Origin of the sequence: Nocardia sp. NPDC050710, assembly GCF_040654375.1 — a bacterium.
In the GTDB taxonomy this organism is placed as follows: Bacteria; Actinomycetota; Actinomycetes; order Mycobacteriales; family Mycobacteriaceae; genus Nocardia.
This window is the reverse complement of sequence record NZ_JBFAHV010000001.1, coordinates 229,968-344,204: the sequence shown is the minus strand read 5'-3', so window position 1 is coordinate 344,204 and position 114,237 is coordinate 229,968. Positions and strand designations below refer to the sequence as shown.

Annotated in this window: 111 protein-coding genes and 3 pseudogenes (2 of these 114 running past the window's edge); 60 read left to right on the top strand and 54 right to left on the bottom strand. The window is 66.3% G+C overall.

What is annotated here, in order from left to right; translation table 11 throughout:
• The 3 genes in view from AB0H61_RS01530 to AB0H61_RS01520 are tightly spaced (at most 31 nt apart) and all read right to left on the bottom strand, a layout consistent with a single transcriptional unit that may run on beyond the window.
• A protein-coding gene (locus AB0H61_RS01530; protein WP_357297840.1) for an NAD(P)/FAD-dependent oxidoreductase crosses the window boundary here: on the bottom strand, positions 1-689 show its beginning. The gene continues 856 nt to the left of window position 1, outside the view; the window shows 689 of its 1,545 coding nt (coding positions 1-689); its start codon is at positions 687-689; its stop codon lies beyond the left edge, outside the window.
• A 10-nt stretch (positions 690-699) separates the two neighbouring features.
• A complete protein-coding gene (locus AB0H61_RS01525) occupies positions 700-1,578 on the bottom strand; it encodes a metal-dependent hydrolase (protein ID WP_357297838.1) in 879 nt (292 codons plus the stop codon).
• 31 nt (positions 1,579-1,609) lie between these two features.
• On the bottom strand, positions 1,610-2,485 hold the full coding sequence (locus tag AB0H61_RS01520; RefSeq protein WP_357297836.1) for a metal-dependent hydrolase: 876 nt from the start codon (positions 2,483-2,485) through the stop codon (positions 1,610-1,612).
• 350 nt (positions 2,486-2,835) lie between these two features.
• Between AB0H61_RS01520 and AB0H61_RS01515 the strand changes: the two genes are divergently transcribed.
• Complete coding sequence (locus AB0H61_RS01515; RefSeq protein ID WP_357299788.1) at positions 2,836-3,762, top strand: trypsin-like peptidase domain-containing protein; 927 nt, start codon at positions 2,836-2,838, stop codon at positions 3,760-3,762.
• Between the two features lie 20 nt (positions 3,763-3,782).
• Here AB0H61_RS01515 and AB0H61_RS01510 read toward each other — a convergent pair.
• Positions 3,783-4,237 (bottom strand): annotated as a pseudogene (locus AB0H61_RS01510) (SRPBCC family protein).
• Positions 4,238-4,317: 80 nt separating this feature from the next.
• Between AB0H61_RS01510 and AB0H61_RS01505 the strand changes: the two are divergent.
• Positions 4,318-4,452, top strand: a complete 135-nt coding sequence (locus AB0H61_RS01505) for a hypothetical protein (RefSeq protein ID WP_357297834.1) — start codon at positions 4,318-4,320, stop codon at positions 4,450-4,452.
• Positions 4,453-4,548: 96 nt separating this feature from the next.
• Positions 4,549-5,655, top strand: coding sequence for a 4Fe-4S binding protein (locus AB0H61_RS01500; protein ID WP_357297833.1), 1,107 nt, complete (start codon positions 4,549-4,551; stop codon positions 5,653-5,655).
• Between the two features lie 113 nt (positions 5,656-5,768).
• Here AB0H61_RS01500 and AB0H61_RS01495 read toward each other — a convergent pair whose 3' ends face one another.
• Genes AB0H61_RS01495 through AB0H61_RS01480 form a run of 4 tightly spaced genes read right to left on the bottom strand, consistent with a single transcriptional unit; the run spans position 5,769 to position 17,707 of the window.
• Positions 5,769-5,915, bottom strand: coding sequence for a DUF1059 domain-containing protein (locus AB0H61_RS01495; protein WP_357297831.1), 147 nt, complete (start codon positions 5,913-5,915; stop codon positions 5,769-5,771).
• The gene (locus tag AB0H61_RS01490) at positions 5,915-15,232 is read right to left on the bottom strand and encodes a hypothetical protein (RefSeq protein WP_357297830.1); all 9,318 of its coding nucleotides are present in this window, start codon (positions 15,230-15,232) and stop codon (positions 5,915-5,917) included. The genes AB0H61_RS01495 and AB0H61_RS01490 overlap by 1 nt, the downstream gene beginning before the upstream one ends.
• A complete protein-coding gene (locus tag AB0H61_RS01485; protein ID WP_357297828.1) occupies positions 15,229-17,325 on the bottom strand; it encodes a trypsin-like peptidase domain-containing protein in 2,097 nt (698 codons plus the stop codon). Before AB0H61_RS01485 ends, AB0H61_RS01490 begins: the two co-directional genes overlap by 4 nt.
• 58 nt (positions 17,326-17,383) lie before the next feature.
• Entirely contained in the window at positions 17,384-17,707 is a 324-nt protein-coding gene (locus tag AB0H61_RS01480) for a trypco2 family protein (RefSeq protein ID WP_357297825.1), read from the bottom strand.
• A gap of 351 nt (positions 17,708-18,058) precedes the next feature.
• On the opposite strand from AB0H61_RS01480, the gene AB0H61_RS01475 reads away from it, so the two are divergent.
• The 4 genes from AB0H61_RS01475 (at position 18,059) to AB0H61_RS01460 (ending at position 20,335) form a co-directional block, all read left to right on the top strand.
• Complete coding sequence (locus AB0H61_RS01475) at positions 18,059-18,214, top strand: hypothetical protein (RefSeq protein WP_357297823.1); 156 nt, start codon at positions 18,059-18,061, stop codon at positions 18,212-18,214.
• Between the two features lie 70 nt (positions 18,215-18,284).
• A complete protein-coding gene (locus AB0H61_RS01470; RefSeq protein ID WP_357297821.1) occupies positions 18,285-18,665 on the top strand; it encodes a hypothetical protein in 381 nt (126 codons plus the stop codon).
• Between the two features lie 104 nt (positions 18,666-18,769).
• Positions 18,770-19,672, top strand: a complete 903-nt coding sequence (gene bla / locus AB0H61_RS01465) for a class A beta-lactamase (RefSeq protein ID WP_357297818.1) — start codon at positions 18,770-18,772, stop codon at positions 19,670-19,672.
• Between the two features lie 138 nt (positions 19,673-19,810).
• Complete coding sequence (locus AB0H61_RS01460; protein WP_357297816.1) at positions 19,811-20,335, top strand: hypothetical protein; 525 nt, start codon at positions 19,811-19,813, stop codon at positions 20,333-20,335.
• Positions 20,336-20,443: 108 nt separating this feature from the next.
• Here the strand turns inward: AB0H61_RS01460 and AB0H61_RS01455 are convergent, their stop codons facing one another.
• On the bottom strand, positions 20,444-21,127 hold the full coding sequence (locus tag AB0H61_RS01455) for a TVP38/TMEM64 family protein (RefSeq protein ID WP_357297814.1): 684 nt from the start codon (positions 21,125-21,127) through the stop codon (positions 20,444-20,446).
• Between the two features lie 177 nt (positions 21,128-21,304).
• On the opposite strand from AB0H61_RS01455, the gene AB0H61_RS01450 reads away from it, so the two are divergent.
• Genes AB0H61_RS01450 through meaB form a run of 3 tightly spaced genes read left to right on the top strand, consistent with a single transcriptional unit; the run spans position 21,305 to position 26,483 of the window.
• Complete coding sequence (locus AB0H61_RS01450; RefSeq protein WP_357297812.1) at positions 21,305-23,161, top strand: methylmalonyl-CoA mutase family protein; 1,857 nt, start codon at positions 21,305-21,307, stop codon at positions 23,159-23,161.
• A complete protein-coding gene (gene scpA / locus AB0H61_RS01445) occupies positions 23,161-25,446 on the top strand; it encodes a methylmalonyl-CoA mutase (RefSeq protein ID WP_357297810.1) in 2,286 nt (761 codons plus the stop codon). Before AB0H61_RS01450 ends, scpA begins: the two co-directional genes overlap by 1 nt.
• Positions 25,443-26,483 (top strand): methylmalonyl Co-A mutase-associated GTPase MeaB, encoded by a 1,041-nt coding sequence (meaB, locus tag AB0H61_RS01440; RefSeq protein ID WP_357297808.1) that lies wholly within the window; start codon positions 25,443-25,445, stop codon positions 26,481-26,483. Before scpA ends, meaB begins: the two co-directional genes overlap by 4 nt.
• Positions 26,484-26,621: 138 nt before the next feature.
• Here the strand turns inward: meaB and AB0H61_RS01435 are convergent, their stop codons facing one another.
• A complete protein-coding gene (locus tag AB0H61_RS01435) occupies positions 26,622-27,242 on the bottom strand; it encodes a TetR/AcrR family transcriptional regulator (protein ID WP_357297805.1) in 621 nt (206 codons plus the stop codon).
• A gap of 49 nt (positions 27,243-27,291) precedes the next feature.
• Between AB0H61_RS01435 and AB0H61_RS01430 the strand changes: the two genes are divergently transcribed.
• Complete coding sequence (locus tag AB0H61_RS01430; RefSeq protein ID WP_357297803.1) at positions 27,292-27,690, top strand: nitroreductase/quinone reductase family protein; 399 nt, start codon at positions 27,292-27,294, stop codon at positions 27,688-27,690.
• 226 nt (positions 27,691-27,916) lie between these two features.
• Here the strand turns inward: AB0H61_RS01430 and AB0H61_RS01425 are convergent, their stop codons facing one another.
• Complete coding sequence (locus AB0H61_RS01425; protein ID WP_357297800.1) at positions 27,917-29,392, bottom strand: FAD-dependent monooxygenase; 1,476 nt, start codon at positions 29,390-29,392, stop codon at positions 27,917-27,919.
• An 87-nt stretch (positions 29,393-29,479) separates the two neighbouring features.
• On the opposite strand from AB0H61_RS01425, the gene AB0H61_RS01420 reads away from it, so the two are divergent.
• Positions 29,480-30,124 carry a TetR/AcrR family transcriptional regulator C-terminal domain-containing protein gene (locus AB0H61_RS01420; protein ID WP_357297798.1) on the top strand — a complete coding sequence of 215 codons (645 nt, stop codon included), beginning with the start codon at positions 29,480-29,482 and terminating at the stop codon, positions 30,122-30,124.
• A gap of 19 nt (positions 30,125-30,143) precedes the next feature.
• On the opposite strand, the gene AB0H61_RS01415 is transcribed toward AB0H61_RS01420, so the two are convergent.
• Positions 30,144-30,638 carry a MarR family transcriptional regulator gene (locus tag AB0H61_RS01415; RefSeq protein WP_357297795.1) on the bottom strand — a complete coding sequence of 165 codons (495 nt, stop codon included), beginning with the start codon at positions 30,636-30,638 and terminating at the stop codon, positions 30,144-30,146.
• A 112-nt stretch (positions 30,639-30,750) separates the two neighbouring features.
• Between AB0H61_RS01415 and AB0H61_RS01410 the strand changes: the two genes are divergently transcribed.
• The 5 genes from AB0H61_RS01410 to AB0H61_RS01390 all read left to right on the top strand — a co-directional run bounded on the left by AB0H61_RS01410 (position 30,751) and on the right by AB0H61_RS01390 (position 34,247).
• Positions 30,751-31,392 (top strand): NAD(P)H-binding protein, encoded by a 642-nt coding sequence (locus AB0H61_RS01410; protein WP_357297792.1) that lies wholly within the window; start codon positions 30,751-30,753, stop codon positions 31,390-31,392.
• 12 nt (positions 31,393-31,404) lie between these two features.
• A complete protein-coding gene (locus tag AB0H61_RS01405; protein WP_357297789.1) occupies positions 31,405-31,611 on the top strand; it encodes a hypothetical protein in 207 nt (68 codons plus the stop codon).
• Positions 31,612-31,621: 10 nt separating this feature from the next.
• Positions 31,622-31,783, top strand: a complete 162-nt coding sequence (locus tag AB0H61_RS01400) for a hypothetical protein (protein ID WP_357297786.1) — start codon at positions 31,622-31,624, stop codon at positions 31,781-31,783.
• 236 nt (positions 31,784-32,019) lie between these two features.
• Complete coding sequence (locus tag AB0H61_RS01395) at positions 32,020-32,640, top strand: TetR family transcriptional regulator (protein WP_357297784.1); 621 nt, start codon at positions 32,020-32,022, stop codon at positions 32,638-32,640.
• Complete coding sequence (locus tag AB0H61_RS01390; protein WP_357297782.1) at positions 32,637-34,247, top strand: FAD-dependent monooxygenase; 1,611 nt, start codon at positions 32,637-32,639, stop codon at positions 34,245-34,247. Before AB0H61_RS01395 ends, AB0H61_RS01390 begins: the two co-directional genes overlap by 4 nt.
• A 41-nt stretch (positions 34,248-34,288) precedes the next feature.
• Here the strand turns inward: AB0H61_RS01390 and AB0H61_RS01385 are convergent, their stop codons facing one another.
• The 9 genes from AB0H61_RS01385 to AB0H61_RS01345 all read right to left on the bottom strand — a co-directional run bounded on the left by AB0H61_RS01385 (position 34,289) and on the right by AB0H61_RS01345 (position 43,909).
• Entirely contained in the window at positions 34,289-34,933 is a 645-nt protein-coding gene (locus AB0H61_RS01385; protein WP_357297780.1) for a DUF3558 domain-containing protein, read from the bottom strand.
• 22 nt (positions 34,934-34,955) lie between these two features.
• Entirely contained in the window at positions 34,956-35,345 is a 390-nt protein-coding gene (locus AB0H61_RS01380; RefSeq protein ID WP_357297777.1) for a hypothetical protein, read from the bottom strand.
• Between the two features lie 194 nt (positions 35,346-35,539).
• Positions 35,540-37,666: an MMPL family transporter gene (locus tag AB0H61_RS01375; protein WP_357297774.1), complete on the bottom strand. Its 2,127-nt coding sequence runs from the start codon at positions 37,664-37,666 to the stop codon at positions 35,540-35,542.
• Positions 37,663-38,877 carry a peptide synthetase gene (locus tag AB0H61_RS01370; RefSeq protein ID WP_357297772.1) on the bottom strand — a complete coding sequence of 405 codons (1,215 nt, stop codon included), beginning with the start codon at positions 38,875-38,877 and terminating at the stop codon, positions 37,663-37,665. Before AB0H61_RS01370 ends, AB0H61_RS01375 begins: the two co-directional genes overlap by 4 nt.
• Positions 38,878-38,896: 19 nt before the next feature.
• Positions 38,897-39,940, bottom strand: a complete 1,044-nt coding sequence (locus tag AB0H61_RS01365) for an NAD-dependent epimerase/dehydratase family protein (protein ID WP_357297770.1) — start codon at positions 39,938-39,940, stop codon at positions 38,897-38,899.
• Positions 39,937-40,215 (bottom strand): hypothetical protein, encoded by a 279-nt coding sequence (locus AB0H61_RS01360; RefSeq protein ID WP_357297768.1) that lies wholly within the window; start codon positions 40,213-40,215, stop codon positions 39,937-39,939. The genes AB0H61_RS01365 and AB0H61_RS01360 overlap by 4 nt, the downstream gene beginning before the upstream one ends.
• Positions 40,216-40,267: 52 nt before the next feature.
• Positions 40,268-41,944 carry a fatty acid CoA ligase family protein gene (locus AB0H61_RS01355; RefSeq protein WP_357297765.1) on the bottom strand — a complete coding sequence of 559 codons (1,677 nt, stop codon included), beginning with the start codon at positions 41,942-41,944 and terminating at the stop codon, positions 40,268-40,270.
• A complete protein-coding gene (locus tag AB0H61_RS01350; RefSeq protein ID WP_357297763.1) occupies positions 41,941-42,849 on the bottom strand; it encodes a hypothetical protein in 909 nt (302 codons plus the stop codon). The genes AB0H61_RS01355 and AB0H61_RS01350 overlap by 4 nt, the downstream gene beginning before the upstream one ends.
• A gap of 10 nt (positions 42,850-42,859) precedes the next feature.
• Positions 42,860-43,909 (bottom strand): 3-oxoacyl-[acyl-carrier-protein] synthase III C-terminal domain-containing protein, encoded by a 1,050-nt coding sequence (locus tag AB0H61_RS01345; RefSeq protein ID WP_357297761.1) that lies wholly within the window; start codon positions 43,907-43,909, stop codon positions 42,860-42,862.
• Positions 43,910-44,545: 636 nt separating this feature from the next.
• Between AB0H61_RS01345 and AB0H61_RS01340 the strand changes: the two genes are divergently transcribed.
• On the top strand, positions 44,546-46,039 hold the full coding sequence (locus tag AB0H61_RS01340) for an NAD(P)/FAD-dependent oxidoreductase (RefSeq protein WP_357297759.1): 1,494 nt from the start codon (positions 44,546-44,548) through the stop codon (positions 46,037-46,039).
• Here the strand turns inward: AB0H61_RS01340 and AB0H61_RS01335 are convergent.
• Positions 46,036-46,737, bottom strand: a complete 702-nt coding sequence (locus AB0H61_RS01335) for a TetR/AcrR family transcriptional regulator (protein ID WP_357297757.1) — start codon at positions 46,735-46,737, stop codon at positions 46,036-46,038. The genes AB0H61_RS01340 and AB0H61_RS01335 overlap by 4 nt on opposite strands.
• 79 nt (positions 46,738-46,816) lie before the next feature.
• On the opposite strand from AB0H61_RS01335, the gene AB0H61_RS01330 reads away from it, so the two are divergent.
• From AB0H61_RS01330 to AB0H61_RS01315, 4 genes are read left to right on the top strand one after another with little or no spacing between them, the layout of a single operon-like run.
• The gene (locus AB0H61_RS01330; protein ID WP_357297754.1) at positions 46,817-47,692 is read left to right on the top strand and encodes a metal-dependent hydrolase; all 876 of its coding nucleotides are present in this window, start codon (positions 46,817-46,819) and stop codon (positions 47,690-47,692) included.
• Positions 47,689-48,750, top strand: a complete 1,062-nt coding sequence (locus tag AB0H61_RS01325; protein WP_357297752.1) for a PDR/VanB family oxidoreductase — start codon at positions 47,689-47,691, stop codon at positions 48,748-48,750. Before AB0H61_RS01330 ends, AB0H61_RS01325 begins: the two co-directional genes overlap by 4 nt.
• Before the next feature lie 46 nt (positions 48,751-48,796).
• Positions 48,797-50,266, top strand: a complete 1,470-nt coding sequence (locus AB0H61_RS01320) for an NAD(P)/FAD-dependent oxidoreductase (protein WP_357297750.1) — start codon at positions 48,797-48,799, stop codon at positions 50,264-50,266.
• On the top strand, positions 50,263-51,183 hold the full coding sequence (locus AB0H61_RS01315; RefSeq protein WP_357297747.1) for a short-chain dehydrogenase/reductase: 921 nt from the start codon (positions 50,263-50,265) through the stop codon (positions 51,181-51,183). Before AB0H61_RS01320 ends, AB0H61_RS01315 begins: the two co-directional genes overlap by 4 nt.
• A gap of 27 nt (positions 51,184-51,210) precedes the next feature.
• Here AB0H61_RS01315 and AB0H61_RS01310 read toward each other — a convergent pair whose 3' ends face one another.
• Positions 51,211-51,936: a TetR/AcrR family transcriptional regulator gene (locus AB0H61_RS01310; RefSeq protein WP_357297745.1), complete on the bottom strand. Its 726-nt coding sequence runs from the start codon at positions 51,934-51,936 to the stop codon at positions 51,211-51,213.
• 150 nt (positions 51,937-52,086) lie between these two features.
• On the opposite strand from AB0H61_RS01310, the gene AB0H61_RS01305 reads away from it, so the two are divergent.
• From AB0H61_RS01305 to AB0H61_RS01270, 8 genes are all read left to right on the top strand, one after another.
• Positions 52,087-53,661 (top strand): succinic semialdehyde dehydrogenase, encoded by a 1,575-nt coding sequence (locus AB0H61_RS01305; protein ID WP_357297744.1) that lies wholly within the window; start codon positions 52,087-52,089, stop codon positions 53,659-53,661.
• A 36-nt stretch (positions 53,662-53,697) separates the two neighbouring features.
• The gene (locus tag AB0H61_RS01300) at positions 53,698-54,528 is read left to right on the top strand and encodes an SDR family NAD(P)-dependent oxidoreductase (protein ID WP_357297741.1); all 831 of its coding nucleotides are present in this window, start codon (positions 53,698-53,700) and stop codon (positions 54,526-54,528) included.
• A gap of 46 nt (positions 54,529-54,574) precedes the next feature.
• A complete protein-coding gene (locus tag AB0H61_RS01295) occupies positions 54,575-54,862 on the top strand; it encodes a hypothetical protein (RefSeq protein ID WP_357297739.1) in 288 nt (95 codons plus the stop codon).
• Positions 54,859-55,170, top strand: coding sequence for a hypothetical protein (locus AB0H61_RS01290; protein ID WP_357297737.1), 312 nt, complete (start codon positions 54,859-54,861; stop codon positions 55,168-55,170). The genes AB0H61_RS01295 and AB0H61_RS01290 overlap by 4 nt, the downstream gene beginning before the upstream one ends.
• Positions 55,171-55,799: 629 nt before the next feature.
• Entirely contained in the window at positions 55,800-56,018 is a 219-nt protein-coding gene (locus tag AB0H61_RS01285; protein ID WP_357297735.1) for a WXG100 family type VII secretion target, read from the top strand.
• A 16-nt stretch (positions 56,019-56,034) separates the two neighbouring features.
• On the top strand, positions 56,035-56,337 hold the full coding sequence (locus tag AB0H61_RS01280; protein WP_357297733.1) for a WXG100 family type VII secretion target: 303 nt from the start codon (positions 56,035-56,037) through the stop codon (positions 56,335-56,337).
• A complete protein-coding gene (locus AB0H61_RS01275; protein ID WP_357297731.1) occupies positions 56,334-57,806 on the top strand; it encodes an ADP-ribosyltransferase in 1,473 nt (490 codons plus the stop codon). Before AB0H61_RS01280 ends, AB0H61_RS01275 begins: the two co-directional genes overlap by 4 nt.
• A gap of 15 nt (positions 57,807-57,821) precedes the next feature.
• Positions 57,822-58,079 (top strand): hypothetical protein, encoded by a 258-nt coding sequence (locus tag AB0H61_RS01270; protein WP_357297728.1) that lies wholly within the window; start codon positions 57,822-57,824, stop codon positions 58,077-58,079.
• Between the two features lie 128 nt (positions 58,080-58,207).
• On the opposite strand, the gene AB0H61_RS01265 is transcribed toward AB0H61_RS01270, so the two are convergent.
• Together AB0H61_RS01265 and AB0H61_RS01260 are read right to left on the bottom strand one after the other, a co-directional pair.
• Positions 58,208-59,023: a putative protein N(5)-glutamine methyltransferase gene (locus AB0H61_RS01265; protein WP_357297726.1), complete on the bottom strand. Its 816-nt coding sequence runs from the start codon at positions 59,021-59,023 to the stop codon at positions 58,208-58,210.
• A 130-nt stretch (positions 59,024-59,153) separates the two neighbouring features.
• Positions 59,154-60,026: a YdcF family protein gene (locus tag AB0H61_RS01260; protein ID WP_357297724.1), complete on the bottom strand. Its 873-nt coding sequence runs from the start codon at positions 60,024-60,026 to the stop codon at positions 59,154-59,156.
• A 219-nt stretch (positions 60,027-60,245) separates the two neighbouring features.
• On the opposite strand from AB0H61_RS01260, the gene AB0H61_RS01255 reads away from it, so the two are divergent.
• Positions 60,246-61,100, top strand: a complete 855-nt coding sequence (locus AB0H61_RS01255; RefSeq protein WP_357297722.1) for a bifunctional 5,10-methylenetetrahydrofolate dehydrogenase/5,10-methenyltetrahydrofolate cyclohydrolase — start codon at positions 60,246-60,248, stop codon at positions 61,098-61,100.
• 27 nt (positions 61,101-61,127) lie between these two features.
• Here the strand turns inward: AB0H61_RS01255 and AB0H61_RS01250 are convergent, their stop codons facing one another.
• Positions 61,128-61,787 (bottom strand): hypothetical protein, encoded by a 660-nt coding sequence (locus tag AB0H61_RS01250; RefSeq protein ID WP_357297720.1) that lies wholly within the window; start codon positions 61,785-61,787, stop codon positions 61,128-61,130.
• Positions 61,788-62,093: 306 nt separating this feature from the next.
• Positions 62,094-62,525, bottom strand: a complete 432-nt coding sequence (locus AB0H61_RS01245) for a MarR family transcriptional regulator (protein WP_357297718.1) — start codon at positions 62,523-62,525, stop codon at positions 62,094-62,096.
• 82 nt (positions 62,526-62,607) lie between these two features.
• Here AB0H61_RS01245 and AB0H61_RS01240 point away from each other — a divergent pair, with 82 nt between their 5' ends.
• The gene (locus AB0H61_RS01240; RefSeq protein WP_357297715.1) at positions 62,608-64,365 is read left to right on the top strand and encodes an ABC transporter ATP-binding protein; all 1,758 of its coding nucleotides are present in this window, start codon (positions 62,608-62,610) and stop codon (positions 64,363-64,365) included.
• A 70-nt stretch (positions 64,366-64,435) separates the two neighbouring features.
• Here AB0H61_RS01240 and AB0H61_RS01235 read toward each other — a convergent pair whose 3' ends face one another.
• Together AB0H61_RS01235 and AB0H61_RS01230 are read right to left on the bottom strand one after the other, a co-directional pair.
• Positions 64,436-65,188, bottom strand: a complete 753-nt coding sequence (locus tag AB0H61_RS01235; protein ID WP_357297713.1) for a L,D-transpeptidase — start codon at positions 65,186-65,188, stop codon at positions 64,436-64,438.
• A 150-nt stretch (positions 65,189-65,338) separates the two neighbouring features.
• Positions 65,339-65,998, bottom strand: a complete 660-nt coding sequence (locus tag AB0H61_RS01230; RefSeq protein WP_357297711.1) for a cyclodeaminase/cyclohydrolase family protein — start codon at positions 65,996-65,998, stop codon at positions 65,339-65,341.
• Between the two features lie 131 nt (positions 65,999-66,129).
• Here AB0H61_RS01230 and AB0H61_RS01225 point away from each other — a divergent pair, with 131 nt between their 5' ends.
• Positions 66,130-67,167, top strand: a complete 1,038-nt coding sequence (locus AB0H61_RS01225) for an LLM class F420-dependent oxidoreductase (protein WP_357297709.1) — start codon at positions 66,130-66,132, stop codon at positions 67,165-67,167.
• A gap of 86 nt (positions 67,168-67,253) precedes the next feature.
• Here the strand turns inward: AB0H61_RS01225 and AB0H61_RS01220 are convergent, their stop codons facing one another.
• The gene (locus AB0H61_RS01220; protein WP_357297707.1) at positions 67,254-67,589 is read right to left on the bottom strand and encodes an STAS domain-containing protein; all 336 of its coding nucleotides are present in this window, start codon (positions 67,587-67,589) and stop codon (positions 67,254-67,256) included.
• A 106-nt stretch (positions 67,590-67,695) separates the two neighbouring features.
• Positions 67,696-68,742: an alpha/beta hydrolase gene (locus AB0H61_RS01215; RefSeq protein ID WP_357297705.1), complete on the bottom strand. Its 1,047-nt coding sequence runs from the start codon at positions 68,740-68,742 to the stop codon at positions 67,696-67,698.
• 330 nt (positions 68,743-69,072) lie between these two features.
• Between AB0H61_RS01215 and AB0H61_RS01210 the strand changes: the two genes are divergently transcribed.
• From AB0H61_RS01210 to gndA, 3 genes are all read left to right on the top strand, one after another.
• A complete protein-coding gene (locus AB0H61_RS01210) occupies positions 69,073-70,617 on the top strand; it encodes a hypothetical protein (protein ID WP_357297704.1) in 1,545 nt (514 codons plus the stop codon).
• Between the two features lie 9 nt (positions 70,618-70,626).
• Positions 70,627-71,172 carry a hypothetical protein gene (locus AB0H61_RS01205; protein ID WP_357297702.1) on the top strand — a complete coding sequence of 182 codons (546 nt, stop codon included), beginning with the start codon at positions 70,627-70,629 and terminating at the stop codon, positions 71,170-71,172.
• A gap of 156 nt (positions 71,173-71,328) precedes the next feature.
• A complete protein-coding gene (gene gndA / locus AB0H61_RS01200; protein ID WP_357299786.1) occupies positions 71,329-72,774 on the top strand; it encodes an NADP-dependent phosphogluconate dehydrogenase in 1,446 nt (481 codons plus the stop codon).
• A 20-nt stretch (positions 72,775-72,794) separates the two neighbouring features.
• Here gndA and AB0H61_RS01195 read toward each other — a convergent pair whose 3' ends face one another.
• From AB0H61_RS01195 to AB0H61_RS01165, 7 genes are all read right to left on the bottom strand, one after another.
• Positions 72,795-74,801: a polyprenyl synthetase family protein gene (locus AB0H61_RS01195; RefSeq protein ID WP_357299783.1), complete on the bottom strand. Its 2,007-nt coding sequence runs from the start codon at positions 74,799-74,801 to the stop codon at positions 72,795-72,797.
• Between the two features lie 12 nt (positions 74,802-74,813).
• Positions 74,814-74,969 carry an FAD-dependent oxidoreductase gene (locus tag AB0H61_RS01190; RefSeq protein ID WP_357297701.1) on the bottom strand — a complete coding sequence of 52 codons (156 nt, stop codon included), beginning with the start codon at positions 74,967-74,969 and terminating at the stop codon, positions 74,814-74,816.
• Positions 74,966-75,490 carry a polyprenyl synthetase family protein gene (locus tag AB0H61_RS01185; protein ID WP_357297699.1) on the bottom strand — a complete coding sequence of 175 codons (525 nt, stop codon included), beginning with the start codon at positions 75,488-75,490 and terminating at the stop codon, positions 74,966-74,968. Before AB0H61_RS01185 ends, AB0H61_RS01190 begins: the two co-directional genes overlap by 4 nt.
• A gap of 109 nt (positions 75,491-75,599) precedes the next feature.
• Positions 75,600-76,193, bottom strand: coding sequence for a hypothetical protein (locus AB0H61_RS01180; protein WP_357297697.1), 594 nt, complete (start codon positions 76,191-76,193; stop codon positions 75,600-75,602).
• A 162-nt stretch (positions 76,194-76,355) separates the two neighbouring features.
• Positions 76,356-76,856: a recombinase family protein gene (locus AB0H61_RS01175; protein ID WP_357299780.1), complete on the bottom strand. Its 501-nt coding sequence runs from the start codon at positions 76,854-76,856 to the stop codon at positions 76,356-76,358.
• A 3-nt stretch (positions 76,857-76,859) separates the two neighbouring features.
• A complete protein-coding gene (locus AB0H61_RS01170; protein ID WP_357297695.1) occupies positions 76,860-77,027 on the bottom strand; it encodes a hypothetical protein in 168 nt (55 codons plus the stop codon).
• 589 nt (positions 77,028-77,616) lie between these two features.
• Entirely contained in the window at positions 77,617-78,246 is a 630-nt protein-coding gene (locus AB0H61_RS01165) for a maleylpyruvate isomerase family mycothiol-dependent enzyme (protein WP_357297693.1), read from the bottom strand.
• 231 nt (positions 78,247-78,477) lie between these two features.
• Between AB0H61_RS01165 and AB0H61_RS01160 the strand changes: the two genes are divergently transcribed.
• From AB0H61_RS01160 to AB0H61_RS01145, 4 genes and pseudogenes are all read left to right on the top strand, one after another.
• Positions 78,478-79,068: a recombinase family protein gene (locus AB0H61_RS01160; protein WP_357297691.1), complete on the top strand. Its 591-nt coding sequence runs from the start codon at positions 78,478-78,480 to the stop codon at positions 79,066-79,068.
• A gap of 48 nt (positions 79,069-79,116) precedes the next feature.
• Positions 79,117-79,800, top strand: a pseudogene (locus AB0H61_RS01155) (helix-turn-helix domain-containing protein); the annotation flags it as partial.
• 257 nt (positions 79,801-80,057) lie between these two features.
• Positions 80,058-80,498, top strand: a complete 441-nt coding sequence (locus tag AB0H61_RS01150) for a Mu transposase C-terminal domain-containing protein (protein WP_357299777.1) — start codon at positions 80,058-80,060, stop codon at positions 80,496-80,498.
• Positions 80,499-80,517: 19 nt separating this feature from the next.
• Positions 80,518-81,209, top strand: a pseudogene (locus AB0H61_RS01145) (AAA family ATPase).
• Between the two features lie 238 nt (positions 81,210-81,447).
• Here AB0H61_RS01145 and AB0H61_RS01140 read toward each other — a convergent pair.
• Positions 81,448-81,912, bottom strand: coding sequence for a hypothetical protein (locus AB0H61_RS01140; protein WP_357297689.1), 465 nt, complete (start codon positions 81,910-81,912; stop codon positions 81,448-81,450).
• Between the two features lie 41 nt (positions 81,913-81,953).
• Here AB0H61_RS01140 and AB0H61_RS01135 point away from each other — a divergent pair, with 41 nt between their 5' ends.
• The 8 genes from AB0H61_RS01135 to AB0H61_RS01100 all read left to right on the top strand — a co-directional run bounded on the left by AB0H61_RS01135 (position 81,954) and on the right by AB0H61_RS01100 (position 87,466).
• A complete protein-coding gene (locus AB0H61_RS01135) occupies positions 81,954-82,193 on the top strand; it encodes a hypothetical protein (RefSeq protein WP_357297687.1) in 240 nt (79 codons plus the stop codon).
• 209 nt (positions 82,194-82,402) lie between these two features.
• Entirely contained in the window at positions 82,403-82,630 is a 228-nt protein-coding gene (locus AB0H61_RS01130) for a hypothetical protein (protein ID WP_357297685.1), read from the top strand.
• Between the two features lie 246 nt (positions 82,631-82,876).
• A complete protein-coding gene (locus AB0H61_RS01125; protein ID WP_357297683.1) occupies positions 82,877-83,026 on the top strand; it encodes a hypothetical protein in 150 nt (49 codons plus the stop codon).
• Positions 83,027-83,114: 88 nt separating this feature from the next.
• Positions 83,115-83,426, top strand: coding sequence for a recombinase family protein (locus AB0H61_RS01120; protein WP_357297681.1), 312 nt, complete (start codon positions 83,115-83,117; stop codon positions 83,424-83,426).
• A 1,076-nt stretch (positions 83,427-84,502) separates the two neighbouring features.
• Positions 84,503-84,874: a tyrosine-type recombinase/integrase gene (locus tag AB0H61_RS01115; protein WP_357297679.1), complete on the top strand. Its 372-nt coding sequence runs from the start codon at positions 84,503-84,505 to the stop codon at positions 84,872-84,874.
• The gene (locus tag AB0H61_RS01110) at positions 84,871-85,203 is read left to right on the top strand and encodes a helix-turn-helix transcriptional regulator (protein WP_357297677.1); all 333 of its coding nucleotides are present in this window, start codon (positions 84,871-84,873) and stop codon (positions 85,201-85,203) included. Before AB0H61_RS01115 ends, AB0H61_RS01110 begins: the two co-directional genes overlap by 4 nt.
• Entirely contained in the window at positions 85,200-86,735 is a 1,536-nt protein-coding gene (locus AB0H61_RS01105) for a hypothetical protein (RefSeq protein WP_357297675.1), read from the top strand. Before AB0H61_RS01110 ends, AB0H61_RS01105 begins: the two co-directional genes overlap by 4 nt.
• A gap of 59 nt (positions 86,736-86,794) precedes the next feature.
• Positions 86,795-87,466, top strand: a complete 672-nt coding sequence (locus AB0H61_RS01100) for a haloacid dehalogenase type II (RefSeq protein ID WP_357297674.1) — start codon at positions 86,795-86,797, stop codon at positions 87,464-87,466.
• Positions 87,467-87,645: 179 nt separating this feature from the next.
• On the opposite strand, the gene AB0H61_RS01095 is transcribed toward AB0H61_RS01100, so the two are convergent.
• The 3 genes from AB0H61_RS01095 to AB0H61_RS01085 form a co-directional block, all read right to left on the bottom strand.
• Positions 87,646-88,827 carry a helix-turn-helix transcriptional regulator gene (locus AB0H61_RS01095; RefSeq protein WP_357297672.1) on the bottom strand — a complete coding sequence of 394 codons (1,182 nt, stop codon included), beginning with the start codon at positions 88,825-88,827 and terminating at the stop codon, positions 87,646-87,648.
• A gap of 915 nt (positions 88,828-89,742) precedes the next feature.
• Complete coding sequence (locus AB0H61_RS01090; RefSeq protein WP_357297671.1) at positions 89,743-90,042, bottom strand: hypothetical protein; 300 nt, start codon at positions 90,040-90,042, stop codon at positions 89,743-89,745.
• Positions 90,039-90,329, bottom strand: a complete 291-nt coding sequence (locus AB0H61_RS01085) for a hypothetical protein (RefSeq protein WP_357297669.1) — start codon at positions 90,327-90,329, stop codon at positions 90,039-90,041. The genes AB0H61_RS01090 and AB0H61_RS01085 overlap by 4 nt, the downstream gene beginning before the upstream one ends.
• Positions 90,330-90,459: 130 nt before the next feature.
• Here AB0H61_RS01085 and AB0H61_RS01080 point away from each other — a divergent pair, with 130 nt between their 5' ends.
• Together AB0H61_RS01080 and AB0H61_RS01075 are read left to right on the top strand one after the other, a co-directional pair.
• Positions 90,460-90,954 carry a MarR family transcriptional regulator gene (locus AB0H61_RS01080; protein WP_357297667.1) on the top strand — a complete coding sequence of 165 codons (495 nt, stop codon included), beginning with the start codon at positions 90,460-90,462 and terminating at the stop codon, positions 90,952-90,954.
• A gap of 45 nt (positions 90,955-90,999) precedes the next feature.
• Positions 91,000-92,595 carry an MDR family MFS transporter gene (locus AB0H61_RS01075; RefSeq protein ID WP_357299776.1) on the top strand — a complete coding sequence of 532 codons (1,596 nt, stop codon included), beginning with the start codon at positions 91,000-91,002 and terminating at the stop codon, positions 92,593-92,595.
• A 91-nt stretch (positions 92,596-92,686) separates the two neighbouring features.
• On the opposite strand, the gene AB0H61_RS01070 is transcribed toward AB0H61_RS01075, so the two are convergent.
• The 3 genes from AB0H61_RS01070 to AB0H61_RS01060 all read right to left on the bottom strand — a co-directional run bounded on the left by AB0H61_RS01070 (position 92,687) and on the right by AB0H61_RS01060 (position 96,917).
• On the bottom strand, positions 92,687-93,568 hold the full coding sequence (locus AB0H61_RS01070; RefSeq protein ID WP_357297665.1) for a hypothetical protein: 882 nt from the start codon (positions 93,566-93,568) through the stop codon (positions 92,687-92,689).
• A complete protein-coding gene (locus AB0H61_RS01065) occupies positions 93,565-95,364 on the bottom strand; it encodes a caspase family protein (protein ID WP_357297664.1) in 1,800 nt (599 codons plus the stop codon). The genes AB0H61_RS01070 and AB0H61_RS01065 overlap by 4 nt, the downstream gene beginning before the upstream one ends.
• 71 nt (positions 95,365-95,435) lie before the next feature.
• Positions 95,436-96,917, bottom strand: a complete 1,482-nt coding sequence (locus tag AB0H61_RS01060) for a serine/threonine-protein kinase (protein WP_357297663.1) — start codon at positions 96,915-96,917, stop codon at positions 95,436-95,438.
• 563 nt (positions 96,918-97,480) lie between these two features.
• Here AB0H61_RS01060 and AB0H61_RS01055 point away from each other — a divergent pair.
• Together AB0H61_RS01055 and AB0H61_RS01050 are read left to right on the top strand one after the other, a co-directional pair.
• Complete coding sequence (locus AB0H61_RS01055; protein WP_357297661.1) at positions 97,481-99,193, top strand: hypothetical protein; 1,713 nt, start codon at positions 97,481-97,483, stop codon at positions 99,191-99,193.
• 6 nt (positions 99,194-99,199) lie between these two features.
• The gene (locus AB0H61_RS01050; protein WP_357297660.1) at positions 99,200-99,568 is read left to right on the top strand and encodes a hypothetical protein; all 369 of its coding nucleotides are present in this window, start codon (positions 99,200-99,202) and stop codon (positions 99,566-99,568) included.
• A gap of 52 nt (positions 99,569-99,620) precedes the next feature.
• On the opposite strand, the gene AB0H61_RS01045 is transcribed toward AB0H61_RS01050, so the two are convergent.
• The 6 genes from AB0H61_RS01045 to mftR all read right to left on the bottom strand — a co-directional run bounded on the left by AB0H61_RS01045 (position 99,621) and on the right by mftR (position 104,967).
• Positions 99,621-101,891: a SpoIIE family protein phosphatase gene (locus AB0H61_RS01045; RefSeq protein ID WP_357297658.1), complete on the bottom strand. Its 2,271-nt coding sequence runs from the start codon at positions 101,889-101,891 to the stop codon at positions 99,621-99,623.
• A gap of 9 nt (positions 101,892-101,900) precedes the next feature.
• Positions 101,901-102,545, bottom strand: coding sequence for a SpoIIE family protein phosphatase (locus tag AB0H61_RS01040; RefSeq protein ID WP_357297657.1), 645 nt, complete (start codon positions 102,543-102,545; stop codon positions 101,901-101,903).
• Positions 102,538-102,951 (bottom strand): ATP-binding protein, encoded by a 414-nt coding sequence (locus AB0H61_RS01035; protein WP_357299774.1) that lies wholly within the window; start codon positions 102,949-102,951, stop codon positions 102,538-102,540. The genes AB0H61_RS01040 and AB0H61_RS01035 overlap by 8 nt, the downstream gene beginning before the upstream one ends.
• Positions 102,941-103,330: an STAS domain-containing protein gene (locus tag AB0H61_RS01030; protein ID WP_109527096.1), complete on the bottom strand. Its 390-nt coding sequence runs from the start codon at positions 103,328-103,330 to the stop codon at positions 102,941-102,943. Before AB0H61_RS01030 ends, AB0H61_RS01035 begins: the two co-directional genes overlap by 11 nt.
• A 12-nt stretch (positions 103,331-103,342) precedes the next feature.
• A complete protein-coding gene (locus AB0H61_RS01025; RefSeq protein ID WP_357297656.1) occupies positions 103,343-104,239 on the bottom strand; it encodes an STAS domain-containing protein in 897 nt (298 codons plus the stop codon).
• 74 nt (positions 104,240-104,313) lie between these two features.
• On the bottom strand, positions 104,314-104,967 hold the full coding sequence (gene mftR, locus AB0H61_RS01020; RefSeq protein WP_357297655.1) for a mycofactocin system transcriptional regulator: 654 nt from the start codon (positions 104,965-104,967) through the stop codon (positions 104,314-104,316).
• A gap of 63 nt (positions 104,968-105,030) precedes the next feature.
• Here mftR and mftE point away from each other — a divergent pair, with 63 nt between their 5' ends.
• Both mftE and mftD read left to right on the top strand, forming a co-directional pair.
• Positions 105,031-105,735: a mycofactocin biosynthesis peptidyl-dipeptidase MftE gene (gene mftE / locus AB0H61_RS01015; RefSeq protein ID WP_357297653.1), complete on the top strand. Its 705-nt coding sequence runs from the start codon at positions 105,031-105,033 to the stop codon at positions 105,733-105,735.
• The gene (gene mftD / locus AB0H61_RS01010) at positions 105,732-106,937 is read left to right on the top strand and encodes a pre-mycofactocin synthase MftD (RefSeq protein WP_357297652.1); all 1,206 of its coding nucleotides are present in this window, start codon (positions 105,732-105,734) and stop codon (positions 106,935-106,937) included. The genes mftE and mftD overlap by 4 nt, the downstream gene beginning before the upstream one ends.
• 1 nt (position 106,938) lies before the next feature.
• On the opposite strand, the gene AB0H61_RS01005 is transcribed toward mftD, so the two are convergent.
• On the bottom strand, positions 106,939-107,409 hold the full coding sequence (locus AB0H61_RS01005) for a MarR family transcriptional regulator (protein ID WP_357297650.1): 471 nt from the start codon (positions 107,407-107,409) through the stop codon (positions 106,939-106,941).
• 308 nt (positions 107,410-107,717) lie between these two features.
• On the opposite strand from AB0H61_RS01005, the gene AB0H61_RS01000 reads away from it, so the two are divergent.
• The 5 genes from AB0H61_RS01000 to AB0H61_RS00980 all read left to right on the top strand — a co-directional run bounded on the left by AB0H61_RS01000 (position 107,718) and on the right by AB0H61_RS00980 (position 111,466).
• A complete protein-coding gene (locus tag AB0H61_RS01000; protein ID WP_357297648.1) occupies positions 107,718-109,394 on the top strand; it encodes a fumarate hydratase in 1,677 nt (558 codons plus the stop codon).
• Positions 109,395-109,533: 139 nt separating this feature from the next.
• Complete coding sequence (locus AB0H61_RS00995; RefSeq protein ID WP_357297645.1) at positions 109,534-109,929, top strand: hypothetical protein; 396 nt, start codon at positions 109,534-109,536, stop codon at positions 109,927-109,929.
• A gap of 214 nt (positions 109,930-110,143) precedes the next feature.
• Positions 110,144-110,278 carry a hypothetical protein gene (locus tag AB0H61_RS00990; RefSeq protein ID WP_357297643.1) on the top strand — a complete coding sequence of 45 codons (135 nt, stop codon included), beginning with the start codon at positions 110,144-110,146 and terminating at the stop codon, positions 110,276-110,278.
• 131 nt (positions 110,279-110,409) lie between these two features.
• On the top strand, positions 110,410-110,871 hold the full coding sequence (locus tag AB0H61_RS00985; protein WP_357297640.1) for a hypothetical protein: 462 nt from the start codon (positions 110,410-110,412) through the stop codon (positions 110,869-110,871).
• A 70-nt stretch (positions 110,872-110,941) separates the two neighbouring features.
• A complete protein-coding gene (locus AB0H61_RS00980; RefSeq protein ID WP_357297639.1) occupies positions 110,942-111,466 on the top strand; it encodes a M15 family metallopeptidase in 525 nt (174 codons plus the stop codon).
• A gap of 62 nt (positions 111,467-111,528) precedes the next feature.
• Here AB0H61_RS00980 and AB0H61_RS00975 read toward each other — a convergent pair whose 3' ends face one another.
• Complete coding sequence (locus AB0H61_RS00975) at positions 111,529-112,206, bottom strand: SGNH/GDSL hydrolase family protein (protein ID WP_357297636.1); 678 nt, start codon at positions 112,204-112,206, stop codon at positions 111,529-111,531.
• Between the two features lie 244 nt (positions 112,207-112,450).
• Here AB0H61_RS00975 and AB0H61_RS00970 point away from each other — a divergent pair, with 244 nt between their 5' ends.
• A complete protein-coding gene (locus AB0H61_RS00970; RefSeq protein ID WP_357297633.1) occupies positions 112,451-113,272 on the top strand; it encodes an SDR family NAD(P)-dependent oxidoreductase in 822 nt (273 codons plus the stop codon).
• A gap of 10 nt (positions 113,273-113,282) precedes the next feature.
• Here the strand turns inward: AB0H61_RS00970 and AB0H61_RS00965 are convergent, their stop codons facing one another.
• Positions 113,283-114,237, bottom strand: partial view of a GDSL-type esterase/lipase family protein gene (locus tag AB0H61_RS00965; RefSeq protein ID WP_357297631.1) — the 3' portion only. It continues 389 nt past the right edge of the window; only the last 955 of its 1,344 coding nucleotides appear in the window; its start codon lies off the right edge, out of view — the gene reads right to left on this strand; it ends in the stop codon at positions 113,283-113,285.

The window sequence follows — 114,237 nt, the reverse complement described above, 5'->3', positions numbered from 1 at the left end:
GGCTGGTTCAGCACCGCCCGGCCCAGCCTGCCCACCGCCGCGTCGGTCTTGGGGAACACCCAGATCGGAGTGCGCTGGAAGACCGTCAGATGGGCAACCCGGTCGACGATGGCGGGCACCAATTGCAGCGCGGTGGCGCCGGTGCCGATCACCGCGACCCGCTTGTCCGCCAGCGCGACGTCGTCGTCCCACAGCGCGGTGTGCACGAGGACGCCGCCGAAGTCGCGCAGGCCCGGAATCTCCGGCATCTTCGGGCGTTCCAGCCCGCCGACCGCCATCACCACGAACCGCGCGGTCATGCTCCGGCCGCCATCGGTGCCGAGCAGCCACAGCCCATCGTCGGCGTCGAAGACCGCCGATACGATCGTGGTGCTCGAGCGCAGCTTCGGGCGCAGGCCGTATTTGTCGACCATATCGTCGGCATAGTCGCGTAGTTCGGTGCCGGGTGCGAAGATCCGCGACCAGTCACCGCGCTGCTCATAGGAGAAGCTGTAGATGAACGACGGAATATCCACCGCGACACCGGGGTAGGTGTTCGCATGCCAGGTGCCGCCGACCCGATCCCATTTGTCCACAATGATGAAGTCATGGATACCTTTGCGCTGCAAAGCGATTCCCGCGCCGATACCGCCGAATCCGGCACCGATCACGACCACCTCGTGGTCGGCGTGCCGCTGTTGTCCGGTCACTATCGAACTCCTATCTGACTCGGTCGAGCAGTTCGCCGTCTGCGCCGAATAATTCGCGCTGCCAGTGCCGCACGAGCGCCTCGGTGTCGATATCGTCCGGGTGGAAGCCGGGCCGCAGGTATTCGCCGACCTCGGCGGTCAGCCCCTTCACCAGCGGTCCGCGCAGCACGTCGACGGCTTGGCGGGCCACTTCGATCGGATGCCAACCGGAGGGATCGAGCGCGATCGATAGCGCGACCGCGAGCGATACCAGCGGAATCGCGCCGAGATAGGGCAACAGCATCACCGTGATGCGCATCCGCTCGGTGCCGCCGACCGCGCGATAGACATCGAAGGCGACCGCCTTGTGCTCGAGTTCTTCCAGTGCGTGCCAGTTGAGCAGGTTGTGTACCTCGGGGTCGCCGGGAAGCGCCTGTAATTCGGGGCTGGTCAGCAGACGTCGGGCTAGCGTGGCGGTGTAGTGCTCGGCGGCCGCGGTGCCCGCGAGGTGCAGCCGGGCCGGGATGAGGTTCTCGACGCGTATGACGGCCTGCTCGCGTCGGCTGTCCGCACCGAAGGCGGGTATCCGAACCAGCGTGTAGCCCATACGGATCAGCTGATCGTTCAGCTCCCGATGTTGCTGCCCGTGCATGGCCTCCTGGCCGATGAATCCGGCCACCCGCTTCTTCAGCACCGGATCGGTGATCCGATCGGAGAATCGTCGGACCGACCGGATGAACGACTCCTCACCGGGCGGGAAGGCCGAGGAAAGCAATGCCACGAGGTGGCTCATCACGATGTCGCCCTGGACATAGTGCCGGTTCTTAGGGTCGGGCGCGCCGAACCGGAAGCGCATCCGGCGCGCCTTCGGATAGGCGGTGGCGCCGTGGGATTTCAGGCTGGTGCTCATGTGAATCTCCGTTGATTCGGATGTGTCCGGACTATGCGAGGTGATCGACCAAGGCGCCCTCGGCGCCGAAGAGCTCCTGCTGCCAGCGCTCCAGCAGCTCCCGGGTGTCGATATCGTCCGGGTGGAAGCCGGGGCGCAGGTACAGCGCGAGTTCGCGGCCGATGCCATCGAAGATCGGCCCGGTGAACAGCCTGTAAGCCTCCCGCGCCACGGTGAGCGGCCGTCGGCGCGCATACGGGTCGCAGCCGATCGAGATGCTCAGGGAGACGGCGGTGAGGGGCACGGTCAGCGCGAGCAGGGTGGCCATGGTCATGATGCGCATGGTCTCGGTGCCGCCCACCGCGCGGTAGACGTCGAAGGCTACCGATTTGTGTTCGACCTCTTCGAAAGCATGCCAGTTCAAGAGGTTTCGCACCTCGTCGTCACCGGCCAGTGCCTGGATCTCCGGTTTCGTCAGCACGCGGCTCGCCAGCACCGTCGTGTAGTGCTCGGCCGCGGCGGTGGCGGCGAGATGCACCGTGGCGGGCAGCCGCCGCTCGAGTCGCCTTTGGCGTTCGATCACACTCGGTGAGTCGAACCACTCGATCCGGTAGCCCATATCGACCAGCTTCTGATTGAGTCGCCGGTGTTCCTGGCCGTGCATCGCCTCCTGGCCGATGAATCCCGCGACCCGCTTCTTCAGCACCGGATCGGTGATCCGGTCGGCGAATGCTCGTACCGATCGGATGAAGGATTCCTCGCCGGGTGGGAAGCCGGCGGAGAGGCCGGCGATGAAGTGGCTGAACACCATGTCGCCGCCCGCGTAGTACTTCGACATCGGCTTCGGCTCGCCGAACCGGAAGCGGATCCGCCTGGCCTTCGGATAGGCGATCGGACGGTCCTGTGTCCGCGCACGCTGATCGGTCATTATGCACCTCATCGAGCTCGGTACCATCGGTATGTGGTACTACTGGTACGATACCGTCTGAGACGGTTGATTCAAGACCTGATGGGGAACCGGATGGCAACCATCTGGACTCGAATCCGTTGCTCAGGCCAGTGATTGCGATTACCGCGGTGACGCATCGAGTCCGGCGGGCGGGTCCGATCGCGTGCTGTGCGTGCTCGTCATGGCGATTGTCGAGTTGGTGTATGAGACGGATGGGCGCAGGTCGATGTGAGGGTGTAGTCAATTCGATTGCGCCTGTGGCGAACACGGTGCGGGGCGGCCCGGAGACGGGCATCCTGGAAGTGGTTGCTGTTGGTCGGGTGGGCAGGATGGTGGTCAACGTGGACGACGCGATGGACGCTTATTCGCGCACGGTGATCGCTGTGGCGGAATCGGTGACCCCGCATGTGGCCAGCGTGCGCACCCGCCGAGGAGGTGGATCGGCGGTCGTCTTCACCGACGACGGCTTCCTGCTCACCAACGCCCATGTGGTCGGTGCGGCGAGCAATGGCGAGGTGATCTTCGCCGACGGTGTGGAGTCCCACTTCGATGTGGTCGGCGTGGACCCGCTCTCCGACCTCGCCGTGCTCCGCGCCCGCGGCGGCGCACCGACCGCCGTGGAACTCGGCGATGCCGACAGGCTCGTCGTCGGCCAACTGGTTGTCGCGGTGGGTAGCCCGCTGGGGTTGGCGGGTTCGGTCACCGCGGGCGTGGTCAGCGCGCTGGGGCGGGCGGTCCCGGTCGCCTCCCGGCGCGCCGGCCGCGTGATCGAAGACGTGATCCAGACCGACGCCGCCCTCAATCCCGGCAATTCCGGTGGGGCGCTGTCAGATTCGGCGGGCCGCGTAATCGGCATCAATACCGCCGTGGCGGGCATCGGCCTCGGGCTCGCCATCCCGATCAACGCCACCACCCGCCGCATCATCGGCACACTGCACACCGAGGGCCGGGTTCGCCGCGCCTACCTGGGTCTGGTCGGCGTCCCGGCGCCGCTGCCCGCCACCGTCGCCACCCGCACTGGCCAGCACGCGGGCGTCCGCATCGTCGAGGTCGTGCGTGGCGGCCCCGCCGACCACGCGGGCCTGCGCCGCGGAGACCTCGTCCTCAGCGTCGCTCGATCGGAAGTTCGTGACGCCCAGGGGATCCAGCGCCAACTCTTCGCCGAAGCCATCGGACAGTCGATGCCGGTCACGGTCCTGCGCAATGGCGCCATGGTCGACGTCTTCGCGGTGCCGGTCGAACTCACGGTGGACTGAGCGTGGTACCCGGGTCCGGTCTAACTCTGGGCGAGTTCGGCCAGTCGGTCGAGCGAGGCGCGCAGCTTGTCTGGAGTCGTCGCACGGGCGCGAGGAAGGCGTTGCTCGTCGGTAGCCGGGACCAGTCGTAGGTGTGGGTGACCCTGGTGTGTGCCGCATCGATGGGTTCGAGTTCCCATCGCCACAGGTGACCCGGGGGCCGCTGGCCCGGCTCCGAGGGCAGCCAGGCGATGTGCCTGCCCTCGTCGATTTCCACCACGTGATTTTCCCGGACGACGCCATGGCTCAGCGTCATGGTGAATACCTCGCCCACGGCGCGGACTCGTTGCCCTGCCGGTGATTCCGCGAGATTGTCGTTGCCGTCCCAGCGCGGTTGCTGCGCCGGATCGGCGATGAGCTCGAAGATTCGCCCTGCCTCCGCGGCGATATCGCGGTGGGCGCGCACGACCCGCGGAATTTCGGTGTTGTCCGTCATGATCCGATCGAAGCATCTCTGCCGCGTCTTCCGGCCATCGGGGATGGTCTCCGGGCGTTCATGGCCTCGACCACTCCGATGTGCAACGGGTCCTACGCAAACGCGTCCACGGCACCACCGGGCTGCGCACCGCGGTGCGCCTTCTCGACCAGCCGATGTCGGCCATCGATCACGCTGCCGCGAGATTCACCGCCGGGCGGGTCCGCGTCCACTGAACATCGGGCGATCTGCCGGTTCCGCGATGAGTTTCGGCGGCCGAAGCGGTCTACCTTCATGAGGCCGTGCTGGTCTCGCGGAGACCAGGAGGATCGATGTCGGCGAACGATAAGGAATCAGCGGGGCAGCGCCGTCTCGCGGACCATCCGACCGTCAAGCGGATGGCCGAACGTCAACGGAGGCAACCCGACCCGGTATTGACCACCTCGCGGCTGCGGGAGCTCTGTCTTGCCGCGGGCGCGGACGATGTGGGCTTCGTCCCGGTCGAGGACCCCAGGGTGGCCGTGGAACTCGAGCATGCGCGCGGAATTCTGCCCACCGCCCGCACCTACGTGTCCTTCTGCGTGCGGATGAACCGCGATAATCTGCGCAGCCCCATGCGCAGCCTCGCCAATACCGAGTTCAACCACGCCGACGATGCAACCAACGAGGTCTCACGCCGAATCACCACGGCGCTCCAGGACGCGGGCTACCGCGCCGTATACCCTGCGCCCGGCTACCCGATGGAGGTCGATCAATTTCCCGGGCGCGTCTGGGTGATCGCGCACAAGGTGGTGGCGGAAGCGGCGGGCCTGGGCATTATGGGTATTCACCGCAACGTCATTCACCCGAAGTTCGGCAACTTCATCCTGCTCGGCACGGTGGTCACCGACGCGGTCGTGGACGAACCGAGCGCGGCACTGGATTTCAACCCGTGCCTGGAGTGCAAACTCTGCGTGTCCGCCTGCCCCGTCGGTGCGATCACCACCGACGGCGACTTCGACTTCCAAGCCTGCTACACGCACAACTATCGAGAGTTCATGGGCGGCTTCACCGATTGGGCGGAAACGATCGCCGATAGCGACAGTCGCGCCGACTACCGCGAACGAGTGACTACCGGCGAATCCTTCTCGATGTGGCAGAGCCTGTCCTTCAAGCCCAACTACAAGGCCGGCTACTGTATGGCGGTATGTCCCGCGGGCGAGGATGTGATCGGCGCCTACCTCGACGATCGCAAGACTCACCTCGACGAGATCGTCCGCCCGCTCCAGAACAAACCCGAACCCGTCTACGTCCTACCCGGATCCGCCGCCGAGGAACATGTCACCCGCCGATTCCCCGGTAAGACTCCGAAACCGGTGACGAACGGCTTCCCCGACGAAGTCAACACCCTGCTGGACCAGATCGGCCCCCGACCTCGCCCGCGCAACAACTCGGACTGACGATGCGCCACCGCGTCGGCGGGACATGGGTCATGGACGGGGTGGCCGATCGCGCCCTTCATCGGAACCGACGCGATCTGCACCCGTCGTGATTCCGGCGCACGATCGCCGGTTCAGTACGCGATGAACAGGATCTCGTCGCGCGAGTACTCGTGCCCCGGATGGTTCGCGGCCAGGTGAGCCCGGGTCTTCTCCACCAGATCGTCCTCATCGGTCCCGCGGATCGTCTCCCCGCAGGGGCAGTTCAGGTTTCGCTTCATCAGCCGTCCTTCCTAGTCGGTCGATAGTTTAGGCGGGCGGTGATCAGTTCCTGAAGTAGTTGCGTCTCATCGGGTCTCGGCGGCGCGACCGTCGGTAGCAATGTGATCGGTAAGGCGTCGCCGACCAGGTGATCGGTCCGGGTGTGGAGGTTCTCGCGCTGGCTGTCCAGTAGCCGGTCCTGTGCGGTCGGATGGCCCAGCGGTGCGATCAGCGTCCGGCCCCATATCGCCAGCGGCGCGATGACTCCGGCGTCGCGCAGTAGGTCTGTCGCGCTGTCGAGTTCACCGATGGCAGTCAGCAAGGACCGGGAGAGGGGCTCCAGGTCGGTTTCGGTGCTTCGCAGCGAGGGTTTGACGAGCATCGCCTGACAGAACGACCGCAATTGCCGGACCTGCCGCTGAGTCAGTTCGGGAGCCAGAGACAAACTGCGCAACCGGGCCCACGTGCCGTTCAGCCCATGGCGTTCCGGGCGGGTGATCCATGCGGTGGCGAACTGTTCGGTGTGCATGCTGGCAAGGGCTCGCCGCCCGAGTTGATGAAGTGCCGCTACGGCCGCGGCGGCCATCCGCTGATCCCGACGGCCGAGGAAATCCACCGTGACGACCGCCGACAGCAGCACGGCGGCGTCGAATTCCCGATCTGGCAGCAGATTGAAGGCTGCCGCCCCGTCGGTTGCCAGCCAGTGCTCGGCCAGCCGGGAAAGGTGGTGGTAATCCGGATCGGCGGCATGTTCGACGATGGTCCCGGCCGCCCGGATGATTGCTTCGGCAGCGTCATCGGGTACCCGATCGTCGACGACACCTTCGCGATACCAGCGCCGGTAGGTATCGAAGCCCTCCGCCGTGCCGGTTGCGCCGGGCCGGTCCTCGAGAATCGCCGAGTGGGAGTCGATGAGCCATCTCGGCAGATCCAGCCGTACCAATCTGGTGTTGACATCGAGCACGGTGACCGACGGCTGGCCGTGCGCCGATACTTCGTCGACCTCGGCGAGTCTGCTGGTGCCCTCGGTCAGGTCCGGTTCGCGCGATTCGTAGGCCAAGAGCACCGGCGGCATCTCCAGGCGCGCCACGTACCGCCATCGACCGGTCCGGGTCGCGGTGGGTTCCCCGGTCCCGACCGACACCCGCAGCGGTGCGCTCGGACGCAAGAGCTGTACCTGTTTGACAACCGCGGGGTGAGTCGTGATCGAGACCGCCCCGTTCTGCCGGGCCCGGGTGGCCAGTCGACCGAGTGAGCGCAGATTCCGCAGCAGCGTATTCGCGGGTAGTCCCGGAATCCACGACGCGTGCTGGGCGGGCAGCCAATAGAGGCGTTCGGTATGCACATCGCGACAGATCACACCCGCCGCCTGCCCCGCGGCGTCGGCGACCGCGTATTCGGCGACGACCAACGGATCGGAGGTATTCGCGGGGGCGATGCCCGGATGTGGCTTGCCGTCATTGTCGACGTTCCACCACAGCACGGGTGGTATCCGGTTGGCGGGATCGGTGAGCGTCTTCGCCACCTGCTCCCGAAGCGAGGCGGGTACACCCGCCACGACGTCACCGATGTGCGCGGTGAACGCGGCGCCTCCGGAATACAGCATCAGCATGCCGGAGCCGAGTGTCGCGACGATTTCGCTGCGCACCAGTCGGTTCGCGGGCCAGCGTCCGGTTCGCTGCTGTCGCCGCGACACCGTGACCACGGGACGCTCGAGACCGACCAGATCGACGGTTACGGCGAGCGGACCCCGGAGTCCGTCGAGCAGCGACCGTCTGGTCGCGGGATCTTCAAGGCATCGGCGAAGCCATTCGTAGCCGGGCCAGGCGGCCTCCGATCGACTCGCCAACCGCACCTCCACCTCCGGTAAGCCGGACAGCCGGAGCTGTCCCTGATCGTCGATGACGAGCAGGGCGACATCGCCCGGCCGCAGCGTGTCGTATCCCGCGGGCGCGATGTCGTTGCGCTGATCCACCCATACGGCGTCCACTGCGGCATAGGCCGGTAGATCGTTCAGCGCCATCGGATAGACGATCCGATTCCTGACACCCAGGTACAGTGCGCCCTTTCTGCTGTCCGACCCGGAAACGGGAAGGAGGAGACGCGCTTTCGGATCGTCCTTCGGCAGCGCGTTGCGCACCGTCGTGCGCCAGGAAACCAGCATCAGATGGTTCGGGCCGACCTCCCAGTCCTGACCCGAGCTGCGATGGGACAGTCGCAATTCCACGCGGTCGCCGGGACCGAACAGCGACCAGTCCAGCATCGCCAGCGACGACTGTTCACCGGTGGTCACGAGCGCACCGCGCACCTCGATCACCCGCCCGGGACCCATTTCGAGCCACAGCCCGGTGTTGTCCGCGTTCGGGCCCGCCACCGTGAATGTTCCGCGTTCGCCGGACCACAGCGTCCGGTCCTCCACCAGCGCACTGGCCGGAAGTCCGTACTCGAGTAGCCGTCTGGGCGGGTACCGCAGGGTCCAGCCGACGGTGGAATCGAAGAACACCCCTTCCTGCGTCGCACTCGCCGTGCCCAACGGATACGGACCGACAAGTTTGCCGCCGCTCACATGGCCGGTCTTGCGGTCGTGGTAGGTCCACTGGTTGTGGCGGCAGGCGGCGAGGATGTTGTGTGCCGTGGTGTCCGTGAACGACATTCTGGCCCAAGGGACTTCGACAACCTCCGGCTCTCCGGCCGCCCGGCGGCCGCCCGGCTGCCATCGCCGGATCTGAGCGGGCTCGGCGACCTCCCTACCGGCGACCTTGCCGAGCCGCACCTTCTCGCTGTTGGTCGCGTCCGCGAGGAAGTCGCGAACTCCGTCACGGAATACCACGCAGGCCTTGGGATGTGGCGTGCCGAGAAGTTTTGCGCCAGAGCCTGTCAACGGTGACAGGACGACATCGGGCAATCCCGCGACGGTGAACATTCGCCGCATACCGGCGTCGTCGGCGGGAGGCTTCCGCAGCACGGGCGTCTTGGGGAAGACGATCGCGGGACGACCTTTGCCCGAGATGTAGGATTCGTCGGCGGGCACCGCGGTCGTGATCCGGACCTGGCGGTCATTGTCGAGATCGAGGCGCACTACCGCGCCACGCCGTATCCCTTGCGCTCCGAGAGTGCCGCTGGCGCTGTACAACACGCCGGGGGCGATTTCGAGGCGGTTGTCGCCCATGATGGCGTAGCAGATGCCACCCCTGCTGGCGAGGTAGCTGACCAAGGTCTCGGGCGCCCGCGTCGGGGCGTTGAGCACCGAACCATTGCGCACGCCGGTGCGGGCGCGCAGCACCTTGACGAGCATGATGACATCCATCTGCTCGACATCGAGTCCATTCGCGATCAGCCGCGCCAAAGTGCTTTCCCGGTACGAGAATTCCCGTCGATTGACCCGGATCTCGACGTCATTCGTGCTCAATGTGTCGGGCAGGCCGAAGATAACGGTGAGTTCGTTATTGGTGAGGTCGATGCGCCGGGCCGTGAGGAAGATGTAGTCGTTGTCCCGGATCTGCTCATCGCCGAACCGAACCGCATGGAATGTGCGGGTCAGGCCGCCGGTATTGCTGGCCTGTCCGAAGTCCAGCCGGGCGAGCACCTGTTTATGGACCAGCCCCGTTTCCCCGGCCAGACGCAGGTTGTCGAGCACGCTGTCGCGGCTGTCGGGATCCAGCATGGCGGCGAACGGCACCCACTGGGCGCCTTGGAACGGCTCGAGCGGGTCACCGAGCGACCGGCTCGCCCGCGCCCGGAGCACTCTGACCGATCCCGTATCCATGCGGATTTCCAGATCGATCAGATGCAGATATCCGCGGCCACTCTCGTCGACCACCCGGCGCACATACCGGTGGATGATGTCGCGCCGGTCGATCACGATCGTCGGACCACCGCCGTCCTCGGCGGGTGCGAAGGTCACCGCGACGACGCGGTCGCCGTGGAACAGTGCGGGCAGTGCGGGACGGTCCGTCGTCGATGGCGGGGGCGGCGAGTTGTCGATGCCGGAGATACGCAGGCGTTCGGGCGGCACCGCCACCCGCCAGCCGTATCCCCATTCGAAGAGGTGCGCGTCCAGTGCGTCGGTCGGTGGTCCCACATAGTGCAGCGACTCGGTCAGCCGGGTCCGCACCCCGAGGGCGACCTGGCGGTATCGGCGCGCGAATTTCGCGACCGAGAACGGTGCGGCGTCGGCATAGGATCCGGCGTACCCGAGTTCGGTCGGCACCAACCGGGCGCGAACATTGTTCTTCCGGTATCGGACGCCCGCGACGGCGGGTTGCTGACCGGGCGCGAGCGGAAGTCGCGCAGTGGGCACTCCGTCGGGTCCCGGCGGGTGCAGTCCGCCGATGATCTCGATACTTGTCTCGTCGTGGTCCAACGCGCCGACGACATGTTCCTCACCGGAGGCCAGGAACTGTCGCCACTGCTCGGAGTGGTCGGTCTGCTGCTTGGCGGGGTGGCGGGAAACGTCTCGACGCAGTTCGAAGGTGCGACGCGCCTGGTAGTACCGATCCCCGCCGGGCCTTGTGCGGCTCGTCAGACGGAGTTGGATTCCAGCGAGCGAAAGCCCCGGCGTCACCCGTGGTTCGGTCGTGCTGCCCAAGATGGTGAATCCAGTCTTGCGGTTGCGCACCGTGATTGTCCGGATCGAGTATTTCGACTTCGGGTCGACCAGTTGTATGTCGGCCCTGTGCAAGTCGAGTTCGCGCACCCCGGCCTCGCCGGCCGCATGTGCCGGGGACCGCAGCAGTACCGGCGAATGGGGGAGTTGCCGGTAGTCGTACTCCTGGTCCGAGCCGACGTACATGGCGTGCGCATCGGTCTCCGGATCGGCGTCACGCACTTCGAACAGTGCGCGGACGGTCACCCGCCGATCAACCAGGCGCAGCACCCAATCCTCGCCGATGCGCGTGCCGGTGAAGATATGCCCGACGCCCTTCGGATCGTCGACGCCGAAATACTCCGGCTCCAGTTCGACGTAGTGGACGGTGGCCCCGAATCGGCACCAGGTGCCGTAGCGATAGCGTCGGCCGTCCTCCAGGCGCCGGACGATCACTCCGTCGACGGTGTTCACGGCCGAGATCACGGCCTGCGCGGTGGCCGCATCCGCTCCCGCCGTGTGGACGCGCAGCGCGAGATGCGCATCGGAAATCGGGGGACCTTGCGGGTAGACGCGGCCGGTGTCGCGCTGGGGATCGCTGACCACCTCCGCAGGTCGGCCGCGCACCAGTCCGGAGGCCTGCATCTTCTGCGTATTGAGCAGGGTGACGGATTCCGATTCCAGTCCGACGACCCGGCCGGTCGAGGTGGTAGCCCACATCTTGCGCAGGTGGTTGGCCACGATTTTGTCCAACACGACCACGTCGCCACGGTGGATGTTGTACATCTCGTCGAATCTGGCCCGGGTCGGCTGCTCCGGATCGGGCACACTGCGGTCCGTGAGCGCATTGACCCGGACTTCGGCGAGTCTGGCCAGGCAATCCGACCACGGCAGTGCCACCACGTGGACGCGGCTGGCCTGGTCCTCGGCCCCCAGCGCGCGGAGGGCGGTGGGAAACCCCTGCGGCGGATCGATCTCGATGATGTGGCGACCCGATTCGTCGCGAATCGCGACGAGTTCGTCCTCGTAGTCGTCGAAGTACCGTGCCCACAGGATATTTCGGTTGTCGTGTGCCGCGATCGCGTCGCCGTCCAGCCGCACCGCCAGCCGCGGATACTCCGCACCGACCAGCGTGGCGTCGACAACCGCACCGTGGCGGTCCGGCCCGAGGAGATCCAGCAGCGGGTCCGGGTCGGCCCAGACCTCCGGCGGAAGGTAGTACAAGAGTCCGGGTGAACTGACGAAAAACCATGGGGTATCGGTTTGCTCGTCGAGACAGGTATAGGTGAGGGTCACCGAATCCGAGTTCGACAGGTCCGAGACGATGAGCTCGCTGAGTCGCCGGATCACCGGAACCCAGTGCCGCAGAGCGGCATCCCAGCGCACCGGACAGCGCCGCTCGATTGTCTCGGTCGGTTCGATGAAGGTCCGGGCGAGATCGGGATCCCAATGCCGCCGGACCATCTCGGCTCGTCGGGAATCCTCGGCCGGATAGGAATTCCGGTCGACGCCGTCGACCCGCACCTCGAGCCAGGGCGCCGTCGTGCGGACGGTCGCGTAGCGGATTTCGTCGGAGGTGGGTGTCGCTCTGCCCAGTGCGCGCAGGCCGACGACCGAGATCGGATCGCCGTGGAGCTGTACGCCGATGACCTCGCCGTCGATCACGTCGCCGGTGGCCGGAATCCCGGACCAGGTCAGGAGCGCACCGGTCCCGCCGTTGATCCGGATGCTGCGCTGGGCAGCCTGATTCGGCCGATGATCGGACTCCACCGCGGCGACGACGCCGAGGACGGTGACCGTGCGCGTACCGGTATGAGCGGGCAGGTTCTTGCGTTCCTTGACATTCTGGAAAAGGTTGCGGACGTGCTCGGGGCGTTCACCGTCGCTGACCGTCGTCGTCTGTACGTCGAGAAGAAAGCGGATCTCCCGGCCGCGATACTGGTCGAATGTTGTTGCCGCCATGCGTAGTTCGGTGGACATATCGCGGCCGTCACGGGCCAGCTTTCTGCGTTCCCCCAGCGTGATAGGGGCCGCCCGCAGCATGGTCGCCGCCTGATTGTCCTCCCACGCCTGCCGCACACGTTCCGCGATCGGCACGAGATCCGGTTCCGGGGTCGATGTCCGCGCGGACGTTCCGGTGAGGAATCGGCACAGCACGAGTTCCATCTGCTGTTGGTGGCGCTGTTGCCGGTCCAGGTCGGACGCGCTGCGCATTCCGGGCCGCACCGTCGCGAAGCGTCGCCGCCGATAGATGGTTTCCACCGCGCGCAGCCGCAGCCGGTCGGCCCCGACCTCATGGAGGGGCAGCCGAGCCGCCAGCCGATCGAGCAGCAGCTCGACATGGCGCAGATTGCCGTCGCCGAACTCCAGGATCGCGTCGATGGTCGCGGCGTGGATGGCCTCGAGCCGCCGCAGGTGCGCGGGTTCGGTCAGGTTCAGGTCGTTTTGGGGTTCGATCAGCGCGATCATCAACGTCCGGACGCTGAGCGGGAGTTTCGTGCTGTGGTCCACCGCGTGTAGGCGGTCCAGCCATTCTTCGATCCACTCGTCGTAGACGGGATCACCGAACGGCGTGGCCGGTGCGTGCAACAGGGCGGTCATCCGGAGCACACGCATGGTCATCGGCGCCGCCTGCACCCGCGACCAATTGTCCAGGTCCTCGGCGTGCTCGCGCCAGATCTCCACCGGGTGTGGGGGCGAGAGCAGGAGGCGGTCGGGTCGGGCGGCATTGCTGCTCACCGCGTTTCGATCGCCACCCTCTTGTTTCACGAGGTTGTTGTACGCGTGACGCAAGCCGTCGCGTTGTTTGTACCAGTCGATATCCAGCCGTTCTCCCCACCGGTCCCGGACCGGCTCGGGCCAACTCTGCGGATAGATCTCGCGCAGCGCTTGTGCGGGCGTGAGCAGATCCGGCAGCCACAGGCCGGGCGGCTTGCGGCCCGATTGCCGCAGCCTTTTCCTTTCTTGATCGACGACCGCGAGCCGGTCGAGGGCCGCGAACAGTAGTCGCAAGGCGCGCGGCGGATCGCCGACGAACCATCGACCCGGCCCGACCGTATCGTCGCTGCTGGTGGATTCGACCCAGGCTCGCGTGATCCATATGGTGCAGATGGCACCGAGGGATTGCCGGGCCAAGCGTGCCCGCTGCTCGTATCGCGCGAGGTCGTGCGCGGAGTCGTCGTTCAGCAGACGCAGCGCGAAATCCGCCAGTACGGCCGGGCGCACCCGCTCGTCGCGGCCGACCCCGGCATCGTGGACCACCAGGTGGACATGCCACAACAGCGCTACCAGCGCGGGCCCCAGCGGATGCTCGCCGATATATTCGCCGTGTTCCACCTGCTCCAGCAGGGCCGCCTCATCGCGGATCACATCGCAGGCATGGAAGAGCAAGGACGTGATGTGGTCGTATTCCTCGTCGTCTTCGGCGATATCCTGCAACAGCAGTACCGCGAGCGGCGCCGCGGTCAGCAGCCGGAACAGTTGTTCGGTCGGACCCTCGCGGAAGGCCGGGCCGGTGCGGCGGCCGTGGTCCCAGCCGTCGTGCCATCTGCTGAGCCACGGACTGAAGATCGACGAACCATCCTCCGCTGTCGTCTCCACGATCGGGTTGTCGTCGATCAGCGCCCTGGAATTCGGTCGCACGCTCAGGATCGCGTCGACGTGGGCCCGCGCCGACCCGGCGTCGGCACCGGCGTGCAGGGTCGCGCGGATCTTCCACGGGGGACGGGTAGGTATCTGCCACCACCGGGCCAGTCGTGCGATCGTCTCCGGCCGGTCGACCTCCGCGGCCAACCCCCACACCGTCGCGTGCCAGATCAGTGCCGACAGGGCTTTCGGCGATCCCTCGGCGCGCCCGGTCAGCATCGAGTACATCTCGGCGGCGCTGTCATTGTCCACGGCGGTACGCGACATCCACCACGAAAGGGTGGCGCCCGTGACGGCTTCCGTTTCGAGAGTCTGCACCGTCGGCGGTTCGTCGCCGTCCGGATGCCCGTGCCAGCACCGCGCCAGGGCGTCGAGCAGATCCGGCTGTAGATGCGCCGCGCCGCGCCCCGCTCGCCAGATCGAGCGCCACACCGAATCGCGTGTTTGAGGGTCGGCGCGGCCTGCACCCTCGGCCGCCGCCAATAGCGCCAATCTGCCGAAATCGCCGCGCAGCGCGGCCGCGGCGAGCGGCACCGCACTGTCGCCCAGCCAATCCTCGTCGCCGGTCCCGGATGACCGGCGGGTGAGCTCGCACAGGGCGATCACGGCCACCGTGGGCATGATGTGATCGCTCAGGTCGTGATACGGCATGCGCCACACGCGCCCCCGTGACACCTCGTGCTCGGCCGCCAGGTGGGCCGCGACCTCCTGGATCAGGACGTTCCTGGCCTCGGGATCGCCGCGCGCGACGCGCGAGACGGCCGTGCCGAGCACTCCGGCGAGTCGGTGGTCGGTGAGCGAAAGCACCGAGGTCACAATCGCTTCCGTGAGTCCTACCAGCTCGGCGTCCACATCGTCGGACTCACTGTCGGCGAGGATGTCGTCCGTGCCGTGCTCGGTCCGGACCTGCGTGGCGGCCAAAAGCGGTCGCAGAGCGTAGGCCTGAATCCACGGCGACGCCGAACGCAATGCCGTTGCGGCCGTGCGCCGTTGCGTTGCGGTGGCCGACGGACTGCGGAGCACCGCCATGGTGTCCAGGAACGCGTGCGCGTCGGCGGGCGACAGACGCATGGTGGTGGTGAAGAACCAGTCCGCGAGCAGACTCATGATGTTGCCTCCCACGGGGGTAGAGGTGGGCGCATGGTTGCGCGCAATTGCAGGATCCGGTCGACGCGGTCGATATCGGGCTCGGCGTGGTCATCGATGAACCCGACCGCGCGGCGCGCGTTCGGCCCCGAATTCGTCAACCAGTCGACGGTCGCGGCCGTCACCGGGACGCGGCCCATGATCGCCCACCACGCGTCCGAACCCATCCCATCCGGTACGGGCACCAATAGACCCGCGCGGGTCGCCGCGGATCCGACCGCGGCTGTCTCGGAGGCGAGGAATGCCGCCAGCTCGGAGGCGGGCGAACTCCCCAGGTGGTGTGCCAGTTTGCCGACGGGGGTACGCCGCTGCCGTGCGTATTCGATCCATGGAGCCGTGAGGGAGGCAGCCGTTCCGGCTCGGAGCATGCCGAGTATCAAGGCGTCGATCATCGGGGTCTCGCGCAGGACCGGAGGGATGTCACGGGGTTCCCCGAGGACCGACACCGCCGACAGCCAGATGTCGACATGCCGGTCGACCGGCATAGCCGCGCGCAGCGAGGCCCAGTGGTGTGGTGGCGTGCGCCGCGCCGCATGCCTGCTGATAAGGGCAGCGAAGAGCCGGGGCTGATAATCCCGCACCAACCGCAGCGCTACGGATTCTTGGGGTGCATCGCGCCATCCGGACCCGGCATTGAGTTCGGAGATGATCGCATCCGCGATGTCGTCCGGGTCCGCGTCGCGCGGCAGCGGGGCGGGGTCCGCCGTGCCGGGACCGGGTGTGGGCAATCCTTGGCTACGCAGTGCGGACCGTACCCCGGCCATGAGCCGCGCTACAGCCGGTCCCGCAGCCACCGGATCGGCTGTGCCGGAACCGATATCGGGATCCACGTCGTCGAACCACGGTAACGCGAAGACCTCGGTGGGTTCGGCTCCCTGCCCCGAGCGTGTCTCCCTGGCCACCGCGCAACCCGCCGCCACCGCGTCGACGAGTAAGGGGGCGCTGACCATGAAGACAACGGCCGCGTTCGGCGCCACTGAACGAATTCGGTTGCGACACTCGCGCGCTCGCTGATCTGTCTCGCCGCGTGGCCATGTTACGACCAACCCCAAACCTGCCCCACCGGTGCCAGCGGATCGGGAATCGCGCAGCCGCAACAGTTCCGCCTCCCGTTCGGGCAGCGCGATCGAGGGATCCATACTGTGCCAACGTCGTTCGCGCACATCTGCGCCACCGTCGGCGACAGGGCCCTGCTCCACGCCCGAGAATGCGGTGGCGAGATCGGTCCCGGGGGGTGCCGCGACGACGGCTGTACTCGGTCCACGGCCGAGGACGATCCACGCACCGAGGTCAGCGGAATATGCGTCATCGAATGGGCACGGTGCGCTGTCGAATCGCCATTCGGGCGAAATTCGGTTGGCCCGCAGTACTTTTGGTATGTATTGCTCGGGAGATCCGGAGTCGGGTGTACCGCCGGGGTCGGGGAGCGTCCACACCTCGAGTAGCACGTCGGTTCCTGAACCGACGTGATAGGCGAAGTCGTCGTCCTCCAGCAGCTGCTTGACCCGGACAGCACCCAGCGCCGAGTTGGTGAATTTATCTTTGTCACCGCGGACGACACCGATCAGCCCGTTTCCATCTCGGGTCAAGACGGCCCCTCCGGACAGGCCGCTCCATGCGGACAGCCGTTTGCCGCTGGACTCGGATATGCGGTCTCGGGGCGAGTTGTTGTCCAGGTCGAGCCGATAAGTCCTGGTTTCCCGGCCGTTTGTTGGCGACACCAACCACGATTCTTCGTGCAGGTGGCGGGTGGTGCCTTCCTTACCCACCCATCCATATCCGAGGGTGAGAACCGGTGCGCGTCCGGTGCCACGTATTTCGGCCCATCGGAATGGTTCCTCCGACCCCCATGGGGCACCTTTGACTCGCACGAGAGCGGCGTCCGCACCGAGATGATCGCCTCGCCAGAGCACCGACCCCCGGTACTCGCCGCCGATCGCAGGCAGCACGGTACAGGTGGTGCTGTGCCCTCCGACGACATGCCCGGAGGTCAGGACCATGTTGGCGGCGACGGCATATCCCGAACCCCAGAGTTCGCCGTGGATCAGTGCCACTCTGCGAGTGTGGGGTTCCAACCTCTCCACATCCGCGGCGGTCGAGCCCTGAACCATGTCATTCGTCGTCGTCGCCGATCAGCGTCTCATCCCCCGCGGCCAGCGCCGTATCCCGGGGTTTCAACACCAATTTGAGCCGATGCTTCGCCGCCCGTTCCGAATCCGCGCCACCGCCCAGCGACAGCACCCGCCACAGCGTCAGCTTCCCGTCGGCTTTGCGCGTCACCTTGGCCCCGAGTTCGAGTTCGAGCTCGATCGATTCGGCGACGAATCGCACTCGTTGTCCCTGACCGGCCGTGATCGCGTCGGCCAATTCGCTTCGCAGCAGTTCGATCGCGACGGACAGCTCCACCCCGTCCTTGTCGAAGTCATCCACAGTCACATTCCCCTTTATCCTTGCCTGCTGGTGACCGATCCCAGTCTGTCCTATGGTCCGAGTATCGCGCTGTGTTACAGCGGATTTCGAGCAACACCGAAGCGATGGCAATCCGTGGTTCTGACGTATCGACCCCTTGACGGATCCGGTGAACTCGATACCTGTTCGTGAGGCCCGGCGCCCATGTACCTGCTACATTGCGTCCGCACCCGCACAATTCCGAGAGAATTGCCTCCCGGGAAAAGTCCTCCGCCGAAACCAAACCGACCGGACCTATAGGGATGGAATCTGTTCCGGAATGTTGCCCGCCGGGTGATTCGGTATGTCGCCGGGTGATTCAGAGGCAGACTGAGGTCCATGAAGCGCATGCTCGTTTTCACGGCCGCGGCGCTGATTGCCGGGTCGGTGATCGAGTACGGTCACGCGGACGATCGGTCCGGGATCGCGGTGGTGGCCGCGGTGGTTCTTGTGGTGCTGTTGTTCGAGCTGGCCGTCCGTATGGGGCGCCGCTGATCGGTATGCCCTGCCTGGCTTGTTGGTAATCCGTTGGTGATTGCGTAGGCGATGCCCAGATCATCGCCGTATGAACAACAAGTACCTGATCGGAGTCGTCTTCGCGGTCGCCGCCACGATATCGGTCCTGCTCCCGGCGACCGCGCAGGCGAGTCCGACGAACGTGTGCGCCGCGGATCGCCCGTGCATTACCGAGCTGTACCAGAGCGGTAGGACCGTCCACATCGGATGGGACGGGCACCAGGACTTCTCCCACTACAACTTCCGCTGGAGCCGTCCGGGCCGGGCGGAATCCCAGCACGAGACCGGCGGGGGTGCGGGCGGCGGCGTCACCATCAAGAATGTCCGTGCCGGGACCGTGTACACCGTCAAGGTGCAGGGCTGCGATAAGCCGGTCTTCTCGCCTTCGCGGTGTACGCCGTGGGCGGAGCGGACGATCACCACGCGGTAACCAGTAGTGTTGCGCCGGGGGTCGTTGCGGCGGTCATCGCCCGCGGGCATCGTTGTCGATGAACTCGTGGCCCGCATCGCGATGACGATCGACGAGAGGACGACATGACACGCTCAGCGAGTATCGATCCGGGGCGTCGCGCTCTGTTAGGCCTCACGCTGCTCGCCCCGTTGGCCGCATGTGCGAAGACTTCTACCGGCGAGGCCGCCACCGCCCTGTCTCCGACACCGGATCCGGGGGCCCACTTCGCCGAGCTGGAACGTAGATTCGATGCCCGCCTGGGCATCTTCGCCATGGGAGCCGAGTCCACGCTCGAATACCGGGCCGACGAGCGCTTCGCGTTCTGCTCCACCTTCAAGGCACTCGCGGCGGCAGCGGTGCTGTCCCGAAACCCACTGTCGCATTTGGATACTCAGGTGACCTTCACCCGGGAGGACATCCGATCCATTTCGCCGATCACCCAGAACCGGGTGGACTCCGGGATGACGATCGGCGAACTGTGTGATGCCGCGGTCCGCTATAGCGATGGCACGGCGGGCAACCTGCTGCTCGACGATATCGGCGCGACCGCCGGATTCAACCAATACCTGCGCGGCCTGGGCGACCAGGTCGGCCGGTTGGACAACTACGAGCCCGAACTCAACAGCGTCGCCCCCGGCGACGAGTCCGACACCACGACCCCGCGAGCGATCGCCGCCGATTTCCGGATGCTCCTCCTGGGCTCGGGACTACCCGACGACAAGCGCGCACTCCTGACGGGCTGGCTCGTGCGCAGCGTCACCGGTGCGAAACGAATCAAAGCTGCCGTTCCCGAAGGATGGTCGGTCGCGGGTAAGACCGGCACCGGTAACTACGGGCGTGCGAATGACATCGCCGTGGTCACACCACCGTCGCGTACCCCGCTGGTGCTGGCGATCATGTCGGATCGACCCGGTGGATTCGACGCGAAGCCCAGCGAGGACCTGATCGCCGAATCCGCGAGGCATATCCTCGCCACACTGCACTGATTCCACCCCGGCGGGCGCATATTTCGCCGATCCGGATCCGCGAGCGACGGTGATCCGGGCATGCGCGCCTTCATCCACTTGTAGTGTTCATGAATGGCCGGAGCGTGTCCGGTGACGTGTGGATGAAGGGAAACGAAGATGTCTGACGCATCGGTCGAGGTGCTCCTGGACGACTTCGAGAACAAGGACAACTGGGATGTCGCGGGTGCCGGGGCGGCTCGGACGCATATGACCACGTTCGCGGAGGGTGCGCCGAGCAAAGAGCCCGGTGTCTACGCGAATGGCGCCGCGGGCGCGGACTACCGGGCTGTCGCGCTTCTCATCCGCTCCGCCACCGACGATTTCGAGTTCACCCTGATCCCCAAGCCGGGCAAGTCCTTTCCGATCCCCGGACACCTGGAGGCATTGAATCTGTGGGTGCGCTCACCCCACGCCTCGATCCAGATCTTCGGGCGCATCGGCGGCACCGGACCGGAGGAGCGGGAGCTGTTGCTGGGCAAGGTAACCGCGGGCGCGGAATGGCAGCGGGTGGCACACGACCTATCCGATCCGGTTGTCGGCGCCGATGTGATCGAACTGAAGATCCAGTTGACCCAAGTGGTCAAGCGCGCGGGTGAGGTCATGATCCTTCTCGATGATCTGACCGCGCGCACCAGGCCCTGATCGCGCGCGGGGCAGGTTGTCGATCGCGCAGCGCATATCGATCACACTGCGCCCCGTCCACTCCGCGTGCTCCGCGACCGCATCGCGGCCGACATACGGCAGCGGGGATCAGTCGGCGACCGCGACTGGTTGCGGCTCGAGGACGCTCGGTTCCTTCGGGGCCCAGCGGGCATCGACGACGAGGCCGACGAGTCCCAGCGCGATGCAGATCGCGGAGATGGCGAACATGGCCGGGTGGGTGCCGCCGGTGAGAGCGTCGGCGAGGATGACGGTGGCCACGGTGCCGGGGAGGGAGCCGAGAACGGTGGCGGCGAGATAAGGCCAGAACCGGATCGAGGAGAGCCCGCAGCAGTAATTGACGACCGAGAAGGGCGCGAAGGAGATCATGCGGAGCGAGCCGACGGCGAGCCAGCCGCGGCGTTCGAGGCGGTTGTCGATGGCGCGGACGGCGGGATGGGTCAGGCGGGAGGCGACCTGATCGCGGTCCAGTGCCCGGACGAGTAAAAGGGCGAGGGCGGCCGCGGTCGCGGTGGCGGACAGTGCCACGGCGATGCCGAGCGCCGGGCCGAAAAGCACTCCGCAGCTCACGGTGAGGACGGTGCGAGGAATCGGGGCCGTGGCGGCGAGGGCGTAGATCGCGAAGAAGAGCAGGGGTAACCAGGCGCCCACCGAGGTCGCCCACTCCTGGATCTGCTGTGGGCTGGGTAGCGGGACCAGCAGCGCGGCGATGAAGAGGACGCCGACGCCGAGGAACAGCGCGACGATACGCCGGTTGCGGATCAGCCAGGTCATCCGCGCAAGGTTACCGGTTGGTAGTGGCGGCCAGGGTCAACCGCCGCGGGGCATGCCGCTAGCATCAGAAGAAACGGACGAATGCTCGTTAACCGAAGTACGCGCTGACCTGGGCGAATGCGGCGGTGTCGGGCGCACACAGTGGGTGCGGCCGTGTCGAGTGGAAGAGGGAAAGCAGTGCCGATTGCTTCAGATCCGGCCGCGGAGCCGGTGCCGGAGTACGCCGCGTGGCGTAAAGGAGTGGCCGGCGTGCTGGCGAAGGCCCGTCGGGTCGATATTGCCGAATTGCCGAACGAGCCGGAGCGGCTGCTCGCGGAGACCACCTATGACGGGCTCACCATCGCCCCGCTCTACACCCGCCGTGACGAGCTGCCCGAGCAGCCGCTGCCGGGGGCGTTCCCGTTCGTGCGGGGCCGGGACGCGACCCGTGATGTCCATCGCGGATGGTTCGTCGGCACCCGGGTGACCGACGGCGATGTGGCCGCCGCGAACCGGGAGATCCTGGCCGGACTGGAGAACGGGATCAGTGCGGTCCGGCTCGGTGTGGGGGAGCGGGGTGTGCCGGTGGCCGACCTGCCGACCGCGCTCGCCGGGCTGCTGTTCGAGCTCGCGCCGCTGACCTTGGACGCGGGCGCGACGGTAACCGCCGCGGCGGCACAGGTTTTCGCTGTGCTCGACGAATACCAGGTGCCGGACCGGGCCGCGATCCAGGTTTCGCTCGGCGCTGCCCCGCTGACCAGCCGGTTCGCCGCAACCGATGATGTCGAGCTGCCGGAGGCGCTGGCCCTTGCCGGACAGGCGATCGCGCGACCGGAGACCGTGCGCGCGATCACGGTGGATGGCACCGCCTTCCACGATGCGGGCGCGTCCGACGCCCAGGAGCTGGGTGCCGCGGTGGCAGCGGGCCTGGAGTACCTGCGCGCGCTGACCGAGGGCCAGGACATCGCTGATGCGCTGGGCCAGTTGGAGTTCCGCTTCGCCGCGACCGACGACCAATTCGCCACCATCGCCAAATTCCGTGCCGCACGGCAGCTCTGGGCTCGGGTGGCGCAGGTGTGCGGTGCCCCGGATTTCGGTGGCGCGCCACAGCATGCGGTGACCTCGGCGGCCATGATGACCCAGCGCGATCCGTGGGTGAATATGCTGCGCACCACCCTCGCGGCCTTCGGCGCGGGTGTCGGTGGCGCGGACACCGTGACGGTTCTGCCCTTCGACTCCGCCTTGCCCGCCGGTGAGCTCGGTGTCTCGAAGTCGTTCTCCGACCGCATGGCTCGCAATACGCAGCTGCTGCTGCTCGAGGAATCGCATCTGGGTCACGTGCAGGATCCGGGTGCGGGCTCCTGGTACGTGGAGGACCTCACCGCCGAACTCGCCGCCAAGGCTTGGGCGTTCATGCAGGAACTGGAGGCCGCGGGCGGCTACCTGGCCGCCGTGCAGTCGGATCTGCTCGCGAACCGGATCGCCGAGACCAAGGCGGCGCGGGATTCCGATGTCGCGCACCGCAGGACGGCGGTCACCGGTGTGAACGAGTTCCCGAACCTGGCCGAGCAGCCGCTGTCGGAGGCGGCTCGCGGCAGCGGACTCGCTGCCCGGTACGGCGCCGCATTCGAGGCGCTGCGCAACCGGTCCGATGCGTACCTGGCGGCCAACGGATCCCGGCCCAAGGCGCTGCTGGTGCCGCTCGGCACGGTCGCTGAACACAATGTCCGGGTGACGTTCATCGCGAACCTGCTGGCCTCGGGCGGTATCGAATCGATCAATCCCGGCCCGCTCGAGGTAGCCGGAATCGGTACGGCGGCAACGGAAGCCGGTGCGCCGATCGCCGTGCTGTGCGGTTCGGACGCCCGATACGGCGCCGAGGCGGGCGCGGCGGTGGACGCCCTGCGCGTGGCCGGTGTGGAGACGGTGCTGCTGGCCGGTGCGGCGAAGGCCGTCGCCGAGTCGAGCGATGCACAGCGCCCGGATGGATTCCTCGCCGCGAAGATCGATGCGGTCGCGGCGCTGTCCGGCCTGCTGGAGAAGGTGGGAGCCTGATGACACTGAGTCACATTCATAAGCGCGGGGAAATCGAACACGTAATCGGCAATTTCGCGGACGTACCGCTCAACGAGCACGCGCCCGAGGCCGCGGCGGTCGATGCCGCGCAGGTCGAGACGTTCGTCGCGGAGGCCGCCGCGGCCAACCACTACACCCCCGAACAGCTGGTCTGGGCGACCCCCGAGGGCATCGACGTGCCGCCGGTGTTCACCAAGGCCGACCGGGATGCCGTTGCCGCGGAAGGCTATCCACTCGACAGCGTGCCCGGTGTCGCCCCCTTCGTGCGCGGTCCGTACCCGACCATGTACGTGAACCAGCCGTGGACGATCCGTCAGTACGCGGGCTTCTCCACCGCCGCGGACTCGAATGCCTTCTACCGTCGTAACTTGCAGGCCGGTCAGAAGGGCCTATCGGTCGCATTCGACCTGGCGACGCACCGGGGCTACGACTCCGATCACCCGCGCGTACAGGGTGACGTCGGTATGGCCGGTGTCGCCATCGACTCCATCCTCGATATGCGCCAGCTCTTCGACCACATTCCGCTGGACCAGGTGTCCGTGTCGATGACGATGAACGGCGCGGTGCTGCCGATCCTTGCGCTGTATGTCGTGGCGGCCGAAGAGCAGGGCGTCGCGCCGGAACAGCTGGCCGGAACCATTCAGAACGACATTCTGAAGGAGTTCATGGTCCGCAACACCTACATATATCCGCCCAAGCCCTCGATGCGGATCATCTCCGACATCTTCGCCTACACCAGCGCGAAGATGCCGAAGTTCAACTCGATCTCCATCTCCGGCTACCACATTCAGGAGGCGGGTGCGACCGCCGACCTGGAGCTGGCGTACACCCTCGCCGACGGCGTGGAGTACATCCGGGCGGGTATCGATGCGGGTATGGAGGTCGACAAGTTCGCGCCACGGCTGTCGTTCTTCTGGGCGATCGGCATGAACTTCTTCATGGAGGTCGCGAAACTCCGTGCGGGACGGCTGCTCTGGAGCGAGTTGGTCGCGAAGTTCAATCCGAAGAGCGCGAAATCGCTGTCGCTGCGCACACATTCGCAGACCTCGGGGTGGTCGCTCACCGCGCAGGACGCCTACAACAATGTGGCGCGCACCTGCATCGAGGCGATGGCCGCCACCCAGGGACATACCCAGTCGCTGCACACCAACGCCCTGGACGAGGCGCTGGCGCTGCCGACGGACTTCTCCGCGCGCATCGCCCGCAACACCCAGCTGCTGATCCAGCAGGAATCCAATACGACGCGGCCGATCGACCCGTGGGGCGGCTCGTACTACGTCGAATGGCTGACCCATCAGCTGGCCAACCGCGCCCGTGCGCATATCGCCGAGGTGGAGGCGCACGGCGGTATGGCCCAGGCCATCGGCGAGGGCATCCCGAAGCTGCGCATCGAAGAGGCCGCGGCCCGCACCCAGGCCCGCATCGACACCGGGCAGCAGCCGGTGATCGGCGTCAACAAGTATCAGGTCGAAGAGGATCACGAGGTCGAGGTTCTCAAGGTCGAGAACTCGCGGGTGCGCGCCGAACAGATCGAGAAGCTGGAACGCCTACGCGCCGAACGGGATTCGGCCGCCGTCGAGCGGGCGCTGAACGAATTGACCCGTGCCGCCGCCTCTTCCGAGGGCGGCATGGAGAACAATCTGCTCGCCCTGGCCATCGACGCCGCGCGCGCCAAGGCCACCGTCGGTGAGATCTCCGACGCGCTGGAGAAGGTCTACGGCAGGCATCAGGCCGAGATCCGTACCCTCTCCGGTGTGTACCGCGACGAGGCCGGGAAGGTCACCAATATCACCACGGCGAGCGAACTCGTCGAGGAGTTCGCGGAGGCGGAAGGTCGCCGCCCGCGCATCCTCGTCGCGAAGATGGGCCAGGACGGACACGACCGAGGACAGAAGGTGATCGCCACCGCCTTCGCCGACCTCGGCTTCGACGTCGACGTGGGCCCGCTGTTCCAGACCCCGGAAGAGGTGGCGCAGCAGGCGGCCGATAACGACGTGCATGTCGTCGGTGTCTCCTCGCTGGCGGCAGGCCACCTCACGCTGGTGCCCGCGTTGCGGCAGGCACTGGCCGATGCCGGGCGACCCGACATCATGGTCATCGTCGGCGGCGTCATCCCGCCCGGCGACTTCGAGGAGCTCTACGAGGCCGGTGCGGCCGCGATCTTCCCGCCCGGCACCGTCATCGCCGACGCGGCGATCGATCTGCTGAAGAAGCTCGCGACCGAACTCGGTCACGAGATCGGTAGCGGTGCCGCGGCCGAATGAGTGAAGCAGGTTCGGCCGCCCAGCAGCGAGCGGCCGCGCGCCGCACCATCGATGTCGACGCACTCGCCACGGCGGTCCGCAACAATGAGCGGGCGGCCGTGGCGCGCGCGATCACGCTGGTCGAGTCGACCCGGGCCGACCACCGGGCCCTGGCGCAGCGATTGCTGCTGAAGCTGCGGCCGCAGCCGGAGAGCTCGGCGAGTGCGGTGGTGTCGAACCGCGTCGGCATCACGGGCGTTCCCGGCGTCGGTAAGTCGACGTTCATCGACGCACTCGGCATGTACCTGATCGGTAAGGGGCATCGGGTGGCGGTACTCGCCGTCGACCCTTCCTCCACCCGCACCGGCGGTTCCATTCTCGGCGACAAGACGCGGATGGCGCGACTGTCGGTGGAGCGCAACGCCTATATCCGGCCCTCGCCGACCGCGGGCACGCTGGGCGGCGTCGCCAAGGCGACCCGCGAGACCATCGTGCTGCTCGAGGCCGCGGGCTACGACGTGATCCTCGTGGAGACCGTCGGGGTCGGTCAGTCGGAGGTCACCGTCGCGAATATGGTCGACGTCTTCTGTTTCCTGACGTTGGCCCGCACCGGAGATCAGTTGCAGGGCATCAAGAAGGGCGTGCTGGAACTCGCCGACTTGGTCGCGGTGAACAAGGCCGACGGCAAACACGAGATCGAGGCGAAGGCAGCCGCCCGTGAACTCGCGGGCGCACTGCGTTTGATCCATCCGCACGACGCGCTGTGGCGGCCACCGGTTCTCACCATGAGTGGTTTGGAAGGCGTCGGGCTGGATAAGTTCTGGGACACCGTCCTGGAACACCGCAGGGTCCTCACCGATGCGGGCGAGTTCGACGAGAAGCGCCGCCGCCAGCAGGTCGACTGGACCTGGACCATGGTGTACGACCAACTCCTGCGCCGTCTCGCCGACAATCCGAAGGTGAAAGCCATTCGGGCCGAGGTCGAAAAGCAGGTCCGGGAGGGCACTCTCACCGCCGCCCTGGCCGCCGAGCAGATCCTCGACGCCTTCGACAGCTGACGCCGATTCCCGGCGTCGGCGCGCATGTATTCGCCCGCGCCGGTCGTTATTCGCCTCTCCGCCGTGTAGGGCACGGCGTTTTCGGCAATGACGACCGGATCGACATGGGGCTGATCCATTGCGGCACAGCAGCATCCCTCACGGTGTGGCAGTCCGCTGTCCCGTCGAGGTTCCATGCAACTGCGCGGTGAGGGCCGCGGCCAACTCGGCGGCGTCGGCCGGGGCCAGGGCGGCGGGGCGGAACAGGATTCGATACCAGAGCACACCGAAGGCCTGTTCGACGGCGAGCTCGATTCCGGAGTCCGAACCGAGTTCGCCGCGAGAGTGGCTGCGCCGCAGCACTTCCGAGAGAGCGGCGCGGCGGCGGATGAGGAAATCGTCGAGGGATCCGGCCAGACCCGGATCGTCCCTGGCGGCAACCACCGCCGCGATCAGAGCCTGACGGTTGCGTTCTATACCCGCCGCGAGGAAGGTCTCGCGGAGGAAGATCTCCAGATCCGCGCGCAGGCTTCCGGTGTCGGGAACCGGTACGGCCGCTTCGGCCGAGTGCACCAGGGCATCGAGCAGTACCGCGTCCTTCGACGGCCACCAGCGGTAGATGGTCTGTCTGCCGACCCCGGCGTGCGCCGCGATCCGGTCCACCGTCACGCCCGAGCTGCCGTGTTCGGCGAGCAGTTCGGCGGCGGCCGCGAGGATCGCGGCGCGTGCCGCCTCGTTGCGGCGGGAGCCGGTGTGGGCGCGGGCGTTCGTATCGGACATGATCCGATGCTACCTTGACGAGACTCTCAGTCTCGACAATGCTCGGTATATGACTTCCACACCCAATCCGTGGCGGCTCCGGCTCGACCATGCCTTCCACCGTCGCATCGCCAATCCGATCACCACCCGCATGCGGGATCAGATCCTGCTGGAGACCACCGGCCGCAAATCCGGACAGGCGCGCCGTACGCCGGTCGGTGGACGGCGGGTGGCCGACCAGTTCTGGATGGTCTCCAACCATGGTGACCACTCCGACTACGTCCGAAATATCAAGGCGGACCCCGCGGTTCGAGTCCGCATCAAGGGGCAGTGGCATCACGGCACCGCCCATCTGCTTCCGGACGACAATGCCATCGCCCGCCTGGCCACTCTGCCGCGCATGAACAGCACGATGGTCCGCGCCTTCGGCACCAATCTGCTCACCATCCGCATCGATCTCACACACTGACGGGCCGTCGGAGCGGGGGAGCCGAGTATCGCGATCAGGTGGTTCGGCGCAGTGTCTCGTCCATCCGGAGCGCAGCGACGCGCGCGACGATTTCGTCACCGGCCTGAGCGTCCACTGTTCCTGAAATATCGCAGCAAGCTGTAGGTTTCGTGCGAAAATGTCCGCCCAGGCCGGATTCTCGGGCCCCGGGTGCCGCCCGCGCCGAAGCGTTCGGGGCTGTGCCCCGTCAATCCGCGGGGCCGATCCAGGTGGTCAGCGCTTCGATCAGCCCCTCGTCGCCCGGCTGATCGGTCACCCACGCCGCGTAGCCGTCCGAGCGGATGAGTACGGCGGCGGGAACCTCGATATCGCCTACGCCGGGTACGGTCCAACGGTCGGTCCGGCTGTGGGCCTCGACGATATCGACGCGGTCCTCCCATCCGGCGATATGCCGAATTCCGTTGCGGCAGAGCAGAACCGGCTTGCCCGCGCGTAGCAACTCGCACACACGGGTGTCGCCGTCATCGGTCCGCAGGTCGACATCGGGTACGCGGCGGCCCGCGAGCGGGTGCTCGCCCTTGGTGTCGTAGCGGATATCGAGCGCGGTGATCATCGCGCCGAGCCGGTGCCGCACCGGGTCCATGTCGATCAGATCGCTCATGATGTCGCGGAGCGCGTCGGCGTGCGCGCCCGCGCGGGAGAGGGCAGTTTGGGCGCGGGTGTTGTGCAGTACCCGCGCGGCGATCGGGTACCGCTCGGCCTCGTAGGTGTCGAGCAGATCTTCCGATGCGGTGCCTCGTACGGCGGCGGCGAGTTTCCAGCCGAGGTTGACCGCGTCCTGCACGCCCAGGTTCAGCCCTTGGCCGCCGGCCGGATAGTGGATGTGGGCGGCGTCCCCGGCCAGGAACACCCGGCCGACGCGGTACCGGTCGGCTTGGCGGGCCGCGTCGCCGTAGTGCGACACCCAGCGGGGACTGTGCATGCCGAAGTCGGTGCCCGCGATCTCGGCGAAGTTGGCGCGGAAATCATCGAAGCTCAATTCGGTGCCGCGCTCGAGGACGCGATCGTGCCGCTGGACCACCAGCCGGTACCAGCCGGGCTGGAACTGGATCGCCGAGAAGTCACCGGCGCCGCGGCGCCGTCCGAAGAACGGCTCCGAGGGTGGGTCGGCCAGTTCGACATCGGCCAGCATCCCGGTCATGGTCGCGTCGGACCCGACGAAGTCGATGCCCGCGAGCTTGCGCACCGCGCTGCGCCCACCGTCGCAGCCGACCAGGTAGGACGCGCGGATCAACCGCGGACCGTCGGGTCCGCCGAGTTCGACCTCGACGCCGTCGCCATCCTGCCGGATTCCGGTTACCGGTGCGCCCCATCGCACCGGTGCGCCCAATTCTTCGGCGCGGCTGTCGAGTTCGCGCTCGATCACCGACTGGAGGACGGCGAGCGTGTAGGGGTAGCGGGTGTCGAAGTCGGCGAAATCCAGCGGCAGCCCGCCGAAGTGCCCGGCTTGAATGGGGCGGCCCTGTGGGAGCAGACGATCGAGGAGTCCGCGCTGATCGAAGATCTCCATGGTCCTGGCGTGGATGCCGCCCGCCCGTGACTCGCCGGTGCGTGCGGGCAGTCCGTCGACCACGGTCACCGCGATTCCGGCGAGGCGCAATTCGCAGGCCAGCATCAGGCCGGTCGGTCCGGCTCCGGCGATCACCACATCGGTCGTGTCCATGACTGTGTCCTTAACACCGTTAAGTGATTTAACGTTGTTAAGGAGACCAGAATATTGTTAAGGTGTCAAGGATGAAAGGAGGGCACGGTGAAGCTTGATGCCCGGGTAATCGCCGAGGCCGCGCTGGGGCTGCTCGACGAAGTCGGTCTGGACGGACTGACCATGCGCAAGGTGGCCGCCGCACTGGATGTGCAGGCGCCCGCGCTCTACTGGCATGTCAAGAACAAGCGCGATTTGCTGGATGTGATGGCGCAATCAGTCTTCATCTCCGCGGTCGACGGCATCGAAGCGCCGCGACAGGGTGAGGACTGGCAGGACTGGCTCGTCGGGCTTACCGCGCGATTACGCCACGCGATGCTGCGCTACCGCGACGGAGCGAAGGTGTTGGCCGGGACCTACATCAGCGACGAAGCCATGTGGCGCACTGTCGAATTGACATTGCGCACGCTCGAGGACGCGGGCTTCGGAATGCCCGAGGCGGGTCGTATCTTCCCGATCCTGTTGCACTACACCGTCGGCTACGTCATCGAAGAGCAGTCGCGAACCGGCGCGGAATACGGCGACGACAATCCCTATCGACCGGAGCGGATCGAACTCATTATCGACGCCGAGCGCTACCCACGCACCGCCCGGATGGTGGCCGACGTATTCGACGCCGACTTCGACACGGAATTCGAGCACGGCCTGCGCGTTATTCTCGCCGGGATCCGCGCCACCGCAGCTGAGAGATGAGTCTGTGAAGGTAGGCGAATCAGATTGTGTCGCCGAGAGATTCGAGCAATGTGCGCAGGGTAGCGGCCAGCCGTGCCCGTTGGGTGGGGGAGAGCGGGGCCAGTAGCCGCTCCTCCGTGATGACGTGATCGGGGAGGGCCGCATCGATGAGGGTGCGGCCGGTATCGGTGAGTGCCACCTGGATACCGCGGCCATCCGATTCGCTGCGGGTTCGGATGACCAGCCCGCGTTCCTCGAGGCGGTCCAGGCGCTGTGTGATGGCGCCGGAGGTGACCATTGCCGAGTGCATGAGCTCGGTGGGGGTGAGGCTGTGCGGTGGGTCGCTGCGGCGCAGGGTGGCCAGTACATCGAAGGAGGCGGCGTCGAGTCCGTGTGCGGCAAAGGTTTTCCGCATTTCCGCGCCCGTCAGCAGTGAGAGCCTGCTCAGGCGGCCCAGTACGGCCATGGGGGAGACGTCGAGGTCCGGTCGCTGACGTGCCCATTGGGCCAGTACCTGGTCGACGTGATCGGTCACTGCCGCAGCTTAGCGGATACCTCAGCGGTGAGGTATCTCATAACGGGATTTTTCTTAGCGTTGAACTATGTTCCTTAGTGCTGAGTAATCGACGCTTCAGGAGGTAGGGATTATGCGCATCACGGTGTTCGGCGCGGCGGGTGACGTGGGACGGCGGGTTGTCGCGGAGGCGCTGACCCGCGGACACGAGGTGACCGCGGTGGTCCGCGATCTCGCCAGAGCGGACGGCGTGCCCGCGGGCGCGACGATTCGGACGGGCGATGCGAGTAATCGAAGCGATGTCGAATCGCTCAGTGCCGGACAGGATCTCGTCATCACCGCGACTCGTCCGGGAGTCGGCCGGGAATCGGAGCTGCCCGCCGTCACGGCGGTGCTACTGGCCGGTCTGGCCCGGACCGGGGTGCGACTGCTGGTGGTCGGCGGCGCGTCCACCCTGCTGCTGCCCGGCGCGGACGGGCTGACATTGCACGAATCACCGGATTTCCCGGCCGAATTGCGGGCAATCGCGCAGGCGTGCGCCGAACAGCTGGCGCTGTGCCGGACCGAAACCGTCGCGGAGTGGGCCTATGTGAGCCCGCCCGCCGAATTGGTCCCGGGTGTGCGCACCGGCGTCTACCGGTTGGGCGTCGACGAACTGCTCGCCGACGCCAATGGTGACTCGACCATCTCCATGGAGGATTTCGCGGTGGCGCTGCTGGACGAAGCCGAGCGGCCCGCGCATCGGCGCATCCGATTCACCGTCGCCGCAGCGTAGGTCGATATCCGCATGGAGCAGACCGTCGTCACGCATCGCGGTCCAGATGGCCGCGATAGTGGCCTGGGTTTCGCCGCGGCCCGCCTTGGCGGCCGCGGCGATGATGGGCGCGGTCGATTCGGCCTGACCGGCGACGGCGATCGGTGGGGCGAGGCGTTACATCATGCGGGCAGCATTGTCGGCGTAGATCCGGGCGCGCTCGTGCAGGGGGGTGCGTGAAAATGCGCCGGTGCCATTCACGGTCGACCAGTGGCACCTCGGCGGTATCGCCGACGATGGCCACGCCGATGGCGCGATTGAGCAGTTCGGCCTTGGTGCCGATCCGGACGTAGACCGTGCGTTCGCCGACCGCCGCATCGTCGGCGATCGCGGCCGGGGTGGTGGGGTATAGCCGTCGGTCAGGAAGCGATCCAGGCTCGGCTACGAGGTCGACGCGGAGTTCGCCGAGAATGGTGCGCTAGCCGGGGTGGCGCAGCGCCATCCGAATGGCCGACCTGACTTCGCCCTCCGTCTCGATCCCGAAAAAGCCTTGGCGGCAGCGGGATTCGACTACTTACAAGGGGAAACAGAATAAACCTGCCGAAAAGGCAAACTTGCCTGATCGGCAAAAATTGCTAGCATGGGTGCATGCGAGAGCCCATCGGATTGCGGGAACGCAAGAAGCGGGAAACCCGGATCGCGTTGAGCGCGGCGACGATCCGGCTCGGCGTCGAGCGGGGTTGGGCGAATGTCACCATCGAGGACATCGCGGCGGCCGCCGACGTTTCCGTGCGGACCTTTCGTAACTACTTCTCGAGCAAGGCCGAGGCGGTCGCGTCGCGCCATGTGGCACGGATGGAACAGGTCGCCGCGGAACTGCGGCGGCGACCGTCCGAAGAGCCACTGTGGGAGGCGATTTCGGCCGCGGTGCGGGATAGGTTCGCACTGGGCGCGGACACCGATGCCGACGCGCCCGGCGATCGGCGCTGGGCCGAGGGGATCCGGCGGATACTGGCCGAGCCCGCCGTACAAGCCGCGGTACTCGCGGCGAGCGCGACCGCGCAGCACGCACTGGCGGCGGCGATCGCCGAACGTACCGGCACCGATGCCGTGGAGGACCTCTATCCGAAACTGGTCGCGGGCGCCGTCGGGGCGGCATGCTCGGTGGCCATCGAACACGGCCTGAGCACTGATCCACCGCTGGCGGTGTTGCCTTTGCTCGACGACGCGCTCGAGCAGCTCGCCGCTGGTCTGCCGGTGCCGAAATGAAGGAGAACTTCGCTGTGACCCCGGATGTCGTCATCGTCGGAGCGGGTCCGGTCGGGCTCATGCTCGCCATCGAGTTGGGCCTGGCCGGGATTCGGCCGATCGTGCTGGAGCGGCTGTCGGAGCCCAGTACGGAGCCGAAGGCCAACGGCCTGGTCGGACAGATCGTGCCGATGATCGATCGGCGCGGACTGTACGAAAGCCTCAGCGGCAGTAAGCGACCGCCGCAGCCGAATTCGTCCTACTTCATGTTCTCCGCGCTACCGCTGGATCTGAGCCGGCTCGAGCAGAGCCCGGTCTACAACCTGCCGGCGCCGCAGCAGCGCATTGTGCAGGTGCTGGAGCAGCGTGCCGTGGAACTCGGCGCCGAGATCCGGCGCGGCAGTGAGGTGGTCGGGCTCGTCGCCGGTGATGACACTGTCACGCTGCGGGTTTCGGATGCCACGGGCATGCGGACATTGCATACCCGCTACCTCGTCGGCGCCGACGGGGGACGCAGCGCGGTACGCAAGCTGTCCGGGATCGACTTTCCCGGCGTCAGTTACGACGGGAGGATCACCCGCACCGTCCACGCCACCGTTCCGGCCGAATGGGTCGATCCCGGCACGGGTGAGCTCGTGGTCCCCGGATACGGCCGCATCCGGCCGTTCCTCCCGCTGCGCACCGAGACCGGGGGTTTCTCGTACGCGCCCTTCCCGGGGCATCCGGCACTGGTCAGCACCACCGAATGGCAGAAGCCGGAGACGGAGGAACCGATGACTCTCGCCGACATGCGCGCGAGCATCGGCCGGGTGCTCGGCGTCGACCTGCCCCTCGCGCCGCCGTCGGGCGACGGACCGCACGTGCTACGCCGGATGGTGGGCGGCAATACCCGGGTGGCGGCGGCCTTCCGGAACGGGCGGATCTTCCTGGCCGGAGACGCGGCCCACGTGTTCGCCAATGGCGGTGGCCCCGGATTGAATGTGGGCCTCCAGGATTCGATGAATCTGGGCTGGAAGCTGGCGGCCGAGCTGCACGGCCGCGCACCATCCGGGCTGCTCGACAGTTACGAACATGAACGCAGGTCGGCGGCGCGGCGCACGGTGATGTCGTCCCAGGCCCAGTCCGCGTTGATCGCACCCGGCAGCGATGTGACCGCCCTGCGTGAACTCTTCACCGAATTGCTCGACGACACGGCGACGATCGGCCATCTGGCCGAGCTGATCGCGGGCTCCGACATCCGTTACGCCATGGGTGAATCCGCGGCACACCCGCTGGTCGGCCGTTGCGCCCCCGATCTGGAGCTGATCACGGCCGCGGGTCCCGTGCGGCTGGCGGAGTTGACCCGCACCGCACGGCCACTACTGCTCGACCTGACCGGCGACACGACACTGGCCGAGGTGGTCGCGGGATGGCGGGACCGGGTCGACGTCATTGCCGCCCGCCCCGTCGCACCCGACTCCGGGATCACCGGGCTGTTGCTGCGACCGGACTCCTACGTGGCATGGGCGAGCGCCACGACGCATCCGAATGCTGTTGAGCGAGAGTCACTTCGGGCCGCCATGGAACGGTGGTTCGGGGTCGGCGGGGTGGATCGCGAGGTACGCGACACGGTGGGTTCCGTGCACTGAACCGTGGGATCGCCGGCTCGGGCCGCGTCGGATGTGCCCGGTCAGCTCCCCGCTGGGAGTAGCGGAACCACCGCCTCGGCGATCTCGGTCGCGTTATCGCAGGGGGTGAGCTTGCGGGGGTGCACGCCGCGCGGATCGTCGACGAGGATGTACAGCGAGCCGGACTTCATCTCCACATTGACGGTGCAGCCGCCGGGCACATCGGGGCGAGCCTCGTAACGCATGGCTTTTCGGCCGCCCACGGTGATATCGGCGGCGGTGGGGAACTTCTGCCGGATATCGGCCAAGGTCCCGTTGGTCGTCTGAACGACGAAGGTGTAGCGAGCCTGCGCGAGATAGGCACAGCCCTGCCAGGTGAACCCACCGGTGCTGGTCTGCTTCGGTTCCGGCGTGCGGGCATCCCACCGGTGTTGCGCCAGGAACTGCGGGGTCAGCGCGGTGCAGGGATCGAACGCGGCGGATGCGTTCGAGGTCACCGGTCCCGAGGTGGTCGCCGAGGACGGTGTCGTGGTGCCGGCGGCCGACGTGGTGGGCGCCGATGCGTCACCGTCGCCGCAGCCGGTGGCCAACGCCAGCGCACCCGCAATGACCGCGCCGCTGAGAGCTATCCGGCGTCGTACCGTCGGCGCGCTCATGCCTTCGCCCCGCTGACGCTCGGCTCCGGCGGGTGCGACTCGCGACAGCATCCGATTCGCGTACTCCCTCCGCTCATACGCGGATCTCGCGAATCCGGCGGGCGAAATCCTCGTCGGTGCGCTCGTAGGTCTCGCGAATGGTGTTGAACAGCGCCTGGATCTCGGTGGCGACGGTGATGTACTCGCCGAGAGTGTCGTAGGCGCTGTTCGGGCCGCCGAAAGCCTTCTCCCGGAACAGTTTCACCAACTCGACGGCCGACCACAGGCGGGCATGGTCCTCCCCGAGCCCCCAGTACTCCTTCTCACCGAGTGACCGGGCGTCCAACTGCGCCACCGTCAATTCATCGATGAGGGTCTGGCAGGCGGCATCGAGGTCGATGAAGACCTGCGGTTCCATCCGCACCTTCAACGCCCCCGACTTCGCGTCCTCGATGTACGCCCCGAACGGACTCTCCTCGGCCATACCCGGTCGCCCCTTCCCCTAGTCGCGTCTGCCCATAGTGACGTGCGTGCCCCGAAACCGGTTCCATCGAAACACAGATCTGTCCGGATATGTTGGGCAATTCGCCGACATATGCGCTGTGGGGCCGGTCCCGCGTCCGAAATACCGAGGCCGCCCCCGAACGGCCTCGGCATTCGGCCGATCGTGACCCGGTGTCAGAGGGTCGCGGTGGCAGCGTGTTCGGACTTTTCCAGAACCGTGGCCGGTTGCCGCTTCGGCCGCCTCCCGCCGGGCAGCCACCAGTTCGCCGGCCCCATCAGTTGCACCAGCGCCGGCACCAGCAGCATGCGAACCAGGGTGGCGTCGATGATCAGCGCGATGATCATGCCGAGCCCGAGGAAACGCATGGGTGTGAGCGGGGAGAGGGTGAAGGCGCCGGTGACGAAGATCAGCAGGACGGCCGCGGCGGTGATGACGCGCGCGGTTTTCACCGTACCGATGCGGACCGCAGCGGCGGTGTCGGCGCCCGCATGATGCGCCTCCACCATGCGGGACAGCAGGAAAACCTCGTAGTCGGTGGACAATCCGAAGACCACGGCGATGATGAGCACCAGCATGCCCGCCGCGATCGGCCCCTGGCTGACCCCGAGCGGTCCGGCGAAGTGCCCGTCGTAGAAGATCCAGGTCAATACCCCGAAAGTGGCGGCGAGACTGAGAAATGCCATGGCCACGGCCTTGATCGGCAATATGATCGAGCGGAAGGCCGCGAGCAGCAGCAGTACCGTCGCCAGCACCATGGCCAGGATCATCAGCGGCATGCGGTGCACGATGGAATCGACGCTGTCGAGTGTGGCCGCCGTATCACCGCCGACCCGAATCGTGGTGCCCTCGGGCGGATCCAGCGCGCGGATCTCGCGGACCGCGGCGGTGGCGGCCTCGCTGCGGTCGGTCGCGGTGAGGAAGGCGTGCAGCACCACGAAATCACCGGTGCGACCGACCTGCATGACCGAGCGCACCCCGGGCACCGCACCGATATCGTGGGTGGCCGCGTCCACGGCGGCCGACTGCGGCGGGGTCCCGTCGTCGCCGCGCAGCACCGCGGTGACGCCGCTGGATGCCGCCGGGAAGGTGGCGGTGAGCTCGTCCACCGTCGCCCGCATCGCATTACCCGCAGGCAATGCCCGGTGATCGATATCGCCGAGCCGGATACCGAGCAGCGGCGTCGCGAGCACGAGCAGTACCGCACCCACCGCGATGGTGACGGTGCCGGGCCTGCGTAGCACCGCATCCACCACCCGGCCCCAGAACTGTTCGGTGCCCGCACGCGTCCGAGAGCGACCGATCCGCGCGCCGAACAGCGCCAGCATGGCGGGCAACACAGTGAGCGAGAGCCCGGCCGCGAGCGCCACCGCGGCGATCGCGCCGAACCCCAGTGAACGCAGCACCGCCTGCGGATAGACGAAGGCGCCCGCGAATGCGCAGATCAGCAGCAGCGCCGAAAAGGCAACGGTGCGACCGGCGGTCGTGCAGGTCCGTTCGACCGCCGTGGGCACATCACGACCGGCGCCGATCTCCTCGCGGAAGCGGGTTACCAGGAACAGGCCGTAGTCGATGGCCATACCGAGGCCGAGCAGTGAGGCGATATTGGCCGCGAAGGTGCTCACCTGGGTGAATTCGGTGAGTACGCGCAGCGCGCCGAGCGCGCCGAGAACCGATAGCGCGCCGACGGCGACCGGTAGCGAGGCCGCGACGATCCCACCGAAGACCAGCACCAGGATCAGCAGTGTAATGGGCAGCGAAATCGATTCCGCCAGAACCAGATCGTGTTGCGATTGGCGGGTGATCTCGGTGGACAGCGCACTGTAGCCCGAGAGCTTCGTGCTGATGCCGGGAACCCGCAGTCCCGCTTCGATATCCGGGTAGGCGGCGAGACGCTGATCGTCGTCGCCCGCGGTGAAGACCACCGCGACGGCCTGCCTGTTGTCCGCCGAACGCAGGTACTGGCTGCGCAGCGGCCCACTGTTCCAATAGGTTTCGATCGGACGCTGGAGCAGCGCGGGATCGATCCGGGCGACGGCCTGCTGCACCCGCGGGCCGATATCGTCGAGCGTCTGCCCATCCGGTGCGGTGTAGAGCGCGATCACATCGGGGTTCTGCGCGCCGAAGTGATGCTGCACCAAGCGATCCACCAGCGCCGATTCACTGTGCGGATCGGTGAACCCGGACGCGCTCACCTTCTCGGTGACATCGGCCCCGAACAATCCGAGCAGCAGCATCAGGCCGACGACGACGGCCAGCACCGAACGGGGCCGAGCGATGACGATCCGAGCCCAGACGGTCATCGCGCGTGGTCCGTACCGTGACCCCCTGGCGTGACCGGCGACTGCTGCTCCAGCGTGCTGACGATCCGATCCAGCAGCGCCTCGAGCCGATCCTCCACACCGTCACCGTTGCGTGCCGACACCCCGAGCTCGATGCGTCCGCCGGATTCCATCATCCCGAACAACAGTGGCATCGCGACGCTGTGCTGCGGCAGTACCTGAACCGACGTCGGCCGGAACCCGGGCACCGTCAGATCTTCGAGGTCGAATCGGCCCATATAGGAGACCGTGGCGGAGGCCAGGTTCCGGCCGTACCGGGAACCCAGCCGGTTCAGCGCCCGCAGCAATGCGCGATTGGCGGAGTCGGGGATGCTGGTGAGTTTCGCGGCGGCCATCTGATTCAGCTCCCGCCGTTCCCGCAGCCCCGTCTTGATCTGTTCCTTGACCTGCGTCCAGTCCTGTCCGGGCTCGACGTCGAGGAACAGTGGAAGCGCAAGATTGGCGGTGGAACGCAGCTCCGGAGTGTGCCTGCGCAAATCCACCGGCATCATGATGCGCGACGTGCCGGGTGTCTGCGCAGCCAGAATCGCTGCGACCTTGGCTACCGCACTGGCCCCGGTGGCGTGAATCGTGCGTTGCCGCAACAGATGCCGGTGCGCACCGGGCATCTGCCTGCCGTATCCGACCGCGGCGCGGTACTTCGGCACCATCAGCGCGGGCCTGCCGGGCGCACCCACCCGGCGCACCAATTCGACGTCGGCGACCGCATCGGGTTGTGCGATCGGCTCCTCGCCGCGCAGCGCACGGAAGAGGTTGGTCATCCACAGCGACACGCCCATGCCGTCCATGACGCCGTGAAACACCCGGAGTACCAGGGTGGTCGGCTCGGCCGTGAGCAGCAACACCTCGGCGGTGGCCTCCGGGGTCGGTCCGATCGGGCTGGTGAGCACCGGATCTGCCTCGAGATCCGGATACCGGATGGTGTGGCCGTCCACCACGCGCACCGCGGGTGCGATGCGACCGTCCACCCACACCCGTCCTCGGCGGATCAATCGGGCCCCCGGGGTGACCCCGGCAGCGACATCGATCGCGCGGCGCAACTCGTCCGGCTCGATGGTGCCGACGCCGGAGATCGCCACCTGCATCAGGAATGGCGGAGCGAGCTCCCGCATCGGGAAGTACATACGCTCGGTCGGCGAGATCGGCCGACGGAAGACGGTATCGTTGTTCATGGTTGCCTCCGGTGCCGGATCATCGCAGGGTTCTGGTGAGTTCGACGGCCCCGCCCTCGGCGGCGAGCCAGGTCAGGAAGCTCGTCAGGCCCGTGGTGCGGTCGATTACCGGCCGGTACCCGAAATCGCGGGCGGCGGCGCCGGTGTCATAGGTGGCGCTGCGCGTCATCAACGCGACGGCATACCGCGACAACGGCGGTGACCACCGCGTCGCGACATACGGTATCCGCCAGACGGTTTCGATGATGTTGACGATCGCCGTGAGCACGCGCGGATTCGGCTGCCGGGTGGGTCGCGGGTAGCCGAGTTCGGTGGCCACCTCGCCGAGGAATTGCCACACATTGGTCTTCTCGGCATCGGCGACGAAATAGGCCTTGCCGCCCACCGCATCCGAGGCGGCCGCCTTCACGCACGCGTCGACGATATTCTCCACATGGCACAGCGAGGCGTAGATATCGCGGCCATAGGAGAGATCGGGCAGCTTACCGACCGCCGTACGGCCGAGCAGTCGCACGATCGGGCCGGAACGGTCGCCCGCGCCCCAGATCGCGCGCGGTCGCAGTGCGCAGGTGGTGAATTCGGCGGTGTTCGCGGCGAGGACCGCGCGCTCGGCAGCGGCTTTCGTCTCGGAATAGAGATTCAGATAGCGCCGCGGGTAGGGCAGTGACTCGTCGACGTCGAGCAGGTCGCCGCCGTCGTAGTCCATCATCGCGCTGGGGCTGGAGATGAATACGAAGCGCGACGCTCCGCCGCGCCGGGCGGAATCCAGCAGCCGCTCGGTGGCGCGTACGTTCTCCTCCCAGAACTGATCCCGGGTGCCGCGCTCGTCGACCCGGGCGGCACTGTGGAACACCACATCCACGCCGCTGGTCGCCTGGATCAGCGAAGCCGGATCGGCGAGATCGCCGTAGACCAGTTGCACAGCATCGCGCGCCGGGCCCAGATCGGTCAGATTACTGGTGCGCCGCACCAGAATCGACACATCGTGTTCGCCGTCGGCCACCAGGCGGCGCACCAGCGCCCCGCCGAGGAATCCGGATGCGCCGGTTACCAATACCTTCATCGATCGACCTCCTGGGTCGCCCAGTATGTGATGCCGAAGATTTGGGTCAGGACCGCCGTCTTCCATGGCGAACGGCCCGTGCCCCGGGCGGCACGCAGCGCCGCCGGGATCTGCGCCGCGTGCACCACGACGCTGAGAAATAGATCGATCCACCACACGGCCCGCAGGAACCGGTTCCGCGGCACCCGATCCGTGGCCACGGCCAGTACACCACCACCGAGATAGAGCCAGCCCAGTACCGGGATGGACCGCAGGGCAGTCGTTTTCGTGGTCATGATCGCGCTCCTGTCTGCCGCGCCACCGGATTCGCGGACCATGCGGTGGATGTCATCGGGGTCGGACCTCCAGCTGCCGGGTCGCCCATTCGGCGAGCTGTTCGCGGCCGATCTTGGCGTTGTGCCGGATGTCCACCGGGAACTTCGGATGCATCAGGAATTCCGAAACCGGCTTGGTCAGTTCGAATTCGGCCGCGCGGGTGCGCAGCTTCAGCTCGACCGACATGGCGTCGGCGCCGGGCTGCAATTCGACGCACAGCACCGGTTTCTGAGCTCCGCGCGGACCGACCCCGACCAGCGCGGTGCGGGCCACCCCCGGCACCGTATTGAAGACCTGCTCGACCTGCACGGTGAACATCGGTCCGGTCGCGGTCTGGACCCGCTGACTCTTGCGCCCGCAGAACCAGATCCGTCCCTGGTCGTCGATCCAGGCAAGATCACCGGTGCGATGCCAGATCACGTCGCCGTCCACGATCTTGCCCGCGGTATTGGCTTGTTCCGGCCAGTAGTAATGGGTACTGACATTCGGACCCGAGACGACGAGTTCGCCGATGCCGTGGGTGGTTTCCAGCTCGTCGGCCAGTGCCTCGACCCGGTCCCAGGTGGGCAGCGGGTCGTCGGTGATGGCCACCAGCTCGGCCCTCACCCGGTCGGCGGGGCGCCCGATACAGGTGCCGTCGCCGCGGTGAGCGCGTTCGACCAGCCCGCCGAAGAGTTCGCGAGACTCGATGGTGGACATGGGCAATGCCTCGGTCGAGCCGTATCCCGCGAAGATCTGCACATCCTCGGTGAGCTGCTCGCGCAGCCCGGCGATACACCAGTCCGGGACGGGCGCGCCGCCGGAGTAGATGCTGTGCAGGGTCTTCAGCTTGTTCGGCCGCCGCTTCAGGTGGCGCAGTAGCGGAATCAGCACAGCGGGGGAGGCGAACATGGTCCGCACCCCGAATTTGTCGATCGCGTCCACCACGTGCACCGGGTCGGTGGACCCGACCTTGCTCGGGATCAACGGCGGAAGTACACAGCGCGATCCGAGCAGCAGATCCAGGATTCCGACCAGCGGCAGTGTGATCAGCGAGGTCCCCGGCGGGATGTGCCCGCGCGTGGCATCCACTTGCTCGACCATCGCGGCCAGATTGCCGTGGGTGAGTTCGACCGCCTTGGCCGGACCCGTACTGCCGGTGGTGAACCCGATGACGAGCACATTGTCGAGGGCGGCCGGGGTGCGCGCGGACAGCATGCCCGCGGGTCGGGTGCCCCATTTCGCGAGGCTCTCGCCGCGCCAGAACCAGCGCTTACCGACGGTGACGGCCGTGCGCACCTTCCGGAAGCTGCCGCGGAACAGCACTCGCAGCGCATGCGCCTGCGGGATCCCGATGAACGCCTCGGCCTGCACCGCGCGCAAGCAGCGCAACATCTTTCGCACGCCCATGCCCGGGTCGATGACCACCGGCGTCGCGCCGATCTTCATCAGCCCGAACATGATCGCGTAGAGCTCCGGACTCGGCAGCACCAGCACGATGGTGCGGGAACCCGAGCCGACACCCGCCGCGGTCAACCGCTCGGCAATGGCATCGGACCATTCGTCGAGCTCGCGGTAGGTGATGTGCCGGTAGGCCGGCAGGCCGTCGGGGTTCTTCCCGGCCGGGAAGATCACCGCTTCGCGGTTCGGTTCCGTGCGCGCGAACGCACGGAACCGGTCGACGGCCTGCCAGTAGGTTGCCAATGTCACTCGTGGATCCCTGTGGTCGCGGGCAACCGGTACAGCACCGCCGCCGCGGACGGGCCCGACCCGGCCGCCACGAACAGCACCTGCGTGAAGCCGCCGAGCGAATCCTCGATCACGGCACGGTGATAGGCCAGCGGGAGCGACGCGGTATGGGGGTCGCCCTCGGACAGATCCGGCGTCCGCACCGAATCCTGGCTGATGCCGAGCGCATCGGCCAGTAGCTTCGGGAACTGCGGGGTCGGGGTGGAGGCGATCAGCGCGATGCCGGACAGATCGGTCACCTCGGACAGTGCGGCGCGTGCCGCGTCCAGGGCGACGGCCAGCAGCCGATCCTCGAAGTCCGGGTCCCGCTCGATCGTCATCAGGCCGCGCCCGACCGCGCCCATGGTCGCGGTGTCGACGTAGGCCTCCACCGCGGGGCTGCCCTCGGCGGCGGCCGTGTGCACCCGGCCGAAGCCGTCACCCTCGTCGGTGTGCTCCAGCAACAGCGCGGCGCCCACCGTGGCGTACGGGAAGTCCTCGGTGGCGACCGCGGTGGTGAGCGAGGGGTGGGTGTCGCCGGAGACGACGAGTACGTGCTCGGCGCTGGCGGTATCCAGGATCGAGGCGGCGACCTGCACCGCGTTGAGCACGCCCACCGCGCCGTTCATCAGGTCGAAGGAGAAGGTCCGCGGATCGTCCTTCGCGTACTCCAGGCCGATGCCCGCCGCCTTCTGGATCAGCGCGGAGACGGCCGGTTCGACGGTGTTGGAGTCACGGAAGATGCCCGCGTTGATGAGCACGCCGACCTGGTCCGGGCGAACCCCGACCCGCTCCAGGCTCTTTCGTGCGGCGCGACCGCTGTTCTCGACAATGCTGTTGGTGTCGCTCGCGCGGCTGATTCCGGTGGATTTGATACGCACGCCCATGACAGAACCCCTAGACCTTCAGCGACGAGATGGTGGTGGACACGAAACCGGTGACGATGCCGGAGGCTGCGGGAACCATCATCAGCTTTGATCCCGCCGGCAGGGTCTGCTGGCTCAGCTGATCGTGCAGCACGATGAAATGCGAAGTGGTGGAGGTATTTCCGTACTTCTCGATGACCCGCAGATCCGGCGGCATCGGGCTGCCGAACTCGCGTTCGCAGATGGCGTTCATCCACGGAATCGCGGCGGCGCCGAACTGGTGGTGGATGACATAGTCGAACTTCTCGTCGGCGAAGGTGCGTCCGCGCGCCTCCAAGAAGGTGCGCTGCGCATCGGTGCCGAGCAGGAACCGGTCCTCGTTGTGCATGCGGCGGTTGTCGGTGTACAGGGCGACACCATTGGACTTGCCGCTGGGCATGCCCAGGCACAGGTGCGAGTACTCCGAGGCCGTCATCAGCTCGATGTAGTGGATCTTGTCATCGTCGTCGACGGCCTCGTCCAGCACGACCGCCGCGGCCGAATCGCCCACCGACAGCGATGCGAACTGTAGATCGTATTTCTCGGAAATTTCGTTGACCGCGGTATCGGCAATCGGAGTAATTGCCTCACCGCTCACCACGAGGCCGTTTCGAACGGCGCCCGAGCGAATCATCCGATCGAGGATGTAGGTGCCGGTGAGCATTCCGGCGCAGGCATTCGAAACATCGAAAGCAATTGCGTTCGGGGCGCCGAGGCGGCGCGCGATGGAGCCCGCGAACGACGGCTCCATGTACATACGGGTGGCGTTCTTGCTTCGCGTGATGGAGGTGGAGATGATCACGTCGAGGTCCTTGGCCTCATACCGTGACCTGGAGAGACAGTCCTCCGCGGCCTTCATGGCGAGCGCGAACGAATCCTCGTAGCTCTCCGGTCGAGTGTCGTGCACCCGGCGTTCTTTCACGCCCGTGATCTTTTCGAGATCGAACGAAGGAGCCTGCTTCAAGCGGGACAGCAACTCCTGGGTGGTAACGACATTCGAGGGGAGATAGGCGCCGATGGATTCGAATCGAGAATGCGACACGTGAGCTCCTGGAAATCGTTGTCAGATACGGTTCCGGATCTTCTCTGATCGTCGGTGGATCGGAACACTACCCGACAGTAACTACGAATGGGTATGCACAGTTTGTGGCGAATCCTTCTGGGACAGTTGATGATCCGAGTTGTGTGTGTCGTTGGGTATCATCAACTGGTCACCGGTCCGCAATAGCCGCTCGATATGGCCATGGGCCGTCGACTCCACCCGTTGTCGCCGTGTTTCACAGTGGTGCGGGGTGCGGGCAAGCGACCCGATAGTTGGCTGGCGAACTATTGGCTAACTATTGTCCGAGTTAGCTGGAAGGGGTTCGTTCCGTCCGGTGTATCCGTCCGATGTGAGTGAGCTCACTCCGATTGTCGGGCTAGCGGACCGGTCGGTTTCACATATTGGGACGAAAGCCCTGTGGTCCGAACGGCAAAGGGCGTGAACAGAATTCGGCAATGTCGAACGGCCGCACTGGCGGTTTTGCCGACCTGTCCTGGGCGGACCCGCGTCGGCGGCAACCGGCGGGCGATTAGGCTGGAGGTACTTCCGATCGGCGCCGCACGGTGCGTGCCTGGCTCCGCGCCACGGATTCGCCGCGCGCGTTCCGATCGGCCCGACCACGAAGGATGACGATCGATGACGACCGCTGGCGAGCATGTTGACGTGCTCATCGTCGGTGCCGGGCTCTCCGGCATCGGCGCGGCATACCACCTGCGGCAGGCGTTTCCACGGCGTAGCTACGCGATCCTCGAGAGCCGTGGCGCACTGGGCGGCACCTGGGACCTGTTCCGGTACCCGGGGATTCGCTCCGACTCCGATATGTACACCCTCGGCTACCGATTCCGGCCGTGGCTGGGGGAGAAGGCGATCGCCGACGGCGACACCATTCTCGACTACGTGCGTGACACCGCCGTCGAAAGCGGGATAGACCGGCACATCCGCTATCACCACCGGGTGCTCGCGGCCGACTGGTCGTCGGCCGAGAATCGGTGGACCGTGCGGGCCGAGCGCACCGATACCGGCGAAACCGTCACGCTGACCGCCGGATTCCTGCTGTCCTGTGCGGGCTACTACCGCTACGACCGGGGCTATACCCCGGACTTCGCGGGCGTCGACCGATTCCCCGGGCCGGTCGTGCATCCGCAGCACTGGCCCGCCGACCTGGACGTCGCCGGCAATCGGGTGGTGCTCATAGGTAGCGGCGCCACCGCCGTCACCCTCGGCCCGGCGCTGACCGAGCAGGGCGCACACGTCACCATGCTGCAGCGCTCGCCGAGCTACATCATCTCCGCGCCGGTCCGCGACGGCCTGGCCACCCGGGCGCGGAAGTTGCTGCCGCCCAAGGCCGCCTACGCGGTCGCGCGCGCCAAGAATGTCGCACTGGCCACCGCGATCTACCAGTTGAGCCAGCGCTATCCGGACGGTATGCGCAAGCGTATCCGTGGGTGGCAGCAGCGCTGGTTGCCCGCGGGCTACGACATCGACACCCACTTCACTCCCCGCTACAACCCGTGGGACCAGCGCCTGTGCCTGGCGCCCAACGGGGACTTCTTCCGCGCGATACGTAGAGGCACCCTCGACGTCGTCACCGACACCATCGAGACCTTCACCGAGACCGGCCTGCGGCTGACTTCCGGCGCCACCCTGGATGCCGACATCATCATCACCGCAACAGGTTTGAACCTACTCGCCTTCGGCGGCATGGAACTCACGGTCGACGGCACACCGGTGACGATGGCGGACCGGATGGCCTATAAGGCCATGATGCTGTCGGATGTCCCCAATTTCGTCTTCGTCATCGGCTACACCAACGCGTCGTGGACGCTGAAGGCCGATCTGGTGAGCGAATATACGGTCCGGCTGCTGCGGCATATGGACGAGCACGGCTACACGCGCTGCGTTCCGGTGCGCGACCCGTCCGTCGGCCCGGCTCCGCTCTTCACGAATTTCATGCCGGGCTATGTGGTGCGCGCCGCGAAAGACTTTCCGATGCAGGGTGATCGGTCGCCGTGGCGGTTGCGCATGAACTATGTGCGCGATCTGTTCACGCTGCGCCACGGCAAGTTGACCGACGGCGCGATGCGCTTCGAGCGGGCGCGGCGGCGAGACCCGGTACCGGCCGCGGATTAGGGCTGGGGCTCGGCCGGGGACGATCGGACAACCGCGATGCTGGTCAGCAGGCGGGCGGCATGGTCGTCGAATCGGTCCCGTGACACCGCGATCGTGCCGTCCAGCCACGGGCGGTACAGGTAGGCGAGCGACCCGAAGATGGCGTTCGCGTTGAGGACGCTGTCCAGCTGATCCGGTGCGGGCGTGCGGTAGTCGCCCGCGCCGATGGTCAAGGCGATGGGCGCGGTGAACAATTCGATGAGTTCGTTGCCGCGCGCGGCCAATGCGGGCGTCGCCTGCGATTCCACGAACATGATCCGGCCGCGGCGGCGGTCCTCGATCAGATAATCGGTGAACGCCGCCACGCAGTGGCGGAACATGAGCGCGCGGTCGATCGGTGCGTCGGTCAGCGCGTCGAGCAGACGGTCGCGGGCCGCGAGCACCACGGTCTCGAGCACCGTGGTGAGCAGCGCGTCGAGGTTGGGGAAGCTCTCGTAGAAGTACCGCTCGGTGAGCCCGGCCTGGCGGCAGATACCGCGCATGGAGATCCCGGCGGCGCCGATGGTGGCCATCAGCTCGATACCCGCCTCGATCAGTTGTTCCCGGCGCGCGGTGATCCGCTCCGCGGGCTCCAGTCCGCGCCAGCGGCGCATGCCGGGCGAGGTTTCGTCGGATTCGGCGACCATGGCGCCGATCCTCTCATATCCATAAGTTGACATCACTCGATGTTGACATCACTTGATTTCAAAAATACATTCGTCCCTGTTCGGTTTCAATGACGAGACGTGAGGATTCGACATGGGTTCCGCCGCGTATTCCGATCAGGCGCATGCCATCCACGCCCGCGATGTCGCCTTCGATTTCGACTCGGTGCCGATGCACTACATCCCCGGTGAGGTGATGGCGACCCACGTCATCAATGTGATGCACCTGGTGCTGCCGGAGGGCGAGCGCGCGATGGCGCAGGCGCTGGCCGAGGCGCTGCCCTTGATCTCCGACGAGCGCCTGGCGGAGCAGGTACGCGGCTTCATCGGCCAGGAATCGATGCACGCGAACTCCCATGAACAGGCACGCAAGCAGTTGGAGCGGATCGGGCTCGAGGTCGGTCCGATGGTCGAAATGATGTCCTGGCTGGTCGACCGGGTGCTCGGAGATCACGGTCTCACCGGACGCGCCCGACATGCCTGGCTCTGCGAGCGGCTCGCCCTGTTCGCGGGCATGGAGCACTACACCGCGGTAATCGGTGAATGGCTGCTCACCAATGACAAACTCGAGGCCGCCGGGATGCACCCGGCGATGCTCGACCTGATCCGCTGGCACGGCGCGGAGGAAGTGGAGCACCGCAGTGTGGTCTACGACGCCTACATGTACGTCGACGGCAGTTACGCGCGTAAGGCGCGGCAAGCGGTGATCGCGAGCATGGGGCTGCTGGCACTGTTCGTGGCCTCCGGCGGCTACCTGTTCCACCGGGATCCGGAGCCGGACAAGGGCCGGTGGTGGCCGTTGCAGCTGGCGAGCGCGTCGATTCGCGGTGTGGTGCCGAATTTCACCACCTTCTTCACCGAGATCCCACGGTATCTGCGGCCCGGTTTCCACCCCTCGCAACTGGGGCCGATGGATAACGCACTGCGCTATCTCGCGCAGTCGCCCGCGGCCCGCGCGGGGAACGCGTGACCGCCGGGTATCGGCCCGGCCCGGCGGTGCGACTGCTGGTGTCGGCGATGGACGCCTACAAGCTCGTCTTCGTCGAAGCGGCGGTGGCGCGGATACTTTCGCGCGCACATCCGGTGCGGCGCGAGGGGTACGACCGGACGGTGGTGATCGAACGGATCCTCGCCGAGGCCGACGGGGTGGTGAGCCTGACGCTGCGCGACCCGCGGGGCACACCGCTGCCCGCTTGGACGCCGGGCGCGCACCTCGATGTGTTCCTGCCATCGGGTAGACAGCGCCAGTATTCGCTCAACGGTGATCCGGCCGATCGCCTGCGCTACCGGATCTCGATCCGGCGCATCGCCGAGGGCGGCGGCGGGTCGGTGGAACTGCACGATACGATGCGCGTCGGGGATCGGCTGCGGATTCGCGGGCCGCGCAACGCCTTTCCGTTCATCGCGGCGCAGTCGTATTTCTTCGTCGCGGGAGGTATCGGCATCACGCCGATACTGCCGATGGTGGCGGCAGCCGCCCGGTCCGGAAAGCCGTGGCGGCTGGTGTATCTGGGGCGTTCCCGGGCCTGCATGCCGTTCCTCGACGAGTTGGCGCGGTGGCGCGGCGGCGAACTGGTGGTGCGACCCGACGACGAATTCGGACCGCCGGATCTCACCACCGTGATCGATCGGGTGCCCGCCGATGCCGCGGTCTATGTGTGCGGCCCACCGCCCCTGATGGATTCGGCGTGCCGACGCGTATCGGAGCTCGACCCGATGTCCGCCCTGCACACCGAGCGCTTCTCACCGTTGCCGGTGCGCGACGGCGTCGAATTCCGTATCGCACTGCGCCGCACCGGCCGCACCGTGCGGGTGCACGCGGAGGAGTCCGCGCTGACCGCCATTCAGCGGGCGATTCCGGGTGTCGCTTATTCCTGCCGCCAGGGCTTCTGCGGAACCTGCAAGGTGCGGGTGGTCGACGGGGAGGTCGACCACCGGGACCGGCTGCTCGCCGACGCCGAACGCGCGGATTCCATGCTCACCTGCGTATCCCGTTCCCACGGTGGCGATCTCACGCTCGACCTGTAGCTGTACGGCGGGCAACGGTGCCCGCGTCGGAAAGGATTGGCTGACCATGGCCGCAGATATTCCCGCTCACGTTCCGATCGCCGTCATCGGTGCGGGTATTGCGGGCATCGGACTCGCCGTGAAATTGCGCGAGGCCGGGTTCGAGGATTTCGTGGTACTCGAGCGCGCCGAGGATCTCGGGGGCACGTGGCGCGCGAATACCTATCCCGGATGCGCCTGCGATGTGCCGTCGCATCTGTACTCGTACTCCTTCGCGCCGAACCCGAACTGGTCGCGCACCTACGGTACGCAATCGGAAATCCTCGACTATTTGCGTCACGTCGCGGCCGAGCACGATGTGGTGCGGCATATGCGATTCGGCGTGGAGTTGGACCGCGCGGACTGGATCGAAACGCAGAACCGGTGGCGGCTGCGTACCGGGCGCGGTGAACTCACCGCGGACATCCTGATTTCGGCGGTCGGGCCGTTCAGCGAGGCACGGATACCCGCGTTGCCGGGGCGGGACGGTTTCGCGGGCACCCAGTTCCACTCGTTGCACTGGGCGCACGAACACGATCTGACCGGTGAGCGGGTGGCGGTGATCGGCACCGGCGCGTCGGCGGTGCAGTTCATTCCGGAGATTCAGCCGCTGGTGCGGAAGCTGACGGTGTTCCAGCGTTCGGCGCCATGGATCGTCTCTCGGCTGGACCGGCCGACCACCGGCGTGGAACGTGCGGTGCTGCGGCGGATGCCGTTGCTCGGCAAGGCGATTCGCGGGGCGTACTACGCGGGCATCGAGGGATTCGGCCTGGTCGGGTTCGTGGACAAGCGATTCCGGCACCCATACGAGACGCTCTCGAAACTACAGCTGTTGCGTCAGGTACGCGATCCGGAACTGCGGCGCAAACTCACCCCCGACTATGTCATCGGATGTAAGCGCGCGATCTTCTCCGACGCGTACTTCCCGGCATTGACCCAGCCGAATGTCGAGGTGGTGACCGCGGGTGTCCGGGAGATCCGGCCGCATTCCGTCATCGCCGCGGACGGCACCGAACATTCGGTCGACACCATCATCTGGGGCACCGGATTCGGCGTGCCCGCCGGGGTTTTCGATCGGGTGCACGGTGCGGACGGGCTGTCCATCGCCGATCATTACCGCCGACGGCCCAGCAGCTATCTCGGCGCCGCGATGACGGGATTCCCGAACTTCTTCTGCACGCTGGGTCCGTTCGGGGCGGCGGGGAATCAGTCCGCCATCTACATGATCGAAGCCCAGCTCCAGTACATCGTCGACGCATTGCGAACGCTGCGGGACAAGGGATTCGCCCGCGTCGAGGTACGGGACGAAGTGCAGCGTGCCTTCTTGGACGAGGTCGCCGAACGCAGCCGGGACACCGCGTGGCTGACCGGTGGTTGCCGGAGTTACTACCAGACGCCGGATGGGCTCAATGCCGGTCTGTATCCGAACTGGAGCTTCGAATACCGCCGTCGCACGCGGCGTTTCGATGCCGAATCCTACGAATTGAGTGTCCGATGAACCTCTCCGATCTGCGGTCGGTTCGGAAGCTGCTCGCCGCGGTGCCGTCCGCGTGGCAGGGTGCCGGTACTTTCGATCCACGCGCAAAGGCAGTGGTGATCACCGGAGCGGGTACCGGCATCGGGCGGGCGCTCGCCGAGAATCTGTATGCCGACGGCGCTTCCGTGGCGATACTCGATATCGACGCGGCGGACGCATCGGAAACCGCACGGGCACTGGGAGAGCGGGCCATTGCCGTGACGGCCGATGTCGCGGATCGGGCTGCCATGCGCGATGCGATGGAGCGTGTGCGCATCGCGTTCGGCCGGATCGATGTGGTCGTCGCGAATGCCGGTGTGGTGCCCGAACCCGCGACGATCGCGACCATGGATCCCGCGGAGTTCGACCGGGTCGTCGGCATCAACCTGGTCGGCGTCTTCAACACCGTGCACCCGGCGCTACCCGACATCATCGCCACCGGTGGCCACGTCGTAGTCGTCTCCTCGGCCGCCGCCTTCGCCCCCGGCATGGCCGGATCTCCTTATATGACAACGAAAGCCGCCGTCGAACAGTTCGGCCGGACATTGCGCGTCGAGCTGGCCGCGGTGGGGGCGACGGCGGGCGTCGCGTACTTCGGCATCGTCGACACCGCCATGACCCACGGCACCTTGGACGAGGACGAATTGGGCCGCGCGGTAGGCGATTTGCTGCCGTGGCCGCTCAGCAAGCGCATCACCGCGGCGGAGGCGGCCGCATCGGTCGCCGACGGGATTCGCAGGCGGGCGCCGCGCACCATCGCCCCCGTGCAGTGGGAGCCCTACGCGATGCTGCGCGGCGCGATCAACGTCGTCCTCGATGATCGGCTCACCCGAGACCGGCGGGTGCACGCGCTGATCCACCGGGTCGAGCAACGGGCCCTCGCGCGTCGCGAGGCGTGATCGGCCGACCCCGTCGGGTCATACGCATCACCCCGGGAAGAGTCCCGGCAGGTCGAGTGCGTACTCGAGGTCGGCGCGGGTGCCGAGGGTGGTGAGCAGGACCCGAATCATGGTGAGCCGGGCCTCCGCAACGGTTTCCGGGTCCGGTTCGGTGCCGGGTTCGGCATCGGCGGAGATCCGGTAGACGACGTACTCGCACACGTGTAGCGCGGCATCGAGATCGAGCGGGCTGGGTACCGGGCGGCCGAGTTCGGCAAAGGTTTCCCGGACCGTGGCGCGAATATCGTCGAAGGCGCGCTCGCGGTAGGCCGAGACCGGTGACGCGGGGTCGTGCAGTTCGGCGAACAGGGGGCGCAGCATGGCGCCGTGGCCGCGGGCCCAGTCCAGGTAGGCGTCGATGAGGCGGATGCCGAGTTCGACCGGCTCGTCGGTCCCGGTCAGCGCGGTGCGGATGCCGCCGACCAGTCCGGCGTTGGAGGCGGTCAGCAGCACATGCAGCGGTTCGACCGCGTTGCCGAAGTAGCGGTAGAAGGTGGGCCGGGCCAGGCCGGCCTGTTCGATGATCTGGGCGACGCTCAGGCCGCGCGAGCCGTTGCGGGTGAAGACCTCCGCGGTGGCGAGCACGATCCGGGCGCGGACCTCCTCGGCTTGCTCCTGGGTCTGCGGCGGGCGGCCGCGGCGGGCGGAGGTCCCGGTCGGGGAACTCCCGGCGGCCGGTGCGGCGGCCTTGGCGGCCGAGCCTCTAGCGGGCACGGTGAGCCCTCACAGCGGCGGGCCCGACGGGTCTGTGGTGCACACCGGAGAGCTTGACACGGGACGCGGCACAAGTATTAATCTAACACCACTGTTCAGTAAATGGCTGAACATCCGCGCCGCCGATCCGTTCCATGAGAGGGCCGACCGATGACGACCGCCCGCCCGCTGGCCGCCGAGCCCACCGCACTGCCCTCGACCCTGGTCCAGCCGCTGCTCGACCATGCTGTCGCGGGCGGCGCACCGTCCGTCGAGGTGTTCGCCCCCGCCACCGGGGCCAAGATCGCCGACCTGCCGCAGTCCTCGACCGCCGATATCGATCGGGCCTTCGCGACCGCGCGGGACGCGCAGCGGGACTGGGCGCGGCGTCCGGTGCGCGAACGGGTCGCGGTGCTGCGCCGATTCCACGACATCGTGCTGCGCGAGCAGGCGACCATCCTCGACATCGTGCAGGTCGAGACCGGTAAGTCGCGTGCACACGCCTTCGACGAGGTCGGCGATGTCGCGGTGAACGCCAGGTACTACGCCTCGGTGGCGGAGAAACTGCTCGCGAACCGCAAGCCGCGCGGCGTGCTGCCGGTGCTCACCCAGGTCGACGTGCGGCATCGGCCGAAGGGCGTCGTCGCGGTGATCTCGCCGTGGAACTACCCCCTCGCGCTGGCCGTATCGGATGCGCTGCCCGCCCTGGTCGCGGGCAATGCGGTGGTCGCCCGGCCGGACAATCAGACCGCGCTGACCGCGCTGTGGGCCATCGATGCCGGCGAACGCGCCGGACTGCCGCGTGGCCTGTGGCAGGCGGTACTCGGGCGCGGATCGGTGATCGGCGGCGAGGTCATCGGCCGCGCCGACTACGTCGACTACACCGGATCCAGTGCCACCGGCCGCACCATCGCACAGCAGGCCGGGGAGCGCCTGATCGGCTACTCGCTGGAACTCGGCGGCAAGAATCCGCTGTTGGTGCTGGCCGACGCGGATATCTCCCGTGCCGCGAAGATCGCCATCCGGGCCTGCTTCGCCTCGGCCGGGCAGCTGTGCGAATCGATGGAGCGCATCTACGTGCACGACAGCGTGTACGACCGGTTCGTCGGCGAATTCGTCGAGCGTGTGCGGGCGCTCGAGCTCGGCGGCGGACTGGATTACGGCAGCGATATGGGCTCGCTGACCTTCCCTCGGCAGCTCGACACCGTACGGTCGCATGTCGAGGACGCGGTGGCCAAGGGCGCCACCGTGCTCGCGGGTGGGCGCGCCCGGCCGGATCTCGGCCCCTACTTCTACGAGCCGACCGTGCTGGCCGACGTGCGGCCGGGCATGACCGTGTACCGCGAGGAGACCTTCGGTCCGGTCGTCTCGATCTACCGGGTCGGCAGCGATGACGAGGCGGTGGCGGCCGCCAATGACACCGCTTACGGGCTCAACGCCAGCGTGTGGACCAAGGACACGGCCAAGGGCCGCGCGGTCGCCGCGCGCATCAATGCCGGATCGGTGAACGTCAACGAGGGCTTCATCGCGGCGTGGGGCAGCGCCGACGCACCGTCCGGTGGGCTCGGTATCTCCGGCACCGGTCGTCGGCACGGGCCCGAGGGCCTGTTGAAGTACATCGACACCCAGACCATCGCGGTGCAGCGCGTACTGCCGATCGCGCCACTGCCCGGCATGTCCGAAGAGTTATGGGCGAAAACCATGACGCTGTACTTCAACGTCATGAAGACGTTGCGCCAGAAGTGATTTCACGCTGATACGACGAAGCAGGGATGGAAACGGATGAAGCTCGACACGGTTGCGGGTAAGAAGGTCCTCGTCACGGGTGCCGCCATGGGCCTGGGCAAGCTGTTCGCCGAGCGCGCGGTGCGCGAGGGCGCGGCCACCGTGGTGCTCTGGGATATCAACGAGGCGGCGCTGAAGGATACCGCCGCCGAGCTGGCCGGTCTGGGCGGCACCGTGCATCACTATGTGGTCGACGTCTCGGCGCAGGAGGCCATTGTCGAGGCGGCCGCCGCGGTGCGCGGCGAGGTCGGCGACATCGACATCCTGGTCAACAATGCGGGCATCGTGCGCGGCAACAGCTACTTCTGGGAAACCGACAATCGCGCGGATATCGACAAGACCATGGCGATCAACTCGCTGGCCCCCATGTACATCACCCTGGAATTCCTGCCCGCCATGGTGCGTGGCACGGGCGAGGCACGGGTGCTGAACATCGCCTCGTCCGCGGGTCTGGTCTCCAACCCGCGCATGAGCGTCTACGCGGCGTCCAAATGGGCGGCATTGGGTTGGTCCGATTCGGTGCGCATCGAACTGGAGCAGGCGGGCCACGACCACGTGAAGGTCACCACCGTGTGTCCGACCTACATCAATACCGGAATGTTCGACGGCGCCAAGGGTTTCCTGTTCACGCCGATCCTGGAGCAGGACGCGGTGGTCGACACCTCATGGAAGGAAATGAAAGCGGGCCAGCCGCTGGTCATCCTCCCGTGGACCTCGCGCCTCAACAAGGCGCTGTCCGGGCTGCTTCCCATCAAGGTCCGGGATCTGTTCCTGAACACCGTCGGCGTCTACCACTCGATGGACGAGTTCACCGGCCGGAAGAAGTGATCCGGCATTCCCAGCTGCGGTAATACCTTGGTATTATCGACTCACAATGCAATATGAGTGGTGGTACGGAGCCAGGGACTATCTCGCGCGAGCCGGGATCGAGGCCTGGGAGGTCATGGAGGTCCTGTACTCGCCGAGGCGCTGGCCGCGGCCCGCGCGCACACCCGAGGGCCTACCGGTACTCACGGTGTGGGGCCGTACCGACGAGGGTCGCCCGGTCGTGGTGATGCTGCGACAGCCTGCCGCGGCCCCCGGCACCTGGGAGGTCGTCCTGGCAGCGCCCATGCGACCGCATCAATTGCAGGAGTACGAGGCATGGGAGGCCCAGCAGTGAAAGATCTCCGCGGAGGCGATGATCCCGGCACGATCCTGGACTCGCTGACCTACGACGACAACGCCGCGACGCCCGAACTCCCGCCCACCAGTGCGGAACTCGAGCGGGCGATGACGGTGGTGCGCTCGCTGAAGATGTCACCGGAAATGGACCGGCGCGTCAAAGAGACAGCGGCCGCCCACTGCGTCACGCAATCGATGCTGATCCGTCAGTACATCGAAATGGGTCTGGCGGCCGAACAACCGGAACGCATGATCCCACTGTCGGACGCGATCCGAGTGCTGTCGAACCTGCGCCCGTCGGCATAAGGCCCGCTTCTCCTTGATGTTGAGCGCCGATGAACTCGGCGCGAGCGACCAGCTGATCACCATCGACGTGACCGACGGGGCCCTGACCGGTGTGCGTGCCCGCTGGCCGTCTCGATCCCTAACCACGGCTACGCCTTGATGCGCACCCTGACCCCCCGGCGACCCGGCCCGGTTCGCTGATCGGCTCGCTGCCGCCGACCGTGACACCATGGACGCGGTAGGCATGGCGCTGCGGGCCGCCTTGGACCTCTAGCGGCCCACTTGCGTGCCGAAACCGACCCGCCCACACCCGAATACCTCTCAGCCCGAACGGCCGAGAATCGCAATCCAGGGCCGTTACTCGTGTTCGGGGGATAGATGCGCGCGCTTCGGCGGCCACTGCGGCGCGGGTAAGGATTACGATACGAGATCAGGAGCGGACCCATTGCCGAGGCTATCGCTGCCGAAAGCGTTGCGCCGCAGATGGTCTCAAATGGAACCGTAGGACACGTCGACACGTCCGAGAGATCAGATTCACGAGATCGTTGGAGAGGTGCCATGACCAGCGCAGTGCAATTCGAGGTGGTGCCCGAGCATGTCTCGGACGCGGGCCGGTATGTGCAGGAGATAGCGCAAACCTGATCAACGGGGTGCGTACGGCCGACGCCGAGGTCGCGGGATTGATGTCATCGTGGCGTGGGGTCGCGGCGAACACCTACGCGAGCGGATGGGACGAGACGCGCCGCGGCGCGCTGGAAGTGCTCGAGGCGTGGGGGGATATGGCCGAGCTGTTGGGCGTGGTGGCAGCGAAGCTGCCCGCAGTCGATACCAGCACAGCGGGCCAATTCGGCTCGCTGACGCTGCCGTGAGTGACAGAGGGGCAGCATGACGGAGTATCGCGTAGACCTGGCGCATCTGGACGAGGTGACCGCCAAAGTCGTTGGCCTGGAACAGTTTCTGACCACATCACTGGCGGAGCTCGAGGAACGGATACAGACGGTGCAGGGCACGTGGTCGGGGGCAGCCGCGGATGCGCACGCCGAGGCGCACCGGGAATGGGCGGCTGCGGCCGCGCAGGTGGCCGAGGGAATCGCGACCATGCGCGCCTCCGCCGCCGCCGCGCACGCCGCCTACACCACCGCAGGCGAAACAAACCTGCGGATCCTGGGCCGCGGAGGGTCGGCGTGACCATTGTCGACATGAACACCTCGGTGTACTACGACACCGCGGCCAAGGTGAACGGCGCGGCTACGGCGTGGTTCGCTGCGATCGATGCCCAATGGCCGTCACTGACACTGGGCGCGAAGATGTGCGGGTCATATGAGGAGGCGCGCAAGTTCGCCACCTCCTATGACGAGTTGGCCGCGGATGCGTTGTCGCTGGCGTCGCGTGTGGCGATCACCGCCCACAACTACACGCTGATCATGCTGACGTTGGGTTACAACCACGCAAAAGCCGAGTGGGAGGCCGCGGGCAAGCCGGGCTCGGAACCGGCCCCGCCGACGATTCCGCCGTCGCCGGTGTTTTTGTGCCGGGTGCCGCTGCCATCGGCGGGCGGCCCCGGTAATGGCCTGGTGTCGACCGGCGTCGAGTTGGCCGAAATGCTCAAAATCACTGTGCCCGACGGTGATACAACGAAGATGTCCAATGCCGCTGCGGTGTGGGACCGGATCGAAACCGACGCTGCGGTGACTGCGCTGCCCGACGTGCTCGAGGCGGCGGCGAATGCCTTTGAGGCGGTGACCGCGCCCGAGTCGTCGGCCATCGATGAGGACCTGCGCGCGCTACGCTCGGCGGCCGCGGCGAACATCGCGATCTTCGGCGACCTTGCCACGGCGTGCCGGGAGCACCGCGCTTCGCTCGACGATCTGCGCGCCACGCTGAAAACGCAACTCGAATCCATCCGTGACGCGCTCATGATCGAGCCGGCCATCAATGCCGCCATCTCGATAGCGTCGTCCTGGATCACCTTCGGCGTGTCGGCGGCCGTCGGCGTCGCTGGCGCGGCCGCGATCTGCGCCCGCTACGCCCGCCCCATGCGGGCCAGTATCGAGGCGTGGCAGGCGGGTTCGCCCGCCACACGCGCGGTCCGCACCGAACAAGTGGTCGCGCACCACACACCCAACCTGAACCGGCTGGATGAGCTCAAAGCCACCATGAAGCCGGAAATCAAACTCGAGCCGGTCCGACATCCGCCGAACGTGCCCAAAACCGAGCTGGCCGCCGCCGATCGCGAAGCGATCAGCAAATATACCGGAACCAGCGCCATTCTCAATGGTGCGCTGCGCGAAGGGAAGATGACACCGCAATTGCAACAGGAGGCGGACGCGCTGAATACGGCCTTGAGCAAGCTTCCCGACTACAAAGGGCCGGTGACCCGGCGCACCGATCTATCGGAAGATATTCTCGACCGGTATCGGCCAGGCCGATCCGTCACCGAAGAAGCGTTTACGTCCAGCTCGGCGGCCCCAAGCGCGGCGAAGGATCTGCCGGTGGAATTTCAGATAGTATCCGATTCCGGCAAGTATATAGGCCACCACAGCGGCGCGCCGCAAGAGCTTGAAGTGCTTTTCAAATCGGGAACCGAATTCATGGTCACCAACCGAACCGAAGTCGGTGGCCGGATCATTATTCAAATGGCCGAGATACCCAAATAGTAGGAGAATAGAAAAATGCCGGAAAGAATCGCAGGAAAGATCTTCAAGACACCGGAAGAAGTTGGGCAGCCGTTCACCCCCGAACAGCTCGCGGACATCCAACGGCAGTTCGACGAGTTCAACGCGCTCCGTGACGCCGTTCCCGAGTCCGAACAGATCCATCTACCAGAACGGTTCGGCGACGACCTGATCGGCACCGAATACGAAGACCAGTACCGCGCCCAGGTAGAAGGACGCAAGGCGCGCGGCGAGTTCTGGGACCAGCAGGGATAACAGCGGGCACGGCGTCCCGCTGGGGGCCGAGCGATAGAACGATTCTCGGATCGCTCAGATGCCTTGGGGGTCACACGCATCCGGGCGGCGCAATGCGAGTGCGGTCGGCGCTGGTTCGGATCCGAGTGTCAGGTACGACCGACAGGTGCGGTGCCGATGACGACCGTGGCGTAGTGCTCGTCGGATTCGGTGATACGCGCGTTCAGTCCCTGCTGCCGCAGGATGGCGGCGGCGACGGGGGCTTGGGTTTCACTCTCTTCGACCAGGAGGTGGCCGCAGGGGGCCAGCCAGGAGGGGGCCGCGGCGGCGACACGGCGGAGGATGTCGAGGCCGTCGGGGCCGCCGTCGAGGGCGCGGCGCGGTTCGTGGTCGCGGGCCTCGGGCGGCATCCGGGCGATCATGTCGGTGGGGACGTACGGGGTGTTGCAGAGCAGGATATCGATGCGGCCGCGCAGGTCGGTGGGTAGCGGGTCGAAGAGATCACCCGCGTAGACATGGGCGCCGAGCGGGGCCAGATTGCGGCGGGCGCAGTCGACCGCGGCGGGTTCGATATCGGCCGCGGACAGGTCGACGGTGCGTCCCTCGGCCGCGAGCACGGTGGCCAAGGCCAGCCCCAAAGCGCCCGATCCGCAGCACAAATCGACGACGACCGGGCGGTCGAGGCCCTGTACACGTGCCAGTGCGGCTGCCTCGTCGACCAGGAATCCGGTGCGCTGCCGAGGGACGAACACGCCGGGCGCGACACCGACCCGCAGACCGTGGAACTCGACCCAGCCGACCAGATGCTCCAGCGGAGTTCCCGAAACCCGTTGCGCCACCAGTTGTTCCAGATCGGAACCGGTTTCCGCGGCGGCAATGGCCAGCAGGTCCGCCTCTTCCTCGGCGAACACACATCCGGCCCTGCGCAGTTGCGCCACCACATCGGAACTTCCCGTCGACACCACCCGGACATCCTGCCGTGCCCGGCCTCGTGATGGCCAGCGGATATCCCGGACCCGCCGCGGACGGGCCCTGCGGTACGCACGAATCCGGGCCGTGGCGGGTGTGCCACGGCCCGGATTCGTCCGGGAACCGCTAGCGCGACGTCGCCAGCTGGAAGGTCCGGGTGGCGTCGAGGTAGATGCCACGCTGGTTCTGCCGGGCCGGCGGCGGAAGCTGGGAGACGAGTTGCTCCAGCGAGGTGGTCGCGCCGACGACGTGGGTGCCCGCGACAATGAAATCGGCGACCGCGCGGCGGATGTGGTTGGGGGAGGTGACCACGACCGCGCTACTCGCGCCGAGATCGCGCAGCATCCTGGTGCTGAACAGCGCGTTCTGCACGGTGGACCCGGCGCGGTTCTCGACATTGATCCGATCGGCGGGCAGTCCGCGGGCGATCAACCAGTTGCGCATGGCCTCGGCCTCGGTAATGCCGTTCTGTGGATTGCCGCCGGTGACGACGATGGGGGAGAACGGCGAGGCGATCGCCTGTAGCCATGCGGCGGTGAGGCGATTCTCCAATTCGGGCCGCAACCCGCCGTCCGGCAGCAGACCGTAACCGAGCACCACGATGCCGGTCTGCGGGCCGACGAGGGCGGGCAGCGGGTTGGGCAGGGTGCCGACGGCAGCGTTGATGGCATTGAGGACATGGGTGGTCCCGGCGGCCATGCCGGGGTCGATCGCGTTCAGGCGCGCCATCGAATCGGCGAGCGCGAGATAGTCATTGGCGTACTGCGACCAGATGGCCTGTAGTGCGAGTGCTTCCGTATCGGTGGGGTCGGCACCGAGCAGCGCCCGCAGGTCGGCGCGGCCCGCGGAGTCGTCGCCGTCGGTGAAATTGCGCTGGGCGGAGTTGTAGAGGACGTCGGTGTGCGGGGCCGCCTGGGCGGGCGCACCGGCCAGGCCGGAGAGGGTGACGGCCGCGAACGACGACGCGACCAGGGTTTTCCAATGCCTCGAGATCTTCACGACAGTCGACACCTTTCCACGCGTGAAACGGGGTTTTCGGCACGTCAGCTGGCAGTTAACCGGGGGCAAGCTCACACCACGATACGACTGGTCCACGCGATTCATCCGCAATTGCCGGGCGGAGTCCGCGGTTTGTTTCGGGCATAGGGGCACACCGCGCGACCCGAGGGGTGATCCGGCGCAACCCGTTCGGCGCCCGCACCGTTAGGGTGGATCACCGTGGATACCGTTTCGCTGACCGGCAAGGAACTCGCCGCCGCCATCAACGCCGACACCAAGGAGCGCGCCGCCGCGCTCACCGCGAGCGGGACCGCGCCGCGCCTGGCCCTGATCGTCGCCAACGACGACCCGGCCAGCGCCTGGTACGTGAACTCGCTGCGCAAGGCGGCCGAGCGCCTCGGAATCGCCTGCGACCGGATCGATCTGGGCGCCGCGGCGAGCGCCGACGCGATCCGCGCCGAACTCGCCGCGCGCAGCGCCGACACCGACGTCGACGCCATCATGCTGCAGACCCCGCTGCCCGCGGGTGTCACCCTGGACGATGTGAGCTCCGCGATCTCGGCGGACAAGGATGTCGACGGCGTCAGCCCGCTGTCACTCGGCCTGCTCGCGGCCGGCCTGGACGGTTTCGTCCCGGCCACCTCCGAGGCGGTCGTCGAGTTGCTGAAGCATCACGAAATCCCGCTTGCCGGTCGGCATGTCACGGTGGTCGGGCGCTCCAACGTGGTCGGCAAGCCGCTCGCGCAGCTGCTGCTCGCCGAGAACGCCACCGTTACTGTCGCGCACTCCCGCACCACCGACCTGCCCGCCGTCACCTCGGCCGCCGATATCGTTGTCGCGGCGGCGGGCCGGATCGGCCTGGTCACCGGCAAGCATGTGGGCGATGGCGCGGTGGTGATCGATGTGGGTACCAATGAGGCCGCCGACGGCGGCATCGTCGGCGATGTCGAGGCGGAGTCGGTGCGCGGCAAGGCGTCCGGGCTGAGTCCGGTGCCCGGTGGCGTCGGCCCCGTGACCACCGCGTTGCTCATGCGGCACGTCGTGGCGGCTGCCGAGAAGGCGCGCGGCGACTGAACCGGTGCCGCGTTCGATCGCGCCGGACTACTTGACCGGCGCGATCGCGGTGATGACGGTCTTGTCGCCGACGCGGGCGGTGCCGACCGCCTGCGCGTTATAGGTGAACGGAGCTGACCCCGGACGGTATTCGGTGACGACGACCAGGTACTGACCCGCGAACGCGCCGGGCGTGATACTCACGCAGTGCGTGGTGCCCACCGGGATCGAATCGATGCCCTGCTGGATGGCGTGCGCTGTCGCGACCGACCCGTCCGACGCCACCACCGCGCGTGCCAGTACCCCGGATCGCCCGACGTAGTAGGCATGTTGGAAGGCGAAGATCGCGGCCGGGCCGGAGTCGACGCCGCCCGCGCCGTTGCCCTGGATGCGATTGCCGACGCGTTCGGCCGGGCATTGGGCGACGGGTTTGCCCGGCGCGGAGGCGGGCACCACCACGATCTCGGTCGGGGTGCTCGACGCGACCGACTGCGGTGCCGGCCCGCCGCGGAACTGGAAGAAGGCGAGGCCGAGCAGTACGGCCGCGGCGACGGAACCGACCAGCGGCGCCAGCCAGCGCCGTGTGGGTTGGCGTCGCTTGGAGCGGTCGATCATCCGAGCGAAGACATCGTCCTCGGGGAATTTCTCGGGTTCCGGTTCGGGGTCGAACCTCGGCAGCGGGATCGGGGCGGTCGGCGCATGCGCCATCCATTCGGACCAATCGCCCTGGAAGTGTCCGCCCGTGGGCGGAGGGTACGGGATCGGGCCCCGTCGCGGTCCCGGTCGTATGCCCATATCCGGTCGATCCATTACCCCGCCTCCATCAGGTCACACCGTAGAGTTCGTTCCCGCATCGGATGCCGCCCCCCGGAACGATACTGCCAGTTTGCTGTCCCCGACGTGCATTGCCGCGGCTGGTGGTGAATGGCGTACCGAAACCGTTCTATCGCAGGCGATTCTAGCCATTCCGAGGCGCGCGCGGGTGACGGCACACGGTCGGCGGGTGCTCGAAACCTAGTTCGTCTCGTCGGAATCGAGCGCCGCGAGCAGATCTCGGAGGGTGTCGCGCTGCGACGGGGTGAGGGTGGCGAAGAGGTCTTCGGCGGCTCGGCGCCGTGCCCGCGCCATGCGGCTGAGCACGTCGCGTCCCGCGTCGGTCGCTGCCACCAGTATGGATCGGCGATTGGCCGGATCCGGTGCGCGCGTGACGAGGCCGGCGGACTCGAGTGCGTCCACCACGGTGGTGGCCGAACGCGGGACGATGTCGAGGCGTTCGGCCAGTGCCGACATCCGCAGCGGGTCGGTCGCGTGACCGATGATGCGCAGGGCGCGGGCCTGCGACGGGGTGAGACCGAGCGGGGTGAGGCCGGTCATCTGGTTGCGGCGGATGCGTTTCGATGTGCGCAGGAACAGTTCGGGGAGATCGGGTTCGGGGCCGCTGTCCATGATTCTGAGTCTAGCTCATTGTTCAATGGAACAATTATGAGTCATACTCGGTTTCATAGTTGGTTCCCGGAAGGAGGCGCCTATGCAGCCCCCATCTCATCTTCGCCGGATCGTCCGGCTCTTCCGCCCCTATCGCGCCCGGCTGGCGCTGGTCGCGGCCCTGGTCGGAGCGTCCTCGGTCGTCGCACTGGCCTCGCCGTTCATGCTGCGCGCGGTGCTCGACGACGCGCTCCCGCACGGCCGCACCGGCCTGCTGACCCTGCTCGCCGCGGGCATGATCGCGGTCGCCGCGCTGACCAGCGTGTTCGGCGTCCTCCAGACCTACATCTCCACGGCGGTCGGCCAGGACGTCATGCACGACTTGCGTTCTGCCGTCTACGCCCAGCTACAGCGGATGCCGCTGTCCTTCTTCACCTCGACGCGCACCGGCGAGGTGCAATCCCGCATCGCCAACGATATCGGCGGCATGCAGTCGACCGTCACCTCCACCGCCACCTCGCTCGTCTCGAACTTCACCACCGTCGTAGCCTCGACCATCGCCATGATCGCGCTGGATTGGCGGCTCACCGTGGTGTCGCTGATCATGTTGCCGTTCTTCGTCTGGATCAGCCGCCGGGTCGGCGCCGAGCGCCGCAAGATCACCGGGCAGCGCCAGCAACAGCTCGCGTCCATGTCGGCGATCGTGGAGGAGTCACTGTCGGTGAGCGGCATCCTCCTCGGCCGCACCATGGGCCGTTCCCCTGCGCTGGTCGACGACTTCGCGCGGGAATCGCGCGGGCTGGTGGATCTGGAGATCCGGGCCAGTATGGCCGGCCGCTGGCGGCAGTCGACCATCCAGATCGTGATGGCGGCGATGCCCGCTGTCATCTACTGGGTCGCCGGGCTGACATTCGCCGCCGGGCACCCGCTGGTCTCGATCGGCACCCTGGTCGCCTTCACCACACTCCAAGCGAGCTTGCTGCGCCCGATGGTGCAACTGCTGTACACCGGCGTCGAGGTGCAGAGCTCGCTGGCATTGTTCGGTCGTATCTTCGAATACCTGGATCTGCGGCCCGATATCGAGGAGCCGGAGCTTCCGATACGGGTCGACCGAGTGCGTGGTGAGGTGCGGTTCGACGAGGTCGGTTTCTCGTACGGATCCGGTAGCCGCGAGGTGCTCGACGGTATCGATCTCACCGTGCCCGCGGGAACCAGCCTCGCGATCGTGGGGGAGACCGGCTCCGGTAAGACCACTTCCGGCTACCTGGTGGCGCGGCTGTACGACGTGACCTCGGGCCGGGTGACGATCGACGGCGTCGACGTGCGGGATCTGTCCTTCGCCGATCTGGCCGCGTCGGTCGGCGTGGTATCGCAGGAGACCTACCTGTTCCACGCCTCCGTCGCCGACAATCTGCGATTCGCCAAACCCGGCGCGACCGATGCGGAACTGCACGACGCGGCGCGCGCGGCCCAGATCCACGACCATATCGCCGCCCTTCCGGACGGCTACGACACCCTGGTCGGCGAACGCGGCTACCGGTTCTCCGGCGGTGAGAAACAGCGCCTCGCGGTGGCGCGCGCGATCCTGCGTAATCCGCCGATCCTGGTGCTGGACGAGGCGACCAGCGCATTGGACACCCGCACCGAACGTGAGGTGCAGGCCGCCATCGACGCATTGTCGGCGGGCCGCACCACCATCACCATCGCGCACCGGCTCTCCACCATCCGCGGTGCGGATCAGATCGTGGTGCTGGATCGGGGACGGATCGCCGAGCGCGGCACGCATGAGGAATTGATGCGACGGGGCGGCCGCTACGCGGGGCTCGCCGCGCGTGACGAGACGGTTCTCACGGCGGCCTGATCGACGAATTCCCCAGGGTGCCACGCGGATCGGTGAGCCGGGGAGCTCGCCGATCCGAAAGCCGGTGCGATTACCAGTGCAAGGTCACCGGGTCGCCGATGCCGACGTTGTTGTAGTACCAGGCGGCATCCTCGGGAGAGAGATTGATGCAGCCGTGACTGACGTTGGAATATCCCTGTGAATCCACCGACCACGGCGCGGAATGTACGAAAACCCCACCCCACGTGAGCCGTTCGGCGTATTCGCCGTTGATGTAGTACCCCTCGGAGGAATTCAGCGGAATCCCGATCGTGCGGGAATCGAAGACCACCGAGCGGAACTTCTCCAGCACCGGGAAGGTGCCGACCGGTGACTCCCAGCCCGGCTTGCCGAACGAGGCCGGCATCACCCAGATCACCTGACCGCCCATGCTGACGGTGAAGGTGTGCGCGGACATATCTCCGTCGGCGACGACGCCCGCATTGGTGCGGAATTCGCTACGCGCGCTGCCGAACTGGACGGTAATCGTGGAGCGAGCGGGCAGGAATTCGGTGGGAGTCCACGTCAGTTCGCGGTCGCCGGACCAGGAGAAGGTACCGGTGAGCGGTTGCGTAGACCTGACGTGGAGGAAGCTCTCGGCGCGGGCCTTATCGGCGACGGGAGTAGCGAAACGGACGGTCACGGGATGTGCGATGCCCACGGTGTGATCGGCCGCGGGCGAGATCGCCGCTACCGCTTCCGCGGGTGGGGTTCCGACCATTGTCGCTGCCGCCGCACCGGACCCGAACACGGCCAAGGTGATGACCACGATCGCGAGGAACAAATGGCGTAGTGCGCCCCTCATGGCTTCCACCCCTTTCGAGATGGTGTGGTACGCGGAAAACCAGTTTACCCCTTCATGATCAACACGTCCTGGCGAAGTGACAAGACCACAATTCAGAGGGGCGGGGCGCCGACTCCGCCCGTTCGTCGAACGGCCGCTCAGCGGGGGTGTTCAGCTGCGGACGATATGCAACACGTCGGCGTGCAAAGCGTCGGCGCGGGCGATGATCTCGTCGACGCGCAGCAGTACCGGGGCGAAGCGGTCGCCGTCGGCGGCGGCCAGCGAAGTCACATTGATCTCGATATTGAGCTGGGAGCTGGTGGCGGCGGCGCGGGCGGCATCCGCGGCGGCGCCGATATCGGTGACCACGTTCCGGTTGCCGATCGGCAGCAGCTCGGCGGCGAGGGACAGAATCTCGTCGGCCTCGTCGACCACCGCGGCGGGGACACGGGCGGCCTCGATCAGGGCCACCGTGATCGCCGCGTCGCGGGCCGCGGTCTCCGTCTCGGTGGTCTTCGGCATTTTGTAGGCGTTACCGACCGCGGTGAACGCGGCCGCATCGGCGTCGGCCAGTGCGAGCGCGCGGTCACGGGCCGCGTCCGCGGCGTCGATGATGCGGTCCACTATCGGCCGGTGCTCGGCGTCCTTGGCCCGGGTGGTGTAGCGCGCGACCATTGCGACCAATGCGGCGCCCTGTGCGGCATGCAGCGCGGCAACCGCACCGCCGCCCGGGGCGGGCACCTTGGCGGCCAGCTCGGACAGGTACTGCGCGAGGGAGACCTCGCCGAAGGAGGACGCAGTTTCCTGGGACGACGTGCTCGGCTGCGACACGGGGTGTTGGCCTTTCGTTCTGCGACGCGGACGCGGAAGTATCGCTTTACGCTACCGCCTGCCCACCCGCGAACCCCACTCGAGTCGTGCCGGTGCGCGGTCGGCCCGTAGCTGGGTTTATGTTGACTGGTATGCGGATCGGATTGGGCATCAACTATTCGGGGGGTTTCAGAGAGGCCGCCGCCGAAGTGGCGGACCTGGAGCGGGCCGGACTCGACGTCGTGTTCGTCCCCGAGGCGTACTCGTTCGACGCGGTCAGCGCGCTCGGTTACCTCGCGGCGAAGACCGAGCGGCTACAGCTGGCGTCGGGCATCCTGCAGATCTACACCCGGACGCCGAGCCTGACCGCGATGACCGCGGCGGGTCTGGACTTCGTCTCGGACGGCCGCTTCACCCTCGGCCTCGGCGCATCCGGCCCGCAGGTGATCGAGGGCTTCCACGGCGTGCCCTATGACGCGCCGATCGGCCGCACCCGGGAGCTGGTGGAGATCTGCCGCAAGGTGTGGCGCCGCGAAAGGCTCGAATACCAGGGCAAGTACTACCAGATCCCGCTGCCCGCCGAAAAAGGCACCGGCCTGGGCAAGCCGCTCAAGCTGATCAACCACCCGGTGCGCGAACGCATTCCGGTACTGCTGGCCGCGCTCGGGCCGAAGAATGTGGAGCTGGCCGCCGAAATCGCCGAGGGCTGGCAGCCGATCTTCTTCCTGCCGGAAATGGCCAAGGAGATCTGGGGCGAATCCCTCGACGCGGGTAAGACCAAGCGTGATCCGATCCTCGGTGAGCTGGACGTCTACGCGGGTCCGGCCCTGGCCATCGGTGAGAACGTCACGCCGCTGCTGGAATTCGTCAAACCGCACCTGGCCCTCTACATCGGCGGAATGGGCGCCAAGGGCAAGAACTTCTACCATGCGCTGGCCACGAAATACGGCTACGGCGCCGAGGCCGATCGCATCCAGGAGCTGTACCTGGCGGGCAAGAAGGAAGAGGCGGCCAAGGTGGTTCCGGACCAGCTTGTCCGCGATATCTCCCTGGTGGGTCCGGCGAGCTACGTCAAGGAGCGCGTCGCCGCCTTCCGCGAGGCCGGTGTCACCGTGCTGAATGTGGTGCCGATGGCCGCCACCCCCGCCGATCGGGTGAAACTGATCGAGCAGCTGCGCGAACTGGTCTGAATCCCGCACCGACGACCGAGGCCGGGCTCCGCATCGCGTGGAGCCCGGCCTCGGTCGTTCGACGGTCGTTCGAGTGGCGCGACAGATCAGCCGCGCAATGCGGTCAGGGCCGCGTCCAGCGTGGAATACAGGGCGAACACCTGATCCAGGCTGGTCATCTTGAGCTGGCGGCTGGTCGCCGGGCCGTCTGCCACGACCGCGATGGTCGTCGCTTCCCCGGCGCGCTGGTGTGCGGCGACCAGCGCCGCCATACCCGCCGAAGCCAGGAAACTGACCCCGGACAGGTCGATGATCAGCGCGGCAGGTTTGCCGCCGAGGATGCCCTCGATCGCGGCCTCCAGCGCGGGTGCGGTGGCCAGATCTACCTCGCCGGCCACCGTGAGCACGCTAGCGCCGTCGTGCACCGCGACGGAGGTGGTCATCGTGTCCGCGAGGGGATACGCGTCTCCCGAAGTGTTGGTCACTCCTCAACAACACACGTAACGCCGCGAAATCGCAACCTAGGAGTCGCGGTGGCATCGCCGCGGGTTATCGCTCGGCGCGGAGGAACTCCAGGATGTGCGGCCAGGTCGTGCTCGGCGCGGTCGGGCCGGCGACCAGGGCCAGATGGTTCATTCCCGGCACCTCGACGAACTGGACTTCCTTTGCGCCGGTGAGTACTTCGGTACCCGGTGCGATGGCCCGCGCCGGGGCGATATTGTCCGCTTTGCTGCCGACGAGCAGTACCCGGCATTCGACCTTCGCGAGATCGATGACCCGTTCGCGGTCGAGCCGAACTTTTCCGGTGGCGAGTTGATTGCCGATAACGATCTGCCGATACATCTGCCGGTAGAGGCGACCGGGGTAGCCGGGCATCGCGGCGATGAAGCGGTCGATGGCCTCCATCCGGGCGAGTGCCTCGGTGCGCCCGGCGTTGCGGGCGATGAACAAGGGCCGGGTGAGCTCGCGCGGCAACGCCATGCCGCGGAAACCGGCCTGGACGAACAACGCCGGTATGCCACCGAAAATATGTGTGGCATAGGCGATCTCGCGGCCGCCGGTAATGCGGCCCAGTATCCGGACGGGTGCCAGCAGCGGATGCTCGCGGAAGTCCATGGGGGTGCCGAGCGTGGTGACCGAGGCGATCGGCAGTTCCGGATGATCGGCGGCGGTGAGCAGGCTGATGATGCCGCCGAGGGACCAGGCGATCACCTCCACGGACGCGCCCGCGTGCTCGGCGCTGACCTGCGCGATCGCGGTCGGGACGATATCGTCGATCCACTCCTCGAGGCCGAGATCGCGGTCGTCGCGGGTGATGCGTCCGTAGTCGATGACATACGGCTGCCGGTCCGCGTCGATCAGGTAGCGGGCCAGGCTCTGGCTGGGGCGCAGGTCGTAGCAGGACGCGTCCACGGCCAGCGGCGGTACCAGTAGCACCGGATTCCCGGTGCCCGGCGCGAGGCGATCGAATCGGCGCAGCTGTCGGTGCGGCCGGTCGTAGATGATGGTGGACGGCGTGCGCGCGGGGCTTTCGATGCCGCCGCCGAAGAAGAGCGCCCAGCTGTTGCGTAGCGCGGTCGGGGAGCCTGGAATCACCGGTGTTCCTTTGCGTATCTGGCTGGTCCGGACACGTGGCCCGGTTCGATGGCGGCCTCGACGCCGCAGTCCATGCGCGTCACGCGGTGACCGTCCCCCGTTCCGACGGGCTCCTCGACGGTAGGTCCGGAGACGCGGAAGAACATGTTACCGACGATAACGGTTAACTGGTAATGGGTGCTCGAGCGGGTGCGTGGTGTGTGACGCCGTCGTCCGGCTACGTGGGTGGCCGCTCGAGTCAGCACGGAGAATCGAGTAGTTCACTACCAGTGTCGCGGCTCGCGCCGGTCCATACGGTGACTGTCATCCACTCCGCGAAGGGACGCGATGATGGCACAGCAGACAACGATCAAGGCGGTCCGCGACATCGCCGAGCGGCCCGCCGCCGCGTACGGGGTCTTCGATACCGAGCCGCGGGTGCTCGCGGCACTGCGGGGGCCCGACGGTATCGAGCGGATCGCGGAGGCGCGGCAACTCGATCCCGAGTTGGTCGCGCGCGCAGCCGATCTGGGCGACGGCTGGCCGCGACAGGTTTCGGAACTCGTCACCGAACACCCCGACCTGCTCGACGCGTTGCGGCGCTTGTACGCGACGACGGTGCGGCCGAGCGAATCCCCGCTGCACATCACCGGGGTGGTCCCCGACGGTCCGGTGACGAGCTTCAGCCCGTTCGATCTCATGGTGCGGTTCCAGAATCTGTCCGAGGCACCGGTTGTCGCCGCGCGGGCGCAGGTGTCGTGGGCGGGCGATCCGTTCGTCATCGAACAGGTGGTGGAAAGCGCCGACGACGACACCGTGCGGATCGCATTCGATTCCGAGCATGCGCTGCCCGTCGGCACGGCCCGGGTGGATATCAGGCTGTATCGCGCGGACGGCGCTTCGTCCGCGTTCACCCGCACGATGTACGTGCTGCCGTCGAATCCCCTGTCCCTGCGGCTCGCACCGGCGGGCGCACGCGTGACCGGCACCTGGAGCGCACGCGGCGACTACCGGCCGGACTCGGACACCTTCCTGACCGAAATCGAACTGTCGATCGCGAACGGCGACGCCGGGACGGTGTCGATGAACCGTCGGGTGTCCTGGCAATTCTGGGACGGTGGTGTCGGCACCGGCACGTTGATCGAAGGCGGCGCATTCGACTGGCCGTCGAGTATCGACGTCGCCGCCCACAGCACCTGGCGCGGCTCCATCTCGTTCACCTCGCCGCGGGGCAGCGGCATTTTCGGCGTGTATGACCGCAAGGAGGATCTGGCGATCGCCATCACCATGACCGCGGCCGACGGGCGATCGCTGAACGACCGGATCACCGCCCGGGTCATGCTCTCCTATGGCGTGAACGTCATCAAGGTCGGCGATTTCGGCGCCCAGGAACACGTCGACCTGTACGCCGCGATCGATGCGATGCGCCAGATCTACGAGCGGCGCGACATCACCCTGCGCGGCGTCGACCGCCGCCGGATCACCGCCGCCGCCGCGGGCGGCTACACCGTGCTCGACAGCGAGGACGAATTCCGCGACCTGCTCGAAGACTGGTCGGTACCCAACAACTTCATCGACGTTTTCGTGGTGCGCCAATTCAATTGGGGTGGTTTCAACGGCTTCGCGGGCGACATTCCCGGACCGGCAGCCAAGGGCGGTCGTCGTGACGGCATTGCCGCGGACCGCACCGGGTACACCGACGCGTCGGGTACGGCGCGGCTGAACGTCACGACGCTGTCGCAGCTGATCGGACACGAGATCGGCCACTATCTGGGGCTCCAGCATTTGGAGAACACCAACAACCTCATGCGGTCCAATACCGGCGTGCGCGGTCCCGACCTCGACTACGACCAGTACCGAACGATGTTCCCGCACGGCTACATGTTCTACGAATAGGAGCCCGTCATGGCCGACCCGAAGTTCTTGCCGCCCGAATCCCCGATTCCTGCGATCCCTGGCGGCCGGACCCGGTCCGACGTGCTGGTCGACGGGTTCCCGGACGTGGCGCGCCGCCGCATCGAGCTCGAAGCCCGATTGCTGGAGGGCGCTTGTGCCTTCACCGATCCCGGTGACGGCATTATCACCCGCGACGATGTCGCGTTATTGGCCGCGATCACCGCGGAACGGTTCGATCCGGACCTGTCCGAGATCCGGCACCGTGCCGTCGTCGCGCTCGGCGATCTCGTGCGGCGCTACGACATCGATGACGCCGCTGCCGTGCTGTCCGAGCTGGCGCTGTCGGTGGTCGAACACGATGGGATCCGGGTTGCCGCCCTCAACGGGTTGCCCCCGGACCGGAGCGCGCGGCTGGCGGACGAACTGGCCGATGATGTATCGCCGCTGGTGCGCGGCTGGGTGGCGGCGATACGCGGCGGATTGCCCGGACGCAGGCCGGTGCCCGGCACCACCGAGCGCGACCCCGAACCGCTGCCCGGCGAACCGGAGAAATAACCAGCCCGGGTAGTCGCCACACCTGGGCCGTGTCCGTGCCCCCGGGGCCGACGGGGTAGAAATGGGCGAGGCGTTGTGGACCGGATTCCGCGCGCCGCCGCCGAACAGCTTCGCGCGGTCACGCATGTACAACTGTCGAACGAAGAGAGCGGATTGATGGCGACCTCCAATGCGCGTGCCCAGATCGGTGTGACCGGTTTGGCGGTGATGGGTAGCAATATCGCCCGGAACTTTGCCAAGCACGGCTACACCGTCGCGCTGCACAACCGTAGCGTCGCCAAGACCGACGCACTCCTGGCCGAACATGGTACCGATGGCGATTTCGTCCGCACCGAAACGATCGAGGAATTCGTCGCGGCGCTCGAGAAGCCGCGCCGGGTGCTGATCATGGTCAAGGCCGGTGATCCGACCGACGCGGTCATCGAGGAGCTCGCGGCCGCGATGGAGCCCGGCGACATCATCATCGACGGCGGCAATGCCCTCTACACCGACACGATCCGGCGCGAGGCCGCCATGCGCGAGCGCGGCCTGAACTTCGTCGGCGCCGGCATCTCCGGCGGCGAGGAGGGCGCGCTCAACGGTCCCGCGATCATGCCGGGCGGTCCGAAGGAGTCCTACGAATCGCTGGGCCCGCTGCTGGAGTCGATCGCGGCTCAGGTCGACGGAACGCCGTGCTGCACCCATATCGGCCCCGACGGCTCCGGCCACTTCGTCAAGATGGTCCACAACGGCATCGAGTACGCCGATATGCAGCTGATCGGCGAGGCCTACCATCTGTTCCGCGATGCGCTCGGTTTCGGTGCGAAGCAGATCGCCGACGTGTTCACCCAGTGGAATTCCGGGGATCTGGAGAGCTACCTGGTCGAGATCACCGCGGAGGTCCTGAACCAGGTCGACGCCAAGACCGGCAAGCCGCTGGTCGATGTCATCGTCGACGCCGCGGAGCAGAAGGGCACCGGCCGCTGGACCGTGAAATCCGCACTCGATCTCGGCGTGCCGGTGACCGGTATCGCCGAAGCGGTATTCGCGCGGGCGCTGTCGGGTTCGCGCGCGCAGCGCAAGGCCGCGGCCGGGCTCGCCGCCGGGCAGCTGGCCGATAAGCCCACCGATGTCGAGCAGTTCACCGAGGACATCCGTCAGGCGCTCTACGCCTCGAAGGTGGTGGCATATGCCCAGGGCTTCGACCAGATCGCCGCGGGCAGTGTGGAGTACGACTGGGATCTGCACCCCGGCGATCTGGCGACGATCTGGCGCGGCGGCTGCATCATCCGGGCCCGATTCCTGAACCGGATCAAGGAGGCCTACGACGAGAACCCGGCGCTGCCTAGCCTGATCCTCGCGCCGTACTTCCGCGATGCGATCGAGACGGCCATCGACAGCTGGCGGCGCGTCGTCTCCACCGCCACCCTGCTCGGTATTCCGGTGCCCGCGTTCGCCTCCTCGCTGTCGTACTACGACGCCCTGCGGTCCGAGCGGCTGCCCGCCGCGCTCACCCAGGGGCAGCGCGACTTCTTCGGCGCGCACACCTACGAGCGCATCGATGCCGACGGCAAGTACCACACCCTGTGGAGCGGCGATCGCAGTGAGGTCCGCGCGGACTGAACGGCGCCACGCGGAGATGATCACAAGAACGGGGACGCCACATCCGGTCGTTCCGGAACCTGTCGTGTGATCACATAGTCGGTCAGCGCGAACAGTGATGCGCGCGAAGGGCATTCCGGCAGGGCCGCGAGCGCATCCGCGGCCCTGTCGGCGTATTCGCGCGCCAGCGCACGGGTGACGTCGAGCGCTCCGCTGTCGCGCACGATCCCGACCGCCTCGTCGACATCGTCGGCTGTCATGCGTTCGCGGATCAGGCCCGCCAACCTGCCCTGCGGTGTGCGTTGCAGGGCCACGAGCACCGAGTGCGACAGCGCGCCGTCGCGCAGTTCGTCGCCAGCGACGTCGTCCGGCGAGCGTGTGGCAGTGAGGGTTCGCAGGTCCTCGGTCAGCCGGAACGCGACGCCGAGCGCGCGGCCGTAGCTCGCCATGGCCGCGACATGGTCCGGATCGGCGCCCGCGACGACCGCGCCGAGCCGGCACGGCAGCTCGAACGACGATGCGGTCTGCAATGCGACAAGCGACAGATGCTCGTCTTCTGTCACACGCACGTCGAATGCATACTGCCGCTCGCGAATCCGGCCGGTGCACACCCTGGTGACGGCCTGGGAGATGAGCTCGAGCGCGGCGGGACCGCCTTCGGTGGCCAGATGCAACGACTTCGCCATCAGTACATCGCTGACCAGAACGGCGAATCTGTTGCCCCAGCTGGAATGTGGTGTCGAGGTGTTCTCGACGCCGAGTTGAGCGAGCGCTGCCAAGGCGCCCAGTTCGATCGCGGCGCCCAACTCGATGCGACAGCGCGCACCCGGATCGCCGAAACAGCTTGCCAGCAATAGCAACAGCGCAGGCCGGAACGGGACGCCGGGATCTCCCCAACTCGACGTGGCCAGCCGGGCGAGGAAGGGCCACTCGTCGCGGATGGCACTGGTCATGAGCTCGCCGACGCCGAGTAGATCGGTGCGTACGTCGACGCCCGGCGCCATCAGTGCGGTCACGTCATCGATCGTGCGATTCGCCCGGAGTTCGCTGATACCCTCGGGCAGGAGAACCGCCCGGCGGCACAGCGTGAACGGTGCGCGCTCGCTATCGAATGTGCTCTCGAGTACCCGCCAGACGAATTGGTACCGATGCGCCGACCGGCGCCCGGCCGCCAACCACCCGGCATACGAATGCTCCAGCAGCAGTGCGTAATCCAGCAGATCCGGACGCGTCGGATCGCAGGTCAACGCACGGTCGACAACCTCGGCCGCGGTCCGTCCGGACTCGAGCGCAAAGCTGATGCCCTCCCCGGTGAACGGGCTCACCAGCCCCGCCGCATCGCCGACGAGCAGGATGCCGTCGGCGACGCAGCGATCGGGGGAGAAGTCGAGGCGAAACGGCGCCGCCGCCCAACGTCCGCGTAATCGGCCGCCGCCGAAGGACTTCCGGCTCGTGCGCAACCGGGTGACGAAGTTCCGCAATACCTCCTGTGCGCGGCGTTCGTATCCGGGACCGAACAACCCGACGCCGATATTCGCTTCGGTCGCACCCGTCGGATTGATCCAGCCGTAGGACGGCAATAGATCCCGCCCGGCAATGTCGTCGAGGGGCAGGAAGACCTCTTGCAGATCCAGCAGCCCGTCGAGATCGCCCAGATAGCCGCGGATGCCGATGCCGAGCTCGTCGTCGGGCAGCAGGCCGACCGCGCGCGCCAGCCGCGACCGCGCACCGTCGGCCGCGACCACCGCCGCCGTTCGAACGTCGACGAGTCGGCCCGCACGGCGTACCCGCACCCCGACCACCCGGCCGTCCTCGACGATCGGTGCCGTGACCGCGGCCCCTTCCCACAGGTCGGCGCCGACCGCCACGGCGCGGGCGCAGGCCGCCTCGTCGAGTACGACGCGCGGCACGATCAGACAGTGGCTGTCCGCGTCTCGGTAGGCGTCGTAGATGAAATCGCGCCAGCCACGACCGCGCATATGGACCCGCGCCCCTCGCATCCGCTCCGACCGGGGCACCGACTCGAGGACGCCCATCTCGGTGAGGATCCGGACCGCGCGCTATGTCAGCGCATCACCACACGCTTTGTCCCGAGGGAAGCGCTGCGCCTCGATCAACAGGACCCGGCGGCGCCGGAGCGCGAGATGGTAGGCGGCGGCGCACCCCGCGGGCCCTGCGCCGACCACCACCGCGTCATAGTGATTCCGCCCGCTCATCGTGTGCGGCTCACGGCGTGTCCGGTCAGGTCGGCGAGGACGTCGTGGCCGGGGAATTCCGGAAGTTCGGCGAGTGCCGCTGCGGCGCGACCGGCATATGCTCGGGCGAGTTCGCGCGTCGTTTCCACGGCGCCGCTGCCGCGCACCAGCGCTGCGGCCTCGTCCGCCTCGGGCGCGGTGAGGTTCTCGTGACGTAACAGTTCCGCCAGTCTCCCATCCGGATTCTGTTGCAGCGCAAGGAGAACCGAGTGCGAGAACACGCCCGCCCGCAGATCGGCGCCGGTCGGTTTACCCAGCCTCGCCGAGTCTCCGACGAGATCGAGCAGGTCGTCGGTCAGCTGGAACGCGATCCCGAGCTCCTGCCCGAAGCGGGACAGCGCACGAACGTGCGCCCGATCGCAACCGGCCAGCTCGGCACCGAGCCGACACGGCAGTTCGAACAGCGTGGCCGTTTTCATGCGAAGGATCTCGAGATGTTCGTCGGCGTCGCTACCCCCGGATTCGGCGGATTTACTCCTCACGTGGTTCCGGCTGACCCCTAGGTGCTGCGGTAGTAATCGCACTTCCGCAGCACCGTCCTGGTGGCGTGGTTGAGGTTGTAGGAGTCGGCAAGGAGTTGGAGACAGTTGATTATCCGATGAACACTATGGCGTGGTTGCTGTCGATGCTCTGCCGGCATGCTTCGTGCAGTGCCAGCCACGCCATCCACTCGTAGGTGAATTCTCCGCTGTCGGTCCGGATTAGTTCGTCGATGCGCTGCGCTTCGGTGTCCGACAACGAGAGATCCGGCTCTAGCCGGATTCCGATCGCCGGAGCACAGGACTGTAGTTCGGCGAGCAGGCCATGGCTGGAGCCCACGCGCTCGTCGTCGCCGATCAATTCCGGGATATCGAAATCGACGGGTACGTAATAGCCGTCGACGTCCGAGTGGTAGATGAGGTGAGATTCGAACATGTCCCTCTCACGGGACACCAACTCGTCGTCCGCCTCCACCTCCGCCATATCGGACACCGGTGTGACGGGCAGTCCGGCCTGGCATCGCGCGTAAACCCGATGCAGGCAGTAGAGCGCGGAGTACGGCATCGATGTCATAGTTGCGCGGCCGGGTGGCAGCACGCACGACTCGGGTTGCTGCCATTCGATCCCTTCTTCTTTCAGCAGTATGGTGAGTTGGTCCAGTTCTTCTCGGCTGTCGTCATCGCCGACCGCGATCGTTAGTCCCATGCAGGCACCCTAGCGGGCTCCCACCGACGGCAGGAACGACATCGCATGCCACGGCGACCAGACCTCGCCTGTTGCTTCCGTAATCAGCGTGAGGCCGCCTGACGAGGGCGGGCACTTGAGCCTGACCGCCGATAAGGCCCGCGTCCCAGCGGTTCTCGGTGGTCATGCCCTCGCCTCGATCACGGGTTGCGGCTCGGTGGTCAGTTCGGGCAGGTACTTGTAGTTCGTCGAGCGCGAAACCCCGAGCATTCTTGCGGCCGAGGAGACGGTTTCCTCCGGTCGGGTGAGGACGGCGCGGGTCTGGCGGATCTGTTCGGTGGTCATGGCCGGTGGCCGACCGAGGCGTTGCCCGCGGGCGCGGGCGGCGTCCAGGCCTTCTTGGGTGCCTTGGATGATCAGTTCGCGGATGAACTCCGCCAGGGCGGCGAACACGTGGAAGACCAGGCGCCCGCCCGGGGTGGTGGTGTCGAGAGTTTCGTGTAGGGATCGGAATCCGACGCCGCGCTTACGGAGTCCGGCGACGATAGAAATCAGGTCCTGGAGGGATCGGCCGAGCCGGTCCAGGGACGGCACCACGAGAGTGTCGCCAGGGCGCATGTACTCGAGGCACTTCCAGAGTTCCGCGCGTTCGGTGTCCTTGCCGCTCTTCTTGTCGGTGTAGATCTTCTAGCATCCCGCCACGGTGAGCGCGTGGATCTGGCGGTCGAGGTTCTGGACCTTGGTGGAGACGCGGCCGTAGCCGACCAGGGCGCCACCTCCGCCGATCGGATCGAGGGCGTCGCCGTCGAGAGTGGGCGGTGCGGGGATGTCGAGATCGCGTGTCGGCGTGGCCATGCCACGGACTGTACGAGAAATGGCCGACAAGAATTGTTGGACACCAATACTTTTCGACACGTTTTATCGACACATGGCCGGTTCGAGTGACCTGGGTGTGACTCGCAGCGGTAGATGGCGCAGTTCTCGCACCATCAGGTGGCGCCGAGGAGGCGGAATGGGCGGCTGTGGCCCCGGGACGGGGATTCGATAACTACCTGGTCGGAGATGACGACGACCTCGTCCCGGCGTGGGGAAGGTGGTGGTGCCGATGGTCGGGGCGTGCAGCCAGACTTTGCCTCGGATCACGCCTCGGCGGTGCCGTGCGGGCGGTGGCGCACGTCATTGTCTGCGGCGGCGGTGTATGCCTGCGCGGCGTGGGCAGCGGCGAGATCGGCCTCGGGGTCGACGGTCAACCGTTGCATCAGATCAACTGAGCCGGGACACCGCCGATCGCTCCTGCTGCAGAACGCGGTCATTGATCATGAATGCGCGGGTGACGGTGCCCTTAGTAGCCGTATACCGTGCTGACCGATCCTGCCAGCACGGAGCTTCGGAAGACGAAGAAGCTGTACCGGCGCAAGTGCAGCCAGGCGAGCGAAGCACTCGATCAATCGGTCGCCGGCAAGTCGAAATGCGCCACGCCTTCACCCTCGAGTTCGCCGATAACCGTTGTGACCCTTCCTGTCATCGCCAGCAGCAGTGCCTCACCGGATCCACGCACCTCGGGGCCATGGCCGGCCGACCAGTCCATGTCGGTGGCCCGCAGCCTCACACCGCGTGTGCGGCGCGCGCCTCCGATGACCGGGCTGATCCGGGCGTAGCTGAGCGAAACTTGCAGGCGTTCGTGAGGGATGGTTCTGAGTTGTCCAAGTGGTCGGCGTATGTCCTGCTGATGGATGAGGCACTCGATCAGCGCCACTCGACCACCGTAGAGAGCTGCCGCGCCGGAGGGCTCGACTCCCTGACGCATCAGCTCGATGAGCTGTTCGGGTTCCAGGGCAGCATAGTCCTGAAGTCCTCTCGCATTGAGTCGGTCAACGTCGAGCCGTGTCCGGATCATGTTGATGGACAACCGGGCGCGGCTCTGCCCGAGATAGGCGATCGTATGGGCTGCCACGTCTCGTACGGTCCATCGATCGCACAGACTGGGCATGTTCCACTGCTCCGGCGCCAGCCCGTCCAGCAGCTCCGCGAACTCCATTCGTTCCCGGCGAGCGTGGGTGTTGACGGTGACCATCAGTGTGCCTTCCTGCGGTGCGTCTAAAACCGTCCTGAGCATTCCATGTCGCGCCCGGCCGCAACGCACTCATCTGCCGCATGGCGCGCGGCATCACAGATCGTTAACGAACGTTCACGAGACACTCTGGGGTGCTGAAGATTCCCGCAGGTCGGATGCCGCCGAATCTGTAAAGGTTGCCGTGTACGCGGCAATGTCAACATGTCGGGGGTTCGCAATACACTGCGCCGCATGCGAATCGGCTATGGACGGGTCTCGACCCGCGATCAGCATCCGGAGGCCCAGCACGACGCACTCACCGCGGCCGGCTGCGAGCAGATCTTCCTCGACAAGGCGTCGGGGAGGCTGGCCTCGCGGCCCGAGCTGAGCAAGGCGCTGCTGGTGGCCAACCGGCCCGAAGACCAACTGGTGGTAACCAAACTCGACCGGCTCGGCCGCTCCCTCGAGCACCTGATCGAACTGTCGAAGACCCTGCAGGACCGCGGTGTGGATCTGGTGGTCCTCGACCAGGGCATCGACACCTCCACCGCTGTCGGGCGCATGTTCTTCCAGATCCTCGGCGCCATCGCCGAATTCGAGCACGCCCTGATGTCCGAACGCACCCGTGACGGGCTGGCCGCCGCCCGCGCCCGCGGCCGCACCGGCGGACAGAAACCCAAACTCGGACCCCGACAGGTGGATCTGGCGCGGCAGATGTACGACGAGCTCGACGAGCGCGGCAAGCGCCGCTACACCGTCGAGCAGATCGCGGCCGAGTTCGGTGTCACCCGCCCCACCATTTACCGGCATCTCACCGCTGCCACAGCGAAAATGGAGGCGTGACTGCGGTCGGGTTGACCGAACTGACCGACGCTAGCTCGTCAGCAGGCGATGAGCCGCTTCGAGGTCTTGCGGCCTCATATCGAGGACGGGGTTCCACTGCTCCGCGCGGCGGGACAGGCGGGCGTGCCAGCCCGCACCGCGCAGCGGTGGCTGCAGCGCTACCGAACTGCCGGCCTGGCCGGGCTTGCCCCGGCCAGGCGACGGGCGACCGGCCGGCGAACCGACCCTGAGTTGGTGCGGCTGATCGAGGGCATGGCCCTGCGCCGACCGCGCCCGTCGCTGGCGACGATCACCCGCCGCGCCGCACGCGTCGCCGCCGATCAGGGATGGAATCCGGTGTCCTACAACACTGTTCGGTCGATCGTCACCGCGATCGACCCGGCGATGACCACCCTGGCACACGACGGCGCCGCCGCCTTCCGCGACACCTTCGAACTGGTCTACCGCCGCCGCGCCGACCACCCGAACGCGATGTGGCAGGTCGACCACACCCAGCTCGACATCCTCATCGACGACAGCGGGACGGCGAAGCGGCCCTGGCTGACGGTGGTCCTCGACGACTGCTCGCGGGCAGTGCCCGGCTACACCGTCAACCTGGGCGCGCCCTCGGCGTTGAACACATCCCTGGCGCTGCGCCAAGCGATCTGGGCCAAGTCCGATCCCGCGTGGCCGATGTGCGGGATTCCCGAGATCCTCTACGTCGATCACGGCAGCGACTTCATCAGCGACCACCTCGCTCAGGTCGCCGCCGACCTGAAGTTCCACATCGTGCACTCCACCGTGGCGCGGCCCCAGGGACGCGGGAAGGTCGAGCGGTTCTTCAGCAGCATCAACACCGGACTGCTGACAGAGCTGCCCGGCCGCCTCGTGGGCGGCAAGCCGGTTACCCCGCCGGCGTTGTCGCTGCGTCAGCTCGACGAGGCGATCGGGGCGTTCATCACCACCTATCACCGGCGCGTCCACTCCGAAATCGGTGTCACTCCACAGGATTGCCGGGTCGGACACGGCTGGTTGCCGCGCCTGCCCGAGGCCCTCGAGCAGCTCGATCTGCTGCTGGTGCAGGTCGCCACGGCGCGTGTCGTGCACCGCGACGGCCTCCAGGCCTGCGCTACCTGCATCCCGCCCTTGCCGCCTACGTCCGCGAATCGGTCACCATCCGCTACGACCCGCGCGACATCACCGAGATCCGGGTCTTCCACAAAAACCGGTTCCTTTGCAAGGCCGTCAGCCCCGACCACACCGGAGACACCATCGGGCTCAAAGACATTCAGGCCGCCCGCCGCGCCTACCGCCGCCGGATCCGCGACCAGATCAACGAACGCATCACTGTCGTCACCGCCTACCTGCCCGCACCCGATCGCCCGCCTGTGCCGTCGAAACCGGCGAAACCTCCTCCAGCACCGCCGCTGCGCGCCTACCTCGAGGACTGACCATGCCCGCGCCACGGAACTGGCCGTTCATCGCCAAGAACACCGCCGCTTCATCGAGTTCGCCGACACCGTCAAACGCGACCGGACCATCGGAATCTGCTACGGCGCAGCAGGAATCGGGAAGGCACTCTCGGCAACCCGCTACGCACGCTGGGACAAGGCCGAACACCTGCTCACCAGCAGGGGGCCACGCGAGGAATCCGACAAAGACTGTCCCGCTCGCGCACCGTGTTCTACACACCCACCGTCGCCGGACCCCTGCGCGAACTGCGCGACTACATCGAGCTGGTCGTCATCGACGAGTCCGAACGCCTGTCCGCCAACGCCATCGAACACCTGCGCGACCGCTACGACCGCGGGGACCACGGTCTGCTGTTCATCGGCATGCCCGGCATCGAAAAGACCTTCTCCCGCTACCCACAGCTCTACAGCCGCGTCGGATTCGCCCACCACTACCGGCCCCTGACCGGCGAAGAACTCACCTTCGCACTGTCCCGGCACTGGCACAAACTCGGCCTCGAACTCGACCCCGACGACTTCACCGACGCACAGGCCGTCGCCGCGGTCGCCCGCATCACCGGCGGCAATTTCCGCCTCCTGCAACGACTCTTCGCTCAGATCCACCGCGTCATGAAGATCAACGAGCTTCACACCGTCACAGCGGACGTCGTCGAAACCGCCCGCAGTACCCTCGTCATCGGCGCCAGCTGACAGTGCGAGAACACCGCCATCTTCCGCTGCGAGTCACAGACCTGGGCTTCCGGACCGCACTGCCTCCGGCTGCCGGAGTGTCCAAGAACCGAACGTTTTACAACACCAGGCCCAGTGCGCGCGGTCCCGCGCAGCGCAACGAGAGCCAAGATGTTTTCGTCTACGGGATTCTCACCCTCTACGACAGGCCGTTGGAGAGGCCCGGGGTCCGCGACTGCAGCTGCACGTCATGTGGCGCTCACCAGTCGTGTTTGCGTGCCAGGTCCGCCTTTGTCTGCGCTAAGAGTTCGCACTGGAGTAGAGAACAGTGAGCCCACCAGTCCGGATAGGTCACGGCGTCGCGTACGGCGTCGTGAAGGCCTCTGGCATGGGCAACCATCTTGTCTCGCAGAGTGTCCGAGCAGATTATCTCCACCCGCTTCTCCGCCAGCCAAACGCTCTCGATGAGCCGTTTCAGATCGGCGGGCGCACCGCCACGCTCGCGAACGTCCAGTTCGCCCTGCACCTGCTGCGCGGCCTCGAAATAGTTCATGATCGCCGACTTCAGTTCCTCCCGGTGAGCAAGCCGACTCTCCGCCGCGAACTTGAGTTTGGCCGCCCGCGCTGAACTTCGCTGCACCATGAGCGTCGCCGACGCTCCGAAGCCAGCACCGAACAATGGCAGCAGACCAGACACAACGATCGACGCTATTCCTGACGACATGAACCCAATTCTGCTGGCCGACCACAGGATTGACCCGGTGATTGCGGATTCGGGACGAGATCAGTACCGAGTTGGAGCTCAGTGCCTACCGACTCGCGTTGAGCCTGCTGCTGTATCTGTGCAGCGACCGCCGGGACATGAGCCCCGGTGTCGACGTGCTCGGCAGCCGCAAGACACACCGCACGCCACAGGCTGCCAGCACAGTGGTCGACGCCGGATTCGACATCGGGCCCAAGCTGTTCGCCGCCCGGAAAGAAGCCTCCGTGCCGGGGTTCCGGTAGTAATCGCGCGAAAAACAACGACAATGACTCGACCAGCGGTTATGTCGCTGAATTGGCTGTGGCAAGAAGCACAGTGAAGTTGCGCCTCGATGCGTTTGGGCCCGACCGGGTTCAGTAACCGGTCGGGACTTCTCCTCGCGGCTTGGCCTTGTCGGCTCGAGGCTTCGCGGTTTGGACTCGGCCTCGAAGACATCCGTTGGCGTCTTCAAATGGGCCTGCACGTCACCGCGGTGCGGCTTCCGTTCGTGTCCTTCCGCCACACCTACCGGTTCCTCACCGACGGCGCGATCATCACCTCGGACTCGACACTCCGATTCCGCAGCCGCGATGAGATCGAATCGAGCCTGATCGCTTGCGGCTACCACCTGCAAGATGTGCGAGAAGCCCCGGACCGCCCAGGTCGCGAGTTCGTGTTCATCGCGAAACACACAACCTGAACCGACAGAACCGCCACCCGGACGCACCGACATCGGCATTCGGGCGTTCATGGAACTGTCGACCCGGTTCAGCGAGAACGTCTTTCAACAGATCGAATCAATCTGCGCCAGACAGGAACCCGGCGTGCGGAGGACTCCGGACATCAGTGCACCCGAGTTCGGAAATCGACAGCGCCCAGCTGCGATGACGGACACGCGATCTCCGCCTACGGACAGCACGTCTGCGCAGGTGGGAGGCTATTCGCTATGACCAGTTCACAGATCTACCTGGAGGGTCGGCCCGAGAACGTCATCACCTATGCACCGGGCAATGAAGGACTGTTCGGCAAGATCGAGCTGATCATGGCCCCTCGCGGTGGTGCACACCAGCGCTGGCGTTTCGAGCTTGGGAAATAAGCGCAGCACTGTCTGGGGTCCACCATTGAGAAAGCCGCAGGGCCCGACTGCGTGGTGATCGCACTGCTTCGCGGGCAACAGGTTTCGTGTGGGTGTCTGGGCATGGCGCGAAAACACCGAAGTTCTCGCGGGACGGTTCCTGTTCCACATCGTCGCCGCCATGGACGAGATGCTCGCCGAGCTCATCAGCGAAGGCACTATCGAAGGACTCGAATCCGCCCGCGCCCGAGGACGAGTCGGCGGCCGACCACCCGCCCTCACCGGGCTGCAAGCCCTCAAGGCCCGCGAGATGTACGACGAACGCGACCACCGAGGCAAACGCAAATACACCGTCGCCCAGATCGCCGAAACCTTCGGCGTCTCCCGCAAAACCATCTACCGCCACCTCGAACCAAGCTGACCCCAAGGCAACTCGCGGTTCAAACCACCACAAACCCGCTATCGACGCTGGTCAAGGCAACTTCGTTGTTTTCCGCGCGATTACTACTTTCGCCGCCAATTGCATTGGATGCGAACTCGCGACAGTGTGCACATCGACCGGTACGAGGGCGGCGGATCCAGCCCTCTACCAGAGGGATTCGGCTGTATCGGCACCGATGAGGATAGACGGCCGAAGGCCCCAAAGCGGTCCGTCTGACGCAACTGCCTGCGGATTCCATCACGACTCGCATACGATGCGACTTTCTCGCATCTGATGCGACCGATGGAGGTGGGCCGGTTTGGCGGGTTTCGGCGGTTCGGTGCCGGGTGCGGCGCGGCTACATCTGGTCGACGGGGTGTCGTTGCTACGGCCGGAGGAGCAGGTGTTCACCGCGATGCTGGCTGGATTCGCGAATCAGCAGCTGGCCCGGAATCTGGCCCGCACCACGGTGGAAAGCCGGGAGCGCACGGTCAAGGCGTTCACCGCCTACGTGAACGCCTTTCCGTGGCAGTGGAGTCCGGCGATGATCGACGAATGGCTCGGTGATCTGCGGTCGCTGCGGGAACTGAAGCGCACGACGATCCGCTCCTACTCCGAGGCGATCCGGGCGTTCTGCGGTTTCGTCACCGACCCGCTCTACCAGTGGCCGACAACCTGCGAGGACCGGTTCGGCACGCACCCGGTCCAGGTGGTCCACGAGTGGAACACCGCCGCACACGTCCAGGACACCGAGTCCGATCCGAAGAAGCGAGCATTCACCAAGGCGGAGCTGCATGCGTTCTTCGCCCACTGCGACGACGAAGTGGCCCGGATCCGGGCCTTCGGTCGCAAGGGCTGGCTACCCGCCTTCCGGGACGCCACCCTGTTCAAGACGGCCTACGCATTCGGGTTGCGGCGCAACGAAACTCGGATGTTGGATGCGGCCGACTTCGGCGCCAACCCGCACGCTCCGGAGTTCGGGCAGTTCGGCCGCTGCCAGGTTCGATTCGGCAAGGCCAAGAAGGGGTCGCCGCCGAAACGGCGCGGAGTGCTGACCGTGTGGGACTGGACCGTTGATGTCCTCGATGAATGGTTCACCGAGGTCAGACCACTGCTCGGGGGCCGACGGCAACCCGGCGGCCTGGCCGTCCGAGCGCGGGCTCCGGATCGGCTGCCGGCGCCTGAACTCCCGGTTCGTCGCCTACCGCCGCGCCCTCGGCCTGGACGACGGGCTCGACTTCCATTCGCTGCGCCGCTCCTACGTCACGCATTTGATCGAGGACGGCTGGGATCCTCGGTTCGTGCAGGAGCAGGTCGGCCACGAGCATGCGAGCACGACATCGATCTACACCTGCGTGTCCTCGGACTTCCGCACCCGCACCCTGCGGCGGCGAATGGACGCGACCGTCGCCGCGGCCCTCGAGTCCCAGAAAGGCAAGCACGCATGAAACGCTCCATCGGCTACACCTGGCGGTTGCGCGAAATCATGGCCAGCCAAGGCGTTTTCACCGCCACCGAACTGGTTCCGCTGCTGCGCGAGCGCGGCATCGACCTGTCCGCGTCCCAGGTCCATCGACTCGTGTCGGGCACCCCAGAACGACTGTCGCTGCAAGTCCTCTCGGCGCTCTGCGACATCCTGGCCTGCACCCCGGCGGATCTGGTGATCACCACCGCCGAGAACGCCGGGGTCCGCAAGACCGGAACCGCGGACACCGGCCATGCGCCGGTCGTCGCGAAGTTGCGGCCCCGGCCGGCGCGCATCCTGCCCGAGGGATGAGCAGTCGGCCGACCCGGGAACAGCTCGCGCGCTGGCAAAGTCGCGAGTGCGCCCGCTGCGGCCGATACGCCCACGTCACCGCCTGGTGGCCCGACGGCACGCTCTGCCGGACCTGCTGCGATCGCGCCCTTCGCCTCCGAGGCCGTTGTCCCGGCTGCGGCGACGACCGGGCACTGCCCGGGCTGGCGCCGGACTCTCGTGATCCGATCTGCACCGACTGCGCTGGATTCACCGCGAACTATCGGTGCTCGCGCTGCGGCGACGAAGGCAAACTCCACGCTCAACGCCTTTGCACCCGTTGCACATTCACCGACAAACTCAGCGAACTGCTCGACGACGGCACCGGCCGGATCCGGCCCGAGCTCGTTCCCCTGGCCGATCGGTTGCTCGCGATGAACAACCCGTTATCGGGTCTGACCTGGCTTTACCCCCGCGAGGGGAAGAATCGAACCCCAGCGGACCTGCTGCGCGAACTCGGGCGCGGACAGATCGAGTTGACCCACGAGGCGTTCCATAGTCTCGAACCTTGGCGGGCTGCGGCGCATCTGCGGGAACTGCTCATGGCCTGCGGTGTTCTGCCCGTCGTCGACAAACAGATCTGCGGATTCGAACGCTGGCTGCCCGGCCACCTCGCCACAATCACCGATCCGGACCACGCCCAGATCATCCGCCGCTACGCAACCTGGCACCTGCTGCCCCAACTGCGGGCGAAAGCCGAACGGAAATCTCTCACCCCACCGGCTCGACGCCACGCCCACGACCAAGTCAAACAAGCCACACTTTCCCTGGAATGGCTTGCAGGACAAGGGATCACACTCGATGCTAGCAGCCAATCCGACATCGACGCATGGCACGCCCAGAACGGCTCCCACCGCCGAGGTTGCCTGCGAACCTTCCTGTTGTGGTGCATGAACAGCCAGCTCACGCGGCAATTCCGCCTATCCGCACCGGCGGTGAAGCGAAGACCACCCATGCCACCGGAAGAGCGCATCGAACTGCTCGGGCACATCCTGACAGCCTCCGACCAGCCACTACGCTCACGCGCGGCCGCCGCGATCGTGCTGCTCTACGCCCAACCGCTCACCCGCGTCGTCCGGCTCACCATCGACGACGTCATCCACGACGGCGATCTCGTGCTCCTGCGCCTGGGCGAACCCGCGTCGCCGGTCCCGGAACCGGTCGCCGAAATCCTGCTGGCCTGGATCGACAGCCGCACCAACATGAACACCGCCACCAACCGCGATTCGCGCTGGCTGTTCCCCGGACGGCGGGCCGGGCAACCCATGCACCCCGAAACCCTGGGCCGACTGCTGAAAGCGCTTGGCGTCCTCAACGTTCCAGGCCGGACATCGGCCATGCGACAGCACGTCCAGCAGATGCCCGCCCCCGTCGTCGCCGACGCGCTCGGCTATCACCACGTCACCACCACGAAACTCGCCGCTGAGGCAGCGGTGGTCTGGAGCCGCTACGTCACCACCCCTCGATTCCGGTCACCCACCGGCTGGAAACCATCGACAACCCGCGACAGCTGAACGCGCGAGCTCAGCCGATCTGCGAGGATCGACGCGAGAACAACTTCAAGGGGTGGGGCATGGTCGTCGAGCAAGTGGTCACTTTCGATTTCTACGGAACGTTGGTGCGCTGGCATGAAGGACTCGAAGCTGCATTCGGCGAGATCCTCGCCCACCGCGGCCTTCCCGCCACTCAGACCACGCAACTGATACACGACTTTCACACCGAGGGGCGGCGGTTACGCGACACACCGCCTTGGCGGCCATATCGCGAAGTGCTGCGCGACAGCCTCGAATTCGCCATGCGCACCGCAGGACTCCACGTCCAGACCGCCGATTTCGACAGACTCCTCGGGCGCGTCTCATCCCTGTCTGCTCATCCCGACGTTCCTGCCGCTCTGACCCACCTGCGGCACAACGGATACCGGCTGGCAGCGATCTCCAATACCGACGACGAACTGATCGTCGGCAGCCTGCCGAACCTTGGACTCGAGCTCGACGCGGTGATCACGGCCGAACAAGCCCGCGCCTACAAACCGAACCCACAGCTGTTCCGGCATGCACACCAACAACTCGGAGTGAGGACCGAGCACGTGATCCATATCGCGGCAAGTCAGCCCCTGGACATGGCCGTCTGCCACTCGATGGGCATCCGAGCCTTCTGGGTCAACCGACGGAACGAACAACCGCTGATCGAGTACATGCCGTTCACCGAGGTCAAAGATGTCGGTGAAGCCGCCCAGCTGCTCTGAAAGAGCTCTGCTCAAGCCCTCCGTCCCCCCGGGATCGTGGTTTAGGCAGTCGCCATTCCAGGGCGTGAATTCGCGACACATGAATACGCGACATCACCAGTCCGGGACCCCGTATCGCTAGCCCCCTTAGGGTTGACGTTGCCGCGTACACGGCGTGCCTTACAGGGGTACCGGTACTCCTAGCAGCGACTTCCAGAATCTGCGAGCCAGGCTGATGGACTTGATGCATCGCTCAGACAGCGAGTCGCATTGGGGCCGGGCATCGCGACCTCGAATGGTTTGCCGTGGTCATCGATCATGGCCTCGCCGGAATGTGCTCCTGAGATCCAGCGCACTTTGATGCGCCACTTGACGTGTTGCAGTGTCCGCACCCAAATATAGAACAACTCGGTATCAGTGCCACTGATAACGTAGGGAAACTGGATCGGCTCTATTGAAAAACTTCCATCAGGACTCATCGCGCCTGATGAAGATTCAACCATTTTGGGCGGATCGGAATCCAAATCAAAGTCTGCGTAACGGCCCCACGCGCGACCTCCGATACCCTCCATCGCCGCATGGGTACCGCTCATTGCTGGTTGCCGCTCAAGGACCTCGATTTCCATACCGCGCAATGTGACGGCTTGCCCCGGTGTACTTGCGGTCAAGTTCAACAGGATTGCATTAACTGCGGTCACAGTACCCTGATCGTTGCCCATAACGTGCGCTGCTATTCCCTGACGATCCGCAGCCCACTTCTGAAATTGAGGTACGCTTCTCGACGGTGGCGGCGGCCCTAAAGCGGTGACATCCTGTTGAAACATGAATCCGCCAATTTTTTCGGACAGTACAGATTCCCAGGTAAACGGTGGTGCGGCCGAGGTGTCTGTCGCCGGGGAATCCTTATCTACAAAAATGAACAACCCGATAATCAGAACACCCACACCTACCAATGAGCCGATAGCAAGCCTCAGCCGTGTGCTAACGTTTCGTGGCTTCACGCCGGCCGAGAACGACGATTCGCGTGTGCCACCGCTAGCGGACCGCTCTTCGACAGCAGAGGACGTCCGTCCGAGGTTCGAGCGGTAGAAGACTCCCAGCCATCGGGCGATCTGCGCATCAGGCACGTTGCAAACCATCAGCGCCAAGCGGAGGCGATCGTCGCTGATGTTGCGACCCCGCCGCATCTCTTCGATCTTCCCCTTCGTGAGCTGGATCTTGCGAGCTCGGTCCTTCTCCGCTTCGGCAGCGAGTGTCTCGACGGCGCGTACCGTCACACCCGAATGCTCCATCGCCTGCTTGAGCAGCACGCCCAATTCCTGGAGGTTCTGCGCCGCATCGAGTTGCGCATCAGATACCGCCAACGGGCGCGATGGCGCCATCGGATCCCCTCGAAGGATTCACGAAAGTCTTGTCTGACTGTCAGACAGACAACGATGTTAGCCAGCTCCGACCAGGTACGCATGTCTTTCTTGTCTGGAGGCTTTCGGACGACAAAAGCTGCTGCTCTTCTGGGGTCACCGGCGCACTTCTGCCCGGACAAACACTGGGAGACATAGCATGTGGACCGAGACAAGGACGGCAGGGATCCGACGCTGGGCCCGACGCTTCCAGCTCACTTCCGGCTTCACGACGTCGGTAGGGGTGGTCACGAACACGGTGGCCGCTGAACTGGTAGCCGGCACATCGACCGTGACAGTTCAGGATGGTGCTCACCTCACAGTGGTTAGCGGCGCGATCTGCTTCCTCGGCGCCAGTGCGATTCGCACTTGTGAATGGATCAGCCGTCGCAAGCCGATACGGGTTACTTTCGTATTCGGCACTGATCCGAATCAAGCAGCGGATCCCCAGCGGGACAGTGGCTCTAGCCGGGTGGCCTCGCCGAACTGACGCGCTGGACGATAGATGTGACCAGTGGGGTTCCTGGGCGAGAATAATTCTCGGGGACCCCTCTACGGGTTTCCGGCCGGGACCGTGCTGACCGCTGCCTGCTGGACCGTCGCTTCGTCGTTGAAATCGGCCTTCGGCAAGCGTGGCCGTACGTGACATTCGCCGATAATCGTGACGGAGCATCTTCGCAGGAAGTCCGCCTCTACGCACGCGACGTCACCAGTCGGCTACCCAGAAGAAAGGCCCCGCCGGTTGGCGGGGCCTTTCTGTGTTTGATGGCTATTCGGGAGGCACGGGGTCTGGAGAGTTTGCCGCACCAGTATCGACCGGGCAGGAAGCCGGAATCTTGCCTAGCAACTCGGACAGTTCCCGGCGACAAGCCCGCGACAGGGGCTGATCTGTATTCATCAAAGGTCCTCGATTCGGATGGTGGCCTCGACGAACCAGCGCACGGCGCCGGAGGCGGTGACCCGCTTGTGCCAGTTGGTGGTGCGCCGGTAGCCGAGCCCGGTGAGCGCCTGGTCGAGCGCTTCGAGGGTGGCCGGGGCGCTGGTCTCGATGGTGACCGAACCCCACGACGCCTCCACGGTGTGTCCGGTCTCGGTGCTGTCGGCGGCGTCGTAGTGGATCTCGCAGCTGTAGAGGTCGGCCACCGCGACGTCGTCGAGGCGGGCAATCATGAACATGTCGACGGTTTCGAGGCTCATCGCCCGACCTCCGGAGTGTGCAGGTTGCGCCGTCCTGCTGCCGTGCTGGCCGGTGCTGGCATGTTCGTTTGGGCGGCGGTCCGGTCGGCGCGAGTGGTGCAGGCCCGGCTGGACTTCGAGGCGCGCCCAGCGGCGGCGGCTTGGCGTTGGGCGATGGCGTTGTCGCGGGCTTCGATCACTTTGTCGGTCTTGGCCTTCCACTGCTGGCGCCGGACGGCGGCGGGGCGACCGAGCTCGCCTGCGTCGCGGGCGCGTTCATCCACGACGGCACGAATCTGCTGCTTCACCTCCGGGGCGACGGTGGTCTGGGCGAGGTCCCTGCCGAGGCGGTCGCCTAGAGCGGCCGCTCAATTAGTTGCATGCTGCAAGCAATTGAATTAAGGTTGCTTACCGCAAGCAACTAACTAGCGTGTGGGAGTGGACGTGGCGGTGTCACCCGAGACGGCTCAGAGCCTCATCAAGGAGCTCTACCTGATGGGCCGTGCGATCCGAGTTGCCCTCCTACATCCGGAGGAGGGGCAGCTGCTGCCCGGTGGTGTCGGGGTATTGGGCACCGTCGAGTCGCGAGGTCCGTGCAGACAGGTGGATCTGGTCGCGGACCTGTGCATCAGCGCGTCGGCGCTGAGCAGACATGTCACCGAACTGGTCGGCGCCGGCTACCTCAGCAGGCACGCCGATCCCAGCGACGGCCGGGCCACGCTGATCCAGGTCACCGACGAAGGGCGTGACCTGCTGCGGCGGGTTCGGAAGTCGCGGGCACGGGGATTGCAGTCCGCACTCGGCGACTGGAGCGAGGACGAAGCCGAACAGGCATGCCTGGCGGTGCGGAAGCTCAGGAATTCATTGGTCGCCCATGCCCACAGCACCGGTACGGGTGTACACCAGCCGGTTTCGACAGAAGGTCAGGAATAGATGTCGAATTCAGTCGAGACAATGACGCGACGCGATCCGTCCGCGATGACCCACCGCGAAATCCTCGAAGCGATGACCGGACTGCTGGCCGCGTTGTTCACGGCATTGCTCAGCACCACGATCGTCGCCACCGCGCTGCCCACGATCATCGGCGACCTACAGGGATCGCAGACCGCTTACGCCTGGGTCATCACCACGGCGCTGCTGGCCAATGCCGCATCCACCCCGATCTGGGGCAAGTTCTCCGATCTCTTCAATAAGAAACTGCTGGTCCAGGCCGCGATCATCATCTTCGTCCTCGGATCGATCATCGCGGGCTTCGCCCATTCGGTGGCGTTGCTCCTGGTGGCACGCGTGATCCAGGGCATCGGGATGGGTGGGTTGACGGCATTGTCCGTCGCGATCATCGGCAGCATCGTCGCACCACGGGAACGCGGCAGGTACTCGGGCTATATGGGTGCAGTGATGGCGGTATCGATGTCGGGTGGGCCCATCCTCGGCGGCGTCATCGTGGACAGTCCGCTCGGTTGGCGGTGGTGCTTCTTCGTCTGTGTGCCACTCGCGGTGATCGCGCTCGTGCTGTTGCAGCGCACGCTGCGGCTACCGACCGAGCGCAAAGAAGGTGTGTCGATCGACTGGCTGGGCGCCGCGCTCCTGACCGGCGGTGTGTCGGTGTTGCTGATCTGGGTGTCGTTCGCCGGCAAGGCCGGCTATTACGCGTGGATCTCCCCGGAATCGGCACTCTACGTCGCCGTCGGCCTGGCGTTGCTGGTAGCGACCGTCTGGGTCGAGTCCCGTGCCGAGTCGCCGATCATTCCGCTTTCGATCGTCACCGAACGCACGACCGGTCTGGCGATCATCGCCTCGATCGCGGTCGGCATCGGGATGTTCGGTGCGACCACCTTCCTCGGCCAATACTTCCAGACCGCGCGCGGCTACTCACCGACCATCGCCGGTGTGCTGACCATCCCGCTGGTGGCGGGCATGCTCGTCGCCTCCGTCGGTTCGGGATTGCTGATCACCAGATTCGGCAAGTGGAAGCGGTTCGTGGTGGCCGGTGGCGTATTGCTGGTGGTCGGATTCGGGCTGCTCTCGACGATCGATCACGCCACCGTCCTGTGGCTGGTCGGCGTCTACATCACCATCGTCGGACTCGGCGTCGGCATGATGATGCAGAATCTCGTGCTGGCCGTGCAGAACACGGTGAGTGTGCACAACATCGGTGCGGCATCGAGCAGCGTCGCGTTCTTCCGCACGTTCGGCGGCGCCATCGGCGTCTCGGTGCTGGGTTCGGTGCTCGCCACCCGGGTGGGTGAGCTGTCCGCGGCTGGTTTCGCCGAGATCGGCATTCACTCCGCATCCTCCGGCGGCAGCAATCTCGATCTCGATTCCCTGCCCGGCCCGGTGGCCGCCATCGTGCGTGCTGCCTACGGTGACGCCACCGGCAGGATCTTCCTCATTGCCGCGGCCGCGACCGTCGTCGCCCTGCTCGCGACCACCTTGCTGCCGAACCGCCCACTACGAAGCACGATCGACATCGATCCCGCACTCGACCCGATGCGGACCGACTCCGACGATATGGTCGACGACCCGGAAGACGTTGTGCGCCAGGAGAACAGCAGAGAACAGGCGATTCGATAGCAGGCGCGGAGGGCAGCCGGACCGGTGACAGCCGGAGAACCTGCTGCCCTCTGACCTCGATGCCGGAACCTACGGTCACCGACAACACGACCTACCCGACGGTGCGCGCGGTGACAAGGTCGGCGATCCTTCCGGCCACGACGGGGTCGGCCAGATATCCGGCGATCCCGTGGCGGTTGCTGGTGAAATTGAGTACCCCGTCGTAGTTCTCGACCGGAGGATCGACATCGAAGTGCTCGCTATCGAGCGGCCGGAGCGCGACGATATCCGCTTTGTCGAATGCGTTGAACCAGGTTTCGAGGTCGTCCGGGAATTCGAGGGGGGAGTCCAGACGACTGCGGATTCCGCTGATGCCCAACGGTGAGCCCAGAGTGACGAGGCCGGCGCACGGCGCCGGTCGGTCCGGGGAACGAAGGACGTTGTAGGCGACCACGGTGCCGAGGGAATGCGCCACCAGGACAAAGGGTTCGGAACCAAGGGTGTCGTGAACAACGCGGTCGACCGCTCGCCGCGCCGCCGAATTGGTGACGTAGAGCGAAACGTCCCGTACGAAAGTGTCGATCACTCTGCTGTCCAGGCCGGGTATTCGAGACAGGGCGCGGGTCGCGGCGAGTACCCATCCCCAATTCTGCGGGTCCCGGGCCTGGATGTCCTCGGCTTCCGACGCCACCGACTGTGGGGACAGACCGACATTGGCGACGATGTCGGCGAGAATCGCCCGTTGTGCCAGCGCATACGACGGCTGTCCGCTGTCGAGGCCCCGGCTGGCGACGTCCGCGGGAAGCGCTTCCTCTATACCCGCTACCAACCCCGCGAGCAGATCACCGTAGTAGGCGAACGACACATCCGCCGCCAGCGGTATGGGGGCGTTCGCGCGTGCGAGCCCGTATGTCAGCGCGTCGGTCCATTCCTTCTGTAGCGTCATCGGGTCCTTGCCCTGTTGCGACCGCCCGTGAACCAATACGAGTTTCATGTATCCACCTGTTGGTACATCGTGTCGAATGCTTGCAATACTCCGTCGTTGTCCAGGGTGGTCCAGAGAGCTGGAATTAGATGGCGCGCCAGGTCTCGATGGTATGGACGCCACAGCGGTCCGGACTCGTCCAGGAGCAGCCAGCCGCGGGTCGATAATGGCGTGAAGGGATATATGCGATGAGAGGCCAACGCGCCCAGTACTTCTCGTCCCATATCGACTGTGCCGTGCGGCCGCATCTGTGACGCCAGCAGTGCTATATCGAACGATATGACGCCGCTGCGGGCAGCTTCGAAATAGTGTGCGGGATCGAATGTCCCGCGTTCGGCCTCGGCGTAGCCACGCAGGGTTCCGAGGATGACATCGCCCGTACCGGCGGTGCTGTGACCCCATGGCCCGCTATCGGTCGCTTGCCTGAACAGACGGTCGTCGAGAAGGATGTCGATCCGTCCGTTCTGGGATTCGCTATTGGCAAAGGCCAGGTACTGATCGCGGAATTCGTTCGAGAGCTCGTTCGCGTTCGGAGAGAATTGCCGCCGGTAATATTCGTCGCGCCTGCGGTAGTCCATCCCCGCGATGCGCCCGCCATCGACATACACCGCCATCGACATGTTCGGTTCGATACCGACCACGGTGCCGGTCCCGTCTTCGAACCGTAGGACCGCGCTGGCGGGGTGGAAAGCGTGACCGAAGGCCGGTATCAATTCGACTGCGTGCACACCGCGCGAATGATGTTGTTCGGCGATCTCCCAGCCCACGGCCTCTACGGCGTCGATACGCGCTCCTCGCGCCACGATCCAGGCGGAACCGTGATGGTCGACCTGCCTTGACGCCAATTCGTCTGCGGCACGGCTCGTTTCACAGAGATTCTGGGCCGATTCGGGGAGCGAGGAGAGTTGTGTCGGATTCGAATCATCGGTCCGAGCACTGCCGGTATCCGGTGTGGTCCGTCGAGGTGGCGCAGACTCGGCGGCGACATCGAGAGCCGCGATGTACTGCGGCAGGTCGGTTTCCACCCTGATCTCGGGACGTTGGTCGAAGAGGGGATCGAGGCGGGCCGAGGACTCTCGGACGGCCTCGATCAAAGGCCGTTTGAGGCGTCGGGAAGTGACGACCGGAAGCGACTGCCGCACAAGCTTCTCGGAGGCTTTTGATCTTCCCAGCTCAATGTATTCGACCGCTTCGCCGGGCGGATCGGTGAGGAGATCCAACAGGCACCGGGTGAAGACACCGTAGCTGTCACCCGGCTGCGCCTTCACCTCGTAGGCCGGGTTGCCCGGTGCGGTTCCGAAGTAGATATCCAACTCCGCGCTGTCGGCACTTGATCCCGCCTGCGGGAAGATGCTGCCTCCGGTCAGCCCGAAGAACGGAGGGCCGTTCACATATGAGCGACACGCGTCGGAGATGAGAACGACATGCGGGATTCCGGCGCGACGTGCGTGTTCGGCCGACAGGAGGGCGTTCACCGCTTCTGTGCTGTCGGTCCCGGCCTCGGATAGCAGCCATACCTCCGCGCCGGGCGCCATCAGCACTCCGTGACCGGCGAAATAGACGATCAGCTGGCTGTAGACCCGCTTGTCCACGAAGTCGCCGATGGACTGAAGGATTTGTCGCCGGGTCACGTTCCGATGCGCACCGCCCTGGATATCGGTGTGCAGGACGACATCACAGCCTTGCCGCTCGGCCCAACCGGCGACGGTGGACGCGCCGGAGGCGGCGGCCCGCAACGGAGTGAGCGGGGAAACGACGTCTACTCCGATGCAAATCGCCGCGCGCCGATAGCTTTTGACTGTCACGGATTCCCTCTCAGGATGAACGACCGGCCGCCGCACCGGTGGGACTTTCGGCTCGATACCGATCGCCGGTATCAATCACTTCGCCAGCTTCCGACGACCGAGCTACCGTTGGCCGACGGTGTGTATCGATCACCCGCCGCCGCCCGTGCGAACAACCGTGCCCATCGGCTGATGAAGTCGTTCAGGTCATCCACTTCGAGCCTGGTGAAAGGCCACGCGAGGTGCCGGACGATGTCCATGCCTTTTGCCAGTGCCCTCGCGGCATCGGCCCCCGGTTCCAGCGCGAACGGATCTACGCTGTTGCGCTTTCCCGCCAGGTAGATGGTCGAGAAAGCGCACTCGAACCACTTGTACCGACCGGCTTGCTGTATATCGCCGAACCACAGCGAGTGTGAAAGCCCTTCGCGTCCGTTCTCGTCGGTCGGGAATCTCAGGTCGATCGTCGCCGTGGCGACCACATCGAATACCGGCTGCGGTTGCCACCCGCCCCAATCCGTGCCCGCGGATACCCGCGGCTTGGTCAGTCGCAGCTCCGCATTTCCGAGCCGAATCGACCATCCGTGCGCCGACTTGGCGACGATTGCCGCCGGCGCCGCGTCTTCTATCTCCACCCGAAGAGTGCCCGAGATTCGGTCCAGACTCTCCTGCGCACTGTGGACAACTTCTTCGCGTCGCTCCTGCGCCGACAGGGCTTCCGAGCGGGACCTGTCGGCTTCCGCTCGGCGTTCGACTTCGACTCGATTCACTTCTTCCAAGTGGGCCAGACCGCCTCCGGCGGCATTGGACTTCTGCTGATGCCGATCGAGCCTTGTCCCGAAATCGGCCGGGGAGAGACGCGGTCCGGGCGCCTTGTAGAGACACTCTCCGATCAATGTCGCCAGAGCTGTGGGCGCGCAGGAGATATCGGGGATCCGGCCGTGCAGATGCTGTATCCGGTAGTCGGCTTCGGTCGGTCCGGGGAAGGGTCGGCGGCCGACGATCATCTCGTAGGCGATGATCCCGAACGCATACATGTCGGTTGCCGAGGTGGCGCGTTGGTGACGCCACTGTTCCGGAGCGGCATAGGCCGGTGACATCGAATACTTCCGCGTGTCGGGTGCGGTCGCCGCCTCGGCATAGCGTGAGATGCCGAAATCGGACAGGCACCAGCTCCCGTCGAGCCACAATATGTTGTCCGGTTTGAGGTCCCGGTGGACAACCTTTCCATCGAGATCGGTGAGTGCGGCACAGATATCCTCGAGCACGCCGACCGCCTCGGCGAGTGGCAGCGGCGATGACTGGTCGAGGCGGTCCCGCAGTGATCGTCCGGCTCGCGGCATCACCAGAACCCAGTGGTCACCGTGTTCGCCGCAATCGAGGATCGGGACGATATTGCGGACACCGTCGGGATTCGCGAATAGCAGCTCTCGGTCTGCGCCACGCTCCTTCGGGACGAACTTCGCGACTGCCGCGCGACTGCCACATGTCGCGGCATATACATTGCCGAAGCCGCCACCGCCGATTCGTTCCCCGATGAGCCAGGTCATCGTGAGTGCTACCGACTGCCCTTGCACGTATTGCTCCCCGAATCTGATATGCGTGGAGTGCAATCGCACTCCACGAGCCGATCTCCACAACGCGCTGGTTTCTCGTCCGCCCTATTCGATGCAGATTATGTGGCGACCTATCGTGCGCTGCCGGAGCGATGTTACATCGAGGTCTACATTCACCCTCGACATGTGGGCTTCGCTATTACCGAAACCGGTCGTTCGGATTTCAGGGAGTTTCACCGGGCCTCAAAACCGAATGGACGGTCGCTTAAAGCATGCCCCGCTCCATCGGAAAAGTTCCTGCCAGCGGTGGAAATCTGAACCATTCGCCGAAAATGTACGCTGTAAATAGCTGGGCAGCGGGTTTGTTACCTGAACTTCATCGAAAGCGTCACGTCCACCTCCACGATGAGTGCGCGGCTCGGTACGCGGAATGTGGTGGCGCTCAGGGGTGTCACCACGCCGATCCGGGTGGGCGCGGGCCGTCGGGGGCGGTGACCGTCGCATGTCTGTGAGGGCGGAGCTCGGAATCCGGGCGGGGAGAAAGGTGTCGGAGGCGCGGTGGAGACCAAGGAGTCGATCGAGCGTTGACCACGAATAACAATACCGATGAGTTCGCTTCGCGGAGTCTTTCGGTGATGATGCAGCGGCTCGCGAAACGCACGCTGACGTTCGCAATATCCCTCAGCTGTGCGTTGATCATATTTGTGGCGATACCATTTCACGGTATCCCTCGACCGCTACCTTCGTCGCTGTTGTCGTACCTGGTTATCATGCTATTCGCTGCGATAGCGGCCCGCGGCATCATCAGCTATTCGGATCGTAGGAAGCAAAAAGGAATTCGCCGCAGAAATATCGACTGTCTGCCGGATCGATCGAGTACCGAGAGCTTGGCCGCGGCTGCCGTCAAAGCATTCGGCAGCCGGGTCTCTCGTGCGGACACATTGCAGCTCATCGAGCTGTTCAAGAATCCTAGTGCCTGCGTGTCGAGAATTTCGGAACGGATCGAGCTCGGTGACGAGACCTATCGAATAAAGCTCACTCAGACGATCATGGGTGCGCATGTCGACCAGACCGGCGCCGAGGTGAACAACTTGCTCGTTCCTGTACTGTCGCCGCCGAAATACGAGTTGGTGGACAAGTTGAAGCTCACCTATGAGGACCTGCCGATAAGGACACTGTCCTATTGCGAAACGCAGGGCGCCCTCCTCGCTATAGGTGAGACCTTTATGGAGAGTGTCTTCGGGGTGGTTCCGAAAGAATTGTGGGAGAGGATCAAGCTTCAGATCCTGAACGAGAAGAAAGCGAATGAAGGTGAGCGTCAAGCTATTTCAAATCTGCTCGAGACCGAACTGGACAAGCTTAATCCTCAGGGCGACGATGTTGTTTTGCGGGATCTACTGCACAATTTTGTCTACAGCGTGCAGAGCACCTTCCCGATAATCGCGATCATGCCGGTGCGCCCCGTCATGAAGCTGCAGATCGAATATATTGAAACGCGAGCGCGGCTCGGTGAGCGTAAACAGGGCGATATCCGGCAGATCTCCGACGGGTTCTATTCGCATATGCGTACCGCCTTCGGTCTGGCCAGGCGATCGCATACGATCCCGGTGCCGAAGGCGACCAAAGCTCGGAGCTATCATTTCCGCGCCGACGTACCCCATGGCATGTATGTATACGACATCGAAATCGGATTCGCCTCATTGCAAGACGTCGGGGGCACCGGTGTGGGCGCGGTCGCGCGCCGCCCCATAGATCCCCGGTGGGACGCCGCCGATACCCGCGGTCTCACATACGTGCACGCGTACGGGCGGGACCTCGACATTGCCGATACCGCGTCCCGGATCCCCTATCTGATTGTCGAGCTGCGCGAGAAGCCGCCCGGCATGATATTCGTGGTTACCTTGTTGTCCGTCTACCTCGGCTCGTTGACGCTCGGTGTCGGATATTGGCACGACCAGATCTTCGGCCGGAGTGCGTCTCCCTTTTGGCCGGCCATTCTGTTCGGTATCCCTGCCATTGTGTCGGGCTGGCTGGTTTCCCGCTTCACCTCCGACGCGGTCAGCAGATTGTCGATATCCACGCTTGCGGTTACCTCCTGGTTCATTGCCAACGCGGTAGCTGCCATTACGCTGGCGGCTTTGAAACTCGCCGGTATCGTGGGTTCGCCGGCTCTGTGGGGCGCGCTGATGATCAGTGCTACCGCATGCGCCGTCATGGCGAGTCTGCTGCTATATCTGCGAGTGCGGAGGTACCACCGTCGTGCGAGCGGTTCTATGAAGAAGAAACGAGAGGATTGACTCGTCATGCCCGAAGAGAGAATATTGCCTATGCAACCTGCCGGTTTCGATGTGCTCCTGTCGGGCCTGTTTCGACGTTTGATGGGGGGCAGTACGGTTGAGCGCATCAAACCAGGGGTTCTACAGGTGACACAGGTCGAATTCGGGGCCGATATCCTGTACGAGGAGATTCAACGGCTGAGCTCGAGGACACTCGGTGAGAGCGCGGACTTCTGCGGTCGCAGTGAAGCATCGATAACTATGGCGGTGTCGATGAGCGAGGAGACCCAGCGGCGTTTTCTCGATCGCGCGGGCGGCGCGCTGACCCGAATATGGCTGGAGGCTGGATTAGCTATCGGCCCGGCAGACCGCCCGGCGAGTCCTGCCGAGGAGTAGCCATCACGGTGGCCGCCGTCGGCTGTCGACTGGGCCGATCAGAGCCCGCTCATCACCCCGCGATGCGGCGGTGCGTGCCCCGGAGCGGGTTCGCCACGGGCGATTTGATCGCGGGCAGCGTCACGGACATGCGGACTGTGGTGCCGGGTCCGGTGTGGTCGATATCCAATTCCTCGGTGAGGGCCTGCATCATATCGATGCCGCGGCCGCGGTTGCCGGGGTCGGCGGAGCGCGGCTTCCAGGAGCCGGTGTCGGTGACCACGATGACGACCGTCTCGGTATCGCAGGTCGCGGTCAGCTCGACCGCGTGGTCGGCCGCGCCGTCGCGGTAGGCGTGTTCGATGCTGTTGCTACAGGCCTCGTTCGCGGCCGCGACCAGATCCGAGGCGAGATCGTGCGGAACCGCCGCCGCGGCGAGCCATGCCTTGAGGTTGCGGCGCAGCGCGGTCAGCTGATCGGCGTGCGCCGGGACGGCCAGCCGCAGCGGTGAAGGCGGCTGCCGGTACACCACCATGGCGACATCGTCGTCATAACCCGCGGCGGGACGCAGCCGCGACAACACCGCGTCGGCCACTTCACGCGGCAATTTGCCGGGGGTATCGGCGAGCACCGCGCAGATCTTGGCGAAGCCCTCATCGATATCCACGCCGCGCTGTTCGACGAGGCCGTCGGTGAACAGCACCAGCGTCGAACCGGGGGACAGCGCGGTGGTCGCCTCCGGGCGTCGCGGCATCTCGAAGGTGGCCAGCGGCACCGAACGCCCGCCTTCGAGCAGTCGACCGGGTTCGCCGACATCGGCCAGGATCAGCGGCATGTGACCGGCGCTGCTGTAGCGGACCAGTCCGCGCACCGGATCCAGCACCGCGGCACAGACGGTGGTGCACATGGCACCGGGTATCCGGCCCGCCACCGGGTCCAGTTCCGCGAGCAGCTGTGCCGGTCCGGCCCCGCGCAGCAGCAGGGCCCGTGCGGCCGAACGCAATTGGCCCATCACCACGGCCGCCGACAGTCCACGCCCGACGCAGTCACCGACCACCACGCCGATGGTTCCGTCCTTCAGCGGCACCACGTCGTACCAGTCGCCGCCGATCTCGAGTGGCGGCAGCGCAGGCTCGTAGTGCACCGAAAACCGCGGTGGCAGTTCGATCGGGCCGAGCATGGCCCGTTGCAGCGTCAGCGAGGTGGAGCGGGCCTGGTCGAAGTTGCGGGCCCGCTGCACGGCCAGGCTGAGATGTCCGATCAGCAGGGAGAACAGCGTCCAGTCGGCCGCGGTGATGGCCCGCGGTGCCGCGAAACGCAACCACAGTGCGGCATCGCCGGTTTCGCCGAGCGGAGCGACGATACCCTCGGAGCTTTCGGCGCCCTCCGGTATGGCGGACAGGCTGCGCGGCGGCCTGCGCCGGGCCCGTTCCAGCAATGTCCGCGCCCCGGCGTCGAGTACGGGTCCTTCGGTATTGCTCGTGCCCGGCTCGATCGACCCCGAGACGTACACCTCCGGTCCGGTATTGCGATTCGGCCAGACCGTGACCACCGCGGATTCCGCGCCGACGGTGCGGCGCAGTTCGTCCAGCCCGACCGCGAGGACCTCGACGACGCTGGTGGCCGCGCCGACCGCGGTCGCCAGCCGCGACGCTGCCTGATCCCTGGCCTGGGCGTCGTGCTCGGCGGTGACATCGCGGATGGTGCCGACGAAGATCTGCTCGTTGTTCTCCGGTTTGATCAGCGCGCTGGTGCTCACCGCCAGCCACAGATCGCGCCCGTCCCGGTGCCGGATCGGTATGACGAACCGGAGAGCCTCGGTCCCCAGATCCGGATAGCGCGATGTGGACGGTACAGACCACGGATGCGGCAGCGGATAGGGCACATCGGCGGCCCCGTACCCGGTGAGCGCACCGAAGGCGGAGTTCACCTCGATAATGGTGCCGCGCGCGTCCGCGACGAAGAACCCGTCCTGCAATGACTCCACCAATGCGGTGCGGAAGGCGTCGCGACCGGCGAGATCGTCGGCGCGGGAACGCTGTTGCTCGTAGCGACGGGTGCCGTCGAGGTAGCCGCGGGTGGCGATATCCAGTGCGGCCAGGGTCTGCAGCAGGAATTCCAGTGCGCTCTCGGCCAGGCGCGGATCCGGGGGCCGCGCGGCGGCTTCGGCCGCGGTCACGAACCGGAAGTGGTGTTCGGTGAGATCGAGCAGGCTGATGTCCTCGACGAGGGCGCGCCTGCCGAGCTCGTAGCCTTCGGACAGGGTGGCGTGGGTGGGCGAATCCAGGTGGCGCCGTAGCGCGTCCGCGTAGGCGTCCAGGAAGGCGGCCAGCACGCTACTCATGCCTGCGCCTCACTCACCGTCACCGCGTCCGTTCGAGGTGCCGCCCCGGTGGCGGGCGGCCAGCACCAGGGCGTCGTCGGTGTCCTTGGCGTGCCTCGCCAGGATTTCCGAGGTGATCTCGGCGGTGGACTTGGAAAGGTCGATGCTGTCGGCGGATTCGGGAACGATGCCGTCGGTGGACATCAGCAGCAGATCGCCCGGGCGGACGTGTACGGTCTGCGGCTGAAGATTCTGCGGTAGGCGGTAGCCGACGATACCCCCGGTGAGCAGTACGGTGGCCCGCACGGTCAGCCCGGCGGGACTCACACTGAGCACCCGGGATTCGACATTGCCGACGCCGAGCCAGCGAATGGTGTCCCCGGCCCCGAACAGAGCCAGCGAGACGGCCGCGCCGCGGGTATCGGCCATCGCCCGATGGCACAACACCATCAGCACATCCAGCGGTTCGGCCCGGTTCTCCGAAAGTACTTGTGTGGCACGGTCGGCCGCGTCCGCCGCGGCGGCACCGTGCCCGAGTCCGTCCAGCACCGCGAAGAGCACACCGCCGCCGCCCGCGTCCAAGACCACGCAGCGGTCACCGGATACGCGTTGCCCGGGGAGTGCGCGACCGGCCACCGCCCATTCGATCCGGCCGATGAACCCGTCCTCATGCACCGTTGGGCACCCACTTCCACATCTCCACGAAAGTGCCACGGCCGGGGGCGGAATCGACGGTGAGCCGATCCATCAGGCGGCGCGCCCCGGGCAGGCCGAGCCCGAGTCCGCGGCCGGTGGAGTAACCATCGTCCAGTGCGCGAGCGATATCACGAATGCCGGGCCCCTGGTCCTCGGCCTGGACCACCAGCGCCTGGCGCCCCTCGCGGTCGTCGACCAATAGGCGGATTTCGCCGCTGCCCGCGTAACTGGTGATGTTGCGGGCGATTTCAGAGATCGCCGTAGAGATCATGGTCCGGTCGGTCAGCGAGAAGCCGAGCTTTGCTGCCAGTTCCCGTCCGGCTTGACGCGCGGTCACGATGTCACCCGACACCTTGACCGCGATCACCACGTTCTCAGCGGCCACTGTCACGACCGTCTCGCTGGCGCCGTCCCGAGGCCTTGCGGTCCAGCCACGCAAGCCCCTCTTCCAGGTCCAGGGCGGTGTGCATATCCTCGAACGTGAGCCCGAGCTGCACCATGGCGAACGCGACTTCGGGTTGCAGTCCGACGATCACCGTCTCGGCACCCCGGAGCTGCGTCATGTGCGCGATGGTACGCAGCGATCTGGCGGCGAACGAATCCATCACGTCGATAGCGGTGACATCCACGATGATGCCGTGCGCTCTGTACTTGCTCACCTGTTTCATCAGATCGTCTTGCAGGCGTTCGGTATCCGCGTCGGTCAGGGCTGACTGAACCGACGCGATGAGATACGTGCCCTGCTTCAGGATGGGTACCGGCATGGGAGCGCCCGATCAGCGCCCGTCTCGCTGGTCGGTCACGCGGGTGACCTCGTAGCCCAGCAAACGTTCTGCCTCTTCGATACCACCCTGGAGGTCGCCGACCGCGTTCATCTTGGACAGGTCCAAGCCGATCGTCACCAGGGTGAGCGCGATCTCCGAGGACAGGCCGGTGATGATCACGTTCGCACCCATCAGACCGGATGCGTCGACGGTCTGCACCAGGTGGTTGGCCACCGTGGAGTCGATCGTGGGGACACCGGTGATGTCGATGACGACGACCTTCGCGCGGTTCGCCCGGATCGCGCGCAGCAGCTGCTCGGTCAGCTGGCGGGCACGCTGGCTGTCCAGCACACCGATGATGGGCAGGATGAGCAGCTGCTCGCGCACCTGGAGTACCGGGGTGGACAGCTCGCGGATGGCTTCCTGCTGTTGCCGGATAACGCGCTCGCGCTCCTGGACGAACGAGATGGCCACGGTACTCGCGATGCGGTTCGCGGCGGGTTCGTAGGCGTCCAGAACATCGTTGAGCAGATTGAAATTCGACTGGTACTTCTCGAACAGCGAGCGAGCCAGCACGTCGCGCAGCAGCAGCACGATGCCGATGACCTCGTCGGTCTCGACTCCTCGCGGAATGATGCGCTCGGACAGGTCGCGGGCGTAGGCCTGCAGCGCCTCGACGCTACCGGTCTCGAGCACCTCGACGTAGTTGTCGTAGATGGAGGTCGCCTCGGAGAAGATCTCCTCCGGGGTCATCGCGGTGAGCAGCTGGGCGTCGGTGATACGCCTGGCCCATTCCTCACGCAGTGCGGTGCGGTTCTGACGCAGGTGCTCGACAAGCTGTGGCAGCAAGTTGTCGACAGGCCCTGCTGTCAGCGAATCCGCCGAAAGGCTCATGGACACCTCGGACATGGAAACTCCTGCCCCTTTCGACGGGTGGGTTGGGATCATCGTGCGTCCCGGTTGGCGGCCGGTACCGAGCCTAGTCATACCCCACCGGGATTGCCCGTGAAACGTGCGGGTAGCTCATCGGTGACTCCGGTGGGCGTGGCGAATCCTCTTTCCAGGGCTGCCAGTGCCCGGTCCAGGTAGACGGTGAGGTCGGCGTCGGCCCGCGCCAGCCAGGCGTCGAAGGCGGCGCGGGCCGCGGCCAGCGTGGTCCGGCCGACGGCGAGCGGGATGAGTCCGTCCTCGGGTTCGCCGAGGCGCCGCGCGGCGAAGGCGCTCACCGCGCGCTCCCAGGCGTCGTAATGCGCGCCCGCGGTGGCGGCCAGTGCGGGGACGGAGCTGACCAGATGCATTCTGGTACGCAGCTCGGGCACATCCTCCGCGCGATATCGGTTGGCGTTCACCACGACTCGGCGCACCGCGGTCATCATCGGCTCGTCGTCGGGCACCTCGGCGAAGTCGGCGCGCAGGCTCGTGACCTCGGCGTCGAACTGGTACCAGAGCACCTCGGCCTTGGTGGGGAAGTAGCGGAAGAAGGTGCGTCCGCTGACGCCCGCGGCGGCGGCGATCTGGTCGACGGTGGTGTTGTCGAAGCCCTGCTCGCTGAACAGGCGCATGGCGATCAGCTCGAGTTGTCGCTTGCTGGTGCCGCGTGGGCGGCCGCGGCCGGTGGTGGGGCCCGATGTGGTCACGGATTCGATTATGTCAGTGCCTGACGTATTGATTATGTCAGTGACTGACGATAATCTCGCGGCATGGAAGTGGCGGATATCACGTGGCCGGAGGCGGGCGAACGGGCCGGCGCCGGTGTCATCCTCGCGGTGCCGCTGGGGGCGACCGAACAGCACGGTCCGCATCTGCCGCTCTCGACCGATACCGACATCGCGGTGGCGTTGTGCGCGGGGTTGGCCGCGCGCCGCCCGGATGTGCTTGTCGCACCGGCGGTTCCGTACGGTTCCAGCGGCGAGCACGCGGGCTTTCCAGGCACCCTGTCGATCGGGCAGGCCGCGCTGGAACTGCTCCTGGTCGAGCTGTGCCGCTCCGCGACCGCGACCTTCGAGCGGATCCTGCTGGTCAGCGGGCATGGCGGCAATCTGGAACCGCTGCGCCGCGCCGAGGCGCTGCTGCGTACCGAATCGCGCGATGTGCGCGGATATCTGCCGCACTATCCGGGGGATCCGCACGCGGGCCGGGCGGAGACCGGCCTGATGCTGGCGCTGCGACCGGAACTGGTGCGCGCTGAACGCGCCGAACCGGGCGATATCCGACCGCTGCCCGAGATCCTGCCACTGCTGCGCGCGGGTGGTGTGCGCGCGGTGAGCGCCAACGGCGTCCTCGGCGACCCGACCGGCGCCACCGCTGCCGCGGGCGTCGCCCTGCTCGATCAGTTGATCACCGACCTGCACGAGAAAACCCGGCACTGGTGGCCGGTCGTCGTACCCGAAAGGACCCCGCTATGAATCCCTGGTTCGAAACCGTCGCCGAGGCGCAGCGGCGCGCGAAGAAGCGCCTGCCGAAATCGGTGTACGGTGCGCTGATCGCCGGTTCCGAGCGGGGGCAGACCATCGATGAGAACCAGCAGGCCTTCACCGAGCTCGGCTTCGCGCCGCACGTCGCCGGCCCGATCGGTGACCGAGATCAATCGACAACGATACTGGGACAACAGCTTTCGATGCCGGTGCTGATCTCACCGACCGGTGTGCAGGCGGTGCATCCGGACGGGGAGGTGGCCGTCGCACGCGCTGCCGCGGCCCGCGGCATCGCGATGGGATTGAGCTCATTCGCCAGCAAGCCGATCGAGGAGGTTATCGCGGCCAATCCCGCGACCTTCTTCCAGCTCTACTGGTGCGGCGGCAAGGACGAGATCATGCAGCGCATGGCCCGCGCGCAGGCGGCGGGCGCGGTCGGGCTGATCCTCACCCTGGACTGGTCGTTCTCGCACGGCCGCGACTGGGGTAGTCCGGTGATCCCGGAGAAGCTGGATCTGCGCACCATGCTCAAATTCGCGCCGCAGACCCTGGCGCGGCCGCGCTGGCTCGCGACCTACGCCCGCTCCGGGCACATTCCGGATCTGACCGCCCCGAATATGGCGGTCGGCGACGCACCCGCACCGGGCTTCTTCGGCGCCTACGGCGAATGGATGGGTACGCCCGCCCCGGACTGGGACGACGTGCGCTGGATATGTGAGCAGTGGGGTGGCCCGGTCATGCTCAAGGGTGTGATGCGGGTCGACGACGCGCACCGCGCGGTAGATGCGGGCGTGGCCGCGATCTCGGTTTCCAACCACGGTGGCAACAACCTCGACGGCACCCCGGCGGCGATCCGGGCGCTACCGGTGATCGCCGACGCGGTCGGCGCGCAGATCGAGGTGGTGCTGGATGGCGGCATCCGACGCGGCAGCGATGTGGTGAAGGCGGTGGCACTGGGCGCCCGTGCGGTCATGATCGGGCGGGCCTACCTGTGGGGTCTGGCCGCCAACGGTCAGGCCGGAGTGGAGAACGTGCTGGATATCCTGCGCGGCGGTATCGACTCGGCGCTGCTCGGACTGCGGAAAACCAGTGTGGCCGAACTGGATCGCGGTGACATCATCGTGCCCGCCGGCTTCGAACGGGCCCTCGGTGTGCCGACCAGGCCCGACGCGGTGACATCCTCGGCGAGTTGACTCAGACCTCCTCCGCGGGTCGTCGGTGGTGTGCGAGCAGCGTGTCGTAGATATCGGCGAGCGCGCAGAGTTGGTCGCGGTCCAGCGCGTCGATCATGTGCCGCCGGACGCTCTGCACGTGCGCGGGAGCGGCGGTGCCGAGCACCTCGGCACCGCGCGAGGTCAGCCGGGCGGCGGTGCGGCGGGCGTCGTCCGGGATCGGTTCCCGGACGACCAGTTCGCGCTTCTCCATCCGGGTGATCTGGTGTGAGAGCCTGCTCTGCGACCACTCCAGTCTCTCGGCCAGGTCGGCGAAGGTCAGCCGGTGGTCGGGGGAGTCCGCCAGATTCGCGAGGACTGAATATTCGACATAGGTGAGGTTCGAGGCTCGCGACGAATCGCGCCCGATAGCGGCCGCGATGAGGTCGCGCGTGCGCACGAATCCCAACCAGGCTCGCATCTCGACGTCGTCGAGCCATTGCGGTTCGTTCACGACACCGCCTCGCTGCGCTCGGTCACGACTGCGCCCTCCAAACTCTGACGTGTCATAGAAATTGTCGTGCCACGACCGCGACTGCGACAACTGTCAGAACTGAGAGGTAGCACCACCGGGGTTGAACGTGCAACCTTTATCGCCCGGCGAACTTAGGAAGGGTTGCCTAACCCCGGGGTGGTGTGGCTCGATGGATAGGCTCGCTGTGTTTGTGACCAGTCAGGGTTCACAGTCGACGGCCCGGCATCGCTAATGCCTCCGCCGAGGTTGTGTTCGATGCCCGAGCCCCGTCCGAAGGAGAGCGATCCGTGACCGCGCCGGAATTCCGCTATTCAGATCTGCTGCCGATCGGCGCCGACGACACCCCCTACCGGTTGCTCACCACCGAGGGCGTCAGCACTTTCGAGGTCAACGGCCGCACCTTTCTGCAGGTCGACCCGGAGGCGCTGCGGCTGCTGACCGCCGAGGCGATGCACGACATCAGCCATTATCTGCGGCCGGGGCACCTGTCCCAGCTGCGCAAGATCATCGATGACCCGGAGTCCTCCGGCAACGACCGCTTCGTCGCGCTGGATCTGCTCAAGAATGTCAACATCTCCGCGGGCGGCATCCTGCCGATGTGCCAGGACACCGGCACCGCGATCGTGATGGGCAAGAAGTCCGAGGGTGTGCTCACCGGCGTCGATGACGCCGAATGGATCAGCCGCGGCGTATTCGACGCGTATACCAAGCTGAATCTGCGCTACTCGCAGCTCGCCCCGATCACCATGTGGGACGAGAAGAACACCGGCACCAATCTGCCCGCGCAGATCGAGTTGTACTCGACCCAGGGCGATCCCGCGCATCCGTCGTACAAATTCCTGTTCATGGCCAAGGGCGGCGGCTCGGCCAATAAGTCCTTCCTCTACCAGGAGACCAAGGCGGTCCTGAACCCCACGCGCATGCTGGAGTTCCTGGACGAGAAGATCCGCTCGCTCGGCACCGCGGCCTGCCCGCCGTACCACCTCGCGGTCGTCATCGGCGGCACCAGCGCGGAATTCGCGTTGAAGACCGCGAAATACGCTTCGGCGCATTATCTGGACAATCTGCCCACCGAGGGCTCCCTGACCGCGCACGCCTTCCGCGATCTCGAGCTCGAGGAAGAGGTCTTCAAGCTGACCCAATCCTTCGGCATCGGCGCGCAGTTCGGCGGCAAGTACTTCTGCCACGACGTCCGCGTGGTGCGGCTGCCCCGGCACGGCGCCAGCTGCCCGGTGGCGATCGCGGTCTCCTGCTCGGCGGACCGGCAGGCCCTGGCCAAGATCACCCCGGAGGGTGTGTTCCTGGAGCAGTTGGAGCGCGAACCCGCGCAGTACTTGCCGGAGCAGACCGACTCCATCCTCGGTGGTGACGTCGTCAAGATCGATCTGAACCGGCCGATGTCGGAGATCCGCGCCGAACTCTCGAAATACCCGGTCAAGACCCGGCTTTCGCTGACGGGGCCGCTGGTGGTGGCCCGCGATATCGCGCACGCCAAGATCAAGGAACGGCTCGACGCGGGCGAACCCATGCCCGAGTACCTGCGCGAGATGGCGGTTTATTACGCGGGCCCTGCCAAGACCCCTGACGGCTATGCGTCGGGTTCCTTCGGCCCCACCACCGCGGGCCGGATGGACTCCTACGTCGACCAGTTCCAGGCCGCGGGCGGCTCGTTCGTCATGCTCGCCAAGGGCAATCGCTCGGCCCAGGTGACCAAGGCGTGTAAGGAACACGGTGGTTTCTACCTGGGCTCCATCGGAGGCCCCGCGGCGCGGCTCGCGTTGGACTGCATCAAGTCGGTCGAGGTGCTGGAGTATCCCGAGCTGGGTATGGAAGCGGTCTGGAAGATCGAGGTCGAGGATTTTCCGGCGTTCATCGTCGTCGACGACAAGGGCAACGACTTCTTCGCCGAAACGCAGAAGCCGATCGCGCTGCGGGTGCGCACCCGTTCCAAAGAACGGGTCTGAACGGGCGATTCGGCGTGGGGGCATCCCGGTGACACGGCGATGTCCCCCGGTTCGCCGGAGTGCCGGCACCGTCCGGCGCGGGACGCTTGACTCCTGACGAGTTGGTCGGGAGTTTCGAGTGGTCGAGTCGAGGAGGGCAATGAGTACGACATTTCGTATCTCGGAATCCGCCAGTCGACGGCTGGTCGCACGCGCCGCACAAGAGGGAACGAGTTCGACCGTATTGCTGAACAGGCTGATCCGGGAGGGGGTCGACCAACTGGAGCATCCGGGGATCGTGTTCCGGGGCCCGGTCGACGACCGGCGAGCCGCACTGGCCGCGGGGCCGGAGGTCTGGGAGGTCGTGGCGCGACTCTTGGAGCTCGAAGGGCCGGTGGAGCGCCGAATCGCGGTGCTGAGTCAGGAATCCGAACTGCAATCGCGCGGAATCCGGACCGCCATCGCGTACGCGCGCGAACACGGTCGCGAAATCGGAGAGCGCATCGGGCGCAATCGCGAAGCCGCCGAATTGATTCGGGGGGAGCGCGGCGGTTAGACCTCGATCCGACCGGTCGGTCTTCGATGGGAGTGTGTACCGTGCGTCGACGTCTCGTGTCGGCGCACGGTTCTTTCGGCGAACGAAGTGTTCGGAGGGGGCAATCTTCCACAGGTATCACCTCTGCCGATACCGCTTGCGGCGCATTAGTCTTCGTGCGATGTGGGCAATTGTCGATAGGTGGATCTCGGATCGTGACGGTGGGTTCGGAGTGGTGACCACCGAGTCCTGTGAAGCGGTGACGGTGCGGGACGCGCAGGTCGAGACCGATGCGCCACTACAGGCTGGGGATCGGGTGTGGCTGGAGTACGCGGGCGCCGAGGTCGTGAAACTGGTGAAGGCCCAATAGGTCTGACCGATTAGGTCGATAGCTCCCGTTCGTCCCTTGTGATCCACAGCACTGGATAACTATGTGGACAACGATCTTTCCTGTGGATAACGCGTTTGTCGTGCAAGCGGATTCGGGCACATCGTGTGCCCATGCCGAATAACAACGATCTGCCCCCGCTGCTCTCGCCCGATCTGATGCCGCCCATCCGAACCGCCGAGGACTTGCGCCTGCGCTGGTGCACCCTGCTGGGTGGGTATACCTTTACCCACCGCAGCCTCTGGTGCATGTTCCTCGCCCCCGATGGCGGCACCGCCCCCGTCCTCCCCACCATCGAACCGCTGCCGACCTGGCCGGATCCGGTCGGCCTGCTGAACCTGACCAACCTCTGCGTCGAGACTCTGTCCGCCTGTGCGCCAGGTGGTTCCGTGGGTTTCCTACTGGCCCGACCCGGTCCACGGAGCCTGCGCGTCAGCGACCGTGCGTGGCATCACGGACTCCGCGACACCGCGCGCGGTTCCGCGCTGTGCCTGCGGCCGATCCATCTCGCCACCGATGACGAGGTGCGCACCCTCGTCGACGAGGATCCGATGCCGACCCGCGAGAACGGATGACGTTCACGCCGGATGTCGGGAGGGATCTGTCAGGGAGAGTCGGCCGGTCGGCGCCGCTAGTATTGCCCGCATGTCGCTGACTGGGCACGGATATCGGAGGCGGATGCTGCTGGGAATGCTGGCCGTGGCGTCTCCGGCGCTCCTGGCCGGCACGGTGGCGGCGCCCGCCACCCATGCCGTGCCGGTCGTCCAGTGGGAATTGGTGGGCGCGGCCGCCGGTACCGAGGGACTGGACCCGGCATTGGTGGTGGCGTACACCCTCGCGGAGGATGCCGCGCATGCCGCGGGGGTGCCGCTGTGGATCAACTCCGGGTATCGGACGCACGCCGAGCAGCAGGCACTGTGGGAGGACGGGATCGCCACTTACGGCAGTCCGGATGAGGCGAGGCGCTGGGTGCTGCCGCCCGAGGAGTCGACCCATGTCGCGGGGCATGCGGTCGATGTGGGGCCGCGGGTCGGTGCGCAATGGCTGGAAGTGCACGGGAACCGGTGGGGGCTGTGCCGGACCTATCAGAACGAGTGGTGGCATTTCGAGCTGGCCACCCTACCCGGCGCGCCGTGCCCGCCATTGCGGGCGGACGCGAGCGAACGATAGCCCGCGCCCGCCCGGCGGTATGGATCCGCACGGCCGAACCCACGTGAATCCGGCCGCGGCGATCAGGGGGTGGCGGCCGCCAGTGCCTTGATCACCTCGGCGGCGACCACCGCGTGGCCGGAAATATTGAAGTGGATGTTATCGGCAGACATCACATTGGTCCGCCGCCCGACCGGATGCCACCACAGATCCACCAGGATGGCGTCGTGCCGATCGGCGGCCGCGCGGATCCTCTTGTTGAGCTCGTCCAACCGCTCCCGGAAGGGGAGCAACTCGGGCACATGGGCGGGCACGGCGTCGGCGATGGTCATCGTGGCCAGCCGAGCGCCCGTCCGCTTACCCGCCGCGAACATCGCGTCCAGATTGGCTTCCGCGGCGTCGTAGTCCGGGTTGTGTGTCCACAGATCGTTGCCGCCGCATGCCACGTAGAGCAGATCCGGTTCGAAGGCGATCGCGCGGTCGAGCTGGGTGTCGAGCACCTGCTTGCTGGTGGCGTTGATCTGGCCGGTATTGAGGAAATCGACCGATCCCACCGCATCCCGCAGTACCTTGAGAACCCGGGGAGCCCAATAGATTTCGCGATAGCCCGGGCTCGGATCGCCCGCGCCGTGTGCGGTGCTGTCGCCGATCAGCGCCACACGCCGCCACGGCGCCCCGCGGAGCATTTCGGCGGCGGTCTCGTCGTCGAGACAATCCGGGTCGGTTGCTTCGGTGTACACGCTATCCGCGACATCGACCATGGTGGTCTCCTTCGACTATCAAACCGAACGAACGTACGTGCCAACCGTACTGGTGGGCCAGGGGAGGGTCAAGGCGAACCAGGTCAGCGCGGTGTTAGCTGGCAATAGGGGGTGTGGGGTAGGGGTTGACCAGGTATCGGGGTCGCGACATCCTGCACCCAGGGCGAACGGTCGTTCGGTCCCTGTCGTATGCGCTCCGCAAGCCGTCATGGTCTGTGCTCGAGGCGATCTTCCAGGAGGAATAGTGAAGGATCTGAAGGAACGGACCGTGCTCCTGACCGGTGCGTCCGGCGGGATCGGCCACCGGGTGGCGCGCCGCCTCGCGGCCGCGGGCGCCAATGTCGCGGTAGCGGGCAGGCGCGCCGATGTACTCGAGGCGCTCGCGAACGAACTGCGCGAGACCGGTGTGAAGGCCGAGCCGATCGTGGGCGATCTGGCTCGATTGGGCGAACTCGACGACCTGGTCGACAAGACGGAGCGGGCGCTGGGACCGGTCGACATCCTGATCAACAATGCCGGGGCCGAATTGGCCTCGGCCTTCGCCGGATACACGCCCGACGAACTGCGCTGGATGACGGATGTGAACCTGGTGGCGCCCATGCTGCTGACCCGGCGGGTGCTGCCGGGCATGGTGGAGCGGGAGCGCGGCCACGTCGTCTTCGTCTCCACCGGCGCCGCCAAGATCGCGCCCGCCTACCAGGCTCCCTATGCCGCGACCAAGGCGGGCCTGCTCTCGCTGTCGCAGTCGCTGCGCGCGGAGTACCACCGGTCGCCGATCGGGTTCTCGGTGGTGCTGCCGGGATTCGTCAAGGGCGACGGCATGTACCAGGCCTGGGTCGACCAGGGGGTGGAGGCCAGCAAGCTGCTGGGCTCCACGACCGTGGACAGGATCTCGGGCAAGATCGTCGGCGCGATCCTGAAGGACCGGGCCGAGGTGCTCGATATGGGCATGCCGGTCCGGTCGATGTTCGCGACGACCCAGCTCTCGCCGGGCTTTGCCGGGCGGATGGCGCTGCGGATGTCACCGGTGTTCCGCAAGCAGGCAGCCGCCCGGGATCGCCTCTAGGACAACGGGTTCATCGGCATCGCGACCCCTGGAGGGTCGCGATGTCGATGGCCTCGGCCATGGCCCGATGGCCCGCCGGGTTGGGGTGCACCAGGGTGGGCGAGACGAGATCGGCGCGCTGCGCCGCGGGGTCGTTCGGATCACGGAGGACGGCGTCGAAGTCGATCACGGTATCGGAGTAGGTTTGGCTGCGAATCCAGGCGTTGACCTGCTGACGCGCCGGGTCGGCGAACGGTGCCAGCCCGCCCGCGATCCACGAGCGCACCGAGGGCGGAATCGTCGCGAGGTGCACCCTGATCCCCGCGGCGTGCAGACGGTCGATCAATTCGATATAGGCCGCGCTCAACTGCTCGACCGTCGGTGCCGGCGGAAATGCGAGATCGTTGGTGCCGGAGGCGATAATCACATCGGAGACCCCGGCGGTATCGATGACGTCTTTCTGTAGCCGGGTGCCTGCTCCGGGCCCGGTGTGCGGAATTGTGGCATTGCGTATCACCCGATTTCCCCAGATGGCCGAATGCAATGCGACCATCGGTGTGCCGGAGGCGTCGAACCGGCGCTGCAGAAAATCCATGTAACGCAGATTCCGGTCGACAATCGCGGGATCCTGCGGTCCTTCGTAATACGAAGCGCCGGCATATCCGGTGGTGATGGAATCGCCCATGGCGATCACACTGGAGTATTCGGCGGGGGCGAGCACATCCATGCCGGTGGCGAAGAGCACGCTCGTGGTGTGCAGCGTCAACGCCGCGCCGTCGGCATCGTAGGCGTGATCACCGGAGCCCGGCGCGCCGTAGTAGCTGGTGGACAGGCCGACCACATTCTCGGTGGGCATGATCGACATACCGGGCACGTAGATGCTGACCGCCAACGGCTCGAAGGCCTCGAAGTCGAGCGCGATCGGGTCGCTGACCAGGTCTGATCCGGCCGCGGCTGTGACCGAGTCGGAGCCGCCGAAGGTCACC

Coding starts and splice junctions, on each gene's coding strand:
- AB0H61_RS01140 (WP_357297689.1), bottom strand. CDS start 81,912: ATGTCGTCAGGAATAGCGTCGATCGTTGTGTCTGGTCTGCTGCCATTG.
- AB0H61_RS01435 (WP_357297805.1), bottom strand. CDS start 27,242: ATGTCCGATACGAACGCCCGCGCCCACACCGGCTCCCGCCGCAACGAG.
- AB0H61_RS01225 (WP_357297709.1), top strand. CDS start 66,130: ATGCGGATCGGATTGGGCATCAACTATTCGGGGGGTTTCAGAGAGGCC.
- AB0H61_RS01495 (WP_357297831.1), bottom strand. CDS start 5,915: ATGAAGCGAAACCTGAACTGCCCCTGCGGGGAGACGATCCGCGGGACC.
- AB0H61_RS01315 (WP_357297747.1), top strand. CDS start 50,263: ATGAACCTCTCCGATCTGCGGTCGGTTCGGAAGCTGCTCGCCGCGGTG.
- AB0H61_RS01335 (WP_357297757.1), bottom strand. CDS start 46,737: ATGTCAACTTATGGATATGAGAGGATCGGCGCCATGGTCGCCGAATCC.
- AB0H61_RS01370 (WP_357297772.1), bottom strand. CDS start 38,877: ATGAACAACGATACCGTCTTCCGTCGGCCGATCTCGCCGACCGAGCGT.
- AB0H61_RS01100 (WP_357297674.1), top strand. CDS start 86,795: ATGGTCGTCGAGCAAGTGGTCACTTTCGATTTCTACGGAACGTTGGTG.
- AB0H61_RS01460 (WP_357297816.1), top strand. CDS start 19,811: ATGTCTGACGCATCGGTCGAGGTGCTCCTGGACGACTTCGAGAACAAG.
- AB0H61_RS01170 (WP_357297695.1), bottom strand. CDS start 77,027: ATGGCCACGCCGACACGCGATCTCGACATCCCCGCACCGCCCACTCTC.
- AB0H61_RS01245 (WP_357297718.1), bottom strand. CDS start 62,525: ATGGACAGCGGCCCCGAACCCGATCTCCCCGAACTGTTCCTGCGCACA.
- AB0H61_RS01385 (WP_357297780.1), bottom strand. CDS start 34,933: ATGCTGTCGCGAGTCGCACCCGCCGGAGCCGAGCGTCAGCGGGGCGAA.
- AB0H61_RS01240 (WP_357297715.1), top strand. CDS start 62,608: ATGCAGCCCCCATCTCATCTTCGCCGGATCGTCCGGCTCTTCCGCCCC.
- AB0H61_RS01395 (WP_357297784.1), top strand. CDS start 32,020: ATGCGAGAGCCCATCGGATTGCGGGAACGCAAGAAGCGGGAAACCCGG.
- AB0H61_RS01515 (WP_357299788.1), top strand. CDS start 2,836: ATGGTGGTCAACGTGGACGACGCGATGGACGCTTATTCGCGCACGGTG.
- AB0H61_RS01470 (WP_357297821.1), top strand. CDS start 18,285: ATGAACAACAAGTACCTGATCGGAGTCGTCTTCGCGGTCGCCGCCACG.
- bla (WP_357297818.1), top strand. CDS start 18,770: ATGACACGCTCAGCGAGTATCGATCCGGGGCGTCGCGCTCTGTTAGGC.
- AB0H61_RS01045 (WP_357297658.1), bottom strand. CDS start 101,891: ATGAGTAGCGTGCTGGCCGCCTTCCTGGACGCCTACGCGGACGCGCTA.
- AB0H61_RS01110 (WP_357297677.1), top strand. CDS start 84,871: ATGAAACGCTCCATCGGCTACACCTGGCGGTTGCGCGAAATCATGGCC.
- AB0H61_RS01050 (WP_357297660.1), top strand. CDS start 99,200: ATGCCCGAAGAGAGAATATTGCCTATGCAACCTGCCGGTTTCGATGTG.
- AB0H61_RS01160 (WP_357297691.1), top strand. CDS start 78,478: ATGCGAATCGGCTATGGACGGGTCTCGACCCGCGATCAGCATCCGGAG.
- AB0H61_RS01190 (WP_357297701.1), bottom strand. CDS start 74,969: ATGAGCGGGCGGAATCACTATGACGCGGTGGTGGTCGGCGCAGGGCCC.
- AB0H61_RS01330 (WP_357297754.1), top strand. CDS start 46,817: ATGGGTTCCGCCGCGTATTCCGATCAGGCGCATGCCATCCACGCCCGC.
- AB0H61_RS01250 (WP_357297720.1), bottom strand. CDS start 61,787: ATGGCGCATGCGCCGACCGCCCCGATCCCGCTGCCGAGGTTCGACCCC.
- meaB (WP_357297808.1), top strand. CDS start 25,443: ATGAGTGAAGCAGGTTCGGCCGCCCAGCAGCGAGCGGCCGCGCGCCGC.
- AB0H61_RS01130 (WP_357297685.1), top strand. CDS start 82,403: ATGGGCCTGCACGTCACCGCGGTGCGGCTTCCGTTCGTGTCCTTCCGC.
- AB0H61_RS01305 (WP_357297744.1), top strand. CDS start 52,087: ATGACGACCGCCCGCCCGCTGGCCGCCGAGCCCACCGCACTGCCCTCG.
- AB0H61_RS01455 (WP_357297814.1), bottom strand. CDS start 21,127: ATGACCTGGCTGATCCGCAACCGGCGTATCGTCGCGCTGTTCCTCGGC.
- AB0H61_RS01095 (WP_357297672.1), bottom strand. CDS start 88,827: ATGGCGCCATCGCGCCCGTTGGCGGTATCTGATGCGCAACTCGATGCG.
- AB0H61_RS01090 (WP_357297671.1), bottom strand. CDS start 90,042: ATGAGCCTCGAAACCGTCGACATGTTCATGATTGCCCGCCTCGACGAC.
- AB0H61_RS01105 (WP_357297675.1), top strand. CDS start 85,200: ATGAGCAGTCGGCCGACCCGGGAACAGCTCGCGCGCTGGCAAAGTCGC.
- AB0H61_RS01025 (WP_357297656.1), bottom strand. CDS start 104,239: ATGTCCGAGGTGTCCATGAGCCTTTCGGCGGATTCGCTGACAGCAGGG.
- AB0H61_RS01115 (WP_357297679.1), top strand. CDS start 84,503: ATGTCCTCGATGAATGGTTCACCGAGGTCAGACCACTGCTCGGGGGCC.
- AB0H61_RS01075 (WP_357299776.1), top strand. CDS start 91,000: ATGACCCACCGCGAAATCCTCGAAGCGATGACCGGACTGCTGGCCGCG.
- AB0H61_RS01030 (WP_109527096.1), bottom strand. CDS start 103,330: ATGCCGGTACCCATCCTGAAGCAGGGCACGTATCTCATCGCGTCGGTT.
- AB0H61_RS01125 (WP_357297683.1), top strand. CDS start 82,877: ATGACCAGTTCACAGATCTACCTGGAGGGTCGGCCCGAGAACGTCATC.
- AB0H61_RS01320 (WP_357297750.1), top strand. CDS start 48,797: ATGGCCGCAGATATTCCCGCTCACGTTCCGATCGCCGTCATCGGTGCG.
- AB0H61_RS01165 (WP_357297693.1), bottom strand. CDS start 78,246: ATGGTCACCGTCAACACCCACGCTCGCCGGGAACGAATGGAGTTCGCG.
- AB0H61_RS01070 (WP_357297665.1), bottom strand. CDS start 93,568: ATGAAACTCGTATTGGTTCACGGGCGGTCGCAACAGGGCAAGGACCCG.
- AB0H61_RS01475 (WP_357297823.1), top strand. CDS start 18,059: ATGAAGCGCATGCTCGTTTTCACGGCCGCGGCGCTGATTGCCGGGTCG.
- AB0H61_RS00985 (WP_357297640.1), top strand. CDS start 110,410: ATGCCGAATAACAACGATCTGCCCCCGCTGCTCTCGCCCGATCTGATG.
- AB0H61_RS01210 (WP_357297704.1), top strand. CDS start 69,073: ATGGCACAGCAGACAACGATCAAGGCGGTCCGCGACATCGCCGAGCGG.
- AB0H61_RS01350 (WP_357297763.1), bottom strand. CDS start 42,849: ATGGGCGTGCGTATCAAATCCACCGGAATCAGCCGCGCGAGCGACACC.
- AB0H61_RS01180 (WP_357297697.1), bottom strand. CDS start 76,193: ATGGGACTAACGATCGCGGTCGGCGATGACGACAGCCGAGAAGAACTG.
- mftE (WP_357297653.1), top strand. CDS start 105,031: ATGGAAGTGGCGGATATCACGTGGCCGGAGGCGGGCGAACGGGCCGGC.
- gndA (WP_357299786.1), top strand. CDS start 71,329: ATGGCGACCTCCAATGCGCGTGCCCAGATCGGTGTGACCGGTTTGGCG.
- scpA (WP_357297810.1), top strand. CDS start 23,161: ATGACACTGAGTCACATTCATAAGCGCGGGGAAATCGAACACGTAATC.
- AB0H61_RS01300 (WP_357297741.1), top strand. CDS start 53,698: ATGAAGCTCGACACGGTTGCGGGTAAGAAGGTCCTCGTCACGGGTGCC.
- AB0H61_RS01490 (WP_357297830.1), bottom strand. CDS start 15,232: ATGAGTCTGCTCGCGGACTGGTTCTTCACCACCACCATGCGTCTGTCG.
- AB0H61_RS01430 (WP_357297803.1), top strand. CDS start 27,292: ATGACTTCCACACCCAATCCGTGGCGGCTCCGGCTCGACCATGCCTTC.
- AB0H61_RS00975 (WP_357297636.1), bottom strand. CDS start 112,206: ATGGTCGATGTCGCGGATAGCGTGTACACCGAAGCAACCGACCCGGAT.
- AB0H61_RS01295 (WP_357297739.1), top strand. CDS start 54,575: ATGCAATATGAGTGGTGGTACGGAGCCAGGGACTATCTCGCGCGAGCC.
- AB0H61_RS01405 (WP_357297789.1), top strand. CDS start 31,405: ATGGAGCAGACCGTCGTCACGCATCGCGGTCCAGATGGCCGCGATAGT.
- AB0H61_RS01270 (WP_357297728.1), top strand. CDS start 57,822: ATGCCGGAAAGAATCGCAGGAAAGATCTTCAAGACACCGGAAGAAGTT.
- AB0H61_RS01425 (WP_357297800.1), bottom strand. CDS start 29,392: ATGGACACGACCGATGTGGTGATCGCCGGAGCCGGACCGACCGGCCTG.
- AB0H61_RS00980 (WP_357297639.1), top strand. CDS start 110,942: ATGTCGCTGACTGGGCACGGATATCGGAGGCGGATGCTGCTGGGAATG.
- AB0H61_RS01525 (WP_357297838.1), bottom strand. CDS start 1,578: ATGAGCACCAGCCTGAAATCCCACGGCGCCACCGCCTATCCGAAGGCG.
- AB0H61_RS01390 (WP_357297782.1), top strand. CDS start 32,637: ATGAAGGAGAACTTCGCTGTGACCCCGGATGTCGTCATCGTCGGAGCG.
- AB0H61_RS01340 (WP_357297759.1), top strand. CDS start 44,546: ATGACGACCGCTGGCGAGCATGTTGACGTGCTCATCGTCGGTGCCGGG.
- AB0H61_RS01360 (WP_357297768.1), bottom strand. CDS start 40,215: ATGACCACGAAAACGACTGCCCTGCGGTCCATCCCGGTACTGGGCTGG.
- AB0H61_RS01205 (WP_357297702.1), top strand. CDS start 70,627: ATGGCCGACCCGAAGTTCTTGCCGCCCGAATCCCCGATTCCTGCGATC.
- AB0H61_RS00995 (WP_357297645.1), top strand. CDS start 109,534: ATGAGTACGACATTTCGTATCTCGGAATCCGCCAGTCGACGGCTGGTC.
- AB0H61_RS01380 (WP_357297777.1), bottom strand. CDS start 35,345: ATGGCCGAGGAGAGTCCGTTCGGGGCGTACATCGAGGACGCGAAGTCG.
- AB0H61_RS01220 (WP_357297707.1), bottom strand. CDS start 67,589: ATGACCACCTCCGTCGCGGTGCACGACGGCGCTAGCGTGCTCACGGTG.
- AB0H61_RS01520 (WP_357297836.1), bottom strand. CDS start 2,485: ATGACCGATCAGCGTGCGCGGACACAGGACCGTCCGATCGCCTATCCG.
- AB0H61_RS01500 (WP_357297833.1), top strand. CDS start 4,549: ATGTCGGCGAACGATAAGGAATCAGCGGGGCAGCGCCGTCTCGCGGAC.
- AB0H61_RS01235 (WP_357297713.1), bottom strand. CDS start 65,188: ATGAGGGGCGCACTACGCCATTTGTTCCTCGCGATCGTGGTCATCACC.
- mftD (WP_357297652.1), top strand. CDS start 105,732: ATGAATCCCTGGTTCGAAACCGTCGCCGAGGCGCAGCGGCGCGCGAAG.
- AB0H61_RS01410 (WP_357297792.1), top strand. CDS start 30,751: ATGCGCATCACGGTGTTCGGCGCGGCGGGTGACGTGGGACGGCGGGTT.
- AB0H61_RS01365 (WP_357297770.1), bottom strand. CDS start 39,940: ATGAAGGTATTGGTAACCGGCGCATCCGGATTCCTCGGCGGGGCGCTG.
- AB0H61_RS01375 (WP_357297774.1), bottom strand. CDS start 37,666: ATGACCGTCTGGGCTCGGATCGTCATCGCTCGGCCCCGTTCGGTGCTG.
- AB0H61_RS01280 (WP_357297733.1), top strand. CDS start 56,035: ATGACGGAGTATCGCGTAGACCTGGCGCATCTGGACGAGGTGACCGCC.